The organism is Arthrobacter sp. ov407 (assembly GCF_900102895.1).
In the GTDB taxonomy this organism is placed as follows: Bacteria; Actinomycetota; Actinomycetes; order Actinomycetales; family Micrococcaceae; genus Arthrobacter.
Genome location: NZ_FNGD01000004.1, coordinates 1 through 113,499 on the forward strand (window position 1 = coordinate 1; position 113,499 = coordinate 113,499).

A 113,499-nucleotide genomic window follows, 5' to 3' on the forward strand; every position below is an offset into this window, starting at 1 on the left:
GGTCAGCGGCAGCGCCGTGGTCAGTGCCAGGGATTCGGACAGGAGGGCCCCGGCGGTGCGTTCGCTGACGGTCAGGACACAGGCGACCTCGGCGATCACGGCAAGCTCCTGGGCGGTGTGTTCCTGCGGGGAGGCCGCCGGCGGCGCCAGAGCCTTGGTGGCCTGCACGTAGTCGGCGGCCAGCCTCACCTTCAGCGCGGCGGTGCGGGCTTCCAGCCGGGCGACTTCGGCGAACCCGTCCAGGCAATCGTCCGCCAGCTTTCGCAGCGGATCGGCGTCCCGGAGTGGGTCGGCGACTTGCAACGGATCGGCGGAAGGCGGATCAGCATGGTCCGCACCGGTGCCGGTGATGGCAGCAAGCGCAGCAACGGACGCGGCAACGGCCTCCACGGCCGCCCTGCTTTCCGCGCTCCAAGCTGCTCTGCTTTCCATACCCAAATCATCGCAGGAGGCACCGACAGTATTTGATGAGCATGGCTGTCTTGCGGCGTGACTCTCGGCCCCCGGCATGCCCCGAATGAAGGACAAAGGACCATGCGCCAATTTGGCGCCCGCTTTCATGCGGCGGCCGCTGTTCGAGGCCCCCAGATGTCCGGATGGACTTCAGGCTCGAGGGGACGCGGACGTTCGGCAACGGCGTGGTTCTGCTCCACTACTCGAACGACGGCGCCTAAGGGGCCCACCCGTTGGGATCCGAGTTTCAGGCCTGAAGTGGCATCGTTTCAGCAGCCGGTCAAGTGCCGCTTCGGCCTCTCCTGCCGGTAGAGGTACCGGCTGGCTTCGCGGAAACCGGCGTGGGCGTACACGCTCCTGGCACCGGCGTTGGATGCCATCACCAAGAGCCAGTACCCGGCCACGCCACGGGCCCCGCCCTCACGCAGCAGCGCCCGGACAATCCGGCCGCCATAGCCCTGCCGCCGCGCATCCGGACGCGTAGCCATGCAGTACAGGCCACCCCACGGGCGCCCGGTTGGCCCTGTGGGTCCGGTGCCGGGCAACGCGAGCCGTCCGACGGCGGCAGGCACGCCGCAGTCGTCCCGCACCAGCGCGTACAGGGCCGGGCACCCTGCCAGGATGCCGCGGGCTACGGCGAGCTCGTCCGCTCCCCCGCGGCCGTCAACGCTCCACCACAGGTCCAGCCACTCCGCCGACGGCTCGGCCGAGATTTCCACGGCGGGGTCCGGGTCGCCGGAATCCGCGCCGGGCCCCGCCCCGGGCTGCGCCCCAGGTCGCCGGACCAGGACCAGGGTTTCGGACTGCCGGGTGAATCCTTCGTCGTCGAGCACCGCGTGCAGTGCCGCATAGCGCGGACCGTCAAAGATCTGGAAGATCACCGGAAGCCGGCGCTTCCGGTACCAAAGCCGTGCCTCCCGGACTGCGGCGAGCTGCCGGTGCGGGTCATCAACGCCAGGATCCCGCGTCCACACTGAGTTGGCCCTCTGCGTCACCCCGGACGCCGCCCGCAGCACCCAATCGCCGGACTCCTGCCGTTCGGCGGCTGGCCACGCGGCATCCATCAGTGCCTCCAGCCCCGGAATGGCTTTGGCGATGGCTTCGGCGTTGCCTTCCGGGATAGCTTCGGCGGTCGCTGCGGGGTGCGGGATCAGGTCCATCGAGGTTCTCTCCGTCCGGAACGAATGCGGCCGATTATGACAGCAGCAGGGGCTCTCCGGTTGCCCGGGGAGCCCCTGCTGCTCATGCTGATGCCGCTCTCTTAGTTCTTGCCGTCCTCGGGCTTCTTCTTGGCCTCGGGCTTGAAATCGACGCCGGCTTCCTTGCGCTGCTGCGCCGTGATGGGAGCGGGAGCCTGGGTCAGGGGGTCGAAGCCGCCACCGGACTTCGGGAACGCGATGACGTCGCGGATGGACTCCACACCAGCCAGCAGGGCAACCACCCGGTCCCAGCCGAATGCGATGCCGCCGTGCGGAGGGGCACCGAACTTGAAGCCCTCCAGGAGGAAGCCGAACTTGGTCTGCGCGTCTGCCTTGTCAAGGCCCATGAGCTCGAAGACCCGTTCCTGGACGTCGCGCTCGTGGATACGGATCGAGCCGCCGCCGATTTCGTTGCCGTTGCAGACGATGTCGTAGGCGTAGGACAGCGCCGACTCGGGATCCGCGTCGAAGGAGTCCATGAACTCGGGCTTGGGCGAGGTGAACGCGTGGTGCACAGCGGTCCACTGGCCGGCGCCGACGGCGACGTCGCCGGAGGCGACTGCGGCGGCGGCGGGCTCGAACATCGGCGCGTCCACGACCCAGCAGAAGGCCCAGTCAGCGGGGTTGATGAGTCCGGTGCGGTGGCCGATCTCCACGCGGGCAGCCCCGAGGAGCGCCCGGGACGGGGTCTTCTCTCCGGCTGCGAAGAAGATGCAGTCACCGGGCTTGGCGCCGACGGCGTCGGCGAGGCCCGCACGCTCGGTGTCGGTGAGGTTCTTGGCGACGGGACCGGCGAGTTCGCCGTCCTCCTTGTACAGGACGTACGCCAAGCCCTTGGCGCCGCGCTGCTTGGCCCATTCCTGCCAGGCGTCGAGGGCACGGCGGGCCTGGGAGGCGCCGCCGGGCATGACGACGGCACCGACGTAGGGCGCCTTGAAGACGCCGAAGTTGGTGTCCTTGAAGAATTCGGTCAGCTCGCTGAGCTCCTGGCCGAAGCGCAGGTCCGGCTTGTCCGAGCCGTAGCGGGCCATGGCGTCGTGGTACGTGATGCGCTGGATCGGCGTCGGGATCTCGACGTCGATCAGCTTCCACAGCGCTTTGACGATGTTCTCGCCGAGACGGATGATGTCGTCCTGCTCCACGAAGCTGGCCTCGATGTCGAGCTGCGTGAATTCCGGCTGGCGGTCCGCACGGAAGTCTTCATCGCGGTAGCAGCGGGCGATCTGGTAGTACTTTTCGAAGCCGCCCACCTGCAGGAGCTGCTTGAACAGCTGCGGGGACTGCGGCAGCGCGTACCAGGAACCCGGCGCGAGGCGTGCCGGGACCACAAAGTCGCGGGCACCTTCCGGCGTCGAACGGGTCAGCGTGGGGGTCTCGATCTCCACGTAGCCGTCCTGGTGGAGCAGTTCGCGGGCCACACGGTTGGCTTCCGACCGCAGGCGCAGGTTGCGGGCGGGGCCCGGGCGGCGCAGGTCCAGGTAGCGGTGCTTCAGGCGCGCTTCCTCGCCCACCTCAACGTGCTCGTCGATCTGGAACGGCAGCGGATCGGAGGTGTTGAGGATGGTGACCTTCTCGGCCATGACCTCGATCTCACCTGTGGGCAGCGCCGGATTCTCGTTGCCCTCGGGACGCTGGGACACCGTGCCGACAATCTGCAGCACATACTCGTTGCGCAGACCGTGGAAGACCTCTTCTTCGCGGACCACAACCTGGGCGACGCCGGACGCGTCGCGCAGGTCAACGAATGCGACACCACCGTGGTCACGACGCCGGCCGACCCAGCCGGCGAGAGTTACGGTTTGTCCAATGTGCTCGGAGCGAAGCGATCCGAGGTCATGTGTGCGCAGCACAGCATTCCTTTCAGCGGAAAATCAAAAGTGACGTTGAAAACGATGTTCAAGAAACCGTGTTCAATAAAACGATGTTCAGTAAAAGAACTTCAATAGGATCGCCTCAGGAACGATCCCGTTCGAGTTTACCCGTTGGAAAGGCCCCTCCCGCCATGGCAACCCGGCACAACGGAACCGAGCCCGGTGATGCGCCCAGTGAGCAGCCCGATGATCAGCCCGGTGACCGCCCCGGCCAGCAGCGGCCGCAGCAGCGGCTGCAGCGCCGGCTCGGCGTGTTCGATTCCACGGCAATCGGCCTGGGTTCCATGCTGGGCGCTGGCGTGTTCGTCGTGTTCGCCCCCGCCGCCGCCCTGGCCGGGCCGCTGCTGACACTCGCCGTGGCCGTGGCCGGCGTCATCGCCTACTGCAACGCTGTCGCGTCGGCGCAACTGGCGGCCAGATACCCCGCCAGCGGGGGATCTTATGTATATGGACGCCGGCAGCTCGGCGAGTGGCCCGGCTTCATTGCGGGCTGGGGTTTCGTTACGGGCAAGACGGCGTCCTGCGCGGCGATGGCCCTGACGTTCGGGCACTATGTGGCGCCGGCTTACGCCACGCCGCTGGCGGTCGCCGGCGTCGTGGTCCTCACAGGCGTCAACCTGCTCGGCATCACACGGACCGCGCTGCTGACCAGGATCCTGCTGGCCGTAGTGCTGGCCACGCTTGTCTTTGTCGCCGTGGCGTCGCTGCTGGGCCCGCACCCGGAGGGCGCCCCCGCGGTGTCGGCGGCGCCGGCCTACCCTGCGGCGCCCTCCGGCGGCTGGGGCGTCCTTCCCGCGGCGGGCTTGATGTTCTTCGCCTTCGCGGGCTATGCGCGGATCGCCACCCTGGGCGAGGAGGTCAAGGACCCCGCGCGCACCATCCCTCGGGCCATCCTGGCCGCGCTGGCCGGCGCCTTCGTGATCTATCTGGGCCTGGCCGCGCTGCTGCAGTGGCACCTGCCGCCGCAGCAGCTGGCGGGTTCGACGGCGCCGCTGCTTGACGCGGTGGCGGTCTCGCAGCTCAGCGCCGGCGTTCCCTTCGTCCAGGCCGGGGCGGCGGCCGCCTGCCTGGGCGCGCTGCTGGCCCTGATCACCGGGGTAGGCAGGACCACCCTGGCGATGGCACGGGAGCGGGACCTGCCCGCCCCGCTGGCACAGGTGGGCCGCGCCCACACAGTCCCGTTCGTAGCGGAACTGGCCGTTGCCGCCGTCGTGATCATCCTGTTGCTGAGCACCGACGTGATGACCGTGGTCGGATTTTCCAGCTTCGGCGTGCTGATCTATTACGCCGTGACCAACGCCTCGGCCTTCACGCTGGCCGGCCGGTCTTGGCACGCGCCGCGCTGGCTCAATGTGCTGGGCTTCCTCGGCTGCCTGGTCCTGGCGATCACCCTGCCGCCGGCCTCGATGCTGGTCATGGCGGCGGTGTTGGCCGCCGGGGTGGCCGGGCGGTTCCTAGTCGTGCGGATGCGCAGGGCACCCCACAAGAACTAGCCCCGCAAGAACTAGGCCCGAACGAACTAGCGCCCGGCGGTTACGCGCACGTGCAGATCCTCCTCGGCGGGCATCCACGCGTCCGGGTCGGCGTCGTACTGCTCGCCCGTGCGGATGTCCTTGACCTGGTGCTTGCCGTCGTCGTCGGTGAACCAGACAAACGGGATGCCGCGACGGTCGGCGAATTTGATCTGCTTGCCGAACTTCTCGGCCTTCGCGGCGACCTCCGTGGCGATGCCGCGGCTGCGCAGCTGCGCAGCGACATCCTGCGCCGCGGCCCAGCTGTCGTCGTTGTTAAGCGTCACCAGCACGGCGGTCGGCACCGAGCGCGTGGCCTTGGCCAAGTCCTGGCTCAAGATCCGCGACACCAGGCGGGTCACGCCGATTGAGAGGCCGACGCCGGGGAATTTGCGGTTGCCCTTGCTGGCCAGTGCATCGTAGCGGCCGCCTGAGCAGATCGAGCCCAGCTGCTCGTGCCCCACCAGGACGGTTTCCACCACGGTGCCCGTGTAATAGTCCAGGCCGCGGGCGATGCTGAGATCCGCTACGACTCGTCCCGGGGCGTGCTGGACGGCAGCCGCGATGACTTGCTCCAGCTCGTTCAGGCCTTCCTCCAGCAGCTCGTTGGTGACGCCCAGCGCCCGGACCTGCTCCACGAAAGACGTGTCCGTTGTACGGATGCCGGCGAGCTTCAGGGCGGCCTGCGCCTGATCGTCAGTGGCGCCGAGTTCCTCCTTGAGCAACTCGGCCACCTTCGCGGGCCCGACCTTCTCGAGTTTGTCGATGCTGCGGAGAACGCCCGCGGTGTCCGTGAGCCCGATCCCGGTGTAGAAGCCCTCGGCCAGCTTGCGGTTGTTGATCCGCAGCAGGAAATCGGGGATGGGCAGCGCATTGAGCGCCTCGGCGATCACGAGCGCGATTTCAACGTCGTAGCGGAACGGCAGGTCGCCGTCGCCGACGACGTCGATGTCCGCCTGGGTGAATTCGCGGGCACGTCCCTCCTGGGGGCGTTCGCCGCGCCAGACCTTCTGGATCTGGTAACGGCGGAACGGGAAGGCAAGGTAGCCGGCGTTTTCCACGACGTACCGGGCGAAGGGCACGGTGAGGTCGAAGTGAAGGGCAAGAGCATGTGGGTCGGTCCGGGCCATCGTGTCCGCCTCCTCATCCTGGAGCCGGCTCAGCCCGTAGACCTCTTTGTCGATCTCTCCCTTGCGCAGCAACTGGCCCACCGTTTCGACGGCGCGGGTCTCGATCGAGGAGAAACCATGGAGCTCGAACGTCCGGCGCAGCGTGTCCAGGACATGGAGTTCCACCAGCCGCTCCTCGGGAAGCCACTCGGGGAATCCTGACAGGGAGGCTGTGCGTGCCATGGTGAAATTTTCTCCTCTGGTTACCACTGCGGTATCTCGTTGCTACTGCAGTATCTTCGGGCGCGGGCATCACGCGGCATTCATCTGTCGAAACGTAACGAAGATAAGCGGCAGACCGGCCAGTCGTGCATAAACTGTGTGCGGCAGTCAGTTTATGCGTTCGGCGCCCGCTTCTTCCAACGGAGCCAGCCCCGGCGGGACTGCCGGCAGCTTGCTGCTGCTACCGCGACGGCGCCTAGGGCCCGTCACGGTAGCGGCCATACAACCAGGAGGACCTTTGGCGGCCAGTTCACGCAGCGCACGCGAGGCGAAGCGGCGCGTCCAGCAGATGGAGGCCAGGCGCGGCCTGCGCATGGACCAGGACAAGCGCCGCAAGCGCGACAACGTCCTGGCCATCAGCGCCGGCACAGCGGCGATCGGCCTGGCCCTGGTCCTGCAGCTCACGGTCTTCGCGTCGAACCCGACCGAAGAGGAGTTCGCGGCCGTGCAGGAGGGGCTCCAGAGCCCGTCGGCGTCCGCCACGCCGACAGCTGCCACCACGAATGCTGCGAACATCCCCAAGCCGGAAACCGCGGCGGGCAAGACGTTCACGGGCGAGCTCAAGCTCAACCGCGGCGCGCTCGGCGTCAAGCTTGACGGCACGAAGGCCCCGCAGGCCGCGGCCGTCTTCAAATCCCTCGCCGACCAAAACTTCTACAAGGGCCTCAGCTGCCACCGGCTGACTACGGCCGAGACCTTCGGCGTCCTGCAGTGCGGTTCCAAGGCCGGCAACGGCAGCAGCGACGCGAGCTACACCTGGGGCCCGCTGGAAAACACCCCGCAGGACAACAAATACCCCGCTGGAACGATCGCCGTGGCCCGGACCAGCGGGAACGCCAACAGCAACGGCACCCAGTTCTTCATTGTGTACAAGGACACCGTCATTCCGGCGGATAGCGCCGGCGGCTATACGGTGGTGGGCAAGGTTACCTCGGGGCTCGACGTGGTGAGCGGGATTGCCGCGGCCGGACTGAAGCCCGGCGGCAACGCCACCGACGGCGCACCTGTGGAACCAGTCACGATAGACTCGTTCTCACTGAAGTAACCAGCCTCGGCCCTGAAGGCCGTGGTCCCGGTATTTCCCTCCAAGCGAAAGACTTCTAGCGGTGACAGACAGTCAGAAATCCGACGAAACATTGGCAACAGCAGCTGCCAACGAAACCGAAGCCGAGGCAACCCCTGCCGAGACTGCAGGCGCTGCCGTAGAGGCCGCCGGCGAGACTGCGGCAACCGCAGACGCGGCAACCGCAGACCCGGCAACCGCAGGCGCAGCAGCCGCCGCAGCCGAGGCCTCAGCAGAGGTGCCCGCGGCAGAGTCGGCGGAGCTCACCGAGCCCGTTGAGCCCACGGAGTCCACCGTGGCACCGTCGGCGGAGACGGCGGAGACGGCGGCCGAACCGGCAGCCGAGCCTGTCGCTGAAGCCGCGGCCACTGCTGCCCCGGCCCCCACGCCGGCCGCGCGTCCCGCGCCGAGCCCGGCAGCGTTTGCTGCCCGGCCGAAGGCCAAGCCGTCTCCGGCCGCACCAGCTCCCGCGCCGGTGGCCGTGTCCTCCGCAGCCTCACTGGCGGAAGCAGCCCGCTGGGGCCGTGTTGAAGGCGACGGCCACGTTTTCCTGACCGTTGACGGCACGGAATATCCCGTCGGCCAGTACCCGGGAGTCAGCGCCGACGAGGCCCTGGGCTACTTTGCCCGGAAGTTCGACGACGTCGTAGCCCAGATCGTCCTGCTGGAACAGCGCGTGAGCTCCAAGGCGCCCACAACGGACATGCAGAAGACCGTCACGCACCTGCGCGAGCAGCTCGCCGAGCGCAACATGGTGGGCGACTTCCGCTCCGCCGAGGCACGGCTGGATGCACTCGTGACGCAGATCGGCGAGCTTGAAAAGGCCGAGAAAGCCGAACACGACGCCGTCCGCGCCGCCGAGCTTGCCGCCCGCGAGGCCATCGTGGCAGAGGCCGAGGAAATCGCCGGCCACGATCCCGCGCAGATCCAGTGGAAGACCTCCAGCGCGCGGATGAACGAACTCTTCGAGAGCTGGAAGACCGCGCAGAAGAGCGGTGTCCGGCTCGGCCGCAGCAACGAGGACGCACTGTGGAAGCGGTTCCGCGCCGCCCGCACGGTGTTTGACCGGCACCGCCGCGCCTACTTCTCCCAGCTGGACAGCACCAATTCGGCTGCCAAGGCAGCAAAAGAGAAGCTGATCACCGAAGCCGAGGCCCTTTCCTCCTCAACCGACTGGGGTTTTGCCGCCGGCGAGTACCGCCGCCTGATGGATGAGTGGAAAGCCTCCCCCCGCGCCAGCCGCAAGGACGACGACGCCCTGTGGGCCCGCTTCCGCGCGGCCCAGGACGTCTTCTTCACCAACCGGCAGGCAGCCAACGACGAGATCGACCAGGAATACGGTGCGAACCTGGTGGTGAAGGAAGCGCTCCTGGTGGAGGCCAACGAGCTGCTGCCGATCAAGGACCTCCCGGCGGCCAAGAAGGCGCTGCAGTCCATCCGGGACCGCTGGGAAGAAGCCGGCAAGGTTCCCCGCGCCGACATGGGCCGCGTCGAGGCCGGCCTGCGGAAGGTCGAAGACGCCGTCCGCCACGCCGAGGACGAAAACTGGAAGCGCTCCAACCCCGAGACGAAGGCGCGCACCAACAGCGCCCTGACCCAGCTCGAAGCCGCCATTGCCGGTCTTAAGGAAGACCTGGCCAAGGCAGAGAAGGCCGGCGACGAGCGGAAGATCAAGGCAGCCCGGGAAGCCCTCGAGGCGCGCCAGGCGTGGCTGGAGCAGCTCGAGCGTTCAGCGAGCGAGCTCTCCTAGGCACGCGACACACCACCAAGCCAGACCAGGCCCCGTTTCGGTTATCCACATGACCGGAACGGGGCCTGTCCTATGTCCGGGGAACCGGGAACGATGGCGGAATGGAACACATGCCCCGCGCTCCCGCCGCACCTTCCGGCCGGCCCGTTCCGGGGCCGTCTGTTCCGGGGCCGTCTGTTCCGGGGCCGTCTGTTCCAGGGCCGTCTGTTCCGGGGCAGCGCGCTCCCCGGGCGGGGCCGGAGCACTGCGAGCTCTACTCCCCCGGCGCCCTGTTCTCCTGGCCGGAGCTGCAGGCCATGGCGGCCGACGGCGTGCTGACGCAGCTGTATCAGCGCGGCTACCTGCCGCCCGGCGCCCACGCCAGTCCGCAGCTTCGCGCCCGTGCCGCGTCCCTGGCCGTGGCGCCGGCGATCCGGCAGCGGGTAGTGGCGGGGCGGATGACAGCGGCATGGATCTACGGTTGCGCCGCTGAGCCGGACCGCCTCGCGCTGCTGGTTGACGCCAACCGGCGGATCTCTAGCCTGAGGTCTCTGCGCGGCTGCACCTTCCACGAAGTTCGGCTGGGGCCGTTCGACGTCGTGAGCATGGGAGGCCTCATGGTGTCCAGCCCGTTGCGCACGGCCGTGGACGTTGCATTGCACGTGGATGCGGAACGTGCCGTGCCGGCCCTGAAGGCGCTACTGTCCCGTCCCGAGCTGGGCGTGCGTCTCCGGCTCCTCAGGCTTGCCGTCGACGCCAGCCCGCGCGTCCCCCACAAACGGGCGGCGCTGGCGAAGCTCGCCGCCCTCGTGGCGCCGCCGGCGGCGCCCGATGCAGCCAGCTAGTGTGGCTGGGTGCCGTGAGGCTATCTGGGCGGGGCTACCTGGGCCGGGTCAGCTGCGGCGACGGTTTCCGGTGGTGCGGTACACGTCGAAGACGCCGTCGATCCTGCGGACTGCGCTGAGCACGTGGCTGAGGTACTTGGGATCGCCCATCTCGAACGCAAACTTCGAGATTGCCACGCGGTCCGTGGAGGTGTGGACGCTCGCCGCAAGGATGTTGACGTGGTTTTCCGAGAGCACCCGGGTGACGTCGGAGAGGAGCGATTTGCGGTCCAGCGCTTCGACCTGGATCTCCACGAGGAACACGCTGGACTGGGTGGGCGCCCAGTCCACGTCCACGATCCTGTCCGGTTGATCCATCAGTCCGCTCACGTTCGTGCAGTCGGTCCGGTGCACAGAGACGCCGGAGCCGCGCGTAACGAAGCCAAGGATCGGGTCCGGCGGGACCGGCGTGCAGCACCGGGCGAGCTTCACCCAGACGTCGTCCACGCCGCGGACAACAACACCGGAATCGGAAAAGCGGGCCTTGCTGACCTGGGTGGGGATGGAGACCTCGGCGAGGGCGTCGTCGGGGTGCTCGTTTCCGCCGAGGCTCTCCACCAGGCGTTCCATAACGGACTGTGCGGAGGTGTGTCCGTCGCCCACGCCGGCGTAGAGCCCGGAGATGTCGGCGTACTTGAAGTCCTCCGCGATCGCGGCGAGGGCGTCGTGGGTCATGAGGCGCTGCAGCGGGAGGTTTTGCTTCCGCATCGCCTTGGTGAGCAGCTCCTTGCCGCGGTCAATCGCTTCCTCGCGGCGTTCCTTGCTGAACCATTGCCTGATCTTGTTCCGGGCCCGGGCGCTCTTGACGAAGTGCTGCCAGTCCTGGCTGGGGCCGGCGCCTTCAGCCTTGGAGGTGAAGATCTCCACCCAGTCACCGTGGTTCAGTTCGCTGTTGAGCGGAACGAGCTTGCCGTTGACGCGTGCGCCGATGGTCCGGTGGCCCACTTCGGTGTGTACGGCGTAGGCGAAGTCAACGGGCGTGGACCCGGCAGGCAGGGCCATGACCTCGCCCTTGGGGGTGAAGACGAACACTTCGCGGGCATTGATTTCAAAGCGCAGGGAGTCGAGGAACTCGCCGGGGTCCGACGTTTCCTGCTGCCAGTCCACGAGGGAGCGCAGCCAGCCCATGTCGCCGTCGCGCGGGCTGCCTGGGCCGGCAGCCGTCCGGTTGGGCTGGTCCTTGTACTTCCAGTGCGCGGCGACGCCGTACTCGGCGCGCCGGTGCATTTCATGGGTGCGGATCTGGATTTCCACCGGCTTGCCGCCAGGACCGATCACCGTGGTGTGCAGCGACTGGTACATGTTGAACTTGGGCATCGCGATGTAGTCCTTGAACCGCCCGGGCAGGGGATTCCAGCGCGAGTGCATCGCGCCCAGGGCCGCATAACAGTCCCGGACTGAATCGACCAGGACCCGGACGCCCATGAGGTCGTTGATGTCGTCAAAGTCTTTGTCGCGGACGATCATCTTTTGGTAGATCGAGTAGTAGTGCTTTGGCCGGCCGGTGATCGTCGCCTTGATCTTGGCTGCCCGGAGGTCCTCGGTGATCTGGTTGCGGATGACCCCCAGGTTCTTTTCGCGCTCCGGGGTCCGGTCCCCCACCATCCGCACAATTTCCTCGTACACCTTGGGATACAGAGCGGCGAAGGACAGATCCTCCAGTTCCCACTTGATGGTGTTCATGCCGAGCCGGTGGGCCAGCGGCGCGAAGATTTCCAGGGTTTCGCGCGCCTTGCGGGCCGAAGACTCAGCCGAGACGAAGCGCCACGTGCGGGCATTGTGGAGCCGGTCGGCGAGTTTGATCATCAGGACGCGGATGTCCTTGGCCATGGCGACGACCATCTTGCGCACGGTCTCGGACTGGGCCGCCTCACCGAAGCTGACCTTGTCCAGCTTGGTGACGCCGTCCACCAGCATGGCCACTTCGGGGCCGAACTCGGCCTTCAGATCGGCCAGTGTGTATGAGGTGTCTTCGACGGTGTCGTGCAGCAAGGCCGCGGCCAGCGTGGTGCCGCTGAGGCCGAGTTCGGCAAGGATGGTGGCCACCGCGACCGGGTGGGTAATGTACGGATCGCCGCTCTTACGCTTTTGGCCCCGGTGGCAGCGCTCGGCAACCACGAAGGCGCGCTGGATGAGGTCGAAATCCTCTTTGGGGTTGTTGGCACGGACCGTGCGCAGCAACGGCTCCAGGATCGGGGAATACGCCGGAGCACCGCGGCCCGTCAGCCGGGCAAGACGTGACCTCGTGCGTTCGCGCCGGCCAGGAAACGTCGGCCGGGCATGCGAATTGTCAACCGCCACGGGAACATCTGGACGTCCGGGAACCACCAGGTCAGTCTGAGAACCCTGACCTTGGGCCTTGTCCGCAGGTGCCTCCGGCACCGGCGTCGAACGTTCTTCCAATGGAGCACCTCTCGCGACCGGTTAATTATTCAAGTGTATTCCCGCAGCAGGATACTTCGATAACCGGCCGGGAAACGGCGACGGGCCGGAGGCCGTCCCAATGGACGCTCTCCGGCCCGCCTGCTGTCCGTTCAGGACGGCTCAGGCCTTGGCCCCTGCCTCATCGAGGCAAAGGGACCGTGGCCTGCTCGTCTGTGCGTGGCTGGGTTCAGGCCGTAGCGGGCGACGCCGGCGCTGCGGTCTTGGCTGCCGCTTCGGCGCGCCTCTGTTCCACGCGCTTGGCCTGCTTGACCAGATCGGGTTCGCCCTGCCGCAGCGCGGCGTAGAGCGGAGCCGCGATAAAGATGGTGGCCGCAGTGCCAACCAGGATGCCGACGAACAGCGCCAGGGACAGGTCCCGCAGGGTTCCGGCACCGAGCAGCCCGGCACCGATGAAGAGGATCGCTCCGACGGGCAGGATGGCCACCACCATGGTGTTGATAGACCGGACGAGGGTCTGGTTGATGGCGAGGTTGACCTCTTCGGCGAAGGTCCGCCGGGTGGAGGCCTGCATATCCGAGGTGTTCTCCCGGATCTTGTCGAACACCACCACCGTGTCGTACAGCGAATAGCTGAGCACCGTCAGGAAGCCGATGATGGCCGACGGCGTCACTTCGAAGTCACTGAGGCCGTAGATACCGGCGGTCATGAACATTGTGACGGCCATGCCGACCAGTGCCGAGAGCGACATCTTCCAGGTCCGGAAGTAGAGCGCCATCAGAACGGCGGCCAGACCCACAAAGATTGCCAGGCCCATGAGTGCCTGCTTCGTGACGTCCGCACCCCAGGTGGGGCCGACGAAGGTTGAGGTGACTTCGTTATCCGTCACGCCGTAGGCCTTGGTGAGGCCATCCTTGATCTGCAGTGTCTCGTCGTCGGTGAGCTTGTCCGTCTGGATGCGCATGGTGGTGCCGGCGACGTTGGCCACGCGCGGCACGGACCCCGACACGACGTCCTGGACGGCTTTCTCGCCGCGGGAAGCATCGGTGGTCTTGACGTTGGAGACCGTGAACTCAGAGCCGCCGCGGAACTCGATGCCGAGGTTGAAGCCACCCTTGGCGATCGGGATCAGGATTGAGAGCGCGACGGCGATCCCGGCGATCAGGAACCAGAGCTTCCTGTAACCGACGAAGTCGTACGAGCGCTTGCCCGTGTACAGCTCATTGCCGAATGTTGAGAAGTTGACCATTTACTTGCCCTCCTTGGACGCGCTCTTGGAGGTACCGGCGAGCTGTGCCTGTTGTGCCTGATCCTGCTTTTCGGCGAGGCGGCGTTCTGCAATGGTCATCCGGCGTTCTGCCTCGGCGGCTGCACCTGTGTTCTTCGCGCGCACCACAGCCACGGGCTTGTCCTCCGGAGTACGAACCCGTCCGGCACCGCGGTACAGCGGGACGGCGCCGAGGCGCTTCGGGTCCAGACCCGAGAACCTGTGGCCTTCGCCGAAGAACTTGGTCCGGGCCAGCAACTGCAGGGTGGGGTGGGTGAACATGAAGACGACGATGAGGTCGGCGATCGCCGTGAGACCGAGGGTGAACGCGAAGCCGCGGACGTTGCCCACTGCGACGAAGAACAGCACCACTGCGGCGAGGAGGTTCACGGCCTTGGAGGCGAGGATGGTGCGCTTGGCCCGCTTCCAGCCGTTCTCCACGGCCGAGACCAGGCCGCGGCCTTCGCGGAGCTCATCGCGGATGCGTTCGAAGTAGACGATGAACGAGTCGGCCGTCTGGCCGATCGCCACGATCAGGCCGGCGACGCCAGCGAGGGAAAGCCGGTAGTTTTCGGTCCAGCCGAGGATGGCGATGGCCAGGAACGTCAGTACCCCGGCGATCACGAGGGAGGCCACGGTCACGAGGCCAAGGGCCCGGTACTGGAACAGCGAGTAGACAAACACCAGCAGGAGGCCGATCACGCCGGCGAGCATACCCATGCGGAGTTGCTCCCCGCCGAGGGTTGCCGAGATCTGCTGTTCGCTCTGGATTTCGAAGCTGATGGGCAGGGCACCGAAACGAAGCTGGTCCGAAAGGGCCTTAGCCGATTCCTCGGTAAACCCGCCGGTGATCTGCGGCCGGCCGTCGGTGATGACGGCGAGGGAACGCGGGGCGGAGATGACCTGGTCGTCCAGGACGATTGCGAACTGGGCCTTCGGATCCGAGCCGGTCTGGCCGCCGCCGGCGGCATAGAACTGGTACAGGCGCTCGGTAACTTCCTTGAACTTGGCGGTGCCCGCGTCATCGAACTGGATGTTGACGGCCCATTCATTGGTCACGGCACCCTGGGCGCCGCGCTGCAGCTGGAATGAGGAGGACTTGATGTTCGAGCCCTTCACCTCAACCGGACCGAGGATGTACTTGATGGCCGGTGACTTGGCCGAGGCCGGTTCACACGTCACGAGCGGCTTGGTCGGGTCGGAGCGCTGCTGCTTGTCCTGGGAGGGGTGGTCGCAGTCAAGAGCCTCAAACTGCTTGTAGATCTGAGGGGTAACCCAGTTCTCATCGCTGCTGTTGGCGGGTTTGGCAGTCGGCTTCGGCAGCTGGGCTTCCGGGGTCCGGGACGCAGCGGGGACCGCAGCGCCGGGGCCCGCCTGGATGACCGGACGGAAGTTCATGTCGGCGGAGGCCTGAATCAGCGCACGGGTTTCCTTGGCAGGCGTTCCCGGAAGGCTGACGACGACGTTGCGGCCGGACTGCGTGCTGATTTCAGCTTCCGCGACACCCGAGCCGTCCACGCGCTGGCGAATGATCGCCACGGCCTGGTTGAGCTGGTCTTCGGTGATACCCGAACCGCCCTCAACCTTGGGCGCCAGGATCATCTGGGTGCCGCCTTCAAGGTCCAGGGCGAGCTTTGGAGCCCAGCCCGCCTGGCCGGCAATCGTGCCGCCTGCCAGGACAGCCGTCATGGCGGCGATGAGTACGCCAAGCCAGACCAGCATCCTGATGGCTGAGTTTTTGGGGCCAGTTCGTGCCATTGTCGATCTTTCTATTATTTACGAGGGATCCGTCGGCGCGGGCACTGGGCCCCGCCGACGGATGCCCGCAACCGTTGCTTCGCGGGATAACTCAGGTAGGCAGACTAGCTGTCTTTTTTGCCTTCGTCGTTGAGGCGGCGCAGGGTTTCCTCGGGAGTTTCGTTGATGGGCGCTTCGTTGACAGCGGCGGCGCTGTCCGTGTTCTCAGCGTTCACCTTTTCAGTGGTCAGCGAGGACGCGTCGTCGGGGACAACGGTGGGTTCCTCGGCCGCAACAACCGGCTCCACAATCTTGGTGACGGCCTGGCGGTGCACGGTGGCCGTGTTGCCCGGGGAGAGTTCCAGCGTGACCTTGTTCTCCGCCTCATCGATGTTGACGATCCGGCCGAACAGCCCGAAACTCGTCATGACCTCGACGCCGGGCTCGAACTCGGACTGGAGCTTGGCCTGCTGCTGCTGGGTCTTCTTGTTGCGGCGGAACATCATGAAGACAAAGAGTCCGAGCAAGACGAACAAGAGAATCGTCATGATGTCGATACCGCCGCCGGCCTGCGGCTGGTTCTGGGCAGAAATAAGTCCGAACACAGGGATTGTTCCGTTCTGTACTTGCATAGCTGTTTTTCAGCAACGTCCGTTTGCTCCGGGCGGCGTGGGCAGAGGCCTGCACAGCAAGCTGGCAGCGAAACCATCCCCCAACCGCCGGCGGCTACCTGCTCTCCGCCCACGGAAACAACCCGAACGTGCCGAGCGTCATACCAGTCTAAAGGGAAAAGCTGAACGTATGGTGCTAGCGGCTGTTTCGGATCCGTTGCGGACCGGTTTCTTCACCGAGATCCCCGCCGGATCCACCCTGCGGGCCCCCGCCCAGCTCATCCCCCAGATCATCGGCCTGGAACAGCTCCAGCGGGTCTTGGCCGAAGACGCCGGCAGGAACGGCGAAGCCCAAGTGCGTCCACGCCGGCGCCAGGGCAATACGGCCGCGCGGCGTCCGGCCCAACAGTCCCTCCCGCACCAGGTAAGGCTCGGCGACCGTTTCCACGGTCTCCGTTTCCTCTCCGACGGCGATCGCGAGGGTGGACAGGCCCACCGGCCCACCGCCGAATTTGGTTATGAGGGCCTCGAGAACGGCACGGTCCAGCCGATCCAGGCCACGCTTGTCTACCTCGTACATGTCCAAGGCCGCAGACGCCGCCCGGGCATCAATTTGATCGATGCCGTGCACCAGCGCCCAGTCCCTGACCCGGCGCAGGAGCCGGTTGGCGATGCGCGGCGTTCCCCGTGACCGGCCGGCGATCTCGCTAAATCCGGCCGAATTGACCTTCAGGTCCAGCAGGCCCGCGGACCGGCGCAGGACCAATTCCAACTCTTCGACGGAGTAGAACTCAAGGTGGCCAGTGAATCCGAAGCGGTCCCGCAGCGGCCCGGGAAGCAGGCCGGCCCGCGTAGTGGCGCCGACCAGCGTGAAGGGCGGCAGTTCAAGCGGGATGGCCGTGGCGCCGGCACCCTTGCCGACGACGATATCGACGCGGAAGTCCTCCATCGCCATGTACAGCATTTCCTCGGCCGGCCGGGACATCCGGTGGATTTCGTCCAGGAACAGGACCTCGCCTTCAGAAAGCGAAGACAGGATGGCCGCGAGGTCGCCCGCGTGCTGGATGGCCGGGCCGCTGCTGATCCGCAGCGGGACGTTCATTTCGGCGGCGATGATCATCGACAGCGTGGTCTTACCGAGGCCCGGAGGGCCGGAGAGCAACACGTGGTCCGCGCTGCGGCCGCGCATGCGCGAGGCCTCCAAGACGAGGGAGAGTTGCTTGCGGACCCGGTGCTGGCCCACGAAGTCGTGCAGGTTCTTGGGCCGCAGGGCGGCTTCGATGACGCGCTCCTCCGGTTCCTCTCCCCCGGCGACAATCGACGCTTCAGCCACGCGCGCCTACCCGGTTTCCGGCGCGGGCGCCGTCCTGCCCCAGCCAGCGCAGCGTGGCGCGCAGGATCTCCGCCACATTGCCGTTGGCGGCCAAGTCCGGGGAATCGGCCAGGGATTTGTCGATGCTGGCCGTGGCATCCTTTTCGGACCAGCCAAGGCTTGTCATCGCGGCGACGACCTGCGGCTTCCAGACGGATTCCGCGGAAACCGCCGCGGCCGGCGCGCCAGCGGTGCCGTGCGGCACGAGCTTGCCGGCGAGTTCCAGCACGATCCGGCCGGCCACCTTCGGTCCAATTCCGGGGACCTTCGTGAATGCCTTGCCGTCGCCGGAGTGGGCGGCCACCCGGATGGCTTCCGGCTCGTGGACGGCCAGCACGGCCAGGGCCAGACGGGGTCCGACGCCGCTGACGCTGAGCAGGACATCGAACACAACACGTTCATCGTCGCTGGCGAAACCGAACAGGGTCAGCGAGTCCTCCCGCACGATCAGGGACGTGAACAGCTTCCCCTCCTCCCCCAACCGCAGGCCGCTGAGGGTCTGCGGCGTCGCGTTGACGCTCATGCCGGCGCCGTTGAGGTCGATCACGGCGGAGGACAGGCCAACATGCGCAACGGTTCCGCGAAGAAAACTGATCAAGGCCGGGCTCCTGGGTCTACAGCGAAAATAACAGCGAATACACAGACAGCGAATATAAGGGCACGAAACGCCCGCTATCCGAACATATCTACGAATACCCTAGCAAGCGGGACGGACATTCAGCGCGCACGGCGCGCTTTTGCCTCCGCGTCCGCCCATGCCCGCTGGGCAGGCGTGAGGGACTGGCTGCCCGGGCCGGTGGTCGCCACGGCGGCGCCGCTGCCGGCCCGCCAGGCGTGGGTAATGGCCAGTGCGAGGGCGTCGGCGGCGTCGGCCGGGCGCGGGGGCGCGTCCAGCCGGAGGATCTTGGTCACCAGCTTCGTGACGGCGTCCTTGTTCGAGGTCCCACTTCCCGTCACGGCGGCCTTGACCTCTGACGGGGTGTGCAGCGCCACCGGGATGCCACGGCGTGCGGCAGCCGCAATGACCACTCCGGATGCCTGCGCCACCCCCATGACCGTGCTGACGTTGAGCTGGGAAAAGACCCGCTCCACGGCGAGGACGTGCGGTTCGTACTTGTCCAGCCACTCGTCGATCGACGTGGCGATGACGAGCAGCCGCTGGTCCAGGCTCTCCTCGGGGGAAGTTCCCACCACACCGAAGGCCACCATGGTGGCCCGCCGGTTCCTTTCGACGTCGACGACGCCGATCCCGCACCGGGTGAGGCCTGGGTCAACCCCCAACACGCGCAGCGTCAAGGTTGGGCCGTCAAGACCGGGCCTCAAAATCACGGCTGGGTGAGCGTGTCACTCGGCTTCCAGTGCGGCCTGCACTTCGTCACTGAGGTCGGCGTTGCTGTAAACGTTCTGGACGTCGTCGAGTTCTTCCAGCGCGTCCACGAGCTTCATGAACTTCTTGGCGGCGTCGAGGTCCAGCGGCACCTGCATGGACGGCACAAACTCGGCCTCATCGGTGTCGTACTCGATTCCGGCCTCTTTGAGGGCATCGCGGATGGCCTGGAGATCAGTCGGCTCGGAGTGGATCTCGAAGCTGTCGCCGTTGTCCTTGACTTCCTCGGCCCCGGCGTCAAGGACGGCCATCAGGACGTCGTCCTCGCTCAGGGAGTTCTTGGGCAGCGAGACGACGCCCTTGCGGCTGAAGAGGTAGCTGACCGAACCGGGATCGGCAATCGTGCCGCCGTTGCGGGAGATGGCGAGCCGGACCTCGGAGGCGGCGCGGTTCTTGTTGTCCGTGAGGCACTCGATCAGCAGGGCGGAACCCTGCGGGCCGCGGCACTCGTACATGATTTCGGTGTAGTCCACGACCTCGCCGGTGAGCCCGGCGCCGCGCTTGATGGCGCGGTCGATGTTGTCAGCGGGCACCGAGGTCTTCTTGGCCTTGGTGACGGCGAGTTCCAGGCCCGGGTTGCCGGACAGGTCAGGGCCGCCCATCCGTGCAGCAACTTCGATGTTCTTGATCAGCTTGGCGAACGACTTGGCCCGGCGGCTATCAAGGATGGCCTTCTTATGCTTGGTCGTCGCCCATTTGGAGTGGCCTGACATGCTTTACGCTTCTCCTCTGATCATTCGAATAAACAGTTCATGCACGCGCCTTTCCCCCGTCACTTCCGGGTGGAAGGAGGTGGCCAGCAGCTTGCCGGAACGCACTGCAACAATTCTAGCCGTCCCGTCCAGTGATTCGGGGTGGCCGGCTTTGGACGGTTCCACCTGGGCAAGGACTTCCACGCCGTCGCCGACGCGCTCCACCCAGGGCCCGCGGATGAAGACAGCGTGGACCGGGGCCACGGCTCCGCCGGCGGCACTGAACTCCAGCCCCCGGAAGTCGAGATCCGTCTCGAAGGACTCGCGCTGCCGGCCAAAGGCGTTGCGGCGCACGGTGATGTCGAGTCCGCCGAATGTCTGCTGCGGGTTTCCTGCCAGGTCCGTCGCCGGGTCCGCAATTTCGTCGGCCAGCAGGATCATCCCGGCGCACGAGCCGTACACGGGCAGGCCGCCCTGGATGCATTCGCGCAGCGGATCCCGGAGCCCGAAAATCCTGGAGAGCTTGTCAATCGTGGTCGATTCGCCGCCGGGGATGATGAGCCCGTCCAGGCCGTCAAGTTCGGCGGGGCGGCGGATCCCGACGCCGGCGGCACCGGCGGTTTCCACGGCGTGCAGATGCTCCCGGAAATCGCCCTGGAGCGCCAGGACGCCAATCCGGAGACCCGAACCCGCGCGGGATTCAGGGGAAAAAGAGGGGGTGGTCATCCCCACAGCATAATGCTCTGCACCTGCGCGGTACGCATGGAGATCGCATGTCCGAGCCCCCGGCGTCCGGGGTCCATGCCTCTACTGGGATATATTACAGAGCATGCTTTACTTCAGCGTTCCGCTCGGCAAGCTCGTCCGCCGGGTCTCCCGGCTCAGGGGCGGAGGCTCGGCCCTTCCCGGGCTTGTGGTCGAAAAAATCGATCCCGGTTTCATGCGGCGGACACTTTCCACGCTGCCGCTGGGGGTCGCCGTCGTCAGTGGCACGAACGGGAAAACCACCACCACGAAGATGGTGGTGGAACTGCTGGAGAGCCAGGGGCTGAAGGTCTTCACGAACCGCACCGGCAGCAACTTCACCCGCGGCGTGGCCGCGGCGCTCCTGGGCGAGGTGGACTGGCGGGGCCGGCTCGATGCCGACGTCGCGGTCCTGGAACTGGACGAGGCGCATGCCGTGCACTTCGTCAACAAGGTCCCGCCGCGGTACAGCCTCCTGCTCAATGTCCTCCGCGACCAGCTGGACCGTTTCGGCGAGATCGACAAGACCGCCGAGCTGCTCCAGCACATCGCGTCCAAGACCACCGGAACCGTGGTCCTGAACCGGGAAGACCCCCGTGTGGCCCGGATCGCCCAGACCCTGGCCGGGCCGGAGGTGCTCTACTTCGGGCTGGACGATTCCCTGCTGAGCACCTTCCCCAACGACGATGACATGCGCGCCGCCCCGGGGAGCCCGGTGCCTCCCGCCCCCGCCCGGCCGGCCGCCGACGTCGTGCTGCGCCGAGTGGGCGCCGACGACGCCGATTTCGAATACGACGGCGCGACTGTCACCACGGCAATGAAGCTGCGCGGCGTCTACAACATCTTCAATGCCGCCGCCGCGCTGACCCTGGCCCGCGGCGTCTCCGGCGCCCGCGGCACCGGTACCGACCAGGCCGGCCTACTCACGGCGCTGTCCAAGGTGGCGCCGGCATTCGGCCGCGGCGAAAGCCTCGTGGTCGACGGCCTGCCTCTGGAGCTGGTGCTGGTCAAGAACCCCAGCGGTTTCCGGCTCGGCCTGAAATCATTCCCGGCCGCCGGGTACGCCACGATGATCGCGATCAATGACAATTACGCTGACGGCCGGGACATGTCCTGGCTGTGGGACGTCGAATTCGATACGCTCCGCAACGGCGGCGTTGACCAGCTCACGGGCTCCCGCGCATACGATATGGCGCTGCGGCTGCAGTACGACGACGTCGCCATCGGCGCCGTCGATCCGGAGATCGCGCCGGCACTGGCAGCGTTCATCCGCGGCGGCCAGGGCAAGCCGAAGAGGATCTTCTGCACTTACACGGCCATGCTGGCCATCCGCCGCGAGCTGTCCAAAATCACCACAGTGGAGGTGGTCTCATGACCCCGCGGTCCCCCGAAACCCCGCACGAGCTCTCCTTTGGGCACGAACTTCCGCCCGAAGATTCCGCGGCCCCCAGCAAGGGAACCATCCGGGTCCTGCAGCTATACCCGCGGGACATGAACATCTACGGCGACTGGGGCAATGCCCTGGTCATCGCCCAGCGCCTGCGCTGGCACGGCTACACGCCGGAACTGCTCGAATACAACGTCGGTGACCCGTTCCCTGAAGACGTGGACCTGATTGTCGGTGGCGGCGGACAGGACAGCGGACAGCTCGTCATCCAGGACGATCTCCTCTCGCGCGAGTCCACCCTGAAACAACTGGCCGACGACGGCACCCCGATGCTCGTGATCTGCGGGCTGTACCAGCTTTTCGGGAAATTCTTCAAGACCCGGCTCGGCTCGGTCCTCCCCGGCATCGGCATCCTGGACGTGGAGACCCACGGCACCGACGAACGCCTGATCGGGAACGTCACCGTCTCCTCGCCCGAGTTCGGCAGCATCCTGGGCTATGAGAACCACAGCGGCCAGACCACACTGGGACCCGGCGTCGAACCGCTCGGAACCACCGCCAAGGGCACCGGCAACAACAGCGCCGACGGCCAGGAAGGCGCCCGCTACCGCAACGTCGTGGCGAGCTACCTGCACGGGTCGCTGCTGCCCAAGAACCCGGCCCTCGCGGACTTCCTGATCCGTACCGCCGTCGAACGCAAATATGGCAGCTTCACGCCGGGCACCCCGGACGACTCCTACGCGGTGCTGGCGCGTGAACACGCCGCCCGCCGGCCCCGCTGACCAGATGGCAGGCACGCCTGGCGGCACGATCCTGATTGGGCGCGACACCCCGGAACGGGAGGACGTCCAACAGCTTCTGGGCGAGCACCTCGCCGACATGTACGCGACCTCGCCGCCGGAAAGCGTCCACGCCCTTGATCCCGCCGCCTTGGCCGGACCGGGCATCAGCTTCTGGACCGCCCGGGAGGGCTCACGACTGTTGGGCTGCGCGGCGCTGAAACACCTGGCTCCGGGCGAGGCTGAGATCAAGTCGATGCGCACCGCGGCAGCAGCGCGCGGGCGCGGCGTTGCCTCGGCGCTGCTCCGTCACCTCCTGGCGGAGGCCCGGCACAGCGGCTACCGGCGGTTGTTCCTGGCGACGGGGAGCCAGGAGTTTTTCGCTCCCGCGCGGCGGCTGTACGAGCGGCACGGCTTCGCGGACTGCCCGCCGTTCGCCGGTTACGAGCTCGATCCCAACAGCGTCTTCATGTCCTTGCTCCTCGACGCCGCCTAGCTGCGCGGGAGCTGGCCGCCAATGGCCGCCTAACGGCCGGTTACGGACCGAATTTCCAGGCCCTCGTCGGGCCCTGGAGGTTCGAAGATGCCGGCCAGATGCCGCACACCGCCCTCCTCCAGCCGGTGGGACCAAGGATCCCCATCCGCGGCTCTTCTGCCAACACGCTCAATGGCGGCGTCCAAAGGTGTACGGACGTGGTGCAGCACAGCGGGGAATCCCGCGGCTCTTGCCTTGTCCCTCCAGACTGCGCGTCTAGCGCGGCTCCACTGGTTCCAGTCCAGAACTACGTCCGTGCCGGAATGCAGTACTTGCCGCGCGGTATCCCAGATCAGGAGTTTGCAGGACTCGGCAAGGTCACCGTATTCCGCGGCTGCGAAGTGGACTCCGGGATAGAGCCGCAGCATCCATTCGTCCAGGCTGAAGCGCGCTGCCGGAAGTTCCGTCTGAAGTTCCCTGGCCAGTGCCGTCTTGCCTGCACCGTTGAGGCCACAGAGCAGATGGATAGTGGGGGGCAGACGGACCGTGGGGAGCAGATGCATCGCCAGCTTACGGTGTTGTCTGCGGCTGCCGCAGCAGTGCCGCGAATTCGGCCGGCCGGGTCACGGGCCACCAATGGCCGCCGTCGACCCTCGTCACGGTCACGTCGTCCACCCACGTTTCGAGCCCCTCCACGAGGGCCGGCCCGAGGAACTGATCCTTCAGCGGCACCACCACGTGGACGGGCATCGTCACGCGGCCGCCTGCCGGCCAGTTCGCGGCCGAGAAGAAGTTGGCGCGATAGAGCGCCAGCCCCCGGATGGGATCATCGCCGACGTCGCGCTTCGCCGTCCGCTCGTAGCGTTTGGTGAGGAACAGGCGCCAGGCGGCCTCCGGCAGCTGGGGCACGAGGAACGCTGCGATGTACCAGCTCCGGGCCAGTTGCCCAGCCAGCTGCGGCCACGCGCGGGGACGCGCATACCGGCTTCGCACCCAGCGGGCAAAGTGCCGCAGGTCCGGGCCCGAGATGCTCGTGTACCGGCCGATCAGGCCGGCTGCCCTGCGGTCCTGGACGGCGGCCCAGCCCTGGATCGATCCCCAGTCATGGCCCACGAGATGGATGTCCGTGGCGCCGACAGCAGCAAGCACTGCGAGCGTGTCATCCACGAGCGTCTTCAGGGTGAAGTCCCTGGGGAAGCCGATGACGGCGGAGGCGCCCGCGTTCCGGGTGTCATAGGCCACCACGTGATGCGTCCGTGCGAGCTCGCGGATGGCCGGGAGGAACACCCGGTGGTCATCGGGGTAGCCGTGCACGAGGAGCAGCGTGGGCACCTCGGGTCCCGGCTCCGGGCCGTACTCAAACACAGCCAGCTCAGCCCCGTGCGACGCGACGGTACGCCGCCGTTCGTTGATCATCTCCATGCTGCCCAAGCTTAGGGCTTCCGGGAAAGAATCAGCTCGTGGGCGCCCGCCGCCGGGGCGCCCATCGACTCCACCACGGCCGTTGTGCGCCGGCGCGTGGCGGCGTCCGCCGCCGTACCTGCGCAGCGGCCCTGCGGCGCGTCGGCAGCCACCGAACACCAGCGGTAGGGTCCGCGGACCACCACCGACGGCGCCCAGGCCAGGTCCGAGGCAGCCCAGGCCCCGGCCGCATCCTGGCTGAACTGCACCCGGACCAACAGGCCCTCGTTGTTTACCACGAACGACGGCGAGAGTTCGGTGATGCCGTTGCCGAGCCCGTACACAATCCACGTTCCCTTGTACTTCTCGATCGGCAGCACCGAATGGCTGTGGTGACCGTAGATCATGCTGAACTGGCCGCTGTCCACGAGCGTATGGGCGACCTCCCGCTGCTGGACGTTCGGCTCACTGGAGTACTCATCGCCGGCGTGCATGACCCCCAGCACGATGTCCGCGCCCAATGCCCGGGCCCTGCGCGCCTTGGAAATCATTGCGGCCGGATCGAGCAGGTCGACCTGCCAGGACTGCTCGGCACGCAGCCCATTGAGGCCGTACGCGGCATCGACGACGGCGATTTTGGCCGCTGCGGTCTGCAGGATCAGCACTCCCTTCGACTCCGCCTCGGTCCGGTATGAGCCCGTGTGCCGCAGCCCGGCGGCGTCGAGGGCGTCCAGGGTGCGGACGAGGCCCGCGCTGCCACGGTCAACGGTGTGGTTGCTGGCCGTCGTGCAGGCCTGATAGCCCACACCCCGGACGGCCGTGACGATCTGCGGCGGAACGTTGAAGGAGGGGTACCCGGAGAACGGTCCGTCCGGGCCCGCCACCGGGGTTTCAAGATGGCAGATCGCCACGTCGCTCTGCTCGATGTAGCGCCGCTGGCCCTCCAGCAACGGCCCGAAGTCCAGCCCCGCCGCACCGGCAGCGCGGGCGTCCTCGCGTGCCTGCTGCCAGAGCTGGGGGTGAACCAGCATGTCCCCGGTGACCAGGACGGAGGTGCACCGGACGGCCGCACAGCCGGGACCCTTACCCGGCGTCGGCGTCGGGGTACGAGTCGGAGTCGGCGTCGGCGTGCCCGACGGCGGCCGGGCGCCGTCTGCCGCTCCCCCAGTGCTTCCGGTTGCCGACGAGGGACTTAGTCCGCCCGGCCCGGCGAGGAGTCCGCAAGATGTCAGCAGCGACGCGAGGACAACGCCCGTGGCAGCGGCAACGATCCGGCCACGCAGACCGGCACTGATTTTCCCCATGCCGGCCATCCTACGGTGAGCGGAACCACAACACACGGAGGCGATCGTTGAGAACACGGGCCGTGCATGAAAGAGTCACTTCATGACCAATCCCCTCCTGAGCCCCAGCACCCTGCCCTACGGCCTGCCACCCTTCGCGGACATCGAAGACGCGCACTACGCCGAGGCCGTTGAGGCAGGCCTGGCCGAGCATCTTGCCGAAATTCAGGCCATCGTGGCCGACCCGGCCGCCCCGAACTTCGAAAACACGGCCTTGGCGATGGAACGCTCCGGCCGGCTGCTGGAACGGGCCGCCGCGTCCCTTTTCACCTTGGTTTCCGCGGACGCCTCGGATTCCATCCGGGATCTCGAGACCCGCCTGTCCCCGCTCTTTGCCGCCCACGAGGACGCCGTCTACCTCAACCGCGGGCTCTACGAACGCTTCGCTGCGCTGGACACAGCCGTCCTGGACGCGGAGTCCGCCCGGCTCGTGGAGGAGTACCTCAAGGAGTTCCGGGCCTCCGGCATCCAGCTGGACGACGCCGGCCAGGAGCGCCTCAAGGACGTCAACGCAGAGCTTTCCCGGCTCGGCACCGAGTTCGGCCAGCGCGTCAAGGAAGGCATGAAGTCCGCTGCCCTGCTGCTTGACGACGCCGCCGACCTCGCCGGCCTGCCCGCCGACGACGTCGCCAGCGCCGCCGAGGCCGCCCGGACCGCCGGGCACGAGGGCAAGTTCCTGCTGACCCTGATCCAGCCAAGCAACCAGCCCGCCATGGCCGCGCTGGCGAACCGGGACGTCCGCCGGCGGCTCTACGAGGCCTCGATCGGCCGCGGCAGCGACGGCGGCAGCTTCGATGTGCTCGATCTGGTCAAGGACATGGTCCGGCTCCGCGCCGAGAAGGCCGGCCTGCTGGGGTTCGCGAACTTCGCCGAACTCAGTGTGGACCGGCAGACGGCACCGGACTTCCAGGCCGTTCAGGCCATGATGAGCCGGCTGGCCCCGGCCGCCGTCCGCAACGCCGACGCCGAGGCCGAGGCGCTGGCCGAGGCCGCCGGCCACCCCCTCGAGGCCTGGGACTGGGCGTACTACTCGGCCAAGGTCAAGCGCGAGCGGTATGCCGTGGATGAGCAGGCCCTGCGCCCCTACTTTGAGCTGGACCGGGTGTTGAACGACGGTGTGTTCTTCGCGGCGACCGCCCTGTACGGCGTCACCTTCCACGAACGCGCCGATCTCGCCGGCTACCACCCGGACGTGCGCGTCTGGGAGGTGAGGAATTCCGACGGCACGGACCTGGGCTTGTTCCTCGGCGACTACTACACGCGGGAGACGAAGCGCGGGGGCGCGTGGATGAATTCCCTCGTGGAGCAGTCCGGGCTGCTGAACACCCGTCCGGTGGTGATCAACAACCTCAACATCTCCAAGCCGCCGGCCGGCGAGCCCACCCTGCTGACGCTGGATGAACTCCGCACCACGTTCCACGAGTTCGGCCATGCCCTGCACGGCTTGTTTTCCGCCGTCACATATCCGCGGTTCTCCGGCACCAACGTGCCGCGGGACTTCGTGGAATACCCTTCGCAGGTCAACGAAATGTGGATTATGTGGCCCGAGGTCCTGGCCAACTATGCGCGGCACCATGCGACCGGCGAACCCCTGCCGCAGGAAACCGTGGACAAGCTCAACGCCGCACAGCTCTGGGGCGAAGGCTTCGGCACCACGGAATACCTCGGCGCGGCCCTGCTGGACCTGGCGTGGCATGTCCTGGACGGCTCCGATGTCCCGGACGACGTCCTCGAGTTCGAAGCGAAGGCACTGGCCGCGGCCGGCGTGGCGCACAGCCTTATCCCGCCGCGCTACCGGACAGGCTACTTCCAGCACATCTTCGCCGGCGGCTGGTACGCCGCCGGCTACTACTCCTACATCTGGAGCGAAGTCCTGGACGCCGACACCGTGGAATGGTTCAAGGAAAACGGCGGCATCAGCCGCGCCAACGGCGATTTCTTCCGGGCCGAACTGCTTTCCCGCGGCAACAGCCGGGACCCGCTGGAGTCATTCCGCGCCTTCCGGGGCCGGGACGCGGATCTCGGGCCGCTGCTGAAGCGCCGCGGCCTCGACTAACCCACGCAGAACGCAAACGACGCCGGCCCGTCACCTGGAAAGGTGACGGGCCGGACTCGTACTAATACTTCGGCGACAATCGCGCCCGACTCTCTTGGCTTAATAAGAGAGACTGCAGAGGCTCCATGGATGAGGCGCCTTGGCGCCGAGTCTGTGGAGAAGCAGTCGAACGTTACCAGCCGCGCTCGGCGAGGCGGTGCGGCTGCGGGATTTCGTCGACGTTGATCCCGACCATGGCCTCGCCCAGGCCGCGGGAGGCCTTTGCGATCTCGTCCGGGTCATCGAAGAAGGTGGTGGCCTTCACGACGGCGGCGGCACGCTGGGCCGGGTTGCCGGACTTGAAGATGCCGGAGCCGACGAACACGCCGTCGGCGCCGAGCTGCATCATCATCGCGGCGTCGGCCGGGGTGGCGATACCGCCGGCGGTGAACAGCACCACGGGGAGCTTGCCGGTCGCGGCAACTTCCTTGACCAGTTCGTACGGTGCCTGCAGCTCCTTGGCCGCGACGTAGAGCTCGTCCTCGGCCATGCCGGCAAGCTTCTTGATCTCGGCGCGGATCTGGCGCATGTGCGTGGTGGCGTTGGAGACGTCTCCGGTGCCGGCCTCACCCTTGGACCGGATCATCGCCGCGCCCTCGTTGATGCGGCGCAGGGCCTCACCGAGGTTGGTCGCACCGCAGACGAACGGAACGGTGAAGTTCCACTTGTCGATGTGGTTGGTGTAGTCGGCCGGGGTCAGGACCTCGGACTCGTCGATGTAGTCCACGCCGAGGGACTGCAGGACCTGCGCCTCGACGAAGTGCCCGATCCGGGCCTTGGCCATGACGGGCACGGACACGGACGCGATGATCTTGTCGATCATGTCGGGATCGGACATGCGGGACACGCCGCCCTGGGCGCGGATATCGGCCGGAACGCGTTCCAGCGCCATCACGGCCACGGCACCGGCGTCTTCGGCGATGCGGGCCTGCTCGGCGTTGACGACGTCCATGATGACGCCGCCTTTGAGCATCTCAGCCATGCCGCGCTTGACGCGGCTGCTGCCCGTGACGTTCTTCGCGGACGCGCCGGCTTCGCTGCTTACCTCAGGTGTAGACACAAAAACCCCTATGGGTAGATAGATGACCTCGCCGGGGCGCGGACGGCAGGTAAATGCCGTGTCTCGCACACACCGGATTACCGGATCCATTGGCCGGTAAAGCTAATACTATCCCCCGGCCGGGGCACGGCAGAACTCAAGTTACAGCAGTCGAATCTCGCGCGGGACCGGGGATTCGGCGAGCCCGCCGCGGGGCCGTGTGGCGCGTCAGGCGGACCGTTCCGTGGCGGTACCTTCGGGTTCTTCCAGCGACTGGCGGTGGACTGTCACGATGCGCTGGATTACTGTCACCAGGCTCGCCGTCGCCAGGAGGCACAGCGTCACGAACAGCACCACGACGGGCAGGCCCAGGCCCGTGAGACCCGTGACCACCAGCACGGACACGAGGCGCTCGGCGCGCTCGGCGATGCCGACGTTGGCGTGAAACCCCAGGGCTTCCGCCTTGGCCCGCGCGTATGACACCACCATGCCGAGTACGAGGCAGACGATGGCGGCGACGGCGATCGGCGGGTTGGCGCCGCCGGTGAAGAACCAGACGGCGAGGCCGGCGAAGAGGGCGCCGTCGGCCACGCGGTCCAGGGTGGAGTCCAGGAAATTGCCCCACCGGCCGCCGCGCTGCTGCATCCGGGCCATAATGCCGTCAATGACGTCGGAGAAAATGAACGCCGTGATGAACACGGTCCCCCACAGGAGCTGCCCGAGCGGGTAGAAGACGAGGGCGCCGATCACCACACCGAGCGTGCCGACCACAGTCACGGCGTCGGGCGACACCCCGATCCGCAGCAGCCAGCGGGCAACCGGAGAGAACAGTGCGGTGAAGAAACCACGGGCGTGCCTGTTAAGCATCCTTCTCCCCGGTTGTTTCCCGCTCCGCGGGCATATTCTGCCCCGCTGGCGTTTCCTGCGGCCACGCGTCAGCCACCTGCTGGCGAACCTCGCCGAGGGTCTGCGTGATCGCCTTGGTCTGGGCAATGATGGGGAAGAAATTTCCGTCCCCGCCCCAGCGCGGCACCACGTGCTGGTGCAGGTGGCCGGCGATGCCCGCCCCGCCGGTGACGCCCTGGTTCATGCCCAGATTGAAACCGGAGGGGTTGGCGACCTTGCGCAGCACCCGCATGGCGGTCTGGGTCAGCTCGGCGAATTCCGCCGTTTCCTCGACCGTCAGATCCGTGTAGTCAGGGATGTGCCGGTAGGGGCAGACCAGCAGGTGGCCCGGGTTGTACGGAAAGAGGTTCAGCACCACGTAGCTGGTCCTGCCCCGGTACACGATCAGGGAGTCCTCGTCCCCCCGCTCGGGTGCTGCGCAGAACGGGCAGTCGTCCGGGTTCTTGAACTGCTGCTGGCCGCCCTTGATGTACGCCATCCGGTGCGGGGTCCACAGGCGCTGGAAAGCGTCAGGGACCCCGGCCAGGCCGAAGTCGTCCGTCACGTCGTGGTCGCCCGGATACTCCGGCCCGGCCCCTGGGGTTTCCTGCACGCGCTGCCTTCCGTCTGCCTAGCTGGTCCGGTTTCGGACAGCGTCGACGATCCGCTGGACGGCCTCGGCCACGGGCACGCCGTTGTCCTGGCTGCCGTCGCGGAAGCGGAAGGACACGGCTCCTGCCTCGGCGTCGTCTCCGCCGGCGATCAGCACGAACGGGATCTTGTCCTTGCTTGCCGTGCGGATCTTCTTCGGGAAACGGTCCGAGGAGATGTCGACCTCGGCGCGGATGCCGGCCGCCTTGAGCTGGTCCACGACGTCGAACATGTAGTCGTTGAAGGCCTCAGCCACCGGGATGCCCACCACCTGCACGGGCGCCAGCCAGGCGGGGAAGGCACCGGCGTAGTGTTCGGTCAGCACGCCCATGAAGCGCTCCACCGAGCCGAACAAGGCACGGTGGATCATCACGGGCCGCTGCCGGGTGCCGTCGGCGGCCTGGAACTCGAGCTCGAAGCGCTCGGGCAGGTTGAAGTCCAGCTGGATCGTTGACATCTGCCAGGTGCGGCCGAGCGCGTCCTTGGTCTGGACGGAAATCTTGGGGCCGTAGAACGCGGCTCCGCCCGGATCCGGGATGAGCTCAAGCCCGGAGGCTTCGGCCACCTCGGCAAGGGTGCGGGTGGCTTCATCCCAGGTGGCGTCGTCGCCCACGAACTTGTCTTCGTTCTTGGTGGAGAGCTCGAGGTAGAAGTCGTCCAGGCCGTAGTCCTTGAGCAGGCCGAGGACGAAGTTCAGCGTGGTGGTCAGCTCGTCCTTCATCTGCTCGCGGGTGCAGTAAATGTGGGCGTCGTCCTGGGTCATGCCCCGGACGCGGGTCAGGCCGTGTACCACGCCGGACTTCTCATAACGGTAAACCGAACCGAACTCGAAGAGCCGCAGCGGCAGTTCGCGGTACGAGCGTCCGCGGGACCGGAAGATCAGGTTGTGCATGGGGCAGTTCATCGGCTTGAGGTAGTAGTCCTGGCCGGGCTTGCGGACCGTGCCGTCCTCGTTCAGCTCCGCGTCGATGTGCATCGCCGGGAACATGCCTTCCTTGTACCAGTCCAGGTGGCCTGAGACTTCGTAGAGGTGGCCCTTGGTGATGTGCGGGGTGTAGACGAAATCGTAGCCGGCATCCACGTGGCGCTGGCGGGAATAGTCCTCCATGGCCTTGCGGATGATGCCGCCCTTGGGGTGGAAGACCGGCAGGCCTGAGCCGAGCTCGTCCGGGAAGGAGAACAGGTCCAGCTCCGCGCCGAGCTTGCGGTGGTCGCGGCGCTCGGCCTCGGCGATGCGCTCCTGGTAGGCCTTGAGTGCGTCCTTGGTGGGCCAGGCGGTGCCGTAGATGCGCTGCAGCTGCTGGTTGTTCTGGTTGCCCAGCCAGTAGGCGGCCGAGGACCGGGTCAGTGCGAAGGCGTTGGAGATCAGCTTGGTGTTCGGCAGGTGCGGACCGCGGCACAGATCGCACCAGATGCTGTCCCCGCTCTTGCGGTCCACGTTGTCGTAGATGGTGATGTCGCCAGCGCCGACCTCGACGTTGACGCCCTCTCCGGCCTCCGCGGCGTTGTTCTTCTTGCCCAGGAGTTCGAGCTTGTAGGGCTCGTCCTTCATCGCTTCGCGGGCCTCGTCCTCGGACACCACGCGGCGCACGAACTTCTGGTTCTGGTTGATGATCTTCTGCATCATCTTTTCGAGCTGGCGGAGGTCTTCCGGGGTGAACGGTTCCGCGACGTCGAAGTCGAAGTAGAAGCCGTCGGTGATGTAGGGGCCGATGCCGAGTTTCGCGTCGGGGCGCAGCTGCTGCACGGCCTGGGCCATGACGTGGGCCGTGGAGTGGCGCAGGACGTTGAGCCCGTCCGGGGAATCAATCGTGACGGCCTCAACGGCGGCGTCCTCGGGAAGGGGCTGGTCCAGGTCCTTCAACTCGCCGTTAACGCGGGCCACAACGACGTCGCGGCGCTCAAAGAAGAGTTCCGCGCCGGTGGTCCCGGTAGTCACCTTGGTCTCTTCGCCGTCGACGAGAAGGGTGATCTGCTGGGCATCTGACACGGGTGTCTCCTATTCAAAGTTAAGGCTTCGTAGCTTGTGGCGTACGGGGACCACAGCCAGCCTCGTCCATGCTATCGGTTTCTCCAGAGGCCAACCAACGCGTCTGCGCAGTTCACACTGAGCAGTAGAGCCCCGGCCGCAACCCAGCCCCAGCCCGGCTGGGCCCCAGGGCGCCCGCTCCGACGGGCGGTCAGCCGCCCAGCCCGGTGATGGCAAGGTTCCTGCTGATCCCGTCAAGGGGACCGGGCAGGGCAGGTGCGTGCTGGACGGTGGCGCCGGCAACGTATTCCGGGAACGGCAGAGTCTCCGGGCGGCTGAGGTCCCAGGCCATGCTGGCGCTGATGCTGATCCCCCGCGGCCCGGTCCGGCGGGTGGTGCCGCGGATCAGCAGCAGGCGGGTGCCGAACAGCAAGGATCCGGACTGCTCCTGCGCTTCGTGGAAGAAGACCGAATCCACGCAACCCGTGCCGTCGTCAATGCTGATGAACACCACCCGCCGACCGCCCCGCATGGGCGGGGTCTGGGTGGCCACCCGGACCCCGGCAACCAGCACCTCCGTGCCGTTGCGCAGTCCCAGCAGCTTGTCCGCGGTGGTGACGCCGAGCCGGTCCAGCAGCGGGCGATGGCTGGTCATGAGGTGCTCGCTGACGTCCACAGCCATCAGGTCCAGTTCCGCCCGGACGTTGTCCACCATGCTGGGCGCGGGCAGCACCGCCTTTAGGTTCTTCAGTTCCACGTCCCCCAGCGGCAACGCCAGCTGGCCCTCAATGACCTCCATGCCCTTGCGCAAGGGGCGGGTTTGGAGTTTCTGCAGGTGCTGGACCAGGTCCGCCCGGTTGGCTGCTCCCCCGGACGCCCGGTGCAGCGAATCGAAGGCGCCCAGCTGGGCCAGGCGCTGGATGCTGGGCCTGCTCAGCCGCGACCGGGCGCGCAGGTCCGCCAGGGAGTCGTAGGGCTGGCCGGCCACTATCCGTTTCAGCTCGGCGCCGGAAAGTCCGAAGATGCCGTTCAGGCTCAGCCGGATGCCCAGCCTGCCCCGGTCCGACCCGGATTCCACACGTTCCACCCGGTACTCGGCCTGGCTCCGGTTGATGTCGAGGGGAAGGATGGGGATCCCCAGGCGGCGGGCCTCGGCGACGAGCAGGCGTTTGGGGTACATGCCGGGGTCGTGTTCCCAGAGCCCGGCGAGGAAGGCCTCCGGGTGGTGCGCCTTGAGCCAGGCCGACTGGTAGGTGGGCACGGCGAAGGCGGCTCCGTGGGCCTTGCAGAACCCGAAGCTGCCAAAGGCCTTCAGCGTGCCCCAGACCTTGTCCACCACTTCGGGACTGTAGTTCCGGGCCCGCGCCTCCTTCCGGAAGAACTCCTCCACCCTGGCTTCCAGCACCTCGTTGCCCAGCGCGCGGCGGAACTCGTCGGCGCGCGCCAGACCGCACCCGGTCATGACATCGAAGGTCTTGAGGATTTGTTCGTGGAAAACCGTGACCCCGTGGGTTTCCTGGAGGACCGGTTTGAGGTCGGGATGCGGGTAGACCTCGGGGGCGAACCCGTGCCGGTGCTCCAGGAAGGGCCGGACCATGTCGGATTTCATCGGGCCGGGGCGGAACAGCGAGATGTCAATGATGAGATCGTTGAATTCCCGGGGCGCCATCTTGCCGATCAGTTCACGCTGGCCCGGGGATTCGATCTGGAAGCAGCCCAGGGTGTGGGTGCTGCGGATCAGTTCAAAGGTTGGCTCGTCATCGAGCGGGACCGCATTGAGGTCGATGTGCCCGTCCTCGGCGATGTAATCCGGGCCGGTCCCGTCCGGGCCGGCCGGATGCGCGCCGGCGGCCACCACCTCGGCCTTGGAGGGGTGGAGCCGGATGACTTCCCGGACGGCGAAGGCCATGGCGCTCTGCATCCGGACGCCCAGGACATCGAGTTTGAGCATGCCCATGGGGTCCATGTCGTGCTTGTCGAACTGGCTCATGGGCAGGCCCAGTCCGCTGGGCTGGACGGGGGTGCGGTCCAACAGGGTGGCATCGCCGAGGATGACGCCGCAGGGGTGCATGGAGATGTGCCGGGGCAGCCGGTCCAGCCGTTCCGTGAGGTCCACCAGCAGGTCCAGTTGCTGGTTTTCAGTGAAGTCGCGTTGCTCCACCCGGTCCGCGAATTCCTTCAGCTCGGGTTTCTCCACGAGGGCTTCGCGGAAGTGCCGGGCCGAGAACCGCCACAGCTGCTTGGCGATTTCACCGACCTCGCCGTCGTCCATGCCCAGGGCCAGGCCGGCGTCGCGAACGGCACCGCGAGCGCGGTAGCCGTTCTGCATGCTCATCAGCGTGACGCGTTCGGCTCCGAAGCGCTCAAAGATCTTCCGGTAGACGTTGTGCCGTTCGGCGCTTTCGACGTCGATGTCAATGTCGGGCAGCGTGGCGCGGTCGCGGGAAAGGAAGCGTTCAAAGATGAGGTCGTGCTGGAGCGGGTTCACCTGGCTGATGTCGATCAGGTAGTTGACCAGGCTGGAGGCACCCGAACCGCGCGCGGCCGCCCGGACGCCCAGGGCCAGGATCATCCGTGAGACCTCGGCGACGGTCAGGAAGTAGGAGGCGAAGCCCAGCGAGTCGGTGATCCGGAGCTCGTGCTCCAACCGGGTCCGCAGCTGCTGTTCCCGCTGCCCGGAGATTCCCGGGAAGCGGCGGCCGATGCCGGCCTCACAGCGCAGGGTCAGCTCGGCGAGCGCGTCGCCGGCGATCCCGATCACGGATGCCTCCGGGACCACGGGCTGTTTCCAGCCCATGTCGGCAACAGGATCCATACGGCAGCGGTCCGCGAGCGCCTCGGTCTGGGCCAGGAGCCGTTTGAGGTCCGCCGTGCCGTAGCCGGCGGCGTGGATGATCTCCTTGCCCAGCTGCAGCATCTGGGCCGCCGATTTGAGCCAGCCCTGCCCGTTGGGCTGCAGCAGCGGGGCGGCGGAGAGCTCGGGGAGGGATTTCAGCGTCCGGGCCGAGTCCAGCACATCGGCGGTGGCCGCGCCGTCCTCTGCCACGTACCGCACGGCGTTGCTCAGCACGGCGGGCACCCCGTGCTCTGCGGCGAGCTTGAGCATGCGCACCGCGTGGGCGGTGCTCAGCGGTTCCCCTGGCGGGCTGAGCTGGGACACAACCTCCGCCGCCACCGTCCCGGGGGGCATGGCGTCCAGCCAGCGTTTGAACAGGGTGCGGGGCCGCAGGTAGCGCCGGCCTCCCATGGCTCGGCCGACGTCGGAGTCCGGGCCGATCAGCACTGTCAGAACCGGCTGCAGGGTTTCCGGGTGCAGGGTGCGGGAGGCCAGTTCCGCCCGGGTGACGGCCACCGGCACCGCTCCCCCGGCCTTGCCCGTAGTGCGGGCATGGGCGTCGGAGATCAGCCGGCACAACGCCCGGTACCCGGCGCCGTTGTTGTGTCCGTGCGCCAACACGACGACGCGTCCCCCGAGCTGGGTGCGGAGGTCGCCGTCGTCGTCAAAGACCGCAAGGTCCACCCCGACGATCGCATCGAGCCCGGCGGCCATGCACGCCTTCAGGTGCTTGACGGTGCCGTACAGCCCGTCACGGTCTGTGCAGGCCAGCGCGGTGGCGCCGTCTGCGGCGGCCGCGGCGGCCAGTTCATCCGGCCAGGAGACGCCGTAGTGGGCGCTGAAGGCGGTGGAGACGTGCAGGTGGGTGAAGTTCATGCTGTTTTGGGCTTCCGGAGGGGCTGCAGGGCGTCGTGGATCCTCAGGAGCCGCCACCGGCCGCTGCCGACATGCCGGGTCAGGTCAAGGGTGAGGGTGGAGTCCGCGGCATGGTCCCCGGCGGCACGCACCTGGACCCGCCAGATCTCGTGATCCACCAGGCCCGGACCGCTCCCGAGCGGCGCCCGGCTCTCCTCCGTCCACCACTGGCGGCGCTCATACCAGCGGACGGGTTCCGCGCAGACCGTGTAGCGCCGGCCGGCCCAGTCGAGGCGCAGGGGCTGGCCGGCGGGCGTGCAGACAACATCCACAGACTCGCTGAACATGCCCACGTTGCCTCCCGACCCAGTCCGGGCTGGAGCCGGCCCAGTCCCCGCTTCTTCTAGCGCTTCTGCTTGCAGAAGCACTAGCACTACCACTTATATTCGAACATATCTTCGAATAGAACCAGTCTACGACGGAGGAGCGACAAAACCCAGATCGGGGGTGGACGGACGCAGATGCAGGTAGCAGGATTGAGCCATGAGCTCCCATAACGCACTACTGAAGCACGTAAGCATCGCCGCCAAGGATTCAATCTTGGTGGCGACTTTTGCTATAGACGGAAACATCCCCGGCCAGGGCGCCTATGTGGTGGGCCTCGTGGCGGCAACCCCGGACTATTCCCATCAGCGAAGAATGGGGATCGAGTTCATGAACGGCGAGGCCGTGTCCTTCTATTGCTTCAGCCATGACGGCACTGAGGAAAATTTCGACCTCAAGGGGGTCGAACACTCGGGCAACACCATCACCGGCAATTTCCCGCTCACCACGGTGCTGGGCCTGCCCAAGGGCCACCTCATGACGGCCTTCAGTGATTGTGACGGCCGGGAATACCAAGCCAACGTGCCTGTCGAAGAGGCCCTCTAGGCGGCAGGAACCGACCCCGGCCGTGCGGAAGTGTCTAGTCGAAGCCGGGTCGCGATGTGCTCGGCGACCATTATCGTGGGGATGTTGATGTTAGCCGACGGCGGTTCAGGAAGGATCGAGGCGTCGACTACCGAGAGGCCCGGCACTCCGTACACCCGTCCCGAGGTGTCGACCACGGCGCCGTCCCGAGGGTCCGTTCCCATCGCACAGGTGCCCACGGGATGGTGGTAAGTCGTGGCCGTGGCCTTGATCCAGGCGCGAACGGCGACTGCGTCAGCGACCAGGTCCTGCTGGGGCGCGACCCGGGAACCGCGAGTGATCCGGGTCAGGTGAGGGTGGGCCACGGCAGCGTCCGCGAGCTGCAGGCCCTCCACCATTCGATCGATGTCCACCGGATTACGGAAGTACCCGAGGTTGATGGCCGGTGCGGCGATCGGGTCGAGTGTGAGCAGCCGCACCTCACCGCGCGACGCCGGCTTCAACAACGCTGCGGCGAGCAAGCAGCGGTACCCGTCCCCGAGCTGGTACGGTCCGCACACCATGAGCTGGAGATCCGGGGGATCCGCCGCGGAACTCCGGCTGCTCCGGGCTGTCGCCAGCACCTGGAAGAGCGGAGGGTCTCCCAGCGGTTGGAGACAGGGCAGGTCGATTGCCACCCAGGGGTGGTCGGCGAGATTCGTCCCCACACCGGGCAGGTCCATCGTGACGGGTCTGCCCAATGCGGCTACGTCCGCGGCGGGGCCGATTCCAGACCGGATGAGCAGCGCGGGCGAGTGGTAGGCGCCAGCGCAGACAATCACCTCATCGGCCGCGATGATCTCGCCGTCGGAGGATCGCACACCTATCGCACGCCCGCGACGTAACACGACCTCGGCGATCGGACAGGTCGCGCGGATCGTCAGGTTGGGCCGGGAGCGGATGGGATCCAGATAGGCCCGCGCGGTGCTGACCCGGACGCCTCGCACACAGTTGACTGGTAGCGCCGACAGACCGACGGCCCCCGGGGCGTTGTGGTCTGGAATTCGCGGGATCCCCACCTCCGCGATGGCGTCCTCCATCGCGAGCGTGAGCTCGGACCGTTCGTCCCCCCGATAGCGGCGGATCGGCACCGGGCCGTCCGTCCCGTGATAGGGCGACGAACCGAAGTCCAGGTCATGCTCGAGGCGCAGGAAAGACGGCAGCACGTCCGCGAAAGTCCATCCCGGCAATGCCCAGCCGTCGTAATCGGCCGGATGCCCCCGCAGGGCGAAGGTGGCATTGACGGCCGACGAGCCCCCGGTCACCCGCCCCTGTGGAAGGTCCAACGGAGGACCGCCGGCGACGCCCGTCCCATGAAGCCCCCAGTCGTGCGAGGCCGTGCTGGTGCCATGGATGCCGTCCGCGAGGTCGGCCGGAAGCCTCGCCGACGGGTAGTCCGGCCCCGCTTCGAACAGCACCACCTCGCGGTCGGCGTCCTCGCTAAGCCGCGAAGCCAACACACAGCCTGCACTGCCCGCACCCACCACGGCCACGTCATACCGGCTCTTCATCCCTGCCCTCGCCTCCGAGTCCAGTCTCGGCCGGCGGTCGGGATTTTACTAGTTCGAATTCGAACCAGCCCTGGTTGGTCGAGAGCCTACAACTCCCCCGATCCAGACCCAATCACCGCAAGGATTAGCTGCCGGCTTTGTACACTTCCAGCTCGAGTGTGATGAAGGCGTCGATCATCGCCCGGTAGGTCTTCTCGACGAGTTCGACGTCGATGTCCTTATGTTCCGCCGTGGCGCGGACGTGTTCGATGACCCGCTCCACGCGCCCGGGCGCACGGACCTCGGCGCTGTCCGCCTTGAGGGTTCCGGCGATCCGGATCAGCCGTTCGCGGCGCCCGATCAAAGACACGATCTGCTCGTCCACCTCGTCAACAGCCACCCGCACGGCGGCAAGCTGTTCCCGGTCGGCCTGGGCGGCCTTGTCGTCTGCGTGATTTGAGGGCATGTGCATGACAGTATCGAAAGATGCAGCCACGAGTCGACTTAATTTCGCTGGGTGTCCGTAGTGTTGACGCCTCACGCCGCTTCTACGTTGATGGCCTCGGATGGCCGGTGCACCGGGAAGTCCCCGGCGAGGTGCTCTTCATCCAGGCCAACCACGGCCTCATCCTTTCGCTCTGGGACGCGGGCCAAATGCAGTCCGAAGCGGCCACCGATCCCCCTGCCGGCATTGCGTGCATCACGCTCAGCCACAACCTGGCCAGCACGGCGGAAGTCGACTGGGTGATGGCCGAAGCCGAGACCGCGGGAGCCCTCATCGTCGCGGCACCGAAGACCCAGCCCTGGGGCGGCTACACCGGCTACTTTGCCGATCCCGACGGCTACCGCTGGGAGGTCGCCTTCAACCCCGGCTGGGCGGTCGACGGCGGCGGCAAAGTGACGCTCTAACCAAATACACCGGACCTGCGCCGCTCCCCTAGAACAGGCTCCCCACCGGCTGGATGAGTTCCGGTGAGTCATTCTTGACGTTCCCGACCGCGGTGCCGACAGCGTCGATCATCCAGCCTTCCGCGACGTCGTGCGCCCCGGCCCGGACCAGGTCCACCAGCCCGGCAGCGTCATCGGCCTGCGGGTCCAGCCACGTCTGCATGGTCTCGCGGTTCATGGGCAGCGGAACCCTGTCATGCAGCGCGGTCAGCTCGGCCAGCATTCCCCCGGCGTAGCCCTCCGGCGGGGAGTCGGTGGTCATGATCGAGGTCGAGAGCATCCAGCGCTCCGGGTCGTCCTCCGCCTTGGACGGATCCCTCCACCATTCATAGAGTCCGGCGAAGACAATGGGGCGCCCGTCCTTGGGATGGACGTAGTAGGGCTGCTTGCTGCGGCCCTCGCCCTTCCACTCGTAGTAGCCGTCCGCGGGGACGGCACAGCGACGGGAGCGGGTCGCTTTCCGGAAGGCGGGCTTCTCCAGCACCGTCTCGCTGCGGGCATTGATCATCTTGGACCCAATTCCCGGATCCTTGGCCCAGGAGGGCACCAGACCCCAGCGCGCAATGTGCAGCTGGCGGACCGGCCCTCCTTCCGCCAGCCGTTCGAGCAGGATCGGCACATCCGCTGTCGGGGCCACATTCCACGACGGCGGAATCGCGATCTCATCCTCCAGCCCGGCATCGAATTCGGCCAGCAGGTCTCCGACGGCCCGGGCCATCACGTAGCGTCCACACATGGCACCAGCATGCCACCGCACCCAGTCCATGTCATCCGCCCCCATGCCGGGCCACGCGCCTGCGGGAATAGCGGGCTCCGGGGTACGGTTGTTGGCAATGACGTATGACTTTAGTGGGAGCCCGGCCCTACACGCCGGCCCCAACCACAAGCTTGAGGAGAACTTCGTGGACTTCACCCCCGAATCGGGCACCATCACCATGTTTTCGACCACGTGGTGCGGCTACTGCAACCGGTTGAAGAAGCAGCTGGACGCGCAGGGCATCGGGTACACCGAGATCAACATCGAGGAAGTCGAAGGCACCGCGGATCTCGTCGAGCAGCTCAACGGAGGCAACCGCACCGTCCCCACGGTGCTGTTCCCGGACGGCACCGCCGCCACCAATCCCTCCGCAGCAGAAGTCAAGAGCCGGCTCGCCGCCTAGTCCTGTCCTGTCCCTTCCTGTATCCAAGGACACACCAAACCACGACGGCGCGGCCTCCCAAGGGCCGCGCCGCCGCCCGTTGTGCCAGTAAGTTGTGCGAGAAATCCGCGTTCAGAGCAGAGGAGCTTGTTTCATGGTCCATAAAGTCAAGGCCGCAGTAGTCCGTTCCAAGAATGCCGACGTCACCCTGGAGACGATCCTGGTGCCGGACCCCGGCCCCGGCGAGGCCCTGGTGGACATCCTCACTTGCGGCGTCTGCCACACCGACCTGCACTACAAGCAGGGCGCCATCAACGACGACTTCCCCTTCCTGCTCGGCCACGAGGCCACCGGCGTTGTCAGCGCCGTCGGGCCGGACGTCACCGAGGTTGCCCCCGGTGACCGCGTGGTGCTGAACTGGCGGGCCGTCTGCGGCGAGTGCCGTGCCTGCCGGCGGGGTCAGCCCCAGTACTGCTTCAACACCCACAACGCCACCCAGAAGATGACGCTGGAGGACGGCACGGAGCTGACGGCCGCGCTGGGCATCGGCGCCTTCGCCGAAAAGACCCTCGTTGCCGCCGGCCAGTGCACCAAGGTGGACCCCGACGCCGACCCCGCTGCGGTCGGCCTGCTCGGCTGCGGCGTCATGGCAGGCATCGGCGCGGCGATCAACACCGGAAACGTCCAGCGCGGCGATTCGGTCGCCGTGATCGGCTGCGGCGGAGTGGGCGTGGCGGCGGTGGCCGGCGCGGCTCTTGCCGGCGCCACCACCGTGATCGCCGTCGACATCGACGGCAAAAAGCTCCAGCGCGCCAAGGAGCTAGGCGCCACCCACACGGTGGACTCCTCCGCCGCCGACCCCGTGGAGGCCATCCGCGAACTGACCGGAGGTTTCGGCGCCGATGTGGTGATCGACGCCGTCGGCCGCCCGGAAACGTACAAGCAGGCCTTCTACGCCCGGGACCTCGCCGGCACGGTGGTCCTTGTGGGCGTGCCAAGCCCCGAGATGACGCTGGAACTGCCACTGCTGGACGTGTTCGGCCGCGGCGGCTCGCTGAAGTCCTCCTGGTACGGCGACTGCCTGCCCTCGCGCGACTTCCCCACGCTGATCAGCCTCTACCGGCAGGGCAAGCTGGACCTGGACGCCTTCGTGACGGAGCGGATCACGATCGACCAGATCGAGGAAGCCTTCGCAAAGATGCACGCCGGCGCGGTGCTGCGCTCGGTGGTGGAGCTGTGAGCGTCCGGATCGACCGGCTGGTCACCTCCGGGACGTTTTCGCTCGACGGCGGGACCTGGGACGTTGAAAACAACGTTTGGATCCTCGGGGATGACGCCGAATGCGTCATCATCGACCCGGCGCACGATCCCGCCGCCGTCGCCGCCGCCGTCGCGGGCCGGAAGGTCACGGCGATCCTGCTCACGCACGGCCACGATGACCACATCGGCGCCGTCGGCGCCCTCCGGATGCTCGTGAATGCGCCCGTGTACCTGAACCGGGGCGACTGGATGCTGTGGGAGCGGGTGTTCCCCGGCACCGAACCGGACCACGCCATTGCCGACGGCGACACGTTCGACGTCGCAGGGGCGAGTCTGGTGGCGCTGCACACCCCCGGCCACTCGCCGGGGTCCGTGTGCTTCCTCCTCGAAAGCGAAAGCACAGTGTTTAGCGGGGACACGCTGTTCAGGGGCGGCCCGGGAGCGACCGGACGTTCCTTCAGCGACTTCCCGACCATCATCGAGTCCATCCGGAACCGGCTCCTGCCGCTCCCCGCGGACACGGTCGTCCGGACCGGGCATGGGGATCCGACCACGATCGGTGCCGAAGCTCCGCACCTTGAGGAATGGATCGCGCGGGGGCACTGACCGGTGTCCGCATCCAGCCATTGACACCCGCGGGGGCCCGGTCCGGCCAGGATTTCCGGACCGGGCCCCCGCGCCATAGGATGTGGGGCCATGAGCCCATCCCCCAGCATGGATCCAACAACCTTCACCGCAGACATGCGGACCCAGTTCGATACCTTCCTCGATGAGCACCGGGCGGCGCTGAACAGCTGCCTGGACGGGCTCTCAGAGCAGGAGGCCCGGACGTCTCTTGTGCCATCGCGGACCACCCTCCTGGGGCTGGTCAAGCACGCCACGTTCGTGGAAAAGGTCTGGTTTGACGAGGCCATCACGTGCAGGACCCGGCAGGAGATCGGAATCCCGGCCAGCCCGGATGAATCGTTCATCCTGGCGGAGGCCGACACGATCCCGGGCGTCCAGGCGGCTTACAGCCGGGCCTGTGCAGATTCCCGCCGCCGGACCGCTCCCCTCGACCTTGACGACGTCGTCAGGGGCAACCGGCGCGGTCCCCTGCCCCTGCGGTGGGTCTACCTGCACCTGCTCAGGGAACTCGCCCAGCATTGCGGTCACGCGGACATTCTGCGCGAGCAGGTCCTCGCTGCCCGTGCCTGACGGCGCCGGCCGCCCAGGCGCCTCCTACAAGTCGAAGCGCGAAGGGATATCCGTGGTGCCGGCGATTGCGGCGACGACCGATGCCGCGACATCACGCAGCTTGGTGTTGCGGGCGTTGGAGGCTTTGCGGAGCAATGTGAATGCCTCGTCCGGGGGGCATCTGTTCTGGGCCATGACCACGCCGATAGCCATGTCGATGACCGTACGCGATTTCATTGCGGACGCGAGGTCGTCGCGGGCGTCCTGGAGGCGGCCGATTCGCAAGGCCAGGCGCAGTGGCCTAGAGACCTGCCGGGCAACGTTTTCTGCGGTGAGGATCTCGCCGTCAGTAGACCCGCAACGGTGCGTGGCGTAGAAGCTCAGGGCGGCCCGGCATTCGTCGTCCAAATCGATGGGGACCACCAGGACGGCAACGTATCCCCGCTCCGCAGCCGCTTGGCCGAATTCCGGCCACCGGCTCTCGCGCGTCACGTCCGTGACAGATACAGTGTGTGCTCCGCTCATGGCGGTGATGCAGGGCCCCTCGCCGGCCTCGACCTGTTGCTCTTCAAGTTCAAATGCCCTCTGGCTGCCGGCACCGGTCGCGGCGGGTTTCTTAGGCCTCGCGACAGTTACGGCGCAAATGACTTCTCGCTCTGCGTGGGATAACGCAATGGCTGCATGCTGGGCCAGTCCGCCCAAAAACTCTTCCAGATCCTCGCTTGAGAGCACGAGGTCCTGAAGCTGCTCCGCGGCCCTGCCAACAAAACGCTGCCCTGCAAGATCCACTCCGGCTCCTTCCAGCCACGCCCCCAAAACATGCTACATCGCGAACACCGGGGCGGGACGGGTCATAGTGCCTGGAATCAGCGTCGGCCGAGTACACGTATTCTTTGCACTATGGGTGCCGGTAAGCGCGGATGCGGCCACCCCCGATATGTTTCACAGGGCCGCATCCGCGCTGGTCTAGGGGAGGCCTGGATCAGGGTTCTGGTCCTTTTTGCCGGACCGTCTGCCCGCGTGCCGGCGGCGTGATCGCGCCCCGACCACGTGCAGGCGCCACTCGCGGCGCCGGCCGCGCGCGCGCAATTCCGCGTTGAGGATCCGAAGGAGTTCGGACGCTGCATCTTCGTCTGCCGGTTCCTGCCACTGCGCCAGGGCCTGCCGGAGTTGCAGGAGGTCGCCAGTCGGCACCTGCGGCCAGTGCCGGAATGTGTAAAAGATCCTGTTGCCCGGGCGCCGCTGTGACCCTGGGCCGATCATGCTGCACCGCCCCAACCGGACAAGGTGACCCCGCCGTGGCCCGTCACGTTGGCCGGTGCCTTCAGGGCGACCGTCAGCGAGTCCGCGTCGGAGACAGTGACATCGAGTCCGGTGGTCATGAGTCAGGAACTCCCCGCAACGAAGTGAGCGGCCTCTTCCTGACCACGATCAGAATATCAATTGCATTTGCCGCGCAAAAGGAAACGACAGTAACAATTCGCAATTCATATGCAATTTTTCCGCCGACATCGGCGAGTGATTCCCCACTGACCCCTTTGAGTAATCTAGATCTCTGTTAACGCCATTATGGTCTTGCTTGAATGCGCGTGCAGGGGAAACAATGTTCCCGCCGAACCTGCCCCCGGACGAAAGGATTTCTTCAATGACAGCGCGAGATACCTCCTCAGTCGGTGCTCCGTGCTGGGTCGACACTCTGCAGCCAGATCCCCGGGCAGCCCAAGACTTTTACGGTCCGCTCTTCGGCTGGAGTTTCGACGACCCAACTCCGATGCCGTCCGGTCTCGACGGCGACTATTACGCCGCCCGCCTGGGCGGACGGCTGGTGGCCGGCATCGGACAGGCGCCGCCGCAATCGCCTCCGGGGTGGATCACCCACGTGCGAGTCGACGACGTTGGGGAAACCTTGGCTCGAGCCGAGCGGGCGGGAGGCAAACCGCTGGGGCCTTTTGATGCCGGCTCAGGGGACCGCGTTGCGGTGCTGACCGACCCCACCGGCGTTCCATTCTGCCTGCGGCAGGCTGGCGAGAACGACGGCGCCGAGCTGGTCAATGAGCCCAATTCCTGGGCCATGAGCTCGCTGCACACCACAGATGTCGGGCGGGCCCGAACGTTCTACGGCGCATTGTTCGACTGGGAGCTCCAAACGGTGCCGGACGCCCCATTCTCGCTGTGGCTCCGGTCGGGCCAAGTCGTGGCGGTCGTGACGGCCACGGACGGCGTCGCTGTCCCGCCGCACTGGAGCGTCAATTTTGCTGTCCGCGACGCGGACGCCATCGCCCAGCACGCCGTAGCACTGGGTGGTGGCATTTTGATGGCGCCCATGGACACCCCGGGATTCCGCAGCGCCGTGATAAGAGACCCCCAGGGCGGCACCATCGCAGTCAGCGCAACCGCCGGCTGACATTTTCCTGGAGCGAATAAGCGTCAATACCAGTTTGCGGCGCTGGTAGGGTCGGCGCATGGATGAAAATTTGGGGAAGTTCATCGACAATTTCGCGCGGCTGGTGGAGCTTGCTCAGTCCGGGCAGCATCGGGCGCAACCTGGAACCCAGCTGCTGACTACGCTCACCGACCATTTGGCGGTCGAGGCAGAATCAGTGGCTGTGGTGGTTGAGGAGATTCCGCCGCACCGATTCGTGGACGCAGACATCCTTATGGAAGAGCTCGCCGCAGAGGACCCCGAATTCCGACTCGTGGGCATCGGCGGAGGAGACCAACGGCACCATAATTCGCTGAGCGACATGCTGCAGCGGTCCCAACTATTTCCGCAATTTCCCTTGTCTCAGCCGGACTATGCCAACCTCGCTGTCGGTCCTGACGAACAGCGGCAGGCCGTGGCACTGGGACTGTGGCTCTTCAGCCATGAAGGCAGTCCAATCGCGGTGTTGCAGAGGGACGCCAACCCCCGGTATGGCCGTCAGTCAGCGTCCCTTGAAGTTTTGGCGGACGCTACAGACAAGGCCGCGCGCTTCCTCTCTGAGTTTCGCCGGCGGATGCAGCACCGCAGCGTGCTGAAGGGGCAGGTCATTTCCTTGGTGATGGGCGAGTATGGTCCTAGCTCTGCCGGGGTGACGTTTCACCCCCGGCCGGCCGTTGCCGCGTCCGATGTCATCCTGCCGGATGACCTGCTGGGGAAGGTGTCGGACCACGCCTTGGGTATCGCCGAACACCGGGACTCTCTGAACAGGTACGGCCAGCACCTCAAACGCGGCGTCCTGCTCTATGGCAGTCCGGGGACCGGCAAGACCCACACGGTGCGGTATTTGTTGAGCCGGAGTGAAGGTGTCACAGCAATCCTGCTTTCGGGGGGATCACTCGCCAGGATCTCGGAAGCCGCCACTATGGCCAGGGCCCTGCAGCCCTCCATCGTCGTTCTTGAGGACTGTGATCTCATCGCCGAGGACCGCAGCTTCGGACACGGACCTCAGCCGCTGCTATTCGAGGTGCTGGACGCCATGGACGGTTTGGCCAGCGACGCCGACGTGGCGTTCGTCCTCACCACCAACCGCGTGGACATGCTCGAACGCGCCCTGGCACAGCGTCCAGGACGCGTGGACCTGGCCGTGGAAATCCCCCTCCCTGCCCAGGCGGAGCGGGTCTCGCTGATCAAACTGTATGCCCGCGGTATCCCCTTCAGCCCGAACTCGATTGAAGATGCCGCAGCCCGCACCGAAGGCACCACCGCCTCGTTCGCACGCGAGCTCGTCCGCCGGGCAGTCGTTGCCAGCGCATTGGACGGCGTGCCGGTCGCGGACAATCATCTGGGGAAGGCTGTGGATGACCTGATGGCCGACAGCGCGGCCCTCACCCGAAGCCTCCTCGGCAGCGGGGGCGATTCCGACGGCAGTGGAGCACCGTTCCCCGGAGCGCCGGCAGCCTTTCATCCCGGGGGCTAGGAAAGAGACGCTGGCGGCGATTCCCGGCTTGGGTCGTCAGCGCCGCCAGCGGTATGGAGTTGTTGTTGACACCCGGTGCAGACCATAGCGTTCCAGAATCGGTCGCGAATATTCTGTTGAGTCGCTGTGGATGAGTGTCTTTCCGAGCGTTAGCGCGGCTCGTGCCCGGGCCGCGGTGAGCGCCCGATAAATACCGCGACCGCGCCATTCTTCACGCGTTGCCCCGCCCCAGATACCCGCGAATTCCGTGTCCGGTACCGGCTCGAGGCGGCCCGCACTCACAATCGCCCTTTCGTGTTCGGCAACCCACAATTCCATGCCATCGTCGAGAGCCACGCGACGCAGGATTGCGTCGGCATTGCCCTCGGAGACGTCAGTGCCGAAAACCTCGTCCTGCATTGCGCTCATGGCGCGAATGTCCCGTTCTTCGGTCACCCGCCGCAGGCTGATGCCGGGCGGGAGCTGCACATCCACATTCAATGCGCTGGCCGGCCCGATCATGACCGACTCGGTCTCATCGGGCTCAAACCCGTTGTCGAGCAGTGCCTTATGGAGGCCAGGCGCATGATCGTGGCCACGGGTTTTCCACTCAACCCGCACGATTGCGGGATCACTGCGGTAAAACGCGAGCGCTTCGACCACCCAATGCGCGATCGTCCGGGCGCTGGCCCCATCGAGGTCCTGATAAGTCACGAAACCTCTGCCGCCTGCGAAGCTCACCAGACGTAACGGGCCGAGCCGTTCAACGGCGATGGCACTGGGTGTCTCGGCATCTGTCCGGAGTTGCTGGTCGTACGCCATAAGAAGTTCTTCAGAAAGAGTCATCGGCCTCCACGGTACAGTGTGCGGATTCGGACCTGGAAGGATCGCACCCCAGGAACCTCAGCGCCTCGACCCTCAGTAGCCGTAGCGTTCAACCACGATCTGGATCGTGTAACTGTCGGACGCCGGGCCATAGTCGTCAATGGTGATCCGTACGTCCCAGCCGTCGATCCTCCCGACTCCCCGACACATCAGGCCTCCTGAGTTATACCTTTGTTCCCTGAGGCACGGCTCGTACTCGTCGGGAGTCAGTCCAACCTGATCGATGTAGCGCTCCAGGTCACCGGCGCGGTACGGCCTGTGGGTGTCCCACCTGTTGTCATAGATTGCGCACGGTCCGTCAAGGGGGATGCAAAACGCTCCACCCAGCGGTGCTTGTGTCGGTCCGATGGGTTCCCACCCGGGTGAAGTCTGCAGCCGATCCGCGATTGCCTTCATCTGTCTAATGTTGGCTTCATTCTGAAAATGGACATTTGTGAAAAAGCCGGCAACGCCTACGACCATAACCACCGCGGCCAGCACCGCGATCATGGATGTCTTGTGATGCCTCATTGCGCTGTCCCCTTCAGCCTTTTGATGACGGCGAGCCTACACCCCGCTCCGCACGTTCGTGCTGGCGGGTCGAATAGTTCTGGGGCCAGCGCTTTAGCGGGAGGCGGTCGCTCAGTGGGTGATGGTCAGGGGCTTCACAGGCACCGCACACGACACCCGCACGAAAGGTACGTCTCGTGCTCGCGCCACGCGGTTATTCCTGCCGGTGTCATCGCACCAATCAATGTTGTACGGCATTGCGGTTACGGCCGCTTCCCCTACGGCTGTCCCGGCGGGTACGACAAACGTGTAGGTGAACCCACCGGCGTCGTTCATGGCGGAAGTAGTGTTGACGACTTCCACCCCTGTGGCGTCGGTGACGCTCACCTGGATGCGCGCATTCTTGCCGTAACGGGGGTTGCAGTCAGCGTCCGGCGCGGCCACTGTCACGCTTAGCCCCGGTTTGGCTTCTGTCGGGGTCAGCGAATAGGCGGGCGGGAGGCACGGCGGCTCCCCGCCCGTGGTGGACGAGCAACCCGATATCGAGGCAGCCAGCACCAGTGCGCCAACCGAGGCAAAGATCGCGGGGCGCCGATCACGGTCCTTCAGGCGGAAAGCCATGCCGTCAGTGTCGCTGGTACAGCACTCGACGCCTACTGTTGCCCCGAATTCGTACCCGAATTGTTGCCGGCGCGTACCGAGGCCAAATTCAGCGTCGCCCGCATGGCAACGACTCCCGCACCGCTACGTCGGGCCTATGATCGTGGCCATGGGAGTACCCGGAATTTCTCGACGCAGCCTGCTGGGGCTCGGAGCAGGCGCCGTGGCGGCGGCGTCGGTCGCGGGGTGCGCCGGCCCAGGCACGTCCAGCCAGGCAGCACCACCGGCCCCACCAATCGCCATGCGCAGCGGCAGCTTCACCTCGCAGTTCCGGCCGGAGGAACCCACGGGCTGGTCACTGGCCGTGCCCGGATCCACCGACGGCGGCCCTTCCGGTCCGTTGCCTGTTGCACTGTTCCTGCATGGCACGGGCGCCGACCACCGCATGGTCTTCGACGAGCTCGACGCGGGCGGCGAGCTGGCACGGCATGTGGCCCGCGGAGGGACGCCTTTCGCGATCGCTGCCATCGACGGAGGCGAAACGTGGTGGCATCGCCGGGAATCCGGTACAGACACGCAGTCCATGCTGGTGCAGGAATTCCTTCCCCTGCTGGCCGGCCAGGGAGTCGACACCGGCAGGATCGCCGTGTTCGGCCTGTCGATGGGCGGCTTCGGCGCGCTGCTCCTGGCCTCCCAGCACCGCGTCCCCGGTCTCCGAGCCGTCGCCGCGATGAGCCCCGCAGTCTGGAGCCTGTACGACGCCGGCCGGTCCGACAACTTCGACAGCGCCGCGGACTTTGCGGCCAACGACATCTTTGCCCTGCGGCCGGAGCTGGAGTCACTGCCGAAGCGAATTGACTGCGGCACGGCGGACAACCTGCTCTTCAGTGTGAAGGACTACGTGAAGGACCTGCCAGGGGCACACGAGGGAGGCTTCCGGTCTGGCGGCCACGACAGCGGCTACTGGCGCTCCATCCTCCCGGACGTCGTCGCGTTCCTGGGCAAGAGCCTGGCTTGACGCTGGCCGCGAGCGCGCGACCCGGCAGCGCGAGCCCGCCGCCGGTTGACTGAACCCATCACCCGCGCACAGAGCGTCCAGTAGGCTACTCCCGCGGCGAGCGAGACTGCCACGGCTAGCACTGGGCTTATCCCGGCCAGCGGTGGATAGACCAGCCAGTGGACCAGGTACGCGTAGAGCGAAGCGCTCGCCAGCACCACCGTGAGGCGGCGGAGGCCCCTGGGCACCGGAATGCTGGGCAGCCAGATGAGCAGCAGGATTCCGACGAGGAGCGTGCACTCCCGGCCCGGGTTCTCGAAGAATCCCGGAACGGTCAGTGCCGCAATGACCGAGACAATGCAACGCTGGGCTATGGTCCGGGTCCGTGCGATAGCCCAACCCAGGGCGAAGAGCCAGAGCGCAGGCGCCGTGTGCGGCACCCCGGGGTTTACCAACTCATAGCGGGTCAGGAGCCCCGCGCCGGTCAGCGCCAGGGGAAACAGTAAGGGGAAGCGCCGCTCGGCTCGGTCCGCCCACGGAATGGCCAGCAGCGCCGTCGCCCCCACAAGCAGGTAGACAAGAATTTCGATGAACCAGAAGTGCCACTGGGTGGTCACCGCTTCCGGCCCGAGGATGGCGTTGAGCAGCAGGATGTTAGCGGGAGCGTAGTTGTCGGTGACCAGGTAGGCCACCGCGATGAATGCCATGCTCGGCACCACGATTCTGGCCACGCTGGCGAGCTGCCGCCGCAGCCGCGGGACCCGTGCTCCGGAGAGCTGGAAGCGGGCGAAGTTGTAGCCGGCCACAGCCATGAGCACGTGGGCCGCACCCTGCCAACTGAACAGACCAACGTGTGTGCCGACGATCAGGACGATCCCCACGGCCCGCAGCACGATGCTCGTCTCGACCGGCGCAAAGAACCGTCGACGCTTCCCGACCGGTACGGTGCGGGGCCGCGGCTCCAGGTCTCGGACCCGGGTGACGTGCCAGTCCGGCGGGAGATGGTCCAGGGCTTGTTCCAGTCGGACTGACGCGGCCACATACGAGAGCGAGTCGCCGCCCAGGGAGACGAAGGTGTCGTCGTCGCCGATCTCGGCGCACTCCAGTGCGTCCTCGAAGATCTTCCGGACGCTGTCCGGCGCGCCGCTTTGCGCCGCGGGCTCAGGTTGCGGCCGGGACAGCGCCTGGACAGCTTTGTAGTCCAGTTTGCCCGTGGCTAGGCGCGGGAGATGCTCGACGGCGTGTACTTCGAGGGCCGCGCGCGGCAGTCCCATGCCCTGGGCGAGCACCTTGGCCAGCAGCTGCGGGTCGTGATCGCCCTCAACGGCGACAACGACGCCGTCGTCTGTTCCCGCGCTGGCCGCCTGCACCCCGAGGTCCGCCAGGAGCCGCTCCACCTGTCCCAGGTCAACGCGCAGTCCCACGATCTTGACGAAACGGCTGCGCCGTCCCACCACCTCGTAGACGCCTGCAGGGTGTTGGCGGGCGAGGTCGCCGGTACGGAGCTCGGTGACGGTCCGGCCTGCGGCAAGGTCCGCCTGGCTCTCGGCATAGCCGAGCATGACGTTGGGGCCGGTGTAGACGAGTTCGCCGTGCTCCAGGCCCGGCACTGGGTCGATGCGGAACGATCCGCCGGGCACCGGGATGCCCACCGCACCTGGGACCTCGGCCGCCAGACCCGGCGGGAGGTACGCCATCCGGGCCGTCGCCTCGGTCTGGCCGTACATCACGAAAAATTCCCAGCCGTTTCGGTGGCCCAGTTCCGCGTATTTCCTCACCGATTCCGGCGCCAGCCGCCCCCCGGCCTGGGTGATGTAGCGCAGGCTGGGCAGGTCCATTTCCGCGAACCCGACCCGTTCCAGCAGTTCAAAGGTGTACGGAACGGCCGCCAGCGAAGTGGCCCCACGGCGTCGGAAGAGCTCCCAAAAGCATGGATCAACCACGGAAAGGTCGGTCAGGACCAGACCGGCACCGCGGAGCAGGTAGCTGTTGATCACCGACGAGCCGTAGCAGTAGGACATGGGCAGCGTCGTCGCTGCGCGGTCATCCGGGCCGATCTTCAGGTACTCGGAAATCGACTCGGCGTTGGACTGCAGGTTCGCGTGCGAGAGGCGCACGAGTTTGGGTGAGCCCGTAGATCCGGACGTGCTGAGCAGGAGCGCCAGGTCCGGATGCAGCTCGTGCCGGGTGCCGGGCCGGCGTTCCTCCAGCACGGTCCGCCCGTTCCCGGACCGCATCACGACGTCGGGGTCGTAGGCCGTAACCAGAGATTCCAAGGCGGCCGGTTTGTCCTCGGGCAAGAGGATCAGGGGGTGCCCGCCCACCAGCGCCGCGAGGTAGGCGACTATCGAGTCGAGGTCGTTCGTTGCGGCCAACGCGACGAGCCGCCGCTCGGTGCCGAGCCGGACGGCCAGGTCATCGACGCGCTCCGCCAGCTCCCGGTAGGTCAGTGCGAAGGTATCCGTGAGGATGGCAGGTCTGTCCCCGTAGCTCGCAAGATCGGCGGCAAAGGGCACCCGCATGAAATCAAGCTGCTGCGTGGTCACCCGGACAATGTTATTAGATTAGGCTTACCTAAAACAAATTAGGGTACGAAAGGTTTGCGTAATCGCCCGGAGTGGGTATTCTCCTTATTTAGGTTCCCCTAAGTAAGAGTTCCTCAGCGGCGTCGCTGGAGGGAATCCGTACGCCCAACGGCCCCCACGCTCCACACCTCAACCCCTAGCCGTTCCGCCCCACCGACCCAAGGAAATCCCCCATGCCCAGTATTCCCCTGCCCAAAACCGCTCCACGGTTCCGGAAGACGCTTGCCCTGGTTGCGGCGGCCATCGCCGCTCCGCTGGCCCTGGCCGGCTGCATGGACAACTCAAAAACCTCGGGCGCAGCCGACGGGCCGATCCAGGTCACAGAGTCCGGCACGAACGCCGCCGTCGACGCCGGACTCCAGGGGCTCCTGAACACCGGGACCCGGCAGTACTCCGCTTATGTGAAGGATCAGACCGCTCAGCTCGTGGACGGCACGAAGGCGTTTGCGGAGGCCTACGCCGCAGGAGATGCGGCTAAGGCCCGCGGGCTCTATGCCGCCACCCGCATGCACTGGGAACGCATTGAACCGGTCGCCGAGTCCTTCGGGGACCTTGACCCCAAGCTCGATGCCCGCGAAGCCGACCTCGAACCGGGCCAGAAATGGACAGGCTGGCACCGGGCCGAAAAGGACCTGTTCCCGCCCACCGCTTACACCGCCCTCACGGTGGCGGAGCGCGCTGACCTGGCCAGGCAACTCGTTGCCGACACCGAGGACTTGGCCGGTCGGACCCGCACGGTGGAACTCTCCGCGGACAAGATCGGCAACGGCGCCAAGGAACTCCTGGACGAAGTAGCCACCGGAAAAGTCACCGGAGAGGAAGAAATCTGGTCCCACACCGATCTCTGGGACTTCCAGGCCAACGTGGACGGGGCCCGGATCGCCTTCGAAAGCCTGAAACCTGCGCTCCAGCGCAAGGACCCGGCCCTGGCCGAGGCGTTTGACGCAAAGTTCGCCGCGTTGCAGGCCGGGCTCAAGCAGCACTCCACTGGCCAAGGGTTCGCCTACTACAACGATCTCAGCCAGGCCCAGGTCCAGCAGCTCGCTTCCCTGGTTGATGCCCTGGGCGAGCCGCTCGCCAAGCTCACGTCGGCAGTCGTCCTGTGAGCGGTTGCCCCTTCGGCGGCAGCCCCGGCCAGACGCCCGACGGCGGGAACAGTAGTTTGTCCCGCCGCGGACTCTTGTCCCTCGCAGGTGCCGGCGGCGCTGGCGCCGTCGCCGGGCTGGCGGCGGGTTTCCTCAGCCACGATGCCGTCGAGGCAGCGGCCGCTCCACTGGCGGCGTCCGGCGACATCATCTCCTTCCACGGTGACCGCCAGGCCGGCATCGTCACGCCGGCCCAGGACCGCCTTCACATTGCAGCGTTCGACGTCGTCACGGAGGACCGTGCAGAACTCATCCGGCTCCTGAAGGACTGGACCGCCGCCGCCGCGGCCATGACCGCGGGGCGCAGCACGGGCACCAGCGGCGCCGTCGACGGCCCCTACGACGCGCCCCCGGAGGACACGGGCGAGGCCCTGGACCTTGGGGCCGGAAAGCTCACCCTCACGTTCGGGTTCGGCGCAGGCCTGTTCGAGAAGGCCGGCAAGGCCCGCTTCGGCCTGGACGGACGCCGCCCGGACGCCCTCATCGACCTGCCGCACTTCCCCGGCGATGATCTCCAGTCCGGACGCACCGGCGGCGACATCGTGGTGCAGGCCTGCGCCGACGACCCCCAAGTGGCCGTCCATGCCATCCGGAACGTGGCCCGCATCGGATTCGGGCAGACGCGCGTCCGCTGGTCACAGCTGGGGTTCGGCCGGACCTCCTCCACGTCACGGTCCCAGGCCACCCCGCGGAACCTCTTCGGGTTCAAGGACGGCACCAGCAACCTCAAAGCCGAGGACACCGCCCTGCTGGACGAGCACGTGTGGGCCGGCCCGGGAACCCGCCCGGGCGAGGCCTGGATGGCCGGCGGCACCTACCTCGTGGCGCGCCGGATCCGGATGCATATCGAGATCTGGGATCGGACCTCACTGCGCGAACAGGAAGGCCTGATCGGCCGCACCAAGGGCACAGGATCCCCGCTTTCCGGCGGCGGGGAATTCACCGCCCCCGACTTCGACAACACGGGGCACGGCGGCGAACCACTGATTCCGCTGGACGCCCACGTGCGGCTTGCGCACTCGAGCCGGAACGACGGCGTCAAGATGCTCCGGCGCGGCTACAACTACACCGACGGTTCGGACGGCCTGGGCCACCTTGACGCCGGACTGTTCTTCATCGCCTTCGTAACAGACCCCCGGACGCACTATGTGCCCATGCAGCTGGCCATGGCGAAGGAGGACACGCTGGCCCTGGAATACCTCAAGCACACCGGCTCGGGCCTGTTCGCGGTTCCCCCGGGAACCAGGGCGGGAGGCTTCATCGGCGAAGGTCTCTTCGCATGACGGCGGCAGTCACCGATGCCGGCAGTCCGCCCGGAACGGAGGCACCGGACCCACCCAACGGCACGGAACTTCCGGAACCCAGCATCAGCGGGCCCGGCAGGCCGACGGGCAACGCCGCCCTGAAACTCGTGCTGCTGGGAGTGGTGTGCTCGGCGGCGTGGCTGGCGTCCGTGCTGATCGGCGGGTTCCTCGACCCGGGGCCGGAGATCCACCGGGTCGCTCTCGCCGCCCACATCCTGGCCCTCGTGCTGGCCTTCGGAGCCATACTGGTGCTCGACTGGGTCGGTTTGTTGTGGCTCCTGGGCCGCCGCGACGTCCACGACACCCGGCGGCTCGATTCCGCCGCGCAACCGCTGATCTGGGGTGGGCTGGCCATCCTGCTCATCTCCGGCGCGCTGCTGCACCCCGAGCTGTCCAGCCCTCCGACCCAAATCAAACTCGTGAGCATCCTGGTCCTCATGCTGAACGGACTGGTCCTGACCCAAACCATGAAGCAACTGCATCAGCTACCGCCGGGAACCTTGTTCACGGCAATGGCAGCCGGGCTGCGGGCGCGCTTGCTCGTGGCTTTATGCCTCTCACAAACCTGCTGGTGGACGTCCGTGCTGGTCGGACTGCTCAACAGCACGCTGCGGCGCTGGACGGGCGCATGAGGCCGGTGAGTCGTTCGGTTACCGCGCGGGCGAGAAGATCCGACTGTGGCGGTTCTCAGCCACAGGCGGATTGAATCTGGTGTCCTCCAGGGTCGCCCCGTCGTCGAGCCAGCGGCGGTGGCTGTAAAAGCTGATGGCCCGATTGTTGCCTCTCTCCACCCAGAGAAAGGCGCGGCGGTAGCCGAGCTCGATGAACTTTTGTTCGGCAGCCGCAAACAGGACGGAGCCTGCGCCCTGCGCCCAGTTGTCCGGATGCACATTGATCGCGTGGAGCTGACCGCTTCCCGGGTCAGAGTCGCCGGCAGCAGGACCGAGGATGGCGAAACCCACAACCTCATTGCCGCTTTGGACGACGAGGTGGTGCGTCCCTTCCTGGGGCTCGAGGATGTTTCGGCGCCACGCAGACGCTGCGCGCCCGACGTCGAGACCGTCAAGATACTCATCGGTCATGACTCCACGGTAGGTGGCTCGCCAGGCTGCAATATGGACCTCGGCCAGCCGTGCGGCGTCGTCTTCGGTCGCGGCCCTGACTCGGATATCCGGAGTGGTCATGGTGCCGAATCTATCAACTGAGGTCACCGGTCCCGTGCGGCGCGCACGAAGCGGCGGGCGAAATAGCTGATGACGACGATGCTGACTGCTACAAGGAGCCACGTGCCTTCCGACCCAAGCGCCGGGCCGCTCGTGCAGGTGCTGACGGCGCCCGACTCGGCTGTGTAGTCGATGCACTCACCTGTCCGAAAGCCGAGAAGTATGGCGTCGACCGCGATCACCAGCCCAATGGCCACCGCCCAGGGCCACCTCGGACGCCGGCGCAACTGAGGCGCTTCATCCACGACCTTCCTCCGCATCTTCGCAAATGAGCTAGCCCTTAGAACTCCTGGCAGACATCACAACACGAATCGGCGCCTGCGGCGAGAGCCGATTCATTGTTCTCTGACGGGCGGACCGGGCGCAGGGATTTCGAGGAGCTCCAACTCCTTCCCTGTAACACCCGGAATGCGTTGGAGAGTCGGAAAGAATTGTGGGTCGGTGATGTGTCCGTCAAACAGGACTGGGGTACCGCCGGCGTTCACCAGCACCTCTGCCATGCATGCGGCGACGTCGGCGCGCGCCAAGCGGTTTGCCGGGTCCAGGGATTCGCATATTGCCTCCACGTCCGGATCCCCGTCAGTACCGAAGACAAAGCACGCCGCAGCTACCCGGTCGTTCCTGACGACGAAGACGCTTCGGGACGGGTCCAGTTCTGTCTGGATCATGGGTCCAAATTCGGCGAGAAGGCCACTGCGCGTCCCAGTGGGTGACCATGGCGCGTGCACGATTTCATACAATTCCGTCCATGCTTCAGTCAGTTGCTCCAGCGATAGTCGATCTCCGCTGCGGATGTCCTCGCGGCGGTTTTCGAGTGCCCATCGGCGCACCTCAACACTCGAGGTGTCAATCCGCTCAGGCGGGCACACTTGGTAGCGCACGGCGCCGAGCGATTTGTAGAACTCGTGGGTAAGCGTGCCCGGATGGGCTTTGACCGACAGCGGCATCGAACGACGGGTTTGGATGGATTTCACCAGAGCCGACCCGATGCCCCGCCGCCGGAATGGCTCGGCGACGAACACGAACGCCGGGTCCCGAGTCGGGTGGACGCGGTTGGTGGCCGAAACAACGATTCCCGCTGGCTCTCCCTTGATCTTTGCCACCAATGATGATCCCGCGGGACGCCATTCGTCGGCCCGGGCCCACGGCGCGTCGGCCGCGAAGCGATCCGCGTCAGCGACCGTCGCTGGTTCGATCACCAGATAGTTTCCTTGTCCGGTCAGCATCTTGGCAGTCTAAGCGAGTCTTCCGGCCGTTCCCTTCAGCGCGGTAGCCTGCACTAGAAGAGTCCAGCAGAACCGTTTTCTTGGAAGGCCCACGCAATGTCGGATTATGATCTTTCAGCACTCCGGGAGCGGGCTGCCCGTGGTGACAACGACGCCATCGGAGAGCTCATCGAGCTGGCCGCGGAGCGGGAAGACTTCGAGGAGCTGCGGCGCCTCGCCGACGGCGGCAGTCGCGACGCTGAGGATCAGCTGGTTGAACTCGCAGTTGAGAAGGAAGATCTAGAAGAGCTTCGGCGTCTGGCATCTGCAGGGAACACGGACGCGGCCGAAGTGCTGGCCGAACTCACTGAGTAGACCCTCCGCGCAACGGCAGGATCTCCGCAGCTGAAATTGACTATGTCAATATTCACTGGAGCATCTATGCTGCGCTGAGTCGCGAACGCGGCATCAACACTGGTATCCGTGAATGCTCAGGGAAGGAGCGGCCCGTGACACCTGAGGGGCTGGTGGTGCGCGCAGCCAGGCGGGAGGACGCGGCCGAGGTGCGTCGGTTGTCCATGTCATTCACCCCAGCCGCCCAGGAAGTTCCGCCGGAGGTCTTCCATAGCCGTTTCGCCCAGTTCCTGGCCGACGCCTCCTGGTGCCTTCCTGTGGCACAGGCTCGCGGCAGGCTGATCGGCTATGGCCTGGCCCAGGACTTCGGGCCAGGCCTGCGGGCTACCTTCACCACAGGCCGGGTCCACGACGTCTTTGTCGATCCCGACACGCGACTGGGCGGCACCGGCCGGGCCCTTATGAACTTCATCTTCGACTGGTCGCGGGCCCGGCCGCAGCCGATGATCCTGGACTGGCAGGCAAGTCCCTCCGCCATCGGCTTTTACGAGGCTCTTGGCTTCACGGCCGATCGTGTTGGCGACTTTCCCGAGTATCCGGGTTTCACCCTTGACCATCGAATCGGACACTCTTTGCGATACATTGCTCCCATCCCGACGACGGCTCGGGCGATGGAGGGGGACCATTGAAAGCGTCAAAAGAGAAGCAGCACCCGCGGCAGGCGGACTACTCAGCGTCCATTCAGCGGTCCGCCCGTCGAGCCAGAACGCACCGCTCGGCGACGGGCCGCCCCGTGGCTGCAACCGTATGGGCCGCTGCCATCGGCACAATGTGCTGGCTGGCGGCCAGCGGAGAAACCAAGGCAGTGATGGACGCCGCACCCTGGCTGGTTCTGGTGTCCTGGTTCGTCTACGTAGCCCAGTGGCGGCCATGCCTGCGCGTTGATGACGACGGATTTACGCTGGTCAACGGACTGCGCGACCACCGGATACCCTTCGATACGGTCGAGGACATCGAGGTCCGTTATGCCGTAGCGGTCAGGGCCGCCGGCAAGAAGTATGTGAGCTGGGGCGCTCCGACCCCGCCGGGCTCGTTCGAATCCGGCTTTCAGCATGTCAGCGATCTGAAGAGCCGGCCGTACAGCGTCCTCCCAAGCAATGAACGGTTCAGCCAGCCCACGGTGACCACCGGCCGTGACGAGATCGCCCAGGCGTGGCAGGACGCCCGCGTCGCCGGGCTCCGCTCCTCCGACGGCACGGTAACCACTACATGGAACGGCCCGATGATCGTCGTCGGCGTCGTGGTGCTCCTCTGGGTGATCGTTGCTGCGCTGATCTAGGTCAGACCGAGCGGTACCGGAGTGAGCCGGGAATCTCTCCCCGGGGCCCCAGGCCTTCCCCGTAGGCGAACCGCGCCCAGAGCGCCCGCATCGCCCGGCCGTGGGCGTTGATGTCCTCCCAAGTGGCGCCCGCCAGCAGTCCGGCGCCCTCCCACGTTTGTTGGTGGCCGAACAGCAGCGGCAGATCAACCGTGTGCGCGGCGCCGTAGAGATTTCCCGGTGCGCGCCAGGACAGCACGTAGCTGTGGGCCCGCCCGCCCGCGCGCACATGCCGCCTGGCAAACTGCCTGGCCGCTTTGCTGTACACCATTTCCGTGACCACCCAGGTGACTGCCTTGAGCACTGCGCTGCCAACCACGGGAATCCTCGCCACCCGGCTCAGGTGCGGGCTTCGCGGCAGAAACAGCCGGGCCTCCTCCGCTGTGTGGCCGATCAGGATGTCGATCCCTGGAGCGGCCGCATTCCAGGCACCGTCAAGCTTGGATTCCTCGGGCAGCGGTGAATGCCCGTACTGGATCCCGAACGGCATGGCAGCCATCAGCCCGAACTTCCTCGCGGCCCGCGCAACGCCGTCTTCGAGGGCGACGACGTCCATCGCCGGAGTGCCGGCGGTGACCGCTTCCGCGGCGACGCCCATGGCGGCGTTCATCTTTTCCCGCCCCCGGGTAATACCCAGCGGGGCACTTTGAATGATGGCCCGCTGGAAGAGCGACGCTGCGTCCGGCGTCGCCATGAGATGCGCGACGGCGTCGCCCCCTGCGGACTGCCCGAACGCGGTGACCCTGCCCGGATCGCCGCCGAACGATGCGATGTTGCGCTGCACCCACCGGAACGCCTCGATCTGGTCCAGCAGGCCCAGATTGGCGGGCCGGCCGGTGCTGGTGGACAAATATCCGAAGAGGCCCAGCCGGTAGGTTACCGAGACCACGATCACGCGGGTTTCGGCAACCAGCGCTGCCGGGTCGAATATCGCCAGATCCCCCGATCCGGACGTGTAGGACCCGCCGTGCAGCCACACCATCACCGGCAGCCGCTCACCGTCGTCGAGATCCGCAGGCATGGCGATGGACAACCGCTGGCAATCCTCGCTGCCTGGAAGTTCGCCGTAGCGGGTGCCAAGCACATCGTCCAGGAAGGGCACCGGGGCCTGCGGGCACGCCGGAGACAGAGATGTCGCCTCGAGCACCTCCGACCAGTCGGTGGCCGGCGCCGGCGGCTGAAACCGCTCCGCGGTGGCGTAGGGAATGCCGGTGGCACGCACGACGGCGCCGTCGTGCCATCCGCGGATCGGGCCACACGGCGGCTCGAAGGCAAGGTCTACATTCATACTGCCAGCCTTCCACAAATACAGGACCCGTATCTCCGGCCCGGTTAACGGGCGCGCTTAGAGCAGGCTCGGGAACTCCGCGTAGCTGAGCGGGGCGTAGCGCCCGTAGGCGGCGATCACCGCGGCCTCGACAGTGTCGACGTCGAGGCCCGGCACGAGGTCATCGGCCGCGCCCGCCGTCGCCGGGTCCCACTCGAGGCCGAGGGCGGCGTAACTGGCCTCCAAAACCGCGCGGATCGGGGCGGAGTCCGCCACCACGATCACGGAGCTGAAAAGCCAGCCGCCGGCGACCACCCGCTGGGCGGTGCCGACCAGTTTGATCCGGCGCTCCGAGAACTCCGGGTTGCTGCCGTGCACGCTGAACTCGCCGGGGCAATATTCCCCCGGGATCTCACCGACGCCGGCATCCACGCCGGCGTCGCGCAGCGCCCGGGCGAGCAGTTCGCCAAAGCGCGAAAACCGCCCCTTGGCCCCGGCTATGGCATCCGCATCGGGCTCCAGGTGATCGATGACGAGCGTGCGCTCGTGGTACGCCGCCGCGCGGCCCCCGGCCTTCCGGACCAGCGGCTCGAAGCCGAGCTGCCTGCAGGCTGCCGCGGCGGCTTCGAAGCCGGGCAGGTGCGTGTCGCGCTGCCCGAAAGCGACCGTCGGAACCGGCCGGTACAGCCGCAGGGTGGGGCCCAACGAACCGGTCTTGACCTTCTGGAGGAGCCCGAGCGCGAAGTCGAGGTCGGCGGCGGCACCGAATGATTCCTGCTGCCGCACCACCGTCAGCGTCCGGGGCCCGGCTGGCGCCTGCGGCATGTTGTTATGCTCCCTTATGGTCATTCTGCAATTCCTCGTCGTAGCCGCCGCGTTCGCCATCATCGACGCCATCTGGCTCAAGACGATGAACCCGTTCTACCGCCGCCAGATTGGTGAGCTGATGGCCGACAGGCCCAATCTAGGGTACGCGGTGGTCTTCTACGTGATCTACATTGCCGGGATCGTGTTCTTTGCCCTCAGGCCAGCGCTCGACGGCGGCAGCTGGCTGGGCGCCGTGGGCTACGGTGCCGCCCTGGGCGCGTTTGCCTACGCCACCTACGACCTCACCAATGCCGCCACGCTCAAGACCTGGCCGTGGCAGCTGGTTGTTGTCGACATCCTCTGGGGCGCCGCACTGACGGCACTGGCCACATTGGCCGGCTGGCTCGTCTTCCACACCAACTAGGGCCTTCCACACCCTAGGACTTGCACACCAACTAGGACTTGCGCAGCGTCAGGATCTGCTCGGCGCGGCCGAACGGGCCCGTGAGGTCATGCAGCACCGTGGAGGTCAGCCCGATCCCGTCCGTTCCGAACGAGACCTCGTTGTCCAGCCCCAGCCACTCCCCCTCCGGCTGCCGGTACATGTGGATCTGCAGGTCCAGGTTGGGGAAGGCGTAACTGCCGTTGCCCGGCGGGACCCGGGCGGCGATTCCGTTGGCCGTGTCCACCAGGCCGATCAGCCGGGCGAGGTCGCCGCTGTCTGCCCGGTCGGTCAGCGGATAGTCGGTGCGGAGCCAGACGGTTCCCGAGCCCGCCCGGTGGCCCTCGGCGATCCGCATGTGCAGTGAGGCGATGTAGCCGCCGGGCCAGATGCTTGCGGCGTCGTACGGGTCGCAGTCCTCCGGCGCGGGGATCCGGGGATCCTCGAAAGCCGCGATGGCGGACGTGTCCGAGGTGATCATCCGCCAGGCCGTGGCGCGGATGGCCGTGCGGCCGCCGGCCACGAGTTCGGCCTGCACCAGCTCGATGGTCCGGCCGGGGCGGAGGGTGGAGGTCACGACCTCGAACTCGCCGCCGGGGATCAGCCCGAGGATTTCATAGCTGAGCCGCGCCATGCGCATGTCCTCGCGGGGCTCATGCCTGGCCAGGGCGTCGGCCATGATCCCGGACGCAGGGGCCATGTGCTGCTCGTGTTCGTTCCACGCGCCCTGGGCGTGAATAGTCGAGCGGAACCGCCCTTCCCCCAGAACCTCATAGTAGAAATCGCCTTTGGCCAAAACAGGGAGTTCAGCAGTCAACGTCGACCTTTCGCAGCTTCCATCGGAGAACTCCACCACCCTATCGCCTCAAGCGCCCACCGCCCGTGCTGCGGCTACCGGTGCTGCAGTCACCGGGGCCCAAACGCGCGGCAGACCCCAACGCCGGAGACGGCGGCCGTGTCAATGGTCAGTGTTCGGCCAGCCTGACTGGGTAGACTCGGTCACAGCGTCCGCAACTATCATCCGAAGAGGTGCTCCCCCTGATTAGAGTCATCAGCTACAACCTCCGCAAGCACAATGCCAGCGGCGAGCTGGTCGATCTGGCCCGCGATTTCGAGATTGACGCTTTGTGCCTCCAGGAGTGCGACACGGACGATCTGCCGGAAACCATCGGGGATCTGCACCTGGCCGATTCCACCAAGGGCAACCGGCTGGGCCTGGCGATCTACTACCGAAAGGACCGCTTCACCGCCTACGACACCCAGACGTTCGCCTTGAAGAAGTCCCTCCACGACCGCGTCCTCTCCCCAGCACACGAGCGGCTCATCGGCACGCGCGTGACCGACAACAAGACCGACCACGAACTCGTCATCGCGTCCTTCCACGCGGCACCGCTGACGGCGTCGAACTCCCTGCGGCGGAACCAGATCCGTGCCGCCCACGCCGAGCTGCTCAGCATGGGCGGCGGCCTGATGTCCCTTATGGTGGGTGACTTCAACTATCCGTTCTTCACCAAGTCCCTGACAGCGAAGATGAAGGACGCCGGCTACGACCTCACGATGAGTGACCGCCGGACCTACACGCGGTACAAGGTCTTCAAGGGCCATTTCGACTTTGCCACCTCCCAGGGGCTGGAGATCGAAAGCGTCGAGACGCTGCCCCGCGGCGCCTCGGACCACCTCCCCATCCTGATCTCCGCCGAATACGGTCAGGACAGCAACGGCAACGGGTCGGCACCTGAAGCCAGCTAGCGGATGTTGCCAGCAGCCGCACTCGGGGAGAAATCCAGAAGTCCGGGCGCCGCTAGGAGCCCGCGTTGAAGACGTCCCCGCCGAAGCTGTTCAGGCCCGGCGCCCCGGCGTACCCGAGGCGCGGGAGCGAGAACGCGTCTTCGATGCTCGCCAGGAGGCTGAAGTGGTTGTAGGCCCGGTCCGACGTCGTGCCGCCCATGGTCAACGGCGAGAGCACCAAAGCACCAATCCTGCCGCCGGCCGTGCCTCCGGGCAGCAGTCCTGACGGCCCCTCGGTCTTGCCCTCGGATTCATCGAAGGTGATGACCAGCATTCCGTCCTGCCGGAAGGCCGGGGAGTCCAGGATTGCCGGGACCTGCCGGCTCAACCAACTGTCGGCGGCGGCCAGCCCGCCTGCACTGCCATCGACGCAGGGGTGGTCGTGGCCGTCGTTGCAAAGATTGGGCGAGATGTAGGCCAGGTTCGGCGTCGTGGACACGGACTGGAGGTCGCCGCGGAGTTCACCAAAGTCCACCACATTGCTCTGGCATTCCGGTGACGAGGTGATGGCCTGGAAGTACACGAACGGATTGTGCCGCGTTGCATACTGGTCGCCCACCTTGGCGCCCTGGCTGGTGTCCTTCGCGCCAAGCTCGGGATGACGGCACGGGGTGCCCATGTCTTCCATATAGCCCTTCCAGGTCTTGCCGGCGGCGCTGAGCTGCCCGGCGACCGTGGGGACCGAATCCGGATAGACGCAGCCGGTGCCCTCCGCCTCCCCGAGCGAGGCCGTCCCCGTCAGCTGAAACGCGGCGTAAGTAGGGCAGTCGTCGCGGGTCATGGCGTTGGACGGCTGCCCGGATATCTGGGCAAGGTAGTTCGGGTTCGAGTTGTGGGCGATCCCGTAGTACTCGGAAAGCAGGACGCCCTGGCTGCGAAGCGTCTGCGAGAGGTAGGGGGCCTCAGAGCCGGAACCCCACACTTCGTTGTAGCCCTTGTTCTCAAGATTGATCACGAACACGTGCCCCGGCTTCGACCCCGCCCGCGCGGTGGCCGTGCCTCCGGCAGTGGGACCCGGACTGCCGCCCGGCGGACCAGGCTCGCACGCTGCGGCCGACACCACGAGGACTGCTGCAACAAGCAGCCGCACGGCGATTCGTCGATGAGTCTTCGTGGCATTCAGGCTCATGGATTCCGGCTTTCCGATTGATCGATCAGCATGGCATTGGCGGCTCCAGTGGTTGCACTCTTTCACACCACGGTCAAGAAAACCCGCGAGGACCCTGCACAGTGGCTGGGAACGATGGCTGGGAAGCAGTAGCCAGGAACGCCGGAGGCCGTCTCCGATGCAGGCGTCTCCAGACCCGGGGCTTACCTCACTGATGATCCGGACAATCCGATGCTCGCGTCGTACGGCGCCAACGTACTCAAAGGCTGGCTGCGGGCGGAGTCCCGGCTCAGGCTTGTCGCTGTGCGACTGCGCCGGCGAGTGAGGCCAGGCCCTTTTCGAAGTCCGCGCCGACCATCTTGTCCATATTCATGAACAGCGCGAAGACCTTGCCGATGCCTTCGTTCTCCCCGGTCATGGTCCAGGTGACCTGAGTGCCGTCGCCTGAGGGCGTGAACGTGAATGAGGTGGGGTTGATCGCCTTGAAGGGTTTGGTGAATTCCAAGCGGATCTTGATGTTGCGCGGCTCGGCGGTATCGACAATTTCCATGGTGCCGGAGCCGGCCTTGCGGTTCCCGCTCCAGGCGTACTTGGCGCCGACGCCGGATTCGCTGCCGGAGTAGCTCCGTTCCATGGCGGGATCTACGGCCTCCCAGGGGGACCACTTGGTCCATTCGTGGAAGCTGTTGACCAACGGAAAGATGTCCTGGGCCGCTGCGGGAATGACTGCGCTGCGGGTAACTTCAAAGGTAGACATGCCGTAATCCTAGGCGGTGGCCTGCCCAACTGGACACCTGACCTGCGGTTTCATCCCTTCGCGGCGGCGGCCTCCGTCAGATCGACCACCGGCGAGGGCCCTCCTTTAACGGACGCGACGCCGCCCATCGCGCTCGCCCCGCAGCGCGTGCGTCGACGCCGCTGGAGCCAGCCAGTACGCTCGGAAAATGGGAATCGCTCGCAAAGCCCTCGCCGCTATGGTTGTGCTGATGGCCGCCCTTCTCGGCGGCGCCCCCGCGGCGCTCGCCGTGACGCCGACCGCCGTCGTGGTTGAAGACCGCGCCGGGGTTTTGGACAAAAAGACGCTGCTGCCGGCAGTACAGTCCACCGACTTTTACGAGCCCACCAAAGTTGCGATCTACACGTACGACGGCACAGCCGCGGACAACCTGAATGCGGAAGTCCTGCGGTTCGCCCGCGCCGAACACCCCGAATGGATCAGCGCCGACGGGCAGAAGTGGACGGACGGGCTGTTCATCTTCGCCCTCGATCCGGTGGGCCGGCATGTCGGGACGTACATGGGTGAGGACCGGAAGGTATCGCCCGATCAGCGCGAGGACATCCAGAACGCATCCAAGGAACTGCTCCGGGATGCGCAGTGGACCGACGGCACCGTTGCCGGGATCCGCCGCGGCGCCGAACTCATCAATCAGCCGTGGTACCGTTCCACGGCTTTCCTCGTCACGGCCTGGACGGCGGTGGCCGCCGCCGTCTGCGGAGCTGCAGCGTGGCTGATCGTGCGGTGGCGGACCCGGGTGTCCAGCCGGAAGGAACTGGCCCGGGGCGACGCCAGCTACGCCAACGTCAGCATGGACCTGCAGGTCACCGAGCTCAACGCCAGCACCATTCCCGAATCGTCCCGGTACGGGAGCACGGTCCTGGAGAAACACCGCACGTTCGTGAACCGTTACAACACAGCCACCGAAGTTTCCAACCAGGTACATGCCCTCAGCAGACGGGACCTGGGCCGCCGGCACAACCTTAACCTGGTCCGGAGCTACGCCGACGCCGCTGCCGAACTCGACGCGCTGGACGATGTGATCGCCGATACCAATGCCTTGCTCAACCGAGGCTCAACGTGGCCCGCCGCCTGGGACCGCCAGCTCGCGCCGTTCGGCAGTGACCTGGACGGCCTGGAAAACCTGCTCAGCGAGCGCCGCGCCGAGGGAACCTCAGCGACGGCGGCGGCACTGCGGTCCTTCCGCGATGAAAGCCGGCATGATGTGGAGCGCTGGTCGGCGGAACTGGCGGACGGCTCGATCACGCCTGAGACGGCGCTGGACCGGCTGCGTGACGCCCGGACTCACCTCTCGGAGCTCCTGAAGAACCACGCCGACACCCTGATCGACGCCTATGCCCGCAATGACAAGGAAGCCGGCCTCATGCGCCAGGAAATGGACAGTGCGCAGGCGGGAAGCAAGGCCAGGTACGGTCGCTCGTACGAGCCGAGCATCCTCGGAACGGTGTACCCGTCCTACTACTTCTTCTCGGTCCCGAGCTTCAACTCCGGTTTCAACACCGGCGTCAGCAGCGTCAGCAGCGCGCGCGGCGGTGCCACCACCGGGTACGGGGCCAGCGGCGGCAGCTTCTCCGGGTCAGGGAGCTCGTCGAGTTTCTAGGGCCAAGTTTCCAGGGCTGTGCTTTTAGGGCCCGCCCCCGGGCCGTTCGACGACGAAATCACCGCCGGGAAACATGATCGTTTCGTGGCCGTCGTCGAACCTGACGAGGTACGGCGGCGCACCATCGACCCCTCTCACCTCAAGGATCTGGCCGTGCCGGTCCGTGGACTCAACAGTGTGCCCCCGGATGATGATGCGGTCCCCTGCGACTGCCTTCATGGCGATCACCTGTATCTCTATTGACGCCTGTGTGCCGGAAGATCATTATTGCTCTTGTCGGCTGGGGGGCGCTATGGCTTTAGGTTGAGGAGCCGCGCCGTGAAAAGAATATGTGCAGTTGGCCAAACAGGAAAAGCAGACAGCACCCTGTTCCCAGAAACCGCTTCCGCGGCAGGGCCGCTGTACGGCCCGCCCACTCCCCCGGCCCACCACGGCGGCCCAGGCTACCGACGACGCCGAAGCGTCGACTGTAATTCCCCTGGTCCGGGCAGCACTGCGGGGCATGCGGGGTACCGGCCATGATGAGTGCAATCGTACGCTGGACTCTGCAGTTCAGGCTCTTGGTCCTGGCTGCTGCCGCAGGAATCCTTGCCCTCGGGCTCACCAACCTGCCGAGTATGTCCGTGGACGCCTTTCCGGAATTCGCCCCGCCGCAGGTAGAGATCCAGACTGAAGCCCTGGGGCTCTCTGCCGCCGAGGTGGAGCAACTCATCACCTCCCCCATGGAGGCCGACCTGCTGAACGGGGTGGCCTGGGTCGAGGCGATCCGGTCCAAATCTGTGCCCGGCCTTTCGTCGATCCAGATGGTCTTCAAGCCGGGGACCGACATTTTGCGCGCACGCCAGCTCGTCTCGGAACGGCTGACCCAGGCGCGCGCACTGCCCAATGTTTCGGCGGCTCCAGTGCTTATGCAGCCGCTGTCCTCGACAAGTCGGGTCATGATGGTCCGGCTAACGTCCAAAAACATGTCCGCCATCGACATGTCCGTCCTGGCCCGCTGGACCATGAAGCCCGGGCTCTTAGCCGTTCCCGGCGTCGCGAACGTGGCAATCTGGGGCCAGCGCGACCAGCAGCTTCAAGTCCTGGTGGATCCGGCGCAGCTCCAGGCCAAGGGCGTCACCCTTGACGAAATCATTAAGACGACCGGCAACTCCGTGTGGGTCTCGCCACTGAGCTACTTGGAAGCATCCACACCGGGCACCGGCGGTTTCTTCGAGACGGGCCATCAGCGGATCGGCATCCAGCATGTCCTGCCGATCACCACGCCGGAAGACCTGGGCCAGGTGCCTGTTCAGGGGGCGGCCGGCAAGCTCCTGCTCAAGGACGTGGCCAAGGTGTCAACCGACCACCAACCCCTGATCGGCGACGCCCTGCTCAGCAACGAAGCCGAGTTGTTGCTGGTGATCGAGAAGTTCCCAGAGACCAACACGATGGATGTGACCCGAGGCGTTGACGAGGTCCTCCACGAGCTTCAGCCCGGCTTGCCCGGAGTCACGATCGATACCAGCGTCTACCGGCAGGCGTCCTTTATCGACGAAGAGGTCGGGACGCTCGGCGTCGCTGCACTGAGCGCGCTGCTGCTGATCGTTGCCCTGTTTGGGGCTTTCTTCCGTTCCTGGCGCACGGCCCTGATCAGCTTGATCACGATTCCCGTGTCGCTGACCGCGGCAGCGCTGGTGCTCGACCTGCGCGGCACCGGGATGAACACGATGGTCCTAGCCGGCATGGTGCTTGCCCTGGCCGTCATCGTAGGCGACGTTGCGGAAGACCTGAACGGCATCGCGCGGGCACGAAGCGCCGCCGCGAGGGCAGCCGCCGGGGCACACTCAGCGTCCGGCGACGGCGGGCCTGACACCGGCCAGAACCAGGCAACGGACCGACGCGACTCAGTGATCCCCGGCGCCCTGCGGGCCGCCCGCACGCCGGTCCTCTATTCGCTGCTGATCATGGCGCTGGCCGTCACGCCTGCGCTCTATATCTCCGGTGAGAACGGTGCCCTGTTCGGCCCCCTGGTGCAGAGTTACCTGCTTGCGCTGGTTGTCTCGATGATTGTCGCGCTTACGGTCACGGCGGCACTGGCGTTCGTCCTTCCTGTAGGTTCCAAGGCGCCAAAACGCCGTTCCCTGGCACGGCTGCAAGGAGCATACGGCCGTACGGTGAGGCGCCTAACGCGAAAGACGCGCTGGGTATTCGCCGCCGCGGCGGTGGTAGCGGTGACCGGACTGGCGCTCGCACCCCAGTTGGCCGGGACCCGTCCCGTGGTTCCGGTGCTGGCGGACAAGACCCTGGTGGTGCACTGGAGCGCGATAGCTGGCACCTCGGACCAGGAAATGAGCCGGATCACGGAAGCGGCCGCCGGAGAACTGCGCACCGTGGCGGGGGTGGCCAATGTCGGAGGCCACATCGGGCGTGCGATCACCTCGGATCAGGTCGGCGACGTCAGCTCCGGCGAGCTGTGGGTGACCGTGGCCCCCGACGCCTCCTACACGGACACGGCCGCCGCCGTCGACCGAGTGATCGCGGGCTATCCGGGCCTGACCAGCAAAGTCTCCACCTACCCGCAGGAACGCATCGACCAGATCAGGGAAGAGGCGGACAGCGGCTTTGCCGTCCGGGTCTTCGGACTGGACCCGACGATTCTGCGGCAGAAGGCCGCGGAAGTGCAACAGATTCTTGAGCACACGGCCGGCGTGGTCAACCCCCACGTCGATCTGCCCGCCGAACAGCCGATCGCCGAGGTCAAAGTGAACCTGGCCGCGGCCCAAAAGGCCGGCGTCGTCCCAGGGGACGTACGGCGCGCCGCTGCCGCGTTGCTGCAAGGCATCGAAGTTGGCAACCTCTACGAACAGCAGAAGGTCTTCTCCGTCATCGTGAAGGGGAATGCGGCCACCCGCAACAGCCTTGACAGCGTCCGCAACCTGATCATTGACACCCCCAACGGCGGGCACGCCCGCCTCGGCGACGTCGCCCAGGTGACCATGGTCGGGAACGAGTCCGTGATCCTGCACGATGACACCTCGCGGCGCATCGATGTCAAGGCCGAGATCCAGGGCCGTCCGCTGGGCGACATCCAGGGAGACATCAACACGGCCCTGCAGCAGATGCAGTTCCCGATTTCCTACCATGCCGAGATCCTCACCCAGTACGCCCAGCAGCAAAACAATTACCAGTGGCTCTGGCTGCTCGCGGCCGTTGCCGCGGCCGGCATCCTGGTGCTGCTGCAGACGGCGACGGGGAGCTGGCGGCTCGCCGGCCCGCTCTTCCTTGGCCTGATCCTGGCACTGAGCGGCGGGGTGCTGGCCGCCCAGGCCACGGGTGGCATCAACTCGCTGGTGGCCCTTGTCGCCTTCGCCGCGGTGCTGGGCATAGCCGTCCGCGGCGCTCTGTTGCTGACGGGCCAGGTCCGGAGCCTGCGGGCAACAGATGCTTCGGCGCCCTGGCCTGAGCTGGTGGTCCGCGGAACCAAGGACAGGCTGGGGCCGGTCCTGATGTCGACCGTGATATCGGCGCTGGCGCTGCTGCCCCTGGTCCTCCTGGGCGGTGTCGTCGGAACGGAAATTATCCTGCCGCTAGCCGTGATCGTCTGGGGCGGCCTGCTGACAACAACCTTCTTCACCCTGTTTGTTGTGCCCGCTGTGCTGCTTAGGTTCGAGCCGAAGCAAGCACCCAGCGCGCGGACCGGCCAGGGCCCCGCTGCACCAACTGAAAGCCAGGATGCGTCATGAACTCCCCACTTTCGCCGCGGGGCAACAAGGTCGCCGTATTCATCATTGCGGTGTTCGTGACGTTGTTCACGGCGCTCTCCTCCACAAGTTGCGCCCAGGCGCCGGAGGGCGCACCGTCCGACGGCGAGCCGGCGGCGATCGCTGAAGTCCCCGGCACGGACCTTCACCGGCTCACCCTCACCGAGCGCGCCGTCGAACGGGTCGGGATCGAGACAGCTGTGATTGCCGTGGATCCTCACACCGGGAAGCTCACTGTCCCCTACGGGGCCATACTGTACGACAGCTCGGGCAAGGCGTGGGTCTACACCAACCCTGAGCCTCGGGTCTACGTCCGCCAAGCCATCACGGTCCAGCGCATCAACGGCGACGTTGCCGTCCTGACGGACGGGCCGCCGGCTGGGACCGTGGTGGTCACGACAGGTGCGGAGGAACTTCTCGGCACCGAATTCGATACGGCCGAGTGACATGCGGTGGCTTATCGGGATCAGCCTCCGTTTCAAGACGGTTGTTGTCGCCCTCGCGTGCGCCGTGATGCTGCTCGGTTCCCTGCAGTTGAGTTCCGCGTCCGTGGATGTCTTCCCGGAATTCGCCCCGCCACGGGTGGAAATCCAGACCGCCTGCCTCGGGTTGACCGCCCAGGAAGTCGAAGAGCTCGTCAGTGTGCCGATCGAGGCCGCCGTGAGCGGCATGCCGGGCCTGGACGAGATACGGTCCAAGTCCGTACCCCAACTGTCGTCGATCGTGCTGCTTTTCCATCAGGGCACTGACCTGCTCAACGCCCGTCAGCTCGTATCGGAACGGATGGCTTCGGTGACCGCGGCGCTGCCTACCTGGGCGGCCCCGCCGGTGATGCTTCAGCCGCTGTCTGCGACCAGCCGCGTCATGAAGATCGGTATGACGTCCTCTGAACATTCGCTGATCGAAATGTCCATGCTGTCCTACTGGACCATCCGCGCCCGGCTCCTGCGGGTCCCCGGGGTGGCAAATGTGGCGATCTGGGGCGAGCGGCTCCAGATGCTTCAGGTCCAGGTGGAACCTGACAAGCTCAAGGCCCAGAACGTCTCCCTCAACCAAGTCATGGAAGTCACCGCCGGCGCCCTCGATGCAGGGTTGCTGAAATACTCGCCCGGACGCTTTATCGGAACGGGTGGATTCATTGACAGCCCGACCCAGAGAATGGGGATCCGCCACGTCCAGCCGATCCAGACTCCCGCCGATCTGGCCAAGGTGACCATCCGGGAAAAGAACGGCGTGGCGCTGCATCTAGGCGATGTTGCCCAGGTTGTTGAGGACCATCAGCCGCTGATTGGTGATGCCGTGATCAACAACGGGCACGGGCTCATGCTGATCGTCGAGAAGCTGCCGTGGGGAAACACACTGGAAGTGACCAAAGGCGTGGAGGAGGCCCTCCACGAGCTGCAGCCGGGCCTGAGTGGCATCAGCTTCGACACAACCATCTTCCGGCCCGCCAGCTTCGTTGAGGAGGCGATCTCCAACCTCAGCATCGCGCTGCTGCTCGGCTGCTTGCTCGTCGTCATGATCCTGGTCGCGTTCCTCTTCCAGTGGCGCACGGCACTGATCAGCATCGTCGCCATCCCGTTGTCCCTGCTCACGGCCGCACTGGTGCTCTACTTCACGTCCAGTGCAATCAACACGATGGTGCTCGCGGGTCTGGTCATCGCCGTGGGAGTCGTGGTGGATGACGCGATCATCGACGTCGAGAACATCATGCGCCGGCTCCGGCAGCAACGCGCCCAGGGTCGTGACGAATCTGCGGCATCGGTGGTTTTGAAAGCCTCGCTGGAGATGCGGAGCCCGATCGTCTACGCGACCCTGATCATTGTGGTCGCCGCCGTACCGATCTTCTTCCTGGACGGGCTGACCGGGGTCTTCTTCCGGCCGCTGGCCGTCTCCTACACCCTGGCGATCCTTGCCTCCATGCTTGTGGCGCTGACAGTGACGCCGGCCCTTGCCCTGATTTTGCTGGGCAACGCCAAACTTGAAGAACGCGACGCGCCGCTGGTCCGTGTGCTGAAACGCGGCTATCACGCTGCCCTGTCCAAGACCATGAACCGGCCCCGGTTCGGCTACGCAGGCTTTGGCGTGCTGGCGGTAGTAGGACTGGTGCTCGCTCCCCTGATGGGCTCGTCCCTGTTCCCCACGTTCAAGGAAAGGGACTTCCTGATGCACTGGATCTCGGAACCTGGAACCTCTGCCGCGGAAGAGTTCAGGATCTCCCAGCGAGGCTGTGAGGAATTCCTCCAGGTCCCGGGCGTCCTGAACTGCGGCACGCACATCGGGCAGGCGTTCGCCGCGGACGAGATCGTCGGTGTCAACGCCGGCGAGCACTGGATTAGCATCGACCGCCACGCCGACTACGACAAGACGGTGGCCGCCGTCGAGGAAGTGGTCAACGGCTACCCGGGGCTGCACCGTGACGTCCAGACCTATCTGAAGGAGCGGATTGAAGAAGTCATCACCGGCGCCAGCGAGCCCATCCTGGTCCGGGTCTACGGAGACGATCTCAACGTGCTCCGGGAACAGGCGCAACGGGTCAAAACAGTCATGGACTCGATCGAGGGCACCGAGGACCCGCACGTCTCCCTAGAGGTGGAAGTCCCCCAGATCGCCGTGACGGTTGACCTGGAGGCGGCGCAGAAGTACGGCCTCAAGCCGGGCGACGTCCGGCGCGCGGCCGCGACACTCGTGGCAGGCGAGGAAGTCGGCGACGTCTTCCGAGACGGCCGGGCCTACGATGTCCAGGTATGGAGCACCCCGGCCACCCGCTCCAGCGTCACCAGCATTGAGGATCTGCCCATCGATACCCCAAGTGGAACGCGGGTTCGCCTTGCCGACGTCGCCGACGTGAGCCTGCAGGCGACGCCGAACCAGATCGACCGCACCAACGGATCCCGCCGCGTGGAGGTGGGATCCTTCCTGGCCCAGGGAGCGGACATGGGCACCGTGGTCGGCGAGTTGAAGACGCGTCTGGAGAACCTGGATCTGCCGACCGGCTACAGCGTGCAACTGCTCGGCGAATACACCGAACGCGAGGCGGCGACGAACCGCCTGATGATTTACTCCGCAGCGGCACTTGCCGTGATCCTCCTGCTGTTGCAGGCGTCCTTCAAGAGCTGGCGGCTGGCAGTCCTGTCGCTGCTGACTCTTCCCGTAGCCCTCGTGGGCGGGGTCATAGCCGCTTATATGACCGGCGGAGTCCTGTCTCTCGGGTCCCTCGTCGGCTTCCTCACGGTCATGGGGATCGCTGCGCGCAACGGCATCCTGCTGATCAACCACTGCCAGCATCTGGAAACCTATGAAGGCGAGACCTTCGGCCGCGCCCTGGTGATGCGCGGGGCGGCCGAGCGGCTTTCGCCTATTCTTATGACGACCCTGGCCACTGGGCTGGCCCTGGTGCCCCTGGTTGTCATGGGCAATATCCCGGGCCATGAAATTGAACACCCGATGGCGGTGGTGATTCTGGGCGGTCTGGTCACCTCCACCCTGCTCAACCTGTTCATCGTGCCCTCGCTCTATCTCCGGTTCGCCAAATCCAAGAAGACACTCCAGCGGGAGCGGGCCGCCGCCGGGCCGGTGACCGTCTGACCCCAACCACGGGCCGCATTGCACACCCGAAAAATTTGTCAGAACAAGGCGGAGGTCACGGTCCGGGTGAGCTGCTGAATAATCCGGGTCCGGGGACCCATGTCCGAGTAGTTCAGGCCGCGGGTGTATACGACGAACACGAATGCCCGACCGTCCTTGTTCAGGACGCTGGCATCATGCAGGTTTCCGAACAGCAGCCCGTACTTGTGGTGAATCCCTATCCCGGGCGGAACCCCGGGCGGGATCAGCGTCTCGAAGTTGGTGTTCTGCATGTAGGACAACAGCTGGGCGGTGTTGCGCGCATTGAGCAGCTGTCCCTTATAGAGCAACTGGAGAGTCCGGGCCATTTCTGCCGGGGTCAGCAGGTTCAGCGTGCGGTCGTACGTGATCCCGATCGAGGCGGCGTAGTCCGTCATGCCCCGCTGACCGACCGCCCGCAGGATCAGCGCCCACGAATCGTTGTTGCTTTGCTGGACCATCTGGCGGATCTGGGCCCCGGCCGTTGAGACTCCCATGGGGGCTGTCAGTGAGGCGCGTCCGGTCTCCACGAGGTGGTAATACGCGGACGCGGCGAGGATCTTGGCCGTACTGGCGGCGACAAACTTGTCCTGGGCTCCGTAGCCATGGACCACGCCGTCGGATAGATCGATCAACGACACCCCAAGGGCGTACTCGCTGTTGGCCTTGATGATGGCGTTGATCTGGCCGTCCAGTTTGGGGCCGATGCCCGGGACCGCGGCGGCGGCCGCGGTGGGGGCCTTCGTGGGCAGGCTGGATGCCGGAGGTGTCCGGCTGGCGTCGCTGACCGGCGCGGACGCGGCGGCGGTCCCTGGCGAGGTGGCACCAGCGGTCGCCGCAGCGGCCGGCGGGAGTGCCGGTGTCCCTGCCTGGACGCCTGCGTAGACGCCACCGGCGGCTACAAGGGCAAGTGCAACGCCTGCCGCAGTCAGATACTGCCGGGTCTTCCCGACACGCCTGACGAGGGACCGCGGCCCGGACTGGGACCCGACGCCTGCACGGTGCCCGCCGGAGCGGTAGTGGCGCGGCGTCGGCTCAGTCATCCGGACCGGCCCCGGCTTGTTGTTCGAAATCGTGCGCAGGCATCATCTTTCCCCCAGAAGGTGACTGACCGCGGGGGCCATAGACTCCCTGCATTCTTCCTGCTGACGGCTCCCCGCGCAAGGTCACGTCCTCGAGAAGACTCGGTCAGCGACGCAAAGCCGCGGCGTACTCTGGAGAAACGTGAGGAGCGGAGATGCGAAAAATCATCCTGACTGCGCTACGCCGCGTAGCCGGCGCTGCGGCAGTCCCCTGCGGCACTTCTTAAGCGTTTCTTAAACGCCTGGCGGGAGAGTGGGAGGTGGCGTCTCTCCGGGCGCCCCTAGTCCCGAACCGGAGGATCCCATGACTGGACCCGCCCCTGTTAGACGCGATGCAGTTAGACCCGATGCTGTTAGACGCGATGCAGCACCAGGCCCCGATGGAGCACAGCCTCGTCCCGGCGGCGTCCATCCTGCCGCCGTCCATCCTGCCGCGGCATCGCGGTTGTGGGCCCTCCCCCAGGTCCGGCACTGGTTATTGCTGGGCGTCCTGTTGTCCGCTGCCGTTGTGGCGGTGGGCCTGGCGGCGCAGCTGACGCCGGGCTATAGCGCCACCGAACTCGGGGTGGATCAGGATCTCAGCCAGCATCACATCGCCGCCCTGACCGCCGTCGCGATGGCCCTGAATGTCGTCTTTGGCCCGGTGGCAGGTCTCGCGCTTATCGGCGCCGCTGCCCTCTACATCTGGCTGGTCCGTGGCGGCCTGGTCAAGGCGGTCGCTTTCGGCCTCGTGGCAACTTCCGGCTGGGTGGCCAGTGAGTTCTTCAAGATCATCGTTGCCCGCCAGCGGCCCAACCCCGCGCTGCTGTTCGATCCTCTGGCCCCGGAAACCGGCTCCGACAGTTTCCCGAGCGGCCATGTGTCCTTTGCGGTGGCACTCGGCTTCTCGCTGTACTTCCTGGCCCGTGGAACCCGCTGGGCCAAGATCACCGCCTTCGGGGCGGCGGCGCTGGCACTCGTCGTGGGCTGGTCGCGGCTGTATATCGGCGTCCATTACCCCACCGATGTCGCGGCTTCGTTCCTGGCCGCGACCGCCGCGGTGGTCCTGCTTACGGGACTCTGGAACGTGGTCGCGCCCCGGATTGCCGACCGGCTTCGTGCCCCGTCCGCCGTCCGGTCGCTGGACCCTGAGAGGAAATGAGAATGCACGCTTTGGACGTTTATTCCTTACTTCCGGCCGCCCAGGCCGCCGGCACACCCTCGCTGCTGGACCCGGCAAGCCTGCTCGCCGGGCTCGGTCCGGCCGCGTTGGGCGTCATCGCGCTCATGGTTTTCGTCGAATCGGGCGTGCTCTTTCCCTTCCTGCCCGGGGATTCGCTGCTGTTCACAGCAGGCCTTTTGCACCAACAGCTGCAACTGACGCTGCCGGTGCTGATCGGCGTCGTCACCGCGGCTGCCGTCGCCGGGGACCAGGTCGGCTACATGCTCGGACGGAAATTTGGCCGGCGCTGGTTCAAGGACGATGCCCGGGTCCTGAAAACAGCGCACCTGAGCACCACGGAGGACTTCTTCCGCCGCCACGGCGGGGCCGCCGTCGTGCTGGCCCGCTTCGTCCCCATGGTCAGGACGTTCGCTCCGCTTACCGCTGGGATCGCGCGCTATGACTACAAGTCCTTCGCCCTCTGGAATATCATCGGCGCGGCGGCGTGGGCCGTCTCAGTCACAATGCTTGGCACCTGGTTGGGACACTTTGACATCGTCGCCAAGAATATTGACGTCATCGCCGTCGCCATGGTCCTCATTTCGGTCGTGCCGTGGGTGGTGCAGCTCCTCACGCGCCGGCGCAACACCCGCGGCGCAGCCGCAGTCGCAGCGGCCGGCGACACGGCCGCGGGAACCGAGGCCGGACTGCGGACTGAGGAAATGGCCACGGGAGAATAGCTGACATGACTACCGCTGACCGCCCGTCCCTGCTGCTCGTCGAGGACGACGCCGCCTTGGGACCGCTCATCGCCGAGCTCCTGGACCCGGACTACCGGGTCGAGTTGGTCACAAACGGCCGTGATGGCCTCCACCACGGCCTGACCGGGGGCTGGGACGTCATGGTGATCGACCGCGGGCTGCCTGTGATGGACGGCATCGCCCTCATCGCGGCTTTGCGGTCGAAAGGCATTGCCACGCCCATCCTGATTCTGACTGCGCTGGGCGATGCCGACGAAAAAGTCAGGGGCCTGGACGCCGGCGCCAACGATTACGTGACCAAGCCGTTCGACGCCGGCGAGCTGGCAGCACGCCTGCGCGCACTGACGCGCACCTTCCCTTCTCCGACCCCGGCACCGGTGACGATCGGGGACTGGGAACTGGATCCGACGCAGCGCTCGGTCCGGTCCGTCTACGGGCACACGGTGTCGCTGACCGCGAAAGAGGGCCAACTGCTCGCAGCGCTGGCCGCGGAACCCGACCGCGTCTTCACCCGGGACGAGCTTCTCGCGGCGTACTTCCACGCCTCGGACCAGCCCGGCGTGATTGATACCTATGTTCATCACCTGCGCCGGAAGATCTCCAAGGCCGTCATCCGCACGGTGCACGGCCTCGGGTACCAGATTGGCGATGCTCATGAGTAACGGCGGGACTGCCGGAAATCCGGACCACTCCATCCTGCGCAAGGCCTCGCTCAAGGTCGCGCTGCGGATCAGCGCCGCGTGCGCGGTCATGGTGCTCGGGCTGCTCGCCGCCACGGCGCTATACCTCGTGAATCAACTCGCCCATCCCGAAGTGCCTTCATCGGCGGTGGCCGGCGCAGCCTACGCGTACTTGGACTTCAAAGATGTCCTCGAAGCCATGGTCATCGCCGGGGTGGCGGGAATCTTGCTGGCCGGCATCGTCGGGTGGCTCAGCGCGCGCAGCGCCATCCGCCCCCTCGGTGATGCCCTGGCCAGGCAGCGGCGCTTCGTCCAGGACGCGAGCCACGAATTGCGCACGCCCTTGACCATCCTGGACACCAGGATCCAGCTTGCCCAACGCAACACCGTGCCCGGCTCCAGACAAAGCCAAGACCTCGCCCGGATCCGGGAGGACGCAGCAACGCTGACCGGGATTGTCAACGAACTGCTTCTCGCGGCAACGGCGGAAGCCCCGGACCGCTCCGCGCCGCCTGCCGACCTTGCCGATGCCGCCGCCAGCGTCGCCGGGAGCCTGCAGCTGGTCGCTGACCAGCGTAAGGTGCGCCTGGAATTCGTGGCCGACACCCGGCCGCTGGCCCGGATCGAGAAGAATGCACTGCGCCGTGCCGTGCTGGCCCTGGCGGATAACGCCCTCGCCCACACGCCTCCAGGCGGCCGCGTGAGCATCACAACCTCGATCGAGCAGAACCGCGCCGTCATTACGGTGGCGGACACGGGTGCCGGAATCACCGGCGTCGACCAGGCCAGGATCTTTGACCGCTTCGTGCGGACCGCCAGCACCGGAAGTGCACAGGGACAGCGGAGCTTTGGCATCGGCCTGGCTTTGGTCCGGGAGATCGCCGTCGCTGCCGGCGGCACCGTCGAAGTGGCCGCGACCGGTGCCGAGGGAACGGTCATGAAGTTGACGCTTCCGCTGGCCGGGCGCGGGAATCCCTGAGGATACTCGTCCCGGAAAAGACCGGTCACCGGGATCCCGGACGCAGGAAGGCCGGACACCCGGATGCGGACACCGAAAGACCGGCGATCGATTGCCCCCAAGGGAAATCGATCGCCGGTCTCTCCGGACTGTCCGGCCCCGGAAGAGGCCGTGCGGCTTAGGCGCGGACGAAGGTCACGCCGCCGGTCGCCGTGAGCCAGGACAGCGGGTGGACCATCGTCTGGTTGGAGCCGTTCATCCCGCCACTGACCACCTGGCCGTTGCCGGCATAGATGCCAACGTGACCGGACTGGACCACCATGTCGCCAGGCTTCGGGGCCGCCACGACTGTTCCGAGGCCAAGGAATGCCCGGGGACCAATGTCACCAACCGGCTTGCCCGCGGCGCCAAGGGCCTTTTCCACCATGGCAGTGCAGTCCTGGGTGATGCCCAACTGGCTGTACGCGGCCGAGAGCATGATGGCGTTGCGTCCGCCAGCGGGCGCCGCGGCCGGCGCTGCTGCCGGAGCGGCCTGGACCTGCACGGTTGCCTTGGGTGCTACGGCTACCTTGGGTGCTGCTGCAGGCGCTGCGGCCGGCGCTGCTGCGGGAGCCGGGGCCGCGGCAACGGGCTTTTCGATCACTGGCGCCGCGACGGTAGCTACCGCGGGGCGCTCATAGCTGATCTTGACACTTGTTGCGGCGCTGACGGGAGCGCTGACCAGTCCCTTGACGTCCACGTTGGACGCCGGAGCGGAGTCGCGCTGCGCAGGTGCTGCGGCTGCGTTGGCTGCCATTCCGCTGGTGAGGACCAGGCCGGATGCGGCGGCGAGGACGGCGGCATGGCGCGCAAAAGTATTGATTGAAGACATGAATGTAGCCTCTCCCAATGCCTGCGAGGTGAGCTGTCGGATTCGGATGGGAGTCACCCGGCCGCACTCCAGGGCCCGTCGTTGCGGGCACCGTGCGGCTTCACCCCAAGACCTGCGTAATCAGCAGGCCAAAAGTGGTTTCCCCGTCTCTGCCGGTCGTTGATGCGAGTTACCCCCGGGCCGCGGCAGAGTTAGGCAATCGGCTGGGGAGCGCCCGTATCGGAGACAACAGGCACTTATCCACCGTAACGCGAACCGCACGCGAATGTCACATTCAGGTAACGGCGGCCACAGTGCGGTCCGGAAATTGCCCATGGGGCGGCGCCATATCCGAACGTAGGATGATGCCATCAGCATCACGCCGAAGTGGAGACCCGAAATGAACAGCCACTGTGTCGCCATCTGCCAGTTGAGCAATCAGCCCCAGGAGGACTTCGACGTAAACACCGAGCTGCTGGTCCTGGACGGCGGGGACGTCCACGTAACCACGTGGGACGCGGAACCGCGCGACGGAGGCTTCGACGAGCACGTCCTCAACGATCGGGTGGACGCGCTCGGGTACATGGTTGTCAATGACTGGGCGTTCCTGGACGGGAAGGCCTACGCGGTGGTGGAGCGGCGGTCTGGCCCGGTGCCGGCCCGCCGCGGCGAGCCGTGACGTTTCTGTCCCTGGCGCTGATCGCCGTCGTCGCCCTGGCCGGCCCCCTGCTGGCGCTCCCGGCGCGCTGGCGGTTGCCGGTGGTGCTGGGCGAACTGCTGGCCGGCATCGCGATCGGACGCTCAGGCCTGGCCCTGGTGGACCCTTCGGACCCGACGTTTAGCCTGTTGGCCAACATCGGGTTCGCGCTGATGATGTTTGTGGCCGGAACCCACGTTCCGGTGAGGGATCCGCAGATCCGCTCCGCTCTCGGCAATGGCTCCCGCCGGGCTATTGCGGCCGCAGCGGCGGCGGTGGCCGTCGGAACCGGCATTGGCCTGCTCTTCGGGACTGGACATGCTCCCCTCTACGCAGTGCTGCTGGCGTCCTCGTCGGCCGCCCTGGTCCTTCCGATCATCGATTCGCTGCGCCTCGGCGGACCCGATGTCGTCGCCATGACGGCACAGGTGGCCATCGCCGACATCGCCTGCATTGTGGCGTTGCCGCTCCTCGTGGATCCGCCCCACGCAGGCCGCGCGGCGCTGGGCGTGCTCACGGTGACGGGCTGCGCGGTGGTGCTCTATTTCGTCTTGCGCTGGCTGGACCGCAGGGGAACCAGCGGGCGCATGCACCGGCTCTCGGAAAGCCGCAAGTTTGCCCTGGAGCTCAGGATCCAGCTGGCCATCCTCTTCGCCCTCGCCGCAGTCGCGACGTGGAGCAATGTGTCCGTGATGATGGCAGGCTTTTCCTTCGGCCTGGTGGTGGCTGCCGTCGGCGAACCGCGGCGGCTGGCCCGGCAACTGTTCGCCCTCAGCGACGGTTTCCTTGGTCCGGTGTTCTTCGTCTGGCTGGGTGCATCACTGACGCTCAAGGATCTGGCCGGGCACCCGGACATGATTGCCCTCGGCGTGGCCCTGGGAGTAGGGGCCCTGCTGACGCACGCCGGCCTGGCGTTCCTGGGTCTCCCGCTGCCCCTCGGGGTGCTGTCGGCGGCCCAACTTGGCGTGCCGGTGGCGGCGGCGAGCATCGGCACGCAGCTTCAGGTCCTGCTTCCTGGCGAGGCCGCGGCCCTCCTGGTGGGCGCACTGGTCACCATAGCCGCGAGCGCCGTCGCCGGGTCACGGGCGGCGAGGACTTTCGCGCTGCCCGCAAATGCTGGCGGCAGGTCCGGCGATGCCGGCAGCGCCGTCGGACAGGGCGATCCGGGCGGTCCGGGAGATCCGAAAGTGTGAAAGGCGGAAGTCCGAACGAGGGCCGGGCCGGCGGAGCCTGCTCGGATGGTTCGGTTCGTCACTCACCAACGGATGTGAATTGCAGCTCAGGCCTCCTCTTTGCCATCTCGGCCACGACCCGGGAAACCGCGTCCCGAACGTCAGCGCCGTCAGCGGCGTCGTCGTCGTCGAGCGGCCCCCGAGGCCCGCCGAGCACCGCATTGGCGTGCCGGACAAATCTGTCCCAGTCCCCCGCGCCCGCGCGCAGCGCCAGCAGTGGCGAGAGCAGCGCAGCCCGGCGCAGCCAGGCATCAGGCTCTTGCATCCACCGGTCCAGCACGCTGTCAGCCCGCACCCTGGCGAGAACGTCGAGCCCACCCACCAAAGGTCCGACGACGTCGACGGCGAGCGGATCCACGAGGTCCCGGACCTTCGCGTCCCGGATGAAGCCCTCCAGCCGGGTGAGGTCGGAGTTGGTCAGCAGCTTTACATTGGCCTGCAGCAGGACCACCGCGGCCAACCGGCGCTCGAAAACCGGCGCCGTCCGCAGTTCGGAGCCCCGCGGTTCGGAACCCCACAGTTCGGAACCCCACAGTTCGGAACTCAGCGCGGTGACCTCATCGTGGGACAGTCCCGGATAGCGGCGGCCGGCATCACGGACGGTCCCGCGTACGGCACCCACGGATGTGCCGTAGAACCGGAGGCCCCTGCCTCCTGGCGCCAATTCCAGCCGCGACCGCAGCTCGTCCGCACGGCGCCAAGAACCTTCCCGCTGCAGCGAGAGGTCGATAAAGTCGCCGGCATCACTCACACGTCCATTCTTTCCCCTCGCGGCTGGCGGTGGAAACGCGGTGCCGATCCGTCCTGAGCGGCCAGCGTGGCCCATCTGCCTAGACTGATATGGCAAGTCTCCGATCGAAAGCGGTTCACGTAACCATGCATACCAAGCTGACACTCGCCGTCGCACTTTCCGCCCTGACGCTGGGGGTGGCAGGGTGCGCCGCCCCTGCGCCGTCTACAGCGCCGTCTACTGCACCGTCTACTGAGTCTCCCGCCGCGTCCTCGGCGGACGCCGATTTTGCCCTGGACATCGCGGGGGCGCCCGGCCGGATCGCCCAGGCCGGTCTCACGGTGCTGGCCGCGGAGGGCAACGTGGACCACTATCACGCGCATCTGGACGTGCTGAAGGACGGCAAGCCCGTCGCGGTGCCGGCCGATATCGGCATCACGGCCGGACCGGACCACCGCGCCAACGGCATCTCAGCGCTGCACACCCACGACACCACAGGCGTGGTCCACATCGAGTCCCCCACCGCGGGCCAGGTCTTCACCCTCGGGCAGCTCCTGACGGAATGGGGTGTCCTCGGCGGCAGCGGCGCGCCAGGCACCGGGACAGGTCCGCTGGACGGCTGGACCCTTTACGTGAACGGCCACAAGTACGACGCCGGGATCCGGAACCTCCCATTGAAGGCGCACGATGAGATCGTCCTGTCCTACGGCGCCGCCCCGGCAAAAATCGCTGCCGCCTACGATTTCCCGCCCGGAGAATGAGCCGACCGGAGGCGACCGCGGGCGGCAGGCCCATCAAGCCCCAAGACTGCACAATTTTGCAGAAGCAGAGCGTTCAACCCCGGCTGGGAGGACTCTCGCGATAAAGGTCTGCACAAACGTGCATGGTGACGAGATCGGCGGAGCGTCTTTCCTAGGCTGAAGTGATAGAAGTGAGCCGGATCACAGCGTTGGAGCTGATCCCCTACCTCACTTCCAATCACACAGACCGTCACAGATGACGCGTCCAACCGAAGAGGTAATCCGTGCCCTACCCCAGAACGCCCGCAGCACTCGCAACCTTGGCATCCGCCACCCTGGCATTGCTTGGCGCATCCCTGATGGACGTGCCGGCAGCCCAGGCCGATACCGTTGACGTCTCTCCACCCGGCGCGAATGACTGGTCTTGCAAGCCCTCGGCAGCCCACCCCTACCCGGTAATCCTGGTGCCGGGAACATTCGAGAACATGGCGAAGAACTGGGCGACTCTGTCGCCGGCGCTGAAGAGCCAAGGCTACTGCGTTTACGCGCTGAACTACGGTGCGACCAACGGCGTTGACGCCACGGGCCCGGTGGCTGACTCAGCCCGTCAGCTTGCCCCGTTTGTCGATAAAGTGCTGGCCTCGACGGGTTCCAGGAAAGTTGATCTCGTGGGCCACAGCCAGGGCGGCATGATGCCGCGTTACTACCTCGGGTTCCTTGGCGGCGCGAACAAGGTGAATCACCTCGTGGGCATTGCGCCGTCCAACCACGGCACCCGCGGGCTGATCGCCCCCTCACCGGACAGCGTTCCGCCGGCGACCTCCGTGGGAGGGTCCAATTGCCAAGCCTGCGCCGACCAGCAGGCCGGTTCACCATTCCTCGCCAAGCTCAACTCCATTGGCGATACGGTTTCTGGTCCTGCATACACTGTGATCTCCACGACGCACGACGAGGTGGTGACGCCCTACCCCAGCCAGTTCCTCGCCGGCGCTGCCCGGCAGGTCACGAACATCACCATCCCGGAGGGGTCCGTTGTTTAAGCAAACACCGTTCAAAAAAGCACAATTCACGCCAGCAGGGTTCAAGCCAACACAGCTTCACAAAGTAGCGATTGCGCTGAGCCTGGGCGCACTGTCCCTGACCGGGTGCAGCGTCGCTCCCACAGCCGGTACCGCAGCCCCATCCCCGGCAACTCAGGCCTCACAACCTGCCGCGGACTCCACGGCATCGGCGGCCACCAAGGCCTCGCGTCCTGCCGCGGCTTCCACGTCGTCGGCGGCCAAGGCAACTAAGTCGGCGGCGCCGTCTGCCCCCAAGCCCGTCGGCGGGACCACCGCTGCAACGGCGGAACCCGGAGTCGAAGCGGCAGCGACGGCCGCCGTCGCACCCGCCGGCGCACCGGCAGCCGCGCCGATCACTGCGGCTGCGGCCGGCGGCGCACACGCGGCAGCCGCTGCGGGTTCGACGTCGGTGGCACCGGGAGCGGCGCCGGCCGCCGCGCCCGTTGCGGCCCAGGCCGCCGTCGCCGCGACCGGCAGCGATTCGCAAGCCGCCATTGCCCGGGGCTGGGGTGGGGTTGTTGCTGGCGACGAGTTCTCCAACACCGGCGCCCCTGACGCCACCAAGTGGAGCGTCTTTAAGGGGACCGGACATGCCGGTAAGGGCGTGCGGAGCCCGCAGGCGTGGTCGGTCGCCAGTGGCGTGGCCACGGTCAGCGGCAACTCGGCCGGCACCACGGGCGGCATGTCCGCCAAATTTGCGCAGCAGAAATACGGCAAATGGGAGACGCGCATGCGGACCAGCGCCCGGGACCCGAAGTACCACCCCGTGCTGATCCTGTGGCCCAATAACAACACCTCTCCCAACTGCGCCGAGATTGACTACGCCGAGGGCACCACCAACACCAGCCAGATCAAGTTCTTCCTGCACTACGCCTGCGGCGGCTCGAACTTCCAGACCACGGCGGCCAAGACGATCGACACCACCCAGTGGCACAACTACGCAGTGGAATGGACTCCGGCAGGCGTCACCGGATACATCGACGGCGTGAAGACCTTCTCCGACACGAACCCCGCGCACCTGCCCTCCGTGGGCATGCATCAGACGTTGCAGCTGGACTGGTTCCCTGACGGATCAGCCACCAAGCCTTCACAGATGCAGGTCGACTGGGTCCGCGTCTACAAGTAGGACCGGCTCAGGTAAGCCAGCCCCGCGCCCTCAGGGGTGCGGGGCTGTCTTGTCGTCGGCCGGCATCCGGGGGTACGGGTGCGGGGCTGGCTTGTCGTCGGCCGGCATCCGAGGGTACGGGTGCGCCGCCACCGGCGGCGGGACTCAAACTTCTTGAAGTTCCCGGGCGACCACCGCTGAGACGAGCATGGAGCCGGCTGCCGTCACGGCGTCGACGACGGGAACCCCGAGCCGGCGGCGGAGTACGTCTGCCATGCCGATGCTGCTCAGGCCCGCGCTGGCCTGGACGATCACGTCGGCGCCGGCGTCAACCAGCATGTGGGCCGCGGCGAGGGCGTCGAAGATTCCGGCAGGCATGAGGAACGCGTCGGGCGTTTCGACGCGCCCCTCCCCGTCAATGAGCAGCATGCGTTCCCCCAGTGCGTCCGAGATCGGGCCCGGTACGTGGGCGCCGAGTCCCAGGACGCCAATTCGTCCGCCAAAGGTCAGTGCGGCGGCCGCGGCTGCGGAGCCCGCCCCGATGACCGGGATGTCCACGGCTGCCCGGGTGGCGGCCAGCCCGGGGTCGGACGCGCAGCTGATAATCAGGGCGTCTGCGTCCCCTGCCATTTCCCGGGCCAGCTGAACTACTTTGGGTGCCGCAGAATCGAGCGACGCCTGGTTATAGACGCCGGACGGCTGGTCCGGAATACAGCGGGAGGTGACGGTAAATCCGAATGCTTCCTGCAGGAGTTTCCCGTGGGCGTGGAGCAGGCGTCGGTCCGACGTCGTCATCACCCGGATCAGTCCAACACGCATGACGCACTACCTTTCGAACGGAATCCTTGGTGCGAGGCTACTCCGCGAGTATTTCCGTGTGTTTACGGGGAGGTGACCAACACAAGCGCCGCCAGCATCTATGGCGCGACGCCGTCGGGGGTATTCACCTCGACACCGTAACTTGCGCAGCACCTTGGCAAAAACTTCGCTTCCGTTATGTCTGCGGGCCCGGCAGCGTTATATGGTTTGTCACGGTGGGCCGCCTTTGGGTCCGGGTCCCCGACCCGGGATGGGGGGAAGGCGGCAGACCGGTTCCGGGCTCAGCCGGAACGATGAACAAAGGAATAGCCATGTCGGTGGAGACGTCGTCCACTCCAGGACGCCCCGAAGAACAGGTTCCCTATGACCTGGAATCCGGTGCGAAACAAGCCGCATCTGCCGATGGAATCCGACATCAGGCCGCCAGAATCATCGACGCTGTCCTCGCCGACGACGCGCCCGAGCACGCCCGCGCCCAGGAGCTGCTTCGCCAGCAGATTGCCGCGCATCCCGGATCCCCGGAACGTGCCCTGATGGAACACCTCGCGGCGTTGAAGGCTTTGGGCGGGCCCTATGACGGGACCTCGGACGCTGGCGGCCCGGTCCAGCCAGACTTTGCCTCGGGCGAGTAAGCGCAACGCTCACCTGTAGACGCGGATCCAGTCGACCTGCATCTGGCTGGGTTTGGTGCGGGTCCCGTTGGGAAACCAGTCAAGCTGCACCGTTTGATGCATCCCCACGGTTGGCTGATGCGCCGGGTTCATGTCCCTAAACCACAACGCCCCATCGAGGTATCCGGTGATCCCGACGGGGGTCCACTCCACTGCATAGTTGTGCCACTTCGTCGTGTCGATCCGCCGTGCCGCCCGGCTCTGGAAGCTTGATCCGCTGCAGGCGTAGTGCAGGAAGAACGCAATGCGGGTGGTGTCCGAAGTTCCCTCCGCGTAATCAACCTCGGCGCAGGTGGGCGATTTGTTGCGGTTTGGCCACAGGAGCAGCACGGGGTGGTACTTCGGGTCCCGGGCGCTGGCCCGCATGCGCGTCTCCCATTTGCCGTATTTCTGCTGCGCAAATTTGGCGGACATGCCGCCCGTGGTGCCGGCCGCGTTGCCGCTGACGGTCACGACGCCGCCGCCTACAGCAAACGCATTCGGACTTCGGATCCCCTTGCCCGCATGCCCCCGCCCCTTGTACAGCTTCCATTTCGCCGGGTTAGGAGGTCCTCTGTAGTTGAACTCATCCCCTGCCACCACCCGTCCCCAACCACGGACGACGGCGGCTTGGGTCCCGACGGTCACGGTGGAGTCGGCAGCCACGCCGGTCACGGCCGCCGGCCCGTCCATGGCGCGTGCGGTGCCACACCCGGCAAGGGCCAACACTCCTGCCGCGGTCAAGGCAGCAGCCGTGCGCTTTGCAAACATCGCCTCCATCCGATCCGCACGTGTCCCGCGCGAGCACGCCCCTCACACATACTTGCCGAACCAGGCCAGGGTGTCGTTCCAGGCGGCGGTGGCCTGATCCTGGTTGTAGCGCGGCCCCGTGTCGTTGTGGAAGGCGTGGTCCACGCCGGGATAGATCTTGAGCTCGTGCCGTACCTCGGTCTTGTCCAAGGCATCCCGGAGTGCCGGCATGGCGCCGGTGATCCGCTGGTCGAGTTCGGCGTAGACGCCAAAGACGGCCGCCTTGATGGCCGTGACCTTGTCAAGGTCAGGTGCGGGTCCATAAAACGCTGAGGTCGCTTTCAGCCCCGCGATCGCCGTCGCCGCCTGCCACGTGATGCCGCCGCCGAAACAGAAACCGTTCATGGCAATCCGCCCCTGGTCAACGAAGTCCTGGGCGTTCAGATAGTCGAAGCCGGCGGCGAAGTCGGAGACGTGACGATGGGCCCCGGCCTGGGTCAGCGCGCCTGGGACAGCGTCTGGGTCCATCCCCGCGGTACCGCCTTCCCGGCTCAGCAGGTCCAGGGCCAGTGCCGCGTACCCGGCTTTGGCGAAGCGGCGTGCCACATCCTGGATATGCGGGGTCAGCCCGCGGTTCTCGTGGCAGATCAGCACGGCCGGCCCTGCGGCCCCGTGTTCCGGGCGGGCGAGATAGCCACTGATATCGGTGCCGCCCGCGGCGAACTGCACGGTCGCCGTCGTGAGTCCGGCTGCCCCCTCCGGGACGGACAACGGGCTCTTGGCCCCCGGTACCGCGCCCGCCGACGCGGTGCCCGTCCCCGGCGAGGACGATCCCGGCGTCGGCATAGGGTCCGTGCTGCGGGGAAGCTCGTCGGGGGTGCAGCCAACCAGCAGCATCGCTGCCGAGGCCGCAGTCATGCTGCCCATGATGAACGCCACCCGGCGCGTGAACGTGCGCTGGCTCATGGCGCCGGAGCGATAATCGTCGAAGAACTCCTCAATCAGATACTTCTCAAATTTGCCAAGCTGGCTCATGACGGGCCTCTTCCAGTCTGCCGACAATCCTCCTCCGAGCTCAGATTTCAGGCAAGGTCTTGCAGGCAGACCCGCCCGGCGGCACCGCGACAACCTCCCAAACCACGACGACGTCCTGACGCTGCGCTGGCTCGCTAGCCCGCTGGCGGCAGCGTGCAAACCGTCGGTTGGTCCGCACCTTGCCGAACCAGACTCGGCGTCTTTCTGGACGCGGCGAGCGACCTCGATTCAGCTACCTCCGTCCTTGTCGTCCGACCAGCCGACCTATTTTGTCGTAGGTCGCAGGGAGACTTGATTCATGGACGGCAATCAGGGGCCCGAAATGGTTCCGGCAGGACACCGCGAGGCTGGCCTCACGCGTGCCGGCCGCGGTGCGGCCACCGGCCACGGCACCGCGGAGACGGCCGTCACGGACGCCGCGGGCCTGCTGGCCGCCGTCCCCCCGGCAACGGACAGTGCCGGGATCATTGACCGGATCCGGGAACTGGAAGACCGGAAATCCGCTCTGGCCGCGGAGCAGGCCCGCCTCACCGTTACCTTCGACCTGCTCCAGCGCCACGAGCAGCGTGCCGCAGGGGTCCCGGCCGAGAAGCTCGGCGCCGGGATCGGCGCGCAGATCGCCCTGGCCCGGCGCGAATCCCCGGCCAAGGGCGGCCGGCTCCTGGGCCTGGCCAAGGCGCTCGTGACCGAAATGCCGCACACCCTCGCCGCCCTGCAGACCGGACAGCTGAACGAATGGCGCGCCACCCTGCTCGTGCGCGAAACCGCCTGCCTGACCGCCGCGGACCGGTGCGCGGTCGATGAGGAACTCGCCGCCGACACCGGGACGTTCGCCGGAGTGGGTGACCGGCGCCTGGTGGCCGCCGCCCGGGCCGCCGCGTACCGGAGGGACCCGCGCACCGTCACGGAACGTGCCGCGCACGCCGCCAGCGAGCGGCACGTCAGCCTCCGCCCGGCCCCGGACACCATGTGCTACCTCACCGCGCTGCTCCCGATGAGCGCCGGCGTGGGCGTCTACACCGCGCTGAGCCGGCACGCCGACACCCTCCGCAACACCGGAGACCCCCGCTCCCGGGGCCAGGTCATGGCGGACACCCTGGTCGAACGCAGCACCGGCACCCCGGACGGGATCACCGGGGTCGAAATCCAGCTCATCATGACCGACCGCACGCTCTTCCAGGCCGACTCCGAACCCGCCCGGCTCCCCGGCTACGGCACGGTCCCCGCCGGCTGGGGCCGCGCCCTCATCAACAGGGCAAAGGCCAAAGACGGCACTTTCGGCGTTGGTTCGCCCGGACAAAGTGGTTCACAGGAACCCGGCGAGTCAACCGGCGGTCCCCCGAAACCCGGCAGTCCGCCAACACCCGGCGGCGCTGCAGGAAGCGCCGACCACTCTGCATTCGGCGTGTTTCTCCGCCGGCTCTACACCCACCCGGGCACCGGTGAGCTCATCGGCATGGATTCCCGCGCCCGGATCTTCCCGCCCGGGCACCGCCGCTTCATCCAGACCCGGGACGACACCTGCCGCACCCCCTACTGCGACGCTCCGATCCGGCACCTGGACCACATCATCCCCTGGCACCACGGAGGAGAAACCATCCAGGCCAACGGCGCCGGACTCTGCGAAGCCTGCAACCACACCAAAGAAACCCCCGGCTGGAGCGCCCGCCCCGCACCCGCAGAACAGTCAGGCCTTGCTCCCGCAACTGACCCCGCCTCCGGCAGCGGCGACAGGCACACCATCGCCCTCACCACCCCCACCGGCCACACCTACCACTCCACAGCACCACCCCTGCCCGGAACGCCGCATCGCCAATCAGCCACGGACCAAACGGGCTCCCAGCCCGGCTCCCGCCAACGGCGCCAGCTCCGGCACAAGGCCAAAACGCTTCGACGCGCGCGCAGCCTTCCTCCAGCTGCCTGAGGCCAGCCAACTCAGTCCGCGGGGCCTGTGGGCTGGTCCGGCCGACGGCCCGTCAGCGTCTGGACTGCCTCTGTGATGCCCACGTCCTCTCGTTCAAACTCTTCCATGTAGAGCCTTCCGCCCGTTATGAGGCCGTCCTCGATCTCGAAGATCGTCACACCGCGCATGTCGAAGGGCTGCTCGTCAATGCGGGTGCCTACCCACGTCCATTCGCTCCACGTGGCGTTACCGTCATCCACGGAGCGGAGCAATTCTGCGTGAAAATCGGGAATGCCAGCGAATATCGCCGCCCAGTTCGCGTGCATCTGCGCACGTCCCACAAATGCCCTGGCCGGGTGGACCGGTTGCACGCTGTTGTACGACTTATGGAACAACGCGGCGGCCGCCTCGAGGTCGTGGGCATTGAAAGCAGCAAGCAGGCGTTGGATAACTTGGCTCATCGGATTACTCCTCGGCGCAGCGGGGCTTGTGCGCGGTCTTATCCACCGGCGCGTTTGCGGACCGCACGGCGGCCTGCAATCGGCCCGCCATCATCAATCTACGCCGCCGCCCTCGCGCGGTTCCAGACAGCGCGGTTCCAGACAGCGCAGTTCGAGACAGCGCAGCTCCAGACCGTGCCCTTCAAACCAATTAGGTCCGGCCGGACTGGTCTGGGAGCTCCGGAACTGACGCCGGGAAGCCCTATCCAATAACCTTCCGGGTGGTCGAGTTCCAGGTCAGGCGGCCGCGCTGAAAGTCCGATGCCCGGCCGCCGGCAACCGAGTACTCGTCCCTGGTCGGATAACCCAGCCGTCCACTTTCCCTGCCCAGTGCCGACCACCTGCCACGGATGGCGCCGAGGACAAAATGCGCCCCGGTCTTCGCCGTCCAGTAGATTGACGAGCCGCTCGAGCCCGCGAAGTGGTTGTAGCGTCCCAATCCGTCGGGGGTGCGGGTCTCGTCCTGCGTCGGATAGCCCAGCGGCCCCCGTTCCCGGTTCAGTGCCGACCACTTGGAGCGGATCGTCCCCAGCACATAATGGGCTCCGGTCTTGGGCGACCAGTAGATCGAGGCCCCGCCCGAGCCGGCGAAGTGGCCATATCGCCCCACAGTGTCAGGGGTGGTCAGCTGGTCAGTGGTGGGGAACCCAAGGACGCCGGCAGCGCCGCCCGCTGCCTTGTAGCGGGCGTAGATGGCACCTGCGACCCAGTGGGCCCCAGTCGCCCTGGACCAGCAGATCACACCCTTGGTGTAGTCCTGGCACTTGCCTGCCGCCACGGGGTACTCCAGGGTGAGCGACCTGCCCAGCACCGATCTCGGATCCCCGGCCCCGGTCTGGTAGGCCTTGAGGCCGATGGGGTCGTCGACGCCGTTACCGGTGAGCATCACTTTCAGGGCACCCTGGCCGTCGTCCGCGGTGAGAAGGTAGTAGGTGTCCGCGGTTCCGGCCTGCCCCGCTGCTGTCGGTTTGAATGTCACGGTCTGATATGCGGATTCACCCGGCGGGATCACCAGTCCTTCGGAGATCGGTGCGGTGGTTGAGAAGAACCCCAGCGGCGCCTTCGCCTTGGTGATCGTCATGGGGATGTTTCCGGTGTTCGTTATCGTGAAGTCCCGGGTGGCCGACGCCCCGATGGGTACATCGCCAAAGTCCAGCGCCGTCGGCAGTTGCAGGTGCGCCGCTCCTGAGACGGCCGTCGCCGTCACCGGAACCGCCAGCGACCCGCGGTCGCTCGTGACGAGCAGTTGGTCGGCGACCGGAGTCACAGTCGTCGGGCTGAAGGTGATGGACACCGGAACCGACGTAAGGGGCTGGATTTGTTGTCCCACGGCCGGCACCGTTTCCGGGTCGACTTTCAGTGCCGGGTCGGCGGGCAGGGTGACGGCCGTGACCGTGGCGACACTCGTGCCGGTGTTGACGACGTTGACCGTCTGGCGGCTGCTGGTCTGGGTGGGCACGCTGGTGAATGCGACCGTGGCCGGAGTCGCCCCCAGGCCGTCCTTCGTGCCAACGCCATGGACCCCCAGGAGGTCCGTTTCACCGTCGGACGTTTGGACGGTCAGCGCGCCGTCAGCTTGTCCCGGAACCGTCGGCGAGAAGGTCACCGGGATGCTCATGCTCTCGCCTTTGGCCAGGGTCCGGGGAAGGGCGAGGGGTTCAATCCCAAACGGCGCGGGTGCCGTGACGGTGCTGACCGTCACGGCACGCGTCGCCGTGACCGTCAGGGTGCCTTTCCCTGTGGTGCCCACCTCGGCCGTGCCCAGGTCAGTGTTTGTCGCCCCGACGGCGGAGGTTGTCGGTGCGCCGAAGGCAAGTACTTGTCCGTCCCGCGTTCCCACATAGACGCGGCCGTTGTCAGTGGCCGCTGTGGAGAACTTGGCGGCCGTACCCAGCGGGGCGCTGAACACCTGCTGCAACTTCCCTGTGGCGTCCGGGAGGGCCCGGTAGGCGCGCAGTTCCGCGCCGGCCCCGGTGGGTCCAGTGACGTAGACAACCCAGACCAGCGCCGAGGACGCGTCCGTACCGTTGGAGGTCACCGTGGGCGCCCCCGAGGTATACCCGAAGGTGCCGACGGACGTCCCGACGGCGGCGAGCTGAACGCCGCCTGCGTTGGTGGGAACGAGCTTGTGCGCGCGGAGGTATCCCTTGTTCTCGACGGTGTAGACGTAACCGCCGCTGCTGGTCCCCAGGAACGCTGGACGTCCCCAGACGCCGCTGTACGGACCGGCTTCGTCGAGGACGGCGTCGGTGCCGCCGGCCCCCTGGCCCATGCCGCCCAGGTTGTCCCGGTCCAGCAGGTAGACGCGCCCATCCTTGCCGACCTGGACCAAGAGGTGCGGGTGGGCCACGGTTCCATAGCCGTCCGGGATGGCGATCGGGGCGCCGGAACCGAGATCGGCGTCGTTCTGGTCCAACTTGGCGTTGTTGGCGGGACTGAAGAAATCAGTGGGCTTAAGGTTGCCGTCGGTTCCGACCGTGAGCCGGACCACTGACTCGGCGAGGGTCGCGGGAGGGGTTTTCCCCGGGCCGGCCTTCGGGGAAATGCCGTTGCCGGTGGCAAACAGGATTTGGCCGGTGCCGTCGGAGACCAGTCCGCCGCCGGATTGCCAGATCCCGCCCTCCGCACTGCTGTTCCCGGACTCGGTGGCCCACATCGTTGTCTGCCGGCCGGCGGTGGATACGCCGACAACGTAGCCGACAAAGGGCGCCCAGTCGCAGTGGCTGGCGAAACCGGCATAGACAACGCCGTCCATGAGGAGCAGCCCGGGCCGCTGCATCGCGGTCATGGCGTTGAAGGGACGCGTCGGGTCGTTGGTCGGTGCGCCGTTGATAAGGACCGGGAATCCGGCCCGTTCGGCTCCTGTTACCCGGTCCAGGGAGTGCATGTACCAGTGCGGGAGCTGCGGCGTCGCTCCGTCGTTCGTCTTCGCCAGCAGGAAGACGCTGTTGGTCGCGGCGTCGAAGACCGGAGTGGACGTGACTCCGATGTTGGGCGCGAGGTCACCGCAGCTTACGGTCGCTGCCGGCCAGGCCGGCCCGAGGTTGCGCTGCCACCTCACGGCTCCCGTGCCGCCATCCAGGCCGTACACGTTGTTGTTCTCGGTCGCGGCGATGACGGTGCCGCCCACCACCAGCGGCTGGGCGTAGACCTGCCCGTCCACGGGCGCGGAGAACAGTTTGCCGAAATTCGAGGAGGCCACCGACGACGGCGAAAGCCCGGGCTCGTCCTTGTCCCAGCCCGACCGCAGTGAGTCGTGGGCGATGGTCCCCACGTCCGCGACGGCGGCCACCCCGAGTGTCAGCCCAGCAAGTGCGAGCGATGCTGACAACAGGGACGCCCAGACGCCTCGCAGACGGCCATGAAAATGGCCGGACGACACCCAAAGCTCTGCTTGATCATGCATGGCTGAGACCCGATTCTGACCACTACTTTGACTTTCTTAACCCAGTACTCTGGAGCCTAGAAGCGGGGCCCGAGGAGCGCGCGAGTGGTTGCTACTCGACTTCTTGGGGGCGATTCCCCTTTTCTCCCGATCGCTACTTGCCCGCTGCTTGGCCGAACGCAATGGCCTACTTGCTTTGCCGGAAACGCGACAGAGACGCGCCTCGTTCTGGCGCCGCAACGCATCATTTTCAGGCGACAGGTCAGCGGCCGCACGTGGCCGGGGCATGGGGAATTGCCAGGGTGATCGGTCTGTTCCCACACGGGATCAGGCGGGCGTGCGGGAACGTCTCAGCGTCCCCGGGCCCGAGCATTTTCGCGACGGCGGCGCGCGCCTCTCGCTGGCGGGTCTCCCCTACCGGTTCATCAATGCGCTCAGGATTGCCGCCAGCGGACCTGCCGTGGCCAACGCCAAAAAGCCGACGGCGGGAACACCAAGCACCCACGCCGCCCGGCGCCGTCGTGCCTGATCAACCAACCGCCGGAGGGCGGCGAAGTTCGTTTTGAGCTCATCCGGTTTGCCTGGCAACGCGGGTTTCGTGTGCCAGGTCCGGGCATTCACGGCAGCGGCAGCGACGCGTTGGACCTGTTCCGCGTCCAGCACATCTTTGCGCCGCTGCAGAAAGCCCAGGAGCTGCCGATCGCTCAGCACCATTACCTGGCGCGGATTCTCCTTAATCGTCAGCCGCCGGGGTTCCACGATCACCACGACCGCCGTGACGTCGACGGCGGCACCCACTGCCGTGCTGAGCAATTTCGAGGCCCGGGCGGCCTCACGCGCGGAGTTGTAGAGATGGCGGAGTTTCTTTCCCGACACCATCAGGGTTTGCCCTGCCACCCAGATTGATTGACCCGCATGGTTCTTCGTGTTGAGGGTAAAGACGCCGGCAGGACCGACCAGCACATGATCGATATCCGCCCAGCCAGAGCCCACTGGGACGGCATGCAGAACCAGCCATTCGGGCCCGAGCCCTGCCAGAACCCGGCCCACGGCGATCTCGCCCAGCGCACCCCTGTACCAGGGCCAGCTGGCGTCGCTCAACGGACTGGCACCGAACATCCGCCTGAGACGCGAACGGGGCGGGACGAGCGCCTGGACAGCCAGCAGCTCCTCGATCACGGACTGGGCGGCAAACCGCTCGGTCAGCGGCGCCGTAGCCGGGTATCCGCTCATTGCCGCGACTGTCGTGGGGGACGCATGCGTGGCAGTTTAGACGCACAAGCCCGGCCCGCGCGGCTCGGATGTCGGCGCGCCGGAATCTTTGCCGCGTCGCGTTAGGCTCAACTCATGTCGCCCGATCGATACCTGGCCGAGTTGGCCGACTCCCTGGACCATCTCGGCATGCTCGCCCGGCAGCCGGAGGACAGGCTTGCCCGTGCCGTTCCGGCATGCCCTGGCTGGACGCTTGAGCAACTATTCGGACACCTCGGTTCAATCGAGCGGTGGGCCGCCACAGTGGTTCGTGCGGGCACCTTCGTCAAGGAACCGGTACCGCCGGCCGAGGGCGCCGCGGCCTGGTTCCTCGAGGGCACGGCACCCTTCTTCGAGGCGATGACGGCGCTTGACCCCTCGAAACCGTGTTGGGACTTCGGCCCGCCGCCGCACAAGGCCAGGTTCTGGCTTCGGCGCCAGGCCCACGAACACGCCATCCACCTCATCGACGCCTGCCAGGCGCTTGGCATGGAGATCCCCGCGCTGGAGGTCGACTTCATGCTCGACGGTGTAGACGAGGTCCTGGCGATGTTCGCGCCGCGCCAGCTGCGATTGGAGCGAATGCCGCACCCGGACAAGGCCGTGACCTTCCAGGTGCCCGGGGCCGCCGGCTGGACACTGGGCCCAGGTTCGGCCGTGGCGTCGATTTCCGCCCCATTGTCCGCGATGTATCTGGGCTTGTGGGGCCGATCCAGCCTGGAAGATGACGCCCTCATTGAAGGTGATGCCACCGTTGCCCTGCGCGTGCTTCGGGGCCCGCTCACACCGTGAGTCCCGGATTTCGGGCTTAGGATACGAACACGTCCTGGGAAGTTGCCGCCGCAACAAGAGTCGCCCGATGCTTTCGTGACCACCCGCCCGAAGGGAACCCAACGCATGCCAGAGAACGCCACAACCGGTACCGCAGATCTCGCCACGCCCGTTCCGAGGTGGGGAATTCTCGGCACAGGGTTCATCGCCGGGCTGCAAACGCCGGACCTGATCGACAACGGCTCGTTGGTCCAGGCTGTGGGCTCCCGGAACCTGGCATCGGCGAGGGAGTTCGCGACTCGGTTTCAGATCCCTTCGGCCCATGGAAGCTACGAGGACCTCGTGGCTGACCCGGACGTGGATATTGTCTACATTTCGACGCCGCACCCGTTCCACCATGAAAATGCGCTGTTGGCCCTGGACGCCGGCAAACACGTGTTGGTTGAAAAGCCGTTCGCCATGAACGCCTGGCAGGCCCGGGAGATTGTGGAGCTCGCCGAGTCGAAGGGACTGATCGCCCTTGAGGCCATGTGGACCCGGTATCTTCCGCACATGGTCCGTATCCGTGAGCTGATCCGATCCGGCGCGCTGGGCGACGTCCGGACAGTAATCGCGGACCACAACCAGAATCTGCCCAAGGATCCGCTGCACCGCCTCAACGACCCGGCGCTGGGCGGCGGAGCGCTCCTGGACCTCGGCATCTACCCCGTGTCCTTCGCTTTCGACGTCTTCGGAGCGCCGGTCAGTATCCGGGCAGCGGCCAGCATGACTGAAACCGGTGTTGACCGGCAGACCGCCATGATTTTCGAGTACGGGGACGGGCAGCAGGCCGTGCTGCACTGCGCGCTGGACACGGCAGGACCAAACCAGGCCTCGATCATCGGAACTGAAGGGCGAATCGAGATCCCGTCGGTCTGGTACACGCCGTCGGCCTTCATCAGGTACGACGGCGACGGTAACGTCGTCGAGCGCTTCGATGAGCCCGTCACCGGCCGCGGAATGCAATACCAGGCTCGGGAAATGGAGCGGCTCATTGCGGCGCACGCCACCGCCAACGACATCCTGCCGCCCCGGCAGAGCGTTCAGGTCATGGCGGCTTTGGACGAAGTCAGGCGCCAGATCGGCCTCGCCTACAGCAGCGACGACAAGGAAGACAGGCGCGCCTAAAGCGACCCAGGGCCACGAGAGGCGCTGCCCGCCGCCGCTTAGCCCCGTCCGATCAACGCGGCCACGAGATCGAGCTCTTCTTCCACATTGTAGAAATGTACGGCCAGCCGGATCCTGCCCTCGCGGACCGACGCCACCACATTGGCCTTGCGGAACCGCGCCATGACCGCTTCGGCATCGTTCACCGGCACGGAGACGATGGTTGAGCGGTGCTGCTCGGTGAAAGGCCGGAAGGCGGATCCCTCCGCGGCCAGGGCTTCCTGCAGGCGAAGGGCGAGCCGGGCATTACGATCGAGCAAGGCGGTGATCCCGAACCCGCGGAAGATGCCGAGCGCCGCCTGCTCGGCCAGGGCGGGAAACCACGCCAACGAGGCATCGAGCTTCGAGGCCGTGGGTGACAGGTCCATCGCGGGGCCATAGAAGCTCTCGGCCGGGTTGCGGGCGGCCTTCCAGCCCGGACCGATGGGCTGGAGACGGTCAAGCAGCCCGCGGCGAACATAGAGGTAGCCCATGCCCCTGGACCCGAGCAGGAACTTGTGGCTCGCGGCGGCCAGGAAGTCCACGCCGTCCCGCACCACGTCCAGCGGCACCGCGCCGGCTGCCTGGCAGGCGTCGACGAAGAACCAGGCGCCGGAGCGGGCAGCGACCCGACTGAGCGCGGCCAGGTCTGCCCGGTACCCGTTGGCCGAATGAACGGCGCTCACGGCGATCAGGCGCGTGCCGCCGTCGGCCGCCTGTCCAAACGCCTCGGCTGTCATGCCGTCGACACCCGGTGCCACGGCGCGGACATCATAGCCGCGCTCCCGGAGCAGGAGCCAGGGATAGTAGTTCGAGGCGAATTCGTTCTCGGCGACGACGACGTTCTCGCCGTGCTTCGCGGGTGGCAGGTTGGCGGCCACTATCCCGGCCGCCGAGCTCACTGCCGGAACTATGGCGATCTCCCCGGCCGTGGCGCCGACGATCTCCGCGAACATTGCGCGGGCGTCCTCCCCCGCCCGCTCGGCTTCCATCCAGTCGAACCGGCCCGCAGACCAGCGCTCGGCCGCCAGGTCGTACGCCTCCCGGGCCGGTGCGGAGCCGACGTTCATGGTGGCGGTGTTGAGATAGATGGTGTCCTTGAGCCCGGGGAAGAGCTGGCGGATGTCGGCGACGTCCATGGCTGGGACCGCCCTAACCGTGCCCGTGCGCGGGGTTCAGGCCCTTCGCGTAGGCCGCCTGCCCTACGTGCTGGAGGCAATCCGCAATCGTGCTGACCAGCCGTACCCCGAGCGTGACGGGCGGGTCCCAGCGGGTATCTACGATGCGGTCGAAGTCGGCGTCGCCGAGGGTCTTCAGAAATTCCACGGTCTGCCGGTGGACAGCGTCGTAGTATTCGAGCAACAGCTCCGGCGGTGCCTGCAACGCGTCGACCTGGCCGCTCGTATGGCCGTAGCCGGTGTCCCGCTTGGAAAGCGGCAGGCCGAAGCGGGCCGCAAACCCCTGCGAGGTCCAGACCTGGTCCAGGCCTGCGGCGGAGGCCAGTTGCGCGTCCTCGACCCTGCTCAGGTGCCAGATGAGCCAGGCCATGGAGTTCCCGTTGCCGGCGGGCCGTCGGAGCAGGGTGGCATCGTCGACCCCTGCCAGGGCGGCGGCCACCGTCTCACGGATCCGGCCGAAGGCGTCCAGCAGGAGTTCATTGGATTTCATCGAGTCCCCTCGCTGTGCATGATCGGTGAGGCCCATGCTTGCATGGAGGCCGCACCGGCGGATAGGGCCGAGCGTTTCGGCCTCCACGGGGCACGCGAAAGCACAGCCGGCGGCATGCCCCGTCGAGCACAGTCCGCGAGGTCTTGGCGGCGCGACCCCTCGCGCCTACCCTTACGAACTATGAGCAACTTGTTGCCTGTGGCGCAGCCGGAGCGACTAACGAGCAGTCGCTGGGAACGCCGGGACAAGTTCCATCTCGCGGGCATCACCGGCTTCGTCATCCTGCTCAATGTGGTCGGCTGGAGTGTGCTGACGCTGGCCGTGGCTCCGCAGAACTTCGCCCTGGGCCGCTCCGGCGTGTACGGGGTCGGGCTGGGCGTTACCGCCTTTCTGTTGGGAGTGCGGCACGCGTTCGACGCCGACCACATCGCCGTAATCGACAACACCACCCGCAAGCTGGTCGGCGAGGGAAAGACCGCGCTGGGGGTGGGCTTTTGGTTCTCGCTGGGTCACTCGACCGTCGTCTTCGGCGCGGCGCTGCTCCTGGCCCTCGGCGTGAGGGCGATGGCCAGCGGCGTGCAGAACGGGGACTCGGCCCTTATACAGACACTGGGGCTGGTGGGAAGCGCCGTCGCCGGAACGTTTCTTATCCTGATCGGGCTAATGAACCTGGTTTCGGTCATTGGCATCGTCCGGGTCTTCCGCGGGATGCGGACCGGCGAACTGAATGAGGCCGAGCTTGAGCAGCAGCTCAACAACCGGGGCTTCCTGGCTCGACTGCTCGGCGGAGCAATCCGGCGGATCGCCAAGCCATGGCACGCCTATCCGGTCGGTCTGCTGATGGGCCTGGGATTCGACACCGCGTCCCAGATAGCCCTGCTCATACTCGCAGCTGGTTCGGCGGCCCTCTCCTTGCCCTGGTACGCCATCCTGGTCCTGCCGGTGCTGTTCGCCGCCGGAATGAGCATCTTTGATACCGCCGACGGCGTGTTCATGTCCAGGGCTTACGGGTGGGCCTTCCTCAAGCCGGTCCGCAAAGTGTTCTACAACCTCACCGTCACGGTGCTCTCGGTGGTGGTGGCACTGGTGGTCGGTGGCAACATGCTGCTCGGGCTGGTGGCGGACAAGCTGGGAATCGAATCAGGACCGGCGGCCACAATCCGCTCGCTGGAGCTGGAAAACGTCGGGTACATCATTGCCGGACTCTTCGTGGTCATCTGGCTGAGCGCGCTCGCCGTTTGGAAATTTGGCCGGATCGAGCAGCGCTGGAGCCAATCCGGCACCACTTGAGGCCCCGGACCATCCGGTTCGGGTGAGGCGCCGTCCGGCGAAGCGGACCTATGGTCAGGGCATGGGACTAATACGGCACCGGCGTGACGAACACATCGGCCAGCGCTTTCAGATGCGCGAGAAACTGCTGTCGATTGGGGATGACTTCTGGATCGAAGACGACCAGGGCAGACGCGCCTACAAGGTCAATGGGAAGGCGGTCCGGATCCGGGACACGTTCGTTTTGGAGGACGCCTCGGGAAACGAGGTGGCGAGCATCCAGGAGCGCAAGCTCTCGATTCGGGACAAGATCGAAGTCGAGCGCGGCGGCGACACCGCCGCGACGGTTCATAAGGCGCTGATCGGGCTCCGGGATCGCTTCGCCATCGACGTGAAGGGTGGCGCCGACATGAAGGCGCACGGCAACATCGTCGACCACGAGTACGAGATCGAGCGCGACGGTCACACGGTCGCCACGATCTCCAAAAAATGGTTCCGCGTGCGTGAGTCCTACGGCGTCGATGTTGCTGAAGGCGAGGACATCCCGCTCGTCCTTGCGATCACCGTCGCCATCGACTCGCTGACCTAGCCTGTTCCGGGACCATGGCGCCCAGGAAAAGCACCGGATCCCTATTGGCCGGGACCCTTTGGCGGCTGTTCTGGTTCTTGACCGCGAGCGCGGTCTGCGGCGTCCTGGCCGCCAGCCTCTTGGTCCCCACCGTGGCCGCGACCGGCGTCGCCGTCAGCGACTCGATCAAATTGTTCAACAACCTCCCCTCGGACCTGACCGTGGATCCGCCGTCGGAGTCAACCAGGGTGCTCAGCGCCGACGGCAAACCGATCGCCACCTTCTACGCCGAAAACCGCGTGAAGGTCAGGCTCGACCAGATGTCCCCGTATATCAAGGACGCCATCGTCGCGATCGAGGACCGCCGCTTCTACGAACACGCCGGCATCGACCCCCAGGGGATTCTCCGGGCGCTGGTGTCCAACCTGACCGGCGGCGGCAGGCAGGGCGCGTCCACACTCACCCAGCAGTACGTCACCAACGTTCTCAATGAATCCCTCGTCTCTGCGGACAGGGGCGATCAAATTGTCCTCAACGGGCAGAAGGACATGGCCGACAAGATTCGCGAGATGAAGCTCGCTGTCGAATTGGAGAAAAGGTTCACCAAGGACCAAATCCTTGAGGGGTACCTGAACATCGTGTTCTTCGCCCGGGACGCCTACGGCATTGAAGCCGCGTCCCGCTACTTCTTCAACACCACTGCCAAGGACCTCACCCTGCCGCAGGCTGCCCTGCTGGCTGGCCTCGTGAACAGCCCCAGCCTCTACAATCCTGACGTCCATCCGAAAAACGCCGTCCAGCGACGCAACCAGGTTCTCGGCAAGATGCTCAGCCACGGCGATATCTCGCAAGCGCAACATAAAGCCGCCGTCGCGGCCCCGGTGGGTCTTAAGATCACCCCCGGGAGGCAGGGATGCGCCGGCGCAGCAATGGCACCGTACTTCTGCGATTACGTTTCCCACCTCATCCTCAACAACCTGGCCTACGGCGCGGATGTTGCCGAGCGCGAGCGGAAGCTGTTCCGCGGCGGCCTGACGATCAGCACCACCCTGGACAGCCGGCTCCAACTGGCCGCGCAGGCGCAGGTCGATGCCACAGCCGGCGCCAACCCGGACAAATGGGGGGCCGCGATGGTCTCGATCGCGCCCGGAACCGGCAAGATCCTGGCGATGGCGCAAAACACCGTCTTTCTCCCAGCGCCCGGAAAATTCGATACCCAGTTGAACTTCAACGTCGATTCCAAGGATGCCCACGGCAACGATCTCAACGGCGCCGGCGGGTTTCAGCCAGGCTCCACTATGAAACCGTTCACGTTCGCCGAATGGCTCAACGAGGGCAAATCCCTCGCCGCTATGGTGGATGCCTCACGGCGGTCCTATCCCCTAGGGTTTCGGTGGAGGTCAAGCTGCGGCCGGGTGCTCGGTGCCTACAGCACGAGCCAGAAGTCCCTCGGCGCAGCAGACGATCTGAAGAACAACGACGCCGGATACTACCGCCGCATGCGCGTGGACTACGGTCTGTACAACTCCATCAACACCGCCACGTTCGCCGAGGCCGCCCAACTCGACTTCTGCGGCATCCAGAAAATGGTGGACGCCGCGGGAATCCACAGCGGCGTGGACAACGCCCAGGTGAACATGCACCAGCTCGGCAATCTGCTAGGCGCCATCGGCGTGGCCCCGCTCCATCTGGCCAATGCGTTTGCCACCTTCGCCAACGACGGCAAATACTGCACACCCATTGCCATTACGGCAGTAACCGACGCGGCTGGAAAGAAACTGCCGGCCGAGACCAGCGCCTGTCGTGATGCGATCAAGCCCGAGGTCGCTCGCGGTGTGAACGCCGTGCTGCAGGACGTACTGAAGCGCGGGTCCGGCGTTTACATCAAGCCCAAGGTCCAAACCCGGTTTCCGACCGCGGCCAAGACGGGCACCTCCAACACCAACGGCGCCACCTGGGTAGTGGGCTACACCTCCGGCCTCGCCACGGCTTCCTTCTTCGGCGATGCCTTGGAAGGCCAGAAGCGGCCCGGCCAGAACATCACCGTCAACGGCAAGTTCTACAAGGCCATTGACGGCTATATGCTCGCCGGCCCGCAGTGGGCGAACTACATGCTGCAGGTCGCCGGTTACTACCCGGCCGCCGCCTTCCCGAAGCCGCCGGAATCGATGACCCGGACGAAGTCCACGCCCCGCGCGCCCTTCACACGCTTCACACCCCGGACGCGGTGCTTCCCCGGTGTTTATAGGGCGTGGTGTCGCTGACACTGACCAGAATTGCCTCGGATCCAATGCCGCACCCTATGCCATTGGGCCCGGAGCCTCTATCCTCTTGCCATGAGAGTCGGGGGCAAATTCCGGCGAGGGGGTTCGCGACACCGCACGCGAGTGGCTCGTGAATACTGATAGCGCCCAGCCGCATGACAATTACGACGCTTTCCTGTCGAGGCTGGACGCCGCCACAACCAGCCTGAGCACGCGGGCCGGCTCGCTGGACAAGGCGATGGCAGCGGTCTCGTTGCTGGTGGGACCCTATGAATCCGCCGTCCGGAAATGGGCACGACGGCGCCATTACGTCAGTGAGCAGCTCGCCGCGCACTCCGGGTCCCCGCAGTCCTACACCGCGCTGTGCGAGCTCCACATCGTGGCGGGAAAGATGGAATCGATGCTGCGCGGCCGTGTCGAGCGCGTCACCGAAAAGCTGGCGGTCATGCAAGGGCGGCGCGAGGCCATCGACAAGGCACTGCTGGAGCTTGAGCTGAGCAGAATTAAGCTGACTACGTCCCGGATGCTGTCACAGGACCGCGAAGAGTTGAGCGGCATCTTTTCTGAACTCGCCGGCTCCACCGTTGCCACCGGAGCCATTCCCGATATGGGTCTGCTGAGCGATCTCAAGGAAGCACGCGAGGCAATCATCCTGGCCGAAGCGCTCATGGAAGTGAAGGGATACTAATCATGGAAATTTCACGGCGCGATCACCCCCGCAAGGACACCGTCGCCCTCGTTCGTTGGTCAAGGAAACCAGGCGAAAACCCCGTATTCAAGTTCATCATGTCCAGCATTTTTGGATTGATCCTGTGCCTGTTCCTGATGATCTTCCTGCCCATGCTCAGGAGTTTCGGTGCCATGGTTTTGTTTACATTCCTCTTCGCCGCGCTTCTCACGGTGCGCACGGTCTCGGCCCAGAGACGCTTCACGCGGGGGCTAACCAAAAGGATCAACGACACCCTCGCCGAGGTCACGAATAACCCGGGCGACCAACTGTCAGTCAATCAGTTCCGGCACATGACCAAGAGCGGCGAGCAGCTTCCGCTCGTTGTCGGCGGCGTGCCCGGGTTGAACCTGCATGTGGCCCGGGCGTCAACGCTGGAGAAACATGCCCAGGAGAAATGGGTTGCGGTCTTCACGGTGGTCCCCCCGGAGAACGGGACCGCCAGCTTCGACCGCCTGGTGGCGGCGGCAATCCATGCCGGCCCCGGTACCACCAGCAGTGGCGCCCCCTAGTCCACCGCGGTAGGGCCGTTGCGGGAGAGCCGGCCGCCGTCGTCAATCCCAGCCCAAGGCGGGGCGGAGGTCGCGGGATATCGACTCGAGCAGCCGGACGTTGAAGTCCACGCCGAGCTGGTTGGGGACGGTGACGAGCAACGTGTCCGCCGCGACCACGGCCGCGTCCCTGGCGAGCTCCACCACGAGGCGGTCGGGTTCACCGATGTAGCTGCGCCCGAAGCGGGCCAGTCCGCCGTCGAGGTAGCCCACCTGGTCCCGGGCGTCGGCCTGCGCGCGCAGCCCGAAATATCGTCGCGATTCGTCATCGATCAGCGGAATGATGCTTCGCGATACGGACACCCGCGGCGTGCGCCGGTGGCCGGCCGCTGCCCAGGCCTCCCGGAATCCCTCGATCTGCTCGGCCTGCAGTTGGTCGAAGGGAACTCCGGTATCCTCCGTCAGCAGGGTCGAGGACATGAGGTTCATGCCCTGCTGTCCCGCCCACCGGGCGCTGGCGCGGTTTCCCGCACCCCACCAGATCCGCTCGGGGAGCGTCGGAGACAGGGGCTGAATCGGGACCAGCCCGCTGTGCCCGCTGACCTGCGGATTGCCTCTGGCCATGCCCGCGCCCGAGATGGCGTCCCGAAACCGCTCCGTGTGCCGGCGCGCCATGTCGGCGTTGGACTCGCCCTCCGCCGGGTGGTACCCGAAAGCCTCGAAGCCGGCCAGGACTGTCTCGGGCGAACCGCGGCTGACCCCCAGCTGCAGCCGCCCGCCGCTGATGAGGTCGACGGCGGCGGCCTCCTCGGCCATGTAGAGCGGGTTCTCGTAACGCATGTCTATGACTCCGGTGCCCATCTCGATTCGAGAGGTGCGCGCGGCAATCGCGGCGAGCAGCGGGAACGGCGAGGCCTGCTGCTCGGCAAAGTGATGGACCCGGAAGAACGCGCCGTCGACGCCGGCTTCCTCCGCGGCCACGGCCAATTCAATCGCCTGAAGGAGCGCGTCCCGGGCGGAACGCACACGCGAACCGGGGACGTCGCCCCAGTGGCCGAAGGACAGAAACCCGATCTTTTTCATAAGGACTCACACCCTTTCATGGGAAGCCGGACTTTGGAATGGGGGCGGGGCTGGGCGACCGCGCTCCGCCAGAGTGCTGGCACCTTCCAGGGCGGGATCTGTCGCGCGGAAGCGAACGGGCCGGACCCGCGTAGGGGGTCCGACCCGTCCACTCCTGGTTTGAGCCGCTGGCAACAGCCGGCTAGGAGAGGGCTCCGTCCGCCTTCACGGCAAGGACGGGCCGGTCCGCCTGCATGAGGATGCGCTGGGCGTGGCTGCCCAGGATGAATTTGCCGACCTGTGAGCGGTGCCGCAGGCCAATGACAATCAGGGATGCGTTGACCTCGCGGGCGACGTCAAGGAATTCATCGGCGAGGTCGTCACGGTACGGCGGCTGGACCACGGTTGCCCGGATGCCAGCCTCCGTAGCCCGGCGGCCGGCCTGCTCCAGGACGTCGGCGGCTGCAACGGACTTATCTACCAGGGCGCCTTCGCGTGCTGAGTTGACGATAACCAAGTCTTCATTCCTGAGCATGGCTTCGGCAATGCCGGCGGTCAGGGCGGCCTCCCCTGCCGGTGTGGGGACGAAACCGACGATGATGCTCATACCTTCTCCTTGATTTTCGTGGTGATGGGCTGTTCGCTTGGCGCTGTCGTCCCCTTCGCAAGCATGGACCGGATGCCCGGGAGTACCGCTACCAGGACGAACACGATCAGAAGCGTCGCGGAGATGGGGCGGGTGAAGAAGCCCGTGGGATCGCCGCCGAACACGAGAAGCGAACGACGCAGCGAGCTCTCCAGCAGGGATCCGAGGACGAAGGCCAGGACCAGTGGACCGGGTTCAAAGCCGAATTTCTTCATCAGGTATCCGACGATCCCGAACACCACGACGAGCGTTACATCGAACATGCTGTTGTTGATGGTGTAGGCGCCGAGCAGTGTGATGAGAGCGGTGACCGGGGCCAGGATCGCGGCCCGAACGCGGAGGATTTTTACGAAGATTCCGACGAGGGGCAGGCTCATGATCAGCAGCAGGATGTTGCCGATGTACATGGAGTTGACGACGCCCCAGAACAGCTCGGGGTCCTGCTCCACCAGCTGCGGGCCCGGCGTCACTCCCTGGATCAGCAAGGCACCGAACATCAGGGCCATGGTGGCGTTAGCCGGGATTCCTAGGGTCAGCAGCGGGATGAATGACGACGTTGCTGCGGCGTTGTTGGCGGTTTCCGGTCCAGCGACGCCCTCGGGCGCCCCTTTGCCGAATCGTTCCGGCTGCTTGGCGCGCTTCTTCTCCATGGCATAGGAGGCCATCGATGCGATGGTGGCGCCGCCGCCGGGCAGGATGCCGAGGAAGAACCCGAGGACCGAACCGCGGGCGATCGCGCCGGAGGCCTGCTTGAGATCCGTCCGGGATGGCCAGACGTTCGTGACCTTGGATGGTGCCTTGGCGGCGCGGTGCCGCTCTTCGAGGTTGTAGAGGATTTCGCCCAGGCCGAAGATGCCCATGGCGATCGGTACGAAGTCGATTCCGTCGGCCAGCTCCAGGTTGCCGAAGGTGAAGCGGCTTTCGCCGGTGAAGATGTCCCGGCCGACTGTTGCCAGCAGCAGGCCGACGGCGGCGGCGATGAGTGCCTTGGTCTTGGCGCCGTTGCTGATGGTGGCCACCAACAGGATCCCGAGCAGTGCGAGTGCCGAGTATTCTGCCGGGCCGAAGTCGAGGGCAAAGCTCGCCACGACGGGGGCGAGGAAGGTCAGGCCGATGATTGAGGCGGTTCCGCCGATGAACGAGCCGATGGACGCCAGGCCGAGTGCGGTGCCGGCCTTCCCCTGTTTGGCCATCTGGTAGCCGTCGAAGACGGTCACCACAGACGAGGCTTCGCCGGGAAGCCGGAGGAGCACCGAGGTGATGGTGCCGCCGTACTGTGCGCCGTAGAAGATGCCCGCGAGCATGATGATGGCGGTGACGGGTTCGACGTTGTAGGTCAGCGGCAGCAGGATGGCGATGGTTGCCGCGGGCCCCAGACCGGGCAGGACACCGATTAACATGCCGATGACGACGCCGATCAGGCAGTACAGGAGGTTGCTCGGCTCCAGGACAACGGCGAATCCGTTGATCACGGGATTTAGAAAATCCACGGGGTTCTCCTAGAAGAGGTGGGGAATGGAGGTGTTGAGCGCAAGGACGAAGATTCCGTAGAACGCCGCCACGACGATCGCGCTCACCAGCACGGTGGTGAGCCACGTTTCGCCGCCGAGGAAGCGCATCCAGATGACGCACAGGGCGAGGGCGGGCAGTTCAAAACCGATGGCCGGCATCAGCGCGACCATGGCGGCGAGGGTGACGAGCCCTGTGAGGGGTGCGGAGGACATGCGGGTGAACTTCTCCGCGTCCCGGTTGTGCCGCCCGATGATCAACTGGAAGAGTCCCAGGACCACCATGACGCAGCTGATCATGAACGGCCACAGCCCAGGCTCCGGCGCCGCCGGAGTGCCGAGGCCCATCGCAACGGACAGGACCAGTGCGCCGGTGCCGACGCCGAGTACCACCAAGGAGGATGCCGCATTTGCCAGCGCTCCGGCGGCAGGAGGCTTCTCGTCCTCCCACTGCGCGGCGAGTTGCTCCGGCGTGAGGTCCTCTAGAAGGTCTTCGTCAGGAGCTTCGGGGGCGTCCCCGCCGGAGGGGGCGGCCGGGCGGCTTCCCCCTCCGGCGGGCACTGCAGGTGAAGACGACACTGGGATCACTTCGTTCCGCTGAGGCTGATGTCGTACTTCTCCACCAGCGCCTTGTACTTAGCGGCGTAGTCCTTCCACTGGGTGACGACTTCCTCGCCGGAGATTTCCTTCGGGGTCAGCATGTTCTTCTTGTTGAATTCCTTGTAGGAATCGGACTTGAAGGTCTCCTGGATGGCAGCGAGCAGCTTGTCCTTCACGTCCTTGGGGGTTCCTTTGGGAGCGGCGACGGCGCGGTACTGCGCCACGGGAACGTCGTAACCGGATTCCTTGGCTGTGGGCACGTCCGGGAGGAAGGAGTTCCGCTCCTCCGAGAAGACGAGCAGCGGTGCGACCTTTCCGGCCTTGATCTGCGGCATGGCTTCGCCGAGCTGGATGGTGGAGACTTCGACCTGGTTGCCGAGGACCGCGGTGAGGGCGGGTTTGCCGCTGTCGAACGGGACATCGGTGCCCTTGACGCCGGCCTGCTTGAAGAGGACGGTCTGTGCCAGCTGGCTGCCGGTGCCCACGCCGGTGGTGCCGAAGGTGATATTGCGCCCGGCTCCGGTCAGGTCCTTGATGCTGTTGAAGCCGGAGGCCTTGCTGGCCACCAGCACGTAGTCGTCCTGGGACAGGCCGGCGATGATGTCCAGGTCGTCGATGTTGACGGCTTCATCCGCGGTAACCGCCAACGGGGTGATCGTGATCAGGGACGCGGTGACTAGCAGGAGGTTCTGGCCGTCGGCGGGCTTGCCGGCAACTTCCTTCGTGGCCAGGGCGCCGTTCGCGCCCGGCTTGTTCACCACAGGCATCGGGGCGCCGAGGGTTTTGGACGCACCTTCGGAGATGGCGCGGGCGATCAAGTCGGTGCTGCCGCCGGCGGCCTGGCCCACGGTGAGGCTTATGGGCCCGTTCGGATATTTGGAAGAATCGCTACTGCCGCCGGCAACATTGCCGCAAGCCGTCAGCGCCAAGAGCGTGACGGCGGATGCCGCTCCAATTACGGTGCGGCGCGAAGGGAAGTGCATCATTGAAACTCCTCATGGATGGTCAGGGCCCAGTGCCCCGGAAGCATGTGAACCGCGTCACTGCCGGTTCGCTGTGTCGAGTGTAGGGAGCGGCTATGATGCATGTCTAAGCCCAAATATGCATCGAGTGATACCGGAAAGGCATCATGTTCACTTTTGACCAGCTGGCCGGATTCATCGCGGTGGCAGAAGAGCTTCACTTCGGCCGCGCCGCGGAACGCCTGAATATGACCCAGCCTCCGCTGAGCCGGCAGATCCAAAAGCTGGAGAAGGCCGTTGGCGCCGAGCTGCTGGAACGGGACAACCGAAAGGTCCAGCTCACCCCGGCCGGAACCGCCTTCCTGGAGGAAGCCAGGCGGTTGTTGGCCCTCGCGGAACGCGCCCCTGTCACCGCCCGCCGCATCGCGTCGGGCCGCTCCGGCCTTCTGCGAATCGGTTTCACCGCCGCCAGCGGGTTCAGTATCTTGGGGCCGCTCCTCGAAGAGATTTCGGCGATCCTCCCCGACGTCGACGTCGACCTGCAGGAACTGGTGACCGGCGAACAGATCCAGGCCCTTGAAACGGGAGAACTGGACCTGGGGCTGGCACGCCCGCCCTTCGATAAGGAAGTCTTCGACTCGCGGCTCCTGTACCGCGAATCCATGATGGTGGCGGTTCCGGCCGGCCACCCCCTGGCCCGCCGCGGCGGCGTTGTAGGGAACGACGACCTCAAGGATGAGGCCCTCATCATGCATTCGCCTCTGCAGGCCCGGTACTTCTACGACCTCGTGATCCGCATGCTGCCGGTGCAGCACGGCAACGTGGTCCACACCGTAAGCCAGATCCTCACCATGGTCTCGCTGGTGGCGGCCAAACGCGGCGTCGCCTTTGTGCCCCGGTCCGCCACAGCGCTGGGCATCCAGGGGGTCGAATTCCTCCCGCTGGCCAGCAGCCACGGCGAACCCGTGGAGCTCCATGCCATCTGGAGCCGGAAAGTGAGCAATCCCGCCCTGTCACGGCTTCTCGGCAGCCTGGACTTCCAGCTGGACTAGCAGCATGGCAATGCACTCAAGGTATCAATGCATTCAATAATGCACTTGGACAGGCATGAGGCACCAAACCTAGTCTGAAGGGGAACCGCACTTCCCCGCCGACTTGGCGCATACCCGGAGGACCACACCGTGGCAAAATACACACCCCAGGAACTGGCGAACGTCCTCAAGGACGGGCTGCTCTCCTTCCCCGTCACCTCGTTCGACGCACAGCTGCAGTTCGACGAGGAGAACTACCGCAAGCACCTCGCCTGGCAGGCCAGCTTCCCCGTGGCCGGACTCTTCGCGGCCGGCGGAACCGGTGAGGGCTTCTCGCTGACCCCGTCCGAGTCCGAGCGCGTTGTCCGTGCCGCCGTCGAGGAAGTCGGCGGCATCGTCCCCGTCCTGGCCTCCGCCGGCGGCTCCACCGCCCAGGCCGTCGAGAACGCGCGCGCCGCGGAAGCCGCCGGCGCCGAAGGCATCCTGCTGCTGCCGCCCTACCTCACCGAAGCAGACCAGGGCGGCCTGATCGAACACGTCAGCGCCATCTGCCGGTCCACCTCCCTCGGCGTCATCATCTACAACCGTGCGAACGCGATCTACAAGGACACCACGGTCGCCACCCTGGCCGAGCGTCACGAGAACCTGATCGGCTTCAAGGACGGCGTCGGCGACCTCGAGCACGATGCCCGCGTGTACGCCAAGCTGGGCGATCGCCTGTTCTACCTCGGCGGCCTCCCGACGGCGGAGACCTTCGCCCTCCCGCTGCTGCAGCTGGGCATGAGCACCTACTCCAGCGCCATGTACAACTTCGTGCCCCAGTTTGCCCTGGACTTCTACCAGGACGTCCGCAATCAAGACCGGGTTGCCGTCAACAAGAAGCTCAACGAGTTCGTGATCCCGTACCTCGACATCCGCGACCGGGTAAAGGGCTACTCTGTCTCGATCGTCAAAGGTGGCCTCGACGCGATCGGCCGCTCCGCCGGCGGAGTCCGTCCGCCGCTGCAGAACCTGGCGCCCCAGGACCTCGCAGACCTCAAGTCCCTCATCGCCACCGTTTCCTAGGAGGATGCACCGTGACACTCACCGGACGCTCACTCATTGCCGGCCAGGCCGTCGCCGGTGACGGCAAGACGGCATACGCCTTCAATCCTGCCACCAACTCCCAGCTCGAGCCCGGCTACACGCTGCTCACCGAGGACCAGCTGAAGGACGCCACCGCTGCGGCCGCCGCGGCCTACCCCTCCTTCAGTACGCTCGACCCGGAAACCCACGCCCGGTTCCTGGAGGCCATTGCCGAGAACATCGAGGCGATCGGCGAGGAACTCGTCACCCGCGCGGGCCTCGAGACCGGGCTGCCGGCCGCGAGGCTGCAGGGCGAGCGAGCGCGCACCACCGGCCAGCTCCGGCTTTTCGCCGGCGTCGTCCGCCAAGGTGACTTCCGCGGCGTCCGGATCGACCCGGCGTTGCCGGACCGCGCCCCCCTGCCGCGCGCCGACATCCGCCAGCGGCAGATCCCGCTCGGTCCCGTCGCCGTGTTTGGTGCCAGCAACTTCCCGCTGGCGTTCTCGACGGCGGGCGGCGACACCGCCTCCGCCCTCGCCGCCGGCTGCCCCGTGGTGTTCAAGGCCCACAATGCGCACCCCGGCACCGGCGAACTCGTCGGTCAGGCCATCGCCACGGCCGTCCGCGACACCGGGCTGCACCCCGGCGTGTTCTCGCTGATCTACGGCCCGGGCAGCAGCATCGGCCAGGCCCTCGTCGCCGATCCGGCCATCAAGGCAGTCGGCTTCACGGGCTCGCAGTCCGCCGGCATCGCCCTGATGCGCACCGCAGCTGCCCGGCCGGAGCCCATTCCGGTCTATGCGGAAATGTCTTCGCTCAACCCGGTCTTCGTCTTCCCCGGCGCCCTCGAAGGCGACGTGGATGCCCTGGCGCGGCAGTACGTCACCGCCGTCACCGGCAGCTCCGGGCAGCTGTGCACCTCCCCCGGTCTCCTGTTCGCCCCTGCCGGTGCGGCCGGCGACGCCTTTGCCGCCGCGGTCGGCCGGGCCGTGTCCTCCTGCGCCGGGCAGACCATGCTGACCGCAGGCATCGCCGGGTCCTGGAACGCCGGCGCCGAAGCGCTGGGCTCCGCCGAGAACGTCAGCGTCGTCGGGCAAGGCGCCGAAGGGGCGACGAAGAACGCCCCCGCCCCCGCAATCTTCGGCACCAGCGTCGCCGAGTTCGTGTCCAACCCCGTGCTCCACCAGGAAATCTTCGGCGCCGCCAGCCTGGTGATCCGTTACTCCACCACCGAGGAACTCGTTGACGCCGCCACCCGGCTCGAAGGCCAGCTCACGGCATCCCTGCAGCTGACCGAGGCGGACTACCCGGCAGCGGCTCCGCTCATCCCCGCACTGGAGCAGAAGGTCGGCCGGATTATTGTCAACGGCTGGCCGACCGGCGTCGAAGTAGGCCACGCCATGGTGCACGGCGGCCCGTTCCCCGCCACATCGGACACTCGAACCACCTCCGTGGGCACGCTGGCGATCAACCGGTTCCTGCGGCCCGTCGCCTACCAGAACCTGCCCCAGGAACTGCTCCCGGCGCCGCTGCAGGATCCGAACCCCTGGCGGCTGAACCGCCGGATCGACGGCGTCGTTCATATCGCCGGAGCAGAAGAGGCAGCAACAGAGAAAGCAGAGGTCAACGCGTGAGCACGCAGCCCACCATCGCCCACGTTGAAGTGGTCCCGGTCGCCGGGCACGACAGCATGCTGATGAACCTCAGCGGCGCGCACGGCCCATTCTTCACCCGCAACATCGTGCTCATCACCGATTCGGACGGGCGCACCGGCCTCGGCGAAGTGCCGGGCGGGGAGAAGATCCGCGCCACCATCGAGGAGGCCGGCGCCTTCCTGGCCGGACAGCCGGTGGCCCGCTACCGCTCCCTGCTGCGGGACGTCGCGGCGAAGTTCGCCGACCGCGACGCCGGCGGCCGCGGCCTGCAGACCTTTGACCTGCGCACCACCGTCCATGCCGTCACCGCCGTCGAATCCGCCCTCCTTGACCTGCACGGACAGTTCCTCGAAGTTCCGGTCGCGGAATTGCTCGGCGACGGCCAGCAGCGCAGCTCGGTGCCCATGCTTGGCTATCTGTTCTTCATCGGCGACCCCGGTCGGACGGATTTGCCATACCTGGTGGAGGACGCACCGGCAGACCGGTGGGAAAAGCTCCGCCGACACGAAGCCATGACGCCCGAGGCCG

At 66.4% G+C, this 113,499-nt stretch carries 105 protein-coding genes, 1 pseudogene and 1 riboswitch (1 of these 107 only partly in view); of the genes and pseudogenes, 51 read left to right on the top strand and 55 right to left on the bottom strand.

What is annotated here, in order from left to right; translation table 11 throughout:
• The 3 genes and pseudogenes from BLS42_RS05930 to aspS all read right to left on the bottom strand — a co-directional run.
• A pseudogene (locus BLS42_RS05930) lies at positions 1-432 on the bottom strand (endonuclease); the annotation flags it as partial.
• A 290-nt stretch (positions 433-722) separates the two neighbouring features.
• The gene (locus BLS42_RS05935) at positions 723-1,613 is read right to left on the bottom strand and encodes a GNAT family N-acetyltransferase (RefSeq protein ID WP_090578018.1); all 891 of its coding nucleotides are present in this window, start codon (positions 1,611-1,613) and stop codon (positions 723-725) included.
• 101 nt (positions 1,614-1,714) lie between these two features.
• Positions 1,715-3,502 (bottom strand): aspartate--tRNA ligase, encoded by a 1,788-nt coding sequence (gene aspS, locus BLS42_RS05940; protein WP_090578021.1) that lies wholly within the window; start codon positions 3,500-3,502, stop codon positions 1,715-1,717.
• A 152-nt stretch (positions 3,503-3,654) separates the two neighbouring features.
• Here aspS and BLS42_RS05945 point away from each other — a divergent pair, with 152 nt between their 5' ends.
• A complete protein-coding gene (locus BLS42_RS05945; RefSeq protein ID WP_256336284.1) occupies positions 3,655-5,016 on the top strand; it encodes an APC family permease in 1,362 nt (453 codons plus the stop codon).
• 26 nt (positions 5,017-5,042) lie between these two features.
• On the opposite strand, the gene hisS is transcribed toward BLS42_RS05945, so the two are convergent.
• Complete coding sequence (gene hisS / locus BLS42_RS05950) at positions 5,043-6,386, bottom strand: histidine--tRNA ligase (RefSeq protein WP_090578025.1); 1,344 nt, start codon at positions 6,384-6,386, stop codon at positions 5,043-5,045.
• A gap of 277 nt (positions 6,387-6,663) precedes the next feature.
• On the opposite strand from hisS, the gene BLS42_RS05955 reads away from it, so the two are divergent.
• The 3 genes from BLS42_RS05955 (at position 6,664) to BLS42_RS05965 (ending at position 10,062) form a co-directional block, all read left to right on the top strand.
• Positions 6,664-7,470 carry a peptidylprolyl isomerase gene (locus BLS42_RS05955; protein ID WP_090578029.1) on the top strand — a complete coding sequence of 269 codons (807 nt, stop codon included), beginning with the start codon at positions 6,664-6,666 and terminating at the stop codon, positions 7,468-7,470.
• A gap of 61 nt (positions 7,471-7,531) precedes the next feature.
• On the top strand, positions 7,532-9,238 hold the full coding sequence (locus BLS42_RS05960) for a DUF349 domain-containing protein (RefSeq protein WP_256336285.1): 1,707 nt from the start codon (positions 7,532-7,534) through the stop codon (positions 9,236-9,238).
• 101 nt (positions 9,239-9,339) lie between these two features.
• Entirely contained in the window at positions 9,340-10,062 is a 723-nt protein-coding gene (locus BLS42_RS05965) for a type IV toxin-antitoxin system AbiEi family antitoxin (protein WP_256336286.1), read from the top strand.
• Positions 10,063-10,110: 48 nt separating this feature from the next.
• Here the strand turns inward: BLS42_RS05965 and BLS42_RS05970 are convergent, their stop codons facing one another.
• The 9 genes from BLS42_RS05970 to pdxT form a co-directional block, all read right to left on the bottom strand.
• On the bottom strand, positions 10,111-12,402 hold the full coding sequence (locus BLS42_RS05970; protein ID WP_256336287.1) for a RelA/SpoT family protein: 2,292 nt from the start codon (positions 12,400-12,402) through the stop codon (positions 10,111-10,113).
• Positions 12,403-12,712: 310 nt separating this feature from the next.
• Positions 12,713-13,732 (bottom strand): protein translocase subunit SecF, encoded by a 1,020-nt coding sequence (gene secF, locus BLS42_RS05975; RefSeq protein ID WP_090578035.1) that lies wholly within the window; start codon positions 13,730-13,732, stop codon positions 12,713-12,715.
• Positions 13,733-15,508: a protein translocase subunit SecD gene (gene secD, locus BLS42_RS05980; protein ID WP_090578038.1), complete on the bottom strand. Its 1,776-nt coding sequence runs from the start codon at positions 15,506-15,508 to the stop codon at positions 13,733-13,735.
• A 104-nt stretch (positions 15,509-15,612) separates the two neighbouring features.
• Positions 15,613-16,035, bottom strand: a complete 423-nt coding sequence (yajC, locus tag BLS42_RS05985; RefSeq protein WP_090578717.1) for a preprotein translocase subunit YajC — start codon at positions 16,033-16,035, stop codon at positions 15,613-15,615.
• 259 nt (positions 16,036-16,294) lie between these two features.
• On the bottom strand, positions 16,295-17,431 hold the full coding sequence (gene ruvB, locus BLS42_RS05990) for a Holliday junction branch migration DNA helicase RuvB (protein WP_090578040.1): 1,137 nt from the start codon (positions 17,429-17,431) through the stop codon (positions 16,295-16,297).
• Positions 17,424-18,068, bottom strand: coding sequence for a Holliday junction branch migration protein RuvA (gene ruvA, locus BLS42_RS05995; RefSeq protein ID WP_090578043.1), 645 nt, complete (start codon positions 18,066-18,068; stop codon positions 17,424-17,426). The genes ruvB and ruvA overlap by 8 nt, the downstream gene beginning before the upstream one ends.
• Positions 18,069-18,187: 119 nt before the next feature.
• Positions 18,188-18,766 carry a crossover junction endodeoxyribonuclease RuvC gene (gene ruvC / locus BLS42_RS06000; protein WP_090578046.1) on the bottom strand — a complete coding sequence of 193 codons (579 nt, stop codon included), beginning with the start codon at positions 18,764-18,766 and terminating at the stop codon, positions 18,188-18,190.
• A 48-nt stretch (positions 18,767-18,814) separates the two neighbouring features.
• Positions 18,815-19,570, bottom strand: coding sequence for a YebC/PmpR family DNA-binding transcriptional regulator (locus BLS42_RS06005; RefSeq protein WP_090578049.1), 756 nt, complete (start codon positions 19,568-19,570; stop codon positions 18,815-18,817).
• Positions 19,571-19,573: 3 nt separating this feature from the next.
• Complete coding sequence (gene pdxT, locus BLS42_RS06010) at positions 19,574-20,275, bottom strand: pyridoxal 5'-phosphate synthase glutaminase subunit PdxT (RefSeq protein WP_090578052.1); 702 nt, start codon at positions 20,273-20,275, stop codon at positions 19,574-19,576.
• Positions 20,276-20,378: 103 nt separating this feature from the next.
• Here pdxT and BLS42_RS06015 point away from each other — a divergent pair, with 103 nt between their 5' ends.
• The 3 genes from BLS42_RS06015 to BLS42_RS06025 are packed head-to-tail and all read left to right on the top strand — an operon-like array spanning position 20,379 to position 22,955.
• Entirely contained in the window at positions 20,379-21,668 is a 1,290-nt protein-coding gene (locus BLS42_RS06015; protein WP_090578055.1) for a Mur ligase family protein, read from the top strand.
• On the top strand, positions 21,665-22,462 hold the full coding sequence (locus tag BLS42_RS06020; protein ID WP_256336289.1) for a type 1 glutamine amidotransferase: 798 nt from the start codon (positions 21,665-21,667) through the stop codon (positions 22,460-22,462). The genes BLS42_RS06015 and BLS42_RS06020 overlap by 4 nt, the downstream gene beginning before the upstream one ends.
• Before the next feature lie 4 nt (positions 22,463-22,466).
• A complete protein-coding gene (locus tag BLS42_RS06025; RefSeq protein WP_090578724.1) occupies positions 22,467-22,955 on the top strand; it encodes a GNAT family N-acetyltransferase in 489 nt (162 codons plus the stop codon).
• Positions 22,956-22,984: 29 nt separating this feature from the next.
• On the opposite strand, the gene BLS42_RS06030 is transcribed toward BLS42_RS06025, so the two are convergent.
• The 3 genes from BLS42_RS06030 to BLS42_RS06040 are packed head-to-tail and all read right to left on the bottom strand — an operon-like array spanning position 22,985 to position 25,639.
• Positions 22,985-23,497, bottom strand: a complete 513-nt coding sequence (locus BLS42_RS06030) for a P-loop nucleotide/nucleoside kinase family protein (protein WP_090578058.1) — start codon at positions 23,495-23,497, stop codon at positions 22,985-22,987.
• A gap of 7 nt (positions 23,498-23,504) precedes the next feature.
• Complete coding sequence (locus BLS42_RS06035) at positions 23,505-24,356, bottom strand: alpha/beta fold hydrolase (protein ID WP_256336290.1); 852 nt, start codon at positions 24,354-24,356, stop codon at positions 23,505-23,507.
• An 11-nt stretch (positions 24,357-24,367) separates the two neighbouring features.
• Positions 24,368-25,639, bottom strand: coding sequence for a CapA family protein (locus BLS42_RS06040; protein ID WP_090578061.1), 1,272 nt, complete (start codon positions 25,637-25,639; stop codon positions 24,368-24,370).
• A gap of 82 nt (positions 25,640-25,721) precedes the next feature.
• Between BLS42_RS06040 and BLS42_RS06045 the strand changes: the two genes are divergently transcribed.
• Positions 25,722-27,734: a M3 family metallopeptidase gene (locus BLS42_RS06045; RefSeq protein WP_090578064.1), complete on the top strand. Its 2,013-nt coding sequence runs from the start codon at positions 25,722-25,724 to the stop codon at positions 27,732-27,734.
• Positions 27,735-27,906: 172 nt separating this feature from the next.
• Here the strand turns inward: BLS42_RS06045 and pdxS are convergent, their stop codons facing one another.
• From pdxS to BLS42_RS06075, 6 genes are all read right to left on the bottom strand, one after another.
• Positions 27,907-28,833, bottom strand: a complete 927-nt coding sequence (gene pdxS / locus BLS42_RS06050; RefSeq protein ID WP_090578067.1) for a pyridoxal 5'-phosphate synthase lyase subunit PdxS — start codon at positions 28,831-28,833, stop codon at positions 27,907-27,909.
• 207 nt (positions 28,834-29,040) lie between these two features.
• A complete protein-coding gene (gene pgsA, locus BLS42_RS06055; RefSeq protein WP_090578070.1) occupies positions 29,041-29,679 on the bottom strand; it encodes a phosphatidylinositol phosphate synthase in 639 nt (212 codons plus the stop codon).
• Entirely contained in the window at positions 29,672-30,310 is a 639-nt protein-coding gene (locus BLS42_RS06060) for an HIT family protein (protein ID WP_090578073.1), read from the bottom strand. Before BLS42_RS06060 ends, pgsA begins: the two co-directional genes overlap by 8 nt.
• Before the next feature lie 18 nt (positions 30,311-30,328).
• Positions 30,329-32,338 carry a threonine--tRNA ligase gene (thrS, locus tag BLS42_RS06065; RefSeq protein WP_090578075.1) on the bottom strand — a complete coding sequence of 670 codons (2,010 nt, stop codon included), beginning with the start codon at positions 32,336-32,338 and terminating at the stop codon, positions 30,329-30,331.
• A 190-nt stretch (positions 32,339-32,528) separates the two neighbouring features.
• Positions 32,529-36,029 carry a DNA polymerase III subunit alpha gene (locus BLS42_RS06070; protein ID WP_090578078.1) on the bottom strand — a complete coding sequence of 1,167 codons (3,501 nt, stop codon included), beginning with the start codon at positions 36,027-36,029 and terminating at the stop codon, positions 32,529-32,531.
• Positions 36,026-36,361 (bottom strand): DUF6504 family protein, encoded by a 336-nt coding sequence (locus tag BLS42_RS06075; RefSeq protein ID WP_090578081.1) that lies wholly within the window; start codon positions 36,359-36,361, stop codon positions 36,026-36,028. The genes BLS42_RS06070 and BLS42_RS06075 overlap by 4 nt, the downstream gene beginning before the upstream one ends.
• A gap of 190 nt (positions 36,362-36,551) precedes the next feature.
• Here BLS42_RS06075 and BLS42_RS06080 point away from each other — a divergent pair, with 190 nt between their 5' ends.
• Positions 36,552-36,938 (top strand): hypothetical protein, encoded by a 387-nt coding sequence (locus BLS42_RS06080; protein WP_090578084.1) that lies wholly within the window; start codon positions 36,552-36,554, stop codon positions 36,936-36,938.
• On the opposite strand, the gene BLS42_RS06085 is transcribed toward BLS42_RS06080, so the two are convergent.
• The gene (locus BLS42_RS06085) at positions 36,935-38,467 is read right to left on the bottom strand and encodes a GMC family oxidoreductase (RefSeq protein WP_090578087.1); all 1,533 of its coding nucleotides are present in this window, start codon (positions 38,465-38,467) and stop codon (positions 36,935-36,937) included. The two genes, BLS42_RS06080 and BLS42_RS06085, sit on opposite strands and share 4 nt — an antisense overlap.
• A 124-nt stretch (positions 38,468-38,591) precedes the next feature.
• Positions 38,592-38,918: a chorismate mutase gene (locus tag BLS42_RS06090; RefSeq protein WP_090578730.1), complete on the bottom strand. Its 327-nt coding sequence runs from the start codon at positions 38,916-38,918 to the stop codon at positions 38,592-38,594.
• 14 nt (positions 38,919-38,932) lie between these two features.
• On the opposite strand from BLS42_RS06090, the gene BLS42_RS06095 reads away from it, so the two are divergent.
• On the top strand, positions 38,933-39,355 hold the full coding sequence (locus BLS42_RS06095; RefSeq protein WP_090578090.1) for a VOC family protein: 423 nt from the start codon (positions 38,933-38,935) through the stop codon (positions 39,353-39,355).
• Between the two features lie 28 nt (positions 39,356-39,383).
• Here BLS42_RS06095 and BLS42_RS06100 read toward each other — a convergent pair whose 3' ends face one another.
• On the bottom strand, positions 39,384-40,130 hold the full coding sequence (locus tag BLS42_RS06100) for an SOS response-associated peptidase (protein ID WP_090578733.1): 747 nt from the start codon (positions 40,128-40,130) through the stop codon (positions 39,384-39,386).
• 166 nt (positions 40,131-40,296) lie between these two features.
• On the opposite strand from BLS42_RS06100, the gene BLS42_RS06105 reads away from it, so the two are divergent.
• The 4 genes from BLS42_RS06105 (at position 40,297) to BLS42_RS06120 (ending at position 42,990) form a co-directional block, all read left to right on the top strand.
• Complete coding sequence (locus tag BLS42_RS06105; protein ID WP_011692168.1) at positions 40,297-40,554, top strand: mycoredoxin; 258 nt, start codon at positions 40,297-40,299, stop codon at positions 40,552-40,554.
• 133 nt (positions 40,555-40,687) lie between these two features.
• Positions 40,688-41,773, top strand: a complete 1,086-nt coding sequence (locus BLS42_RS06110; protein ID WP_090578092.1) for an S-(hydroxymethyl)mycothiol dehydrogenase — start codon at positions 40,688-40,690, stop codon at positions 41,771-41,773.
• Positions 41,770-42,399: an MBL fold metallo-hydrolase gene (locus tag BLS42_RS06115; protein ID WP_090578094.1), complete on the top strand. Its 630-nt coding sequence runs from the start codon at positions 41,770-41,772 to the stop codon at positions 42,397-42,399. The genes BLS42_RS06110 and BLS42_RS06115 overlap by 4 nt, the downstream gene beginning before the upstream one ends.
• A 90-nt stretch (positions 42,400-42,489) precedes the next feature.
• Positions 42,490-42,990, top strand: coding sequence for a DinB family protein (locus BLS42_RS06120; RefSeq protein ID WP_090578097.1), 501 nt, complete (start codon positions 42,490-42,492; stop codon positions 42,988-42,990).
• Between the two features lie 24 nt (positions 42,991-43,014).
• Here BLS42_RS06120 and BLS42_RS06125 read toward each other — a convergent pair whose 3' ends face one another.
• The gene (locus BLS42_RS06125; RefSeq protein WP_090578100.1) at positions 43,015-43,758 is read right to left on the bottom strand and encodes a GAF and ANTAR domain-containing protein; all 744 of its coding nucleotides are present in this window, start codon (positions 43,756-43,758) and stop codon (positions 43,015-43,017) included.
• A gap of 470 nt (positions 43,759-44,228) precedes the next feature.
• Positions 44,229-44,351: a hypothetical protein gene (locus BLS42_RS20520; protein ID WP_256336291.1), complete on the bottom strand. Its 123-nt coding sequence runs from the start codon at positions 44,349-44,351 to the stop codon at positions 44,229-44,231.
• A gap of 263 nt (positions 44,352-44,614) precedes the next feature.
• Between BLS42_RS20520 and BLS42_RS06135 the strand changes: the two genes are divergently transcribed.
• Positions 44,615-45,373 carry a VOC family protein gene (locus BLS42_RS06135; RefSeq protein ID WP_090578106.1) on the top strand — a complete coding sequence of 253 codons (759 nt, stop codon included), beginning with the start codon at positions 44,615-44,617 and terminating at the stop codon, positions 45,371-45,373.
• 58 nt (positions 45,374-45,431) lie between these two features.
• Entirely contained in the window at positions 45,432-46,868 is a 1,437-nt protein-coding gene (locus BLS42_RS06140) for an AAA family ATPase (protein WP_090578109.1), read from the top strand.
• A gap of 36 nt (positions 46,869-46,904) precedes the next feature.
• Here BLS42_RS06140 and BLS42_RS06145 read toward each other — a convergent pair whose 3' ends face one another.
• Entirely contained in the window at positions 46,905-47,693 is a 789-nt protein-coding gene (locus tag BLS42_RS06145) for a GNAT family N-acetyltransferase (protein WP_090578112.1), read from the bottom strand.
• Between the two features lie 660 nt (positions 47,694-48,353).
• Positions 48,354-48,842, bottom strand: coding sequence for a hypothetical protein (locus BLS42_RS06155; RefSeq protein WP_256336292.1), 489 nt, complete (start codon positions 48,840-48,842; stop codon positions 48,354-48,356).
• 148 nt (positions 48,843-48,990) lie between these two features.
• On the opposite strand from BLS42_RS06155, the gene BLS42_RS06160 reads away from it, so the two are divergent.
• The gene (locus BLS42_RS06160; RefSeq protein WP_090578738.1) at positions 48,991-49,839 is read left to right on the top strand and encodes an alpha/beta hydrolase; all 849 of its coding nucleotides are present in this window, start codon (positions 48,991-48,993) and stop codon (positions 49,837-49,839) included.
• Here BLS42_RS06160 and BLS42_RS06165 read toward each other — a convergent pair.
• Positions 49,782-52,340 (bottom strand): AMP-binding protein, encoded by a 2,559-nt coding sequence (locus BLS42_RS06165; RefSeq protein WP_090578741.1) that lies wholly within the window; start codon positions 52,338-52,340, stop codon positions 49,782-49,784. The two genes, BLS42_RS06160 and BLS42_RS06165, sit on opposite strands and share 58 nt — an antisense overlap.
• Positions 52,341-52,576: 236 nt before the next feature.
• Here BLS42_RS06165 and efeO point away from each other — a divergent pair, with 236 nt between their 5' ends.
• Genes efeO through BLS42_RS06180 form a run of 3 tightly spaced genes read left to right on the top strand, consistent with a single transcriptional unit; the run spans position 52,577 to position 55,484 of the window.
• Positions 52,577-53,509, top strand: coding sequence for an iron uptake system protein EfeO (gene efeO / locus BLS42_RS06170; protein WP_090578118.1), 933 nt, complete (start codon positions 52,577-52,579; stop codon positions 53,507-53,509).
• Positions 53,506-54,831, top strand: coding sequence for an iron uptake transporter deferrochelatase/peroxidase subunit (efeB, locus tag BLS42_RS06175; RefSeq protein WP_090578121.1), 1,326 nt, complete (start codon positions 53,506-53,508; stop codon positions 54,829-54,831). The genes efeO and efeB overlap by 4 nt, the downstream gene beginning before the upstream one ends.
• Positions 54,828-55,484 (top strand): hypothetical protein, encoded by a 657-nt coding sequence (locus tag BLS42_RS06180; protein WP_090578124.1) that lies wholly within the window; start codon positions 54,828-54,830, stop codon positions 55,482-55,484. The genes efeB and BLS42_RS06180 overlap by 4 nt, the downstream gene beginning before the upstream one ends.
• A gap of 18 nt (positions 55,485-55,502) precedes the next feature.
• Here BLS42_RS06180 and BLS42_RS06185 read toward each other — a convergent pair whose 3' ends face one another.
• From BLS42_RS06185 to BLS42_RS06195, 3 genes are all read right to left on the bottom strand, one after another.
• Positions 55,503-56,036 (bottom strand): GNAT family N-acetyltransferase, encoded by a 534-nt coding sequence (locus BLS42_RS06185; protein ID WP_090578127.1) that lies wholly within the window; start codon positions 56,034-56,036, stop codon positions 55,503-55,505.
• A 23-nt stretch (positions 56,037-56,059) separates the two neighbouring features.
• A complete protein-coding gene (locus BLS42_RS06190; RefSeq protein ID WP_143019151.1) occupies positions 56,060-56,320 on the bottom strand; it encodes a hypothetical protein in 261 nt (86 codons plus the stop codon).
• A 90-nt stretch (positions 56,321-56,410) separates the two neighbouring features.
• Positions 56,411-57,301 carry a GNAT family N-acetyltransferase gene (locus tag BLS42_RS06195; RefSeq protein ID WP_143019152.1) on the bottom strand — a complete coding sequence of 297 codons (891 nt, stop codon included), beginning with the start codon at positions 57,299-57,301 and terminating at the stop codon, positions 56,411-56,413.
• A 96-nt stretch (positions 57,302-57,397) separates the two neighbouring features.
• Here BLS42_RS06195 and BLS42_RS06200 point away from each other — a divergent pair, with 96 nt between their 5' ends.
• From BLS42_RS06200 to BLS42_RS06210, 3 genes are all read left to right on the top strand, one after another.
• Complete coding sequence (locus tag BLS42_RS06200) at positions 57,398-57,655, top strand: hypothetical protein (protein WP_090578136.1); 258 nt, start codon at positions 57,398-57,400, stop codon at positions 57,653-57,655.
• Positions 57,656-57,789: 134 nt separating this feature from the next.
• The gene (locus BLS42_RS06205; protein ID WP_090578139.1) at positions 57,790-58,323 is read left to right on the top strand and encodes a GNAT family N-acetyltransferase; all 534 of its coding nucleotides are present in this window, start codon (positions 57,790-57,792) and stop codon (positions 58,321-58,323) included.
• 104 nt (positions 58,324-58,427) lie between these two features.
• Positions 58,428-58,973, top strand: a complete 546-nt coding sequence (locus BLS42_RS06210; protein ID WP_090578143.1) for a PH domain-containing protein — start codon at positions 58,428-58,430, stop codon at positions 58,971-58,973.
• Position 58,974: 1 nt separating this feature from the next.
• On the opposite strand, the gene BLS42_RS06215 is transcribed toward BLS42_RS06210, so the two are convergent.
• Both BLS42_RS06215 and BLS42_RS06220 read right to left on the bottom strand, forming a co-directional pair.
• A complete protein-coding gene (locus BLS42_RS06215; RefSeq protein ID WP_090578146.1) occupies positions 58,975-60,300 on the bottom strand; it encodes a carboxylesterase family protein in 1,326 nt (441 codons plus the stop codon).
• A 57-nt stretch (positions 60,301-60,357) separates the two neighbouring features.
• Positions 60,358-61,104 (bottom strand): lipoate--protein ligase family protein, encoded by a 747-nt coding sequence (locus BLS42_RS06220; protein WP_090578151.1) that lies wholly within the window; start codon positions 61,102-61,104, stop codon positions 60,358-60,360.
• Positions 61,105-61,120: 16 nt separating this feature from the next.
• Between BLS42_RS06220 and BLS42_RS06225 the strand changes: the two genes are divergently transcribed.
• Positions 61,121-61,510 (top strand): DUF2177 family protein, encoded by a 390-nt coding sequence (locus BLS42_RS06225; protein ID WP_090578154.1) that lies wholly within the window; start codon positions 61,121-61,123, stop codon positions 61,508-61,510.
• Between the two features lie 31 nt (positions 61,511-61,541).
• Here the strand turns inward: BLS42_RS06225 and BLS42_RS06230 are convergent, their stop codons facing one another.
• Positions 61,542-62,345 carry a thioesterase family protein gene (locus tag BLS42_RS06230; RefSeq protein ID WP_090578157.1) on the bottom strand — a complete coding sequence of 268 codons (804 nt, stop codon included), beginning with the start codon at positions 62,343-62,345 and terminating at the stop codon, positions 61,542-61,544.
• A 224-nt stretch (positions 62,346-62,569) separates the two neighbouring features.
• On the opposite strand from BLS42_RS06230, the gene BLS42_RS06235 reads away from it, so the two are divergent.
• Positions 62,570-63,277, top strand: coding sequence for an endonuclease/exonuclease/phosphatase family protein (locus tag BLS42_RS06235; protein ID WP_090578744.1), 708 nt, complete (start codon positions 62,570-62,572; stop codon positions 63,275-63,277).
• Between the two features lie 52 nt (positions 63,278-63,329).
• On the opposite strand, the gene BLS42_RS06240 is transcribed toward BLS42_RS06235, so the two are convergent.
• Both BLS42_RS06240 and BLS42_RS06245 read right to left on the bottom strand, forming a co-directional pair.
• A complete protein-coding gene (locus BLS42_RS06240) occupies positions 63,330-64,445 on the bottom strand; it encodes an alkaline phosphatase family protein (protein ID WP_256336294.1) in 1,116 nt (371 codons plus the stop codon).
• Between the two features lie 268 nt (positions 64,446-64,713).
• Positions 64,714-65,181: an SRPBCC family protein gene (locus BLS42_RS06245; RefSeq protein ID WP_090578164.1), complete on the bottom strand. Its 468-nt coding sequence runs from the start codon at positions 65,179-65,181 to the stop codon at positions 64,714-64,716.
• Between the two features lie 187 nt (positions 65,182-65,368).
• On the opposite strand from BLS42_RS06245, the gene BLS42_RS06250 reads away from it, so the two are divergent.
• Positions 65,369-66,820, top strand: coding sequence for a DUF5129 domain-containing protein (locus BLS42_RS06250; RefSeq protein WP_090578166.1), 1,452 nt, complete (start codon positions 65,369-65,371; stop codon positions 66,818-66,820).
• A 24-nt stretch (positions 66,821-66,844) separates the two neighbouring features.
• Here the strand turns inward: BLS42_RS06250 and BLS42_RS06255 are convergent, their stop codons facing one another.
• Positions 66,845-67,039, bottom strand: a complete 195-nt coding sequence (locus tag BLS42_RS06255) for a DUF1918 domain-containing protein (RefSeq protein WP_090578747.1) — start codon at positions 67,037-67,039, stop codon at positions 66,845-66,847.
• A 299-nt stretch (positions 67,040-67,338) separates the two neighbouring features.
• Between BLS42_RS06255 and BLS42_RS06260 the strand changes: the two genes are divergently transcribed.
• The 3 genes from BLS42_RS06260 to BLS42_RS06270 are packed head-to-tail and all read left to right on the top strand — an operon-like array spanning position 67,339 to position 74,151.
• Positions 67,339-70,545, top strand: a complete 3,207-nt coding sequence (locus BLS42_RS06260; RefSeq protein ID WP_256336296.1) for an efflux RND transporter permease subunit — start codon at positions 67,339-67,341, stop codon at positions 70,543-70,545.
• Entirely contained in the window at positions 70,542-71,009 is a 468-nt protein-coding gene (locus BLS42_RS06265) for an efflux RND transporter periplasmic adaptor subunit (RefSeq protein ID WP_090578170.1), read from the top strand. Before BLS42_RS06260 ends, BLS42_RS06265 begins: the two co-directional genes overlap by 4 nt.
• A gap of 1 nt (position 71,010) precedes the next feature.
• A complete protein-coding gene (locus tag BLS42_RS06270) occupies positions 71,011-74,151 on the top strand; it encodes an efflux RND transporter permease subunit (RefSeq protein ID WP_090578173.1) in 3,141 nt (1,046 codons plus the stop codon).
• Positions 74,152-74,189: 38 nt separating this feature from the next.
• Here the strand turns inward: BLS42_RS06270 and BLS42_RS06275 are convergent, their stop codons facing one another.
• The gene (locus tag BLS42_RS06275; RefSeq protein ID WP_090578176.1) at positions 74,190-75,212 is read right to left on the bottom strand and encodes a serine hydrolase; all 1,023 of its coding nucleotides are present in this window, start codon (positions 75,210-75,212) and stop codon (positions 74,190-74,192) included.
• A gap of 532 nt (positions 75,213-75,744) precedes the next feature.
• Between BLS42_RS06275 and BLS42_RS06280 the strand changes: the two genes are divergently transcribed.
• Genes BLS42_RS06280 through BLS42_RS06295 form a run of 4 tightly spaced genes read left to right on the top strand, consistent with a single transcriptional unit; the run spans position 75,745 to position 78,812 of the window.
• Complete coding sequence (locus tag BLS42_RS06280; protein ID WP_256336297.1) at positions 75,745-76,392, top strand: phosphatase PAP2 family protein; 648 nt, start codon at positions 75,745-75,747, stop codon at positions 76,390-76,392.
• Between the two features lie 2 nt (positions 76,393-76,394).
• Entirely contained in the window at positions 76,395-77,132 is a 738-nt protein-coding gene (locus BLS42_RS06285) for a VTT domain-containing protein (protein ID WP_090578182.1), read from the top strand.
• Positions 77,133-77,137: 5 nt separating this feature from the next.
• Positions 77,138-77,815, top strand: a complete 678-nt coding sequence (locus BLS42_RS06290; RefSeq protein ID WP_090578185.1) for a response regulator transcription factor — start codon at positions 77,138-77,140, stop codon at positions 77,813-77,815.
• On the top strand, positions 77,808-78,812 hold the full coding sequence (locus tag BLS42_RS06295) for a sensor histidine kinase (protein ID WP_090578188.1): 1,005 nt from the start codon (positions 77,808-77,810) through the stop codon (positions 78,810-78,812). Before BLS42_RS06290 ends, BLS42_RS06295 begins: the two co-directional genes overlap by 8 nt.
• A gap of 157 nt (positions 78,813-78,969) precedes the next feature.
• On the opposite strand, the gene BLS42_RS20155 is transcribed toward BLS42_RS06295, so the two are convergent.
• Complete coding sequence (locus tag BLS42_RS20155) at positions 78,970-79,662, bottom strand: NlpC/P60 family protein (protein WP_090578191.1); 693 nt, start codon at positions 79,660-79,662, stop codon at positions 78,970-78,972.
• 4 nt (positions 79,663-79,666) lie between these two features.
• Positions 79,667-79,870, bottom strand: a riboswitch (cyclic di-AMP (ydaO/yuaA leader).
• Between the two features lie 171 nt (positions 79,871-80,041).
• Here BLS42_RS20155 and BLS42_RS06305 point away from each other — a divergent pair.
• Together BLS42_RS06305 and BLS42_RS06310 are read left to right on the top strand one after the other, a co-directional pair.
• The gene (locus BLS42_RS06305) at positions 80,042-80,320 is read left to right on the top strand and encodes a hypothetical protein (protein ID WP_090578193.1); all 279 of its coding nucleotides are present in this window, start codon (positions 80,042-80,044) and stop codon (positions 80,318-80,320) included.
• Positions 80,317-81,531, top strand: coding sequence for a cation:proton antiporter (locus BLS42_RS06310; RefSeq protein ID WP_090578195.1), 1,215 nt, complete (start codon positions 80,317-80,319; stop codon positions 81,529-81,531). Before BLS42_RS06305 ends, BLS42_RS06310 begins: the two co-directional genes overlap by 4 nt.
• Before the next feature lie 58 nt (positions 81,532-81,589).
• On the opposite strand, the gene BLS42_RS06315 is transcribed toward BLS42_RS06310, so the two are convergent.
• On the bottom strand, positions 81,590-82,321 hold the full coding sequence (locus tag BLS42_RS06315; protein ID WP_090578198.1) for a DNA alkylation repair protein: 732 nt from the start codon (positions 82,319-82,321) through the stop codon (positions 81,590-81,592).
• 125 nt (positions 82,322-82,446) lie between these two features.
• On the opposite strand from BLS42_RS06315, the gene BLS42_RS06320 reads away from it, so the two are divergent.
• From BLS42_RS06320 to BLS42_RS20525, 3 genes are all read left to right on the top strand, one after another.
• The gene (locus tag BLS42_RS06320) at positions 82,447-83,061 is read left to right on the top strand and encodes a hypothetical protein (RefSeq protein ID WP_090578201.1); all 615 of its coding nucleotides are present in this window, start codon (positions 82,447-82,449) and stop codon (positions 83,059-83,061) included.
• A 263-nt stretch (positions 83,062-83,324) separates the two neighbouring features.
• Entirely contained in the window at positions 83,325-84,080 is a 756-nt protein-coding gene (locus BLS42_RS06325; RefSeq protein ID WP_256336298.1) for an esterase/lipase family protein, read from the top strand.
• Entirely contained in the window at positions 84,073-85,227 is a 1,155-nt protein-coding gene (locus tag BLS42_RS20525; RefSeq protein ID WP_256336299.1) for a glycoside hydrolase family 16 protein, read from the top strand. Before BLS42_RS06325 ends, BLS42_RS20525 begins: the two co-directional genes overlap by 8 nt.
• Before the next feature lie 144 nt (positions 85,228-85,371).
• Here the strand turns inward: BLS42_RS20525 and BLS42_RS06340 are convergent, their stop codons facing one another.
• On the bottom strand, positions 85,372-86,025 hold the full coding sequence (locus tag BLS42_RS06340) for an aspartate/glutamate racemase family protein (RefSeq protein ID WP_090578213.1): 654 nt from the start codon (positions 86,023-86,025) through the stop codon (positions 85,372-85,374).
• A gap of 311 nt (positions 86,026-86,336) precedes the next feature.
• Between BLS42_RS06340 and BLS42_RS06345 the strand changes: the two genes are divergently transcribed.
• Positions 86,337-86,657 carry a hypothetical protein gene (locus tag BLS42_RS06345; protein WP_090578216.1) on the top strand — a complete coding sequence of 107 codons (321 nt, stop codon included), beginning with the start codon at positions 86,337-86,339 and terminating at the stop codon, positions 86,655-86,657.
• A gap of 9 nt (positions 86,658-86,666) precedes the next feature.
• On the opposite strand, the gene BLS42_RS06350 is transcribed toward BLS42_RS06345, so the two are convergent.
• The gene (locus BLS42_RS06350; RefSeq protein WP_090578219.1) at positions 86,667-87,446 is read right to left on the bottom strand and encodes a glycoside hydrolase family 16 protein; all 780 of its coding nucleotides are present in this window, start codon (positions 87,444-87,446) and stop codon (positions 86,667-86,669) included.
• A gap of 42 nt (positions 87,447-87,488) precedes the next feature.
• The gene (locus BLS42_RS06355; RefSeq protein ID WP_090578222.1) at positions 87,489-88,460 is read right to left on the bottom strand and encodes a dienelactone hydrolase family protein; all 972 of its coding nucleotides are present in this window, start codon (positions 88,458-88,460) and stop codon (positions 87,489-87,491) included.
• Positions 88,461-88,758: 298 nt separating this feature from the next.
• Here BLS42_RS06355 and BLS42_RS06360 point away from each other — a divergent pair, with 298 nt between their 5' ends.
• Positions 88,759-90,384 carry an HNH endonuclease gene (locus BLS42_RS06360; RefSeq protein WP_090578225.1) on the top strand — a complete coding sequence of 542 codons (1,626 nt, stop codon included), beginning with the start codon at positions 88,759-88,761 and terminating at the stop codon, positions 90,382-90,384.
• Positions 90,385-90,395: 11 nt separating this feature from the next.
• Here BLS42_RS06360 and BLS42_RS06365 read toward each other — a convergent pair whose 3' ends face one another.
• The 3 genes from BLS42_RS06365 to BLS42_RS06375 all read right to left on the bottom strand — a co-directional run bounded on the left by BLS42_RS06365 (position 90,396) and on the right by BLS42_RS06375 (position 95,481).
• Positions 90,396-90,824 (bottom strand): nuclear transport factor 2 family protein, encoded by a 429-nt coding sequence (locus BLS42_RS06365; protein WP_090578230.1) that lies wholly within the window; start codon positions 90,822-90,824, stop codon positions 90,396-90,398.
• A 241-nt stretch (positions 90,825-91,065) separates the two neighbouring features.
• Entirely contained in the window at positions 91,066-94,194 is a 3,129-nt protein-coding gene (locus BLS42_RS06370; RefSeq protein WP_176803226.1) for an Ig-like domain-containing protein, read from the bottom strand.
• Between the two features lie 468 nt (positions 94,195-94,662).
• Positions 94,663-95,481, bottom strand: a complete 819-nt coding sequence (locus BLS42_RS06375) for a nuclease-related domain-containing protein (protein WP_090578235.1) — start codon at positions 95,479-95,481, stop codon at positions 94,663-94,665.
• A 114-nt stretch (positions 95,482-95,595) separates the two neighbouring features.
• On the opposite strand from BLS42_RS06375, the gene BLS42_RS06380 reads away from it, so the two are divergent.
• Together BLS42_RS06380 and BLS42_RS06385 are read left to right on the top strand one after the other, a co-directional pair.
• Complete coding sequence (locus BLS42_RS06380) at positions 95,596-96,291, top strand: maleylpyruvate isomerase family mycothiol-dependent enzyme (protein WP_090578237.1); 696 nt, start codon at positions 95,596-95,598, stop codon at positions 96,289-96,291.
• A gap of 105 nt (positions 96,292-96,396) precedes the next feature.
• Complete coding sequence (locus BLS42_RS06385; protein ID WP_090578240.1) at positions 96,397-97,437, top strand: Gfo/Idh/MocA family protein; 1,041 nt, start codon at positions 96,397-96,399, stop codon at positions 97,435-97,437.
• 38 nt (positions 97,438-97,475) lie between these two features.
• Here the strand turns inward: BLS42_RS06385 and BLS42_RS06390 are convergent, their stop codons facing one another.
• Positions 97,476-98,594, bottom strand: coding sequence for an aminotransferase class V-fold PLP-dependent enzyme (locus BLS42_RS06390; RefSeq protein WP_090578243.1), 1,119 nt, complete (start codon positions 98,592-98,594; stop codon positions 97,476-97,478).
• A 13-nt stretch (positions 98,595-98,607) separates the two neighbouring features.
• On the bottom strand, positions 98,608-99,123 hold the full coding sequence (locus BLS42_RS06395; RefSeq protein WP_090578246.1) for a mycothiol transferase: 516 nt from the start codon (positions 99,121-99,123) through the stop codon (positions 98,608-98,610).
• A 180-nt stretch (positions 99,124-99,303) separates the two neighbouring features.
• On the opposite strand from BLS42_RS06395, the gene BLS42_RS06400 reads away from it, so the two are divergent.
• From BLS42_RS06400 to BLS42_RS06420, 5 genes are all read left to right on the top strand, one after another.
• Positions 99,304-100,413 carry a Nickel transporter NicT gene (locus BLS42_RS06400; RefSeq protein ID WP_090578249.1) on the top strand — a complete coding sequence of 370 codons (1,110 nt, stop codon included), beginning with the start codon at positions 99,304-99,306 and terminating at the stop codon, positions 100,411-100,413.
• A gap of 61 nt (positions 100,414-100,474) precedes the next feature.
• Complete coding sequence (locus BLS42_RS06405; protein ID WP_090578252.1) at positions 100,475-100,981, top strand: LURP-one-related/scramblase family protein; 507 nt, start codon at positions 100,475-100,477, stop codon at positions 100,979-100,981.
• Between the two features lie 14 nt (positions 100,982-100,995).
• On the top strand, positions 100,996-103,224 hold the full coding sequence (locus BLS42_RS06410; protein WP_256336301.1) for a transglycosylase domain-containing protein: 2,229 nt from the start codon (positions 100,996-100,998) through the stop codon (positions 103,222-103,224).
• 130 nt (positions 103,225-103,354) lie between these two features.
• Positions 103,355-103,912 carry a hypothetical protein gene (locus tag BLS42_RS06415; RefSeq protein ID WP_090578255.1) on the top strand — a complete coding sequence of 186 codons (558 nt, stop codon included), beginning with the start codon at positions 103,355-103,357 and terminating at the stop codon, positions 103,910-103,912.
• Positions 103,913-103,914: 2 nt separating this feature from the next.
• Complete coding sequence (locus BLS42_RS06420; RefSeq protein WP_090578258.1) at positions 103,915-104,463, top strand: hypothetical protein; 549 nt, start codon at positions 103,915-103,917, stop codon at positions 104,461-104,463.
• 42 nt (positions 104,464-104,505) lie between these two features.
• Here BLS42_RS06420 and BLS42_RS06425 read toward each other — a convergent pair whose 3' ends face one another.
• The 5 genes from BLS42_RS06425 to BLS42_RS06445 all read right to left on the bottom strand — a co-directional run bounded on the left by BLS42_RS06425 (position 104,506) and on the right by BLS42_RS06445 (position 109,244).
• Complete coding sequence (locus BLS42_RS06425) at positions 104,506-105,525, bottom strand: LLM class flavin-dependent oxidoreductase (RefSeq protein WP_090578261.1); 1,020 nt, start codon at positions 105,523-105,525, stop codon at positions 104,506-104,508.
• 181 nt (positions 105,526-105,706) lie between these two features.
• Positions 105,707-106,111, bottom strand: coding sequence for a universal stress protein (locus BLS42_RS06430; RefSeq protein WP_090578264.1), 405 nt, complete (start codon positions 106,109-106,111; stop codon positions 105,707-105,709).
• On the bottom strand, positions 106,108-107,640 hold the full coding sequence (locus BLS42_RS06435; protein ID WP_090578267.1) for a tripartite tricarboxylate transporter permease: 1,533 nt from the start codon (positions 107,638-107,640) through the stop codon (positions 106,108-106,110). Before BLS42_RS06435 ends, BLS42_RS06430 begins: the two co-directional genes overlap by 4 nt.
• Positions 107,641-107,649: 9 nt before the next feature.
• Positions 107,650-108,237, bottom strand: a complete 588-nt coding sequence (locus tag BLS42_RS06440; RefSeq protein ID WP_176803228.1) for a tripartite tricarboxylate transporter TctB family protein — start codon at positions 108,235-108,237, stop codon at positions 107,650-107,652.
• A gap of 5 nt (positions 108,238-108,242) precedes the next feature.
• Entirely contained in the window at positions 108,243-109,244 is a 1,002-nt protein-coding gene (locus BLS42_RS06445) for a Bug family tripartite tricarboxylate transporter substrate binding protein (RefSeq protein ID WP_090578273.1), read from the bottom strand.
• A gap of 143 nt (positions 109,245-109,387) precedes the next feature.
• On the opposite strand from BLS42_RS06445, the gene BLS42_RS06450 reads away from it, so the two are divergent.
• From BLS42_RS06450 to BLS42_RS06465, 4 genes are all read left to right on the top strand, one after another.
• The gene (locus tag BLS42_RS06450; protein ID WP_090578275.1) at positions 109,388-110,272 is read left to right on the top strand and encodes a LysR family transcriptional regulator; all 885 of its coding nucleotides are present in this window, start codon (positions 109,388-109,390) and stop codon (positions 110,270-110,272) included.
• Positions 110,273-110,401: 129 nt separating this feature from the next.
• Entirely contained in the window at positions 110,402-111,316 is a 915-nt protein-coding gene (kdgD, locus tag BLS42_RS06455) for a 5-dehydro-4-deoxyglucarate dehydratase (protein WP_090578278.1), read from the top strand.
• 11 nt (positions 111,317-111,327) lie between these two features.
• On the top strand, positions 111,328-112,950 hold the full coding sequence (locus BLS42_RS06460; protein WP_090578280.1) for an aldehyde dehydrogenase (NADP(+)): 1,623 nt from the start codon (positions 111,328-111,330) through the stop codon (positions 112,948-112,950).
• Positions 112,947-113,499: the start of an enolase C-terminal domain-like protein gene (locus BLS42_RS06465; RefSeq protein WP_090578283.1), read on the top strand. The gene runs 776 nt beyond the window's last position; 553 of the gene's 1,329 nt are visible here — the first part of the coding sequence; its start codon is at positions 112,947-112,949; its stop codon lies off the right edge, out of view. The genes BLS42_RS06460 and BLS42_RS06465 overlap by 4 nt, the downstream gene beginning before the upstream one ends.

Excerpts from the sequence above, each read along its gene's own strand:
- BLS42_RS05935 (WP_090578018.1), bottom strand. The coding sequence starts at position 1,613 with ATGGACCTGATCCCGCACCCCGCAGCGACCGCCGAAGCTATCCCGGAA.
- BLS42_RS05945 (WP_256336284.1), top strand. The coding sequence starts at position 3,655 with ATGGCAACCCGGCACAACGGAACCGAGCCCGGTGATGCGCCCAGTGAG.
- hisS (WP_090578025.1), bottom strand. The coding sequence starts at position 6,386 with ATGGCACGCACAGCCTCCCTGTCAGGATTCCCCGAGTGGCTTCCCGAG.
- BLS42_RS05965 (WP_256336286.1), top strand. The coding sequence starts at position 9,340 with ATGGAACACATGCCCCGCGCTCCCGCCGCACCTTCCGGCCGGCCCGTT.
- secF (WP_090578035.1), bottom strand. The coding sequence starts at position 13,732 with ATGGTCAACTTCTCAACATTCGGCAATGAGCTGTACACGGGCAAGCGC.
- secD (WP_090578038.1), bottom strand. The coding sequence starts at position 15,508 with ATGGCACGAACTGGCCCCAAAAACTCAGCCATCAGGATGCTGGTCTGG.
- yajC (WP_090578717.1), bottom strand. The coding sequence starts at position 16,035 with ATGACGATTCTCTTGTTCGTCTTGCTCGGACTCTTTGTCTTCATGATG.
- BLS42_RS06005 (WP_090578049.1), bottom strand. The coding sequence starts at position 19,570 with ATGTCAGGCCACTCCAAATGGGCGACGACCAAGCATAAGAAGGCCATC.
- pdxT (WP_090578052.1), bottom strand. The coding sequence starts at position 20,275 with ATGACCACCCCCTCTTTTTCCCCTGAATCCCGCGCGGGTTCGGGTCTC.
- BLS42_RS06015 (WP_090578055.1), top strand. The coding sequence starts at position 20,379 with ATGCTTTACTTCAGCGTTCCGCTCGGCAAGCTCGTCCGCCGGGTCTCC.
- BLS42_RS06020 (WP_256336289.1), top strand. The coding sequence starts at position 21,665 with ATGACCCCGCGGTCCCCCGAAACCCCGCACGAGCTCTCCTTTGGGCAC.
- BLS42_RS06025 (WP_090578724.1), top strand. The coding sequence starts at position 22,467 with ATGGCAGGCACGCCTGGCGGCACGATCCTGATTGGGCGCGACACCCCG.
- BLS42_RS06030 (WP_090578058.1), bottom strand. The coding sequence starts at position 23,497 with ATGCATCTGCTCCCCACGGTCCGTCTGCCCCCCACTATCCATCTGCTC.
- BLS42_RS06035 (WP_256336290.1), bottom strand. The coding sequence starts at position 24,356 with ATGGAGATGATCAACGAACGGCGGCGTACCGTCGCGTCGCACGGGGCT.
- BLS42_RS06040 (WP_090578061.1), bottom strand. The coding sequence starts at position 25,639 with ATGGGGAAAATCAGTGCCGGTCTGCGTGGCCGGATCGTTGCCGCTGCC.
- BLS42_RS06045 (WP_090578064.1), top strand. The coding sequence starts at position 25,722 with ATGACCAATCCCCTCCTGAGCCCCAGCACCCTGCCCTACGGCCTGCCA.
- pgsA (WP_090578070.1), bottom strand. The coding sequence starts at position 29,679 with ATGCTTAACAGGCACGCCCGTGGTTTCTTCACCGCACTGTTCTCTCCG.
- BLS42_RS06070 (WP_090578078.1), bottom strand. The coding sequence starts at position 36,029 with ATGAACTTCACCCACCTGCACGTCTCCACCGCCTTCAGCGCCCACTAC.
- BLS42_RS06080 (WP_090578084.1), top strand. The coding sequence starts at position 36,552 with ATGAGCTCCCATAACGCACTACTGAAGCACGTAAGCATCGCCGCCAAG.
- BLS42_RS06085 (WP_090578087.1), bottom strand. The coding sequence starts at position 38,467 with ATGAAGAGCCGGTATGACGTGGCCGTGGTGGGTGCGGGCAGTGCAGGC.
- BLS42_RS06090 (WP_090578730.1), bottom strand. The coding sequence starts at position 38,918 with ATGCACATGCCCTCAAATCACGCAGACGACAAGGCCGCCCAGGCCGAC.
- BLS42_RS06095 (WP_090578090.1), top strand. The coding sequence starts at position 38,933 with ATGCAGCCACGAGTCGACTTAATTTCGCTGGGTGTCCGTAGTGTTGAC.
- BLS42_RS06100 (WP_090578733.1), bottom strand. The coding sequence starts at position 40,130 with ATGTGTGGACGCTACGTGATGGCCCGGGCCGTCGGAGACCTGCTGGCC.
- BLS42_RS06110 (WP_090578092.1), top strand. The coding sequence starts at position 40,688 with ATGGTCCATAAAGTCAAGGCCGCAGTAGTCCGTTCCAAGAATGCCGAC.
- BLS42_RS06120 (WP_090578097.1), top strand. The coding sequence starts at position 42,490 with ATGAGCCCATCCCCCAGCATGGATCCAACAACCTTCACCGCAGACATG.
- BLS42_RS20520 (WP_256336291.1), bottom strand. The coding sequence starts at position 44,351 with ATGACCACCGGACTCGATGTCACTGTCTCCGACGCGGACTCGCTGACG.
- BLS42_RS06135 (WP_090578106.1), top strand. The coding sequence starts at position 44,615 with ATGACAGCGCGAGATACCTCCTCAGTCGGTGCTCCGTGCTGGGTCGAC.
- BLS42_RS06140 (WP_090578109.1), top strand. The coding sequence starts at position 45,432 with ATGGATGAAAATTTGGGGAAGTTCATCGACAATTTCGCGCGGCTGGTG.
- BLS42_RS06145 (WP_090578112.1), bottom strand. The coding sequence starts at position 47,693 with ATGACTCTTTCTGAAGAACTTCTTATGGCGTACGACCAGCAACTCCGG.
- BLS42_RS06155 (WP_256336292.1), bottom strand. The coding sequence starts at position 48,842 with ATGGCTTTCCGCCTGAAGGACCGTGATCGGCGCCCCGCGATCTTTGCC.
- BLS42_RS06160 (WP_090578738.1), top strand. The coding sequence starts at position 48,991 with ATGGGAGTACCCGGAATTTCTCGACGCAGCCTGCTGGGGCTCGGAGCA.
- BLS42_RS06165 (WP_090578741.1), bottom strand. The coding sequence starts at position 52,340 with ATGCGGGTGCCCTTTGCCGCCGATCTTGCGAGCTACGGGGACAGACCT.
- efeO (WP_090578118.1), top strand. The coding sequence starts at position 52,577 with ATGCCCAGTATTCCCCTGCCCAAAACCGCTCCACGGTTCCGGAAGACG.
- BLS42_RS06180 (WP_090578124.1), top strand. The coding sequence starts at position 54,828 with ATGACGGCGGCAGTCACCGATGCCGGCAGTCCGCCCGGAACGGAGGCA.
- BLS42_RS06185 (WP_090578127.1), bottom strand. The coding sequence starts at position 56,036 with ATGACCACTCCGGATATCCGAGTCAGGGCCGCGACCGAAGACGACGCC.
- BLS42_RS06195 (WP_143019152.1), bottom strand. The coding sequence starts at position 57,301 with ATGCTGACCGGACAAGGAAACTATCTGGTGATCGAACCAGCGACGGTC.
- BLS42_RS06200 (WP_090578136.1), top strand. The coding sequence starts at position 57,398 with ATGTCGGATTATGATCTTTCAGCACTCCGGGAGCGGGCTGCCCGTGGT.
- BLS42_RS06215 (WP_090578146.1), bottom strand. The coding sequence starts at position 60,300 with ATGAATGTAGACCTTGCCTTCGAGCCGCCGTGTGGCCCGATCCGCGGA.
- BLS42_RS06220 (WP_090578151.1), bottom strand. The coding sequence starts at position 61,104 with ATGCCGCAGGCGCCAGCCGGGCCCCGGACGCTGACGGTGGTGCGGCAG.
- BLS42_RS06225 (WP_090578154.1), top strand. The coding sequence starts at position 61,121 with ATGGTCATTCTGCAATTCCTCGTCGTAGCCGCCGCGTTCGCCATCATC.
- BLS42_RS06240 (WP_256336294.1), bottom strand. The coding sequence starts at position 64,445 with ATGAGCCTGAATGCCACGAAGACTCATCGACGAATCGCCGTGCGGCTG.
- BLS42_RS06245 (WP_090578164.1), bottom strand. The coding sequence starts at position 65,181 with ATGTCTACCTTTGAAGTTACCCGCAGCGCAGTCATTCCCGCAGCGGCC.
- BLS42_RS06250 (WP_090578166.1), top strand. The coding sequence starts at position 65,369 with ATGGGAATCGCTCGCAAAGCCCTCGCCGCTATGGTTGTGCTGATGGCC.
- BLS42_RS06255 (WP_090578747.1), bottom strand. The coding sequence starts at position 67,039 with ATGAAGGCAGTCGCAGGGGACCGCATCATCATCCGGGGGCACACTGTT.
- BLS42_RS06260 (WP_256336296.1), top strand. The coding sequence starts at position 67,339 with ATGATGAGTGCAATCGTACGCTGGACTCTGCAGTTCAGGCTCTTGGTC.
- BLS42_RS06265 (WP_090578170.1), top strand. The coding sequence starts at position 70,542 with ATGAACTCCCCACTTTCGCCGCGGGGCAACAAGGTCGCCGTATTCATC.
- BLS42_RS06270 (WP_090578173.1), top strand. The coding sequence starts at position 71,011 with ATGCGGTGGCTTATCGGGATCAGCCTCCGTTTCAAGACGGTTGTTGTC.
- BLS42_RS06275 (WP_090578176.1), bottom strand. The coding sequence starts at position 75,212 with ATGACTGAGCCGACGCCGCGCCACTACCGCTCCGGCGGGCACCGTGCA.
- BLS42_RS06285 (WP_090578182.1), top strand. The coding sequence starts at position 76,395 with ATGCACGCTTTGGACGTTTATTCCTTACTTCCGGCCGCCCAGGCCGCC.
- BLS42_RS06290 (WP_090578185.1), top strand. The coding sequence starts at position 77,138 with ATGACTACCGCTGACCGCCCGTCCCTGCTGCTCGTCGAGGACGACGCC.
- BLS42_RS06295 (WP_090578188.1), top strand. The coding sequence starts at position 77,808 with ATGAGTAACGGCGGGACTGCCGGAAATCCGGACCACTCCATCCTGCGC.
- BLS42_RS20155 (WP_090578191.1), bottom strand. The coding sequence starts at position 79,662 with ATGTCTTCAATCAATACTTTTGCGCGCCATGCCGCCGTCCTCGCCGCC.
- BLS42_RS06305 (WP_090578193.1), top strand. The coding sequence starts at position 80,042 with ATGAACAGCCACTGTGTCGCCATCTGCCAGTTGAGCAATCAGCCCCAG.
- BLS42_RS06320 (WP_090578201.1), top strand. The coding sequence starts at position 82,447 with ATGCATACCAAGCTGACACTCGCCGTCGCACTTTCCGCCCTGACGCTG.
- BLS42_RS06340 (WP_090578213.1), bottom strand. The coding sequence starts at position 86,025 with ATGCGTGTTGGACTGATCCGGGTGATGACGACGTCGGACCGACGCCTG.
- BLS42_RS06345 (WP_090578216.1), top strand. The coding sequence starts at position 86,337 with ATGTCGGTGGAGACGTCGTCCACTCCAGGACGCCCCGAAGAACAGGTT.
- BLS42_RS06350 (WP_090578219.1), bottom strand. The coding sequence starts at position 87,446 with ATGTTTGCAAAGCGCACGGCTGCTGCCTTGACCGCGGCAGGAGTGTTG.
- BLS42_RS06355 (WP_090578222.1), bottom strand. The coding sequence starts at position 88,460 with ATGAGCCAGCTTGGCAAATTTGAGAAGTATCTGATTGAGGAGTTCTTC.
- BLS42_RS06360 (WP_090578225.1), top strand. The coding sequence starts at position 88,759 with ATGGACGGCAATCAGGGGCCCGAAATGGTTCCGGCAGGACACCGCGAG.
- BLS42_RS06365 (WP_090578230.1), bottom strand. The coding sequence starts at position 90,824 with ATGAGCCAAGTTATCCAACGCCTGCTTGCTGCTTTCAATGCCCACGAC.
- BLS42_RS06375 (WP_090578235.1), bottom strand. The coding sequence starts at position 95,481 with ATGAGCGGATACCCGGCTACGGCGCCGCTGACCGAGCGGTTTGCCGCC.
- BLS42_RS06380 (WP_090578237.1), top strand. The coding sequence starts at position 95,596 with ATGTCGCCCGATCGATACCTGGCCGAGTTGGCCGACTCCCTGGACCAT.
- BLS42_RS06385 (WP_090578240.1), top strand. The coding sequence starts at position 96,397 with ATGCCAGAGAACGCCACAACCGGTACCGCAGATCTCGCCACGCCCGTT.
- BLS42_RS06390 (WP_090578243.1), bottom strand. The coding sequence starts at position 98,594 with ATGGACGTCGCCGACATCCGCCAGCTCTTCCCCGGGCTCAAGGACACC.
- BLS42_RS06395 (WP_090578246.1), bottom strand. The coding sequence starts at position 99,123 with ATGAAATCCAATGAACTCCTGCTGGACGCCTTCGGCCGGATCCGTGAG.
- BLS42_RS06400 (WP_090578249.1), top strand. The coding sequence starts at position 99,304 with ATGAGCAACTTGTTGCCTGTGGCGCAGCCGGAGCGACTAACGAGCAGT.
- BLS42_RS06405 (WP_090578252.1), top strand. The coding sequence starts at position 100,475 with ATGGGACTAATACGGCACCGGCGTGACGAACACATCGGCCAGCGCTTT.
- BLS42_RS06410 (WP_256336301.1), top strand. The coding sequence starts at position 100,996 with ATGGCGCCCAGGAAAAGCACCGGATCCCTATTGGCCGGGACCCTTTGG.
- BLS42_RS06420 (WP_090578258.1), top strand. The coding sequence starts at position 103,915 with ATGGAAATTTCACGGCGCGATCACCCCCGCAAGGACACCGTCGCCCTC.
- BLS42_RS06425 (WP_090578261.1), bottom strand. The coding sequence starts at position 105,525 with ATGAAAAAGATCGGGTTTCTGTCCTTCGGCCACTGGGGCGACGTCCCC.
- BLS42_RS06430 (WP_090578264.1), bottom strand. The coding sequence starts at position 106,111 with ATGAGCATCATCGTCGGTTTCGTCCCCACACCGGCAGGGGAGGCCGCC.
- BLS42_RS06445 (WP_090578273.1), bottom strand. The coding sequence starts at position 109,244 with ATGATGCACTTCCCTTCGCGCCGCACCGTAATTGGAGCGGCATCCGCC.
- BLS42_RS06450 (WP_090578275.1), top strand. The coding sequence starts at position 109,388 with ATGTTCACTTTTGACCAGCTGGCCGGATTCATCGCGGTGGCAGAAGAG.